Annotated in this window: 100 protein-coding genes, 1 tRNA gene and 2 pseudogenes (1 of these 103 running past the window's edge); 52 read left to right on the forward strand and 51 right to left on the reverse strand. The window is 66.1% G+C overall.

The window, feature by feature from the left end; genetic code table 11:
* Positions 1 to 347 precede the first annotated feature (347 nt).
* The 3 genes from AC5P9W_RS15600 to purB form a co-directional block, all read right to left on the reverse strand.
* Positions 348 to 704, reverse strand: a complete 357-nt coding sequence (locus tag AC5P9W_RS15600; protein ID WP_134735989.1) for a hypothetical protein — start codon at positions 702 to 704, stop codon at positions 348 to 350.
* Between the two features lie 369 nt (positions 705 to 1073).
* Positions 1074 to 1739 carry a T6SS immunity protein Tdi1 domain-containing protein gene (locus AC5P9W_RS15605; protein WP_206622001.1) on the reverse strand — a complete coding sequence of 222 codons (666 nt, stop codon included), beginning with the start codon at positions 1737 to 1739 and terminating at the stop codon, positions 1074 to 1076.
* Between the two features lie 451 nt (positions 1740 to 2190).
* Positions 2191 to 3558 (reverse strand): adenylosuccinate lyase, encoded by a 1368-nt coding sequence (gene purB / locus AC5P9W_RS15610; RefSeq protein WP_049439940.1) that lies wholly within the window; start codon positions 3556 to 3558, stop codon positions 2191 to 2193.
* A 292-nt stretch (positions 3559 to 3850) separates the two neighbouring features.
* Here purB and AC5P9W_RS15615 point away from each other — a divergent pair, with 292 nt between their 5' ends.
* Positions 3851 to 5278 carry a class II fumarate hydratase gene (locus AC5P9W_RS15615; protein WP_111101754.1) on the forward strand — a complete coding sequence of 476 codons (1428 nt, stop codon included), beginning with the start codon at positions 3851 to 3853 and terminating at the stop codon, positions 5276 to 5278.
* 105 nt (positions 5279 to 5383) lie between these two features.
* Here AC5P9W_RS15615 and AC5P9W_RS15620 read toward each other — a convergent pair whose 3' ends face one another.
* The 7 genes from AC5P9W_RS15620 to AC5P9W_RS15650 all read right to left on the reverse strand — a co-directional run bounded on the left by AC5P9W_RS15620 (position 5384) and on the right by AC5P9W_RS15650 (position 9972).
* Positions 5384 to 5809, reverse strand: coding sequence for a hypothetical protein (locus tag AC5P9W_RS15620; RefSeq protein ID WP_032953534.1), 426 nt, complete (start codon positions 5807 to 5809; stop codon positions 5384 to 5386).
* 106 nt (positions 5810 to 5915) lie between these two features.
* Positions 5916 to 6521 carry a YggN family protein gene (locus tag AC5P9W_RS15625; protein WP_021202712.1) on the reverse strand — a complete coding sequence of 202 codons (606 nt, stop codon included), beginning with the start codon at positions 6519 to 6521 and terminating at the stop codon, positions 5916 to 5918.
* Between the two features lie 30 nt (positions 6522 to 6551).
* A complete protein-coding gene (locus AC5P9W_RS15630) occupies positions 6552 to 7439 on the reverse strand; it encodes a DUF4097 family beta strand repeat-containing protein (protein ID WP_206622000.1) in 888 nt (295 codons plus the stop codon).
* Between the two features lie 25 nt (positions 7440 to 7464).
* Positions 7465 to 8493, reverse strand: coding sequence for an ABC-2 transporter permease (locus tag AC5P9W_RS15635; protein ID WP_019660402.1), 1029 nt, complete (start codon positions 8491 to 8493; stop codon positions 7465 to 7467).
* A complete protein-coding gene (locus AC5P9W_RS15640) occupies positions 8490 to 9365 on the reverse strand; it encodes an ABC transporter ATP-binding protein (RefSeq protein WP_206621999.1) in 876 nt (291 codons plus the stop codon). Before AC5P9W_RS15640 ends, AC5P9W_RS15635 begins: the two co-directional genes overlap by 4 nt.
* Complete coding sequence (locus tag AC5P9W_RS15645; RefSeq protein ID WP_006453095.1) at positions 9365 to 9724, reverse strand: GntR family transcriptional regulator; 360 nt, start codon at positions 9722 to 9724, stop codon at positions 9365 to 9367. Before AC5P9W_RS15645 ends, AC5P9W_RS15640 begins: the two co-directional genes overlap by 1 nt.
* Positions 9725 to 9726: 2 nt before the next feature.
* Positions 9727 to 9972, reverse strand: a complete 246-nt coding sequence (locus tag AC5P9W_RS15650; protein ID WP_032955307.1) for a hypothetical protein — start codon at positions 9970 to 9972, stop codon at positions 9727 to 9729.
* A gap of 365 nt (positions 9973 to 10337) precedes the next feature.
* On the opposite strand from AC5P9W_RS15650, the gene AC5P9W_RS15655 reads away from it, so the two are divergent.
* From AC5P9W_RS15655 to AC5P9W_RS15680, 6 genes are all read left to right on the forward strand, one after another.
* On the forward strand, positions 10338 to 10925 hold the full coding sequence (locus tag AC5P9W_RS15655) for a glutathione peroxidase (RefSeq protein WP_019660400.1): 588 nt from the start codon (positions 10338 to 10340) through the stop codon (positions 10923 to 10925).
* Positions 10926 to 11021: 96 nt separating this feature from the next.
* On the forward strand, positions 11022 to 11999 hold the full coding sequence (locus AC5P9W_RS15660) for an FKBP-type peptidyl-prolyl cis-trans isomerase (RefSeq protein WP_019660399.1): 978 nt from the start codon (positions 11022 to 11024) through the stop codon (positions 11997 to 11999).
* 23 nt (positions 12000 to 12022) lie between these two features.
* The gene (locus AC5P9W_RS15665) at positions 12023 to 13372 is read left to right on the forward strand and encodes a UDP-glucose dehydrogenase family protein (RefSeq protein WP_019660398.1); all 1350 of its coding nucleotides are present in this window, start codon (positions 12023 to 12025) and stop codon (positions 13370 to 13372) included.
* Positions 13365 to 13604, forward strand: a complete 240-nt coding sequence (locus tag AC5P9W_RS15670) for a SlyX family protein (RefSeq protein ID WP_019660397.1) — start codon at positions 13365 to 13367, stop codon at positions 13602 to 13604. The genes AC5P9W_RS15665 and AC5P9W_RS15670 overlap by 8 nt, the downstream gene beginning before the upstream one ends.
* 10 nt (positions 13605 to 13614) lie before the next feature.
* Positions 13615 to 14301, forward strand: coding sequence for a DUF2058 domain-containing protein (locus tag AC5P9W_RS15675; protein ID WP_021202714.1), 687 nt, complete (start codon positions 13615 to 13617; stop codon positions 14299 to 14301).
* Between the two features lie 48 nt (positions 14302 to 14349).
* The gene (locus tag AC5P9W_RS15680) at positions 14350 to 16422 is read left to right on the forward strand and encodes an acyltransferase family protein (protein WP_111102663.1); all 2073 of its coding nucleotides are present in this window, start codon (positions 14350 to 14352) and stop codon (positions 16420 to 16422) included.
* Between the two features lie 12 nt (positions 16423 to 16434).
* Here the strand turns inward: AC5P9W_RS15680 and AC5P9W_RS15685 are convergent, their stop codons facing one another.
* The 4 genes from AC5P9W_RS15685 to AC5P9W_RS15700 all read right to left on the reverse strand — a co-directional run bounded on the left by AC5P9W_RS15685 (position 16435) and on the right by AC5P9W_RS15700 (position 22414).
* Positions 16435 to 17619 carry an MFS transporter gene (locus AC5P9W_RS15685; RefSeq protein ID WP_111102661.1) on the reverse strand — a complete coding sequence of 395 codons (1185 nt, stop codon included), beginning with the start codon at positions 17617 to 17619 and terminating at the stop codon, positions 16435 to 16437.
* 79 nt (positions 17620 to 17698) lie between these two features.
* On the reverse strand, positions 17699 to 20380 hold the full coding sequence (metH, locus tag AC5P9W_RS15690; RefSeq protein ID WP_180832397.1) for a methionine synthase: 2682 nt from the start codon (positions 20378 to 20380) through the stop codon (positions 17699 to 17701).
* The gene (locus AC5P9W_RS15695; RefSeq protein ID WP_180832398.1) at positions 20377 to 21471 is read right to left on the reverse strand and encodes a homocysteine S-methyltransferase family protein; all 1095 of its coding nucleotides are present in this window, start codon (positions 21469 to 21471) and stop codon (positions 20377 to 20379) included. Before AC5P9W_RS15695 ends, metH begins: the two co-directional genes overlap by 4 nt.
* Positions 21472 to 21484: 13 nt before the next feature.
* Positions 21485 to 22414, reverse strand: a complete 930-nt coding sequence (locus AC5P9W_RS15700; RefSeq protein ID WP_019660391.1) for an ArsR/SmtB family transcription factor — start codon at positions 22412 to 22414, stop codon at positions 21485 to 21487.
* A 153-nt stretch (positions 22415 to 22567) separates the two neighbouring features.
* Here AC5P9W_RS15700 and AC5P9W_RS15705 point away from each other — a divergent pair, with 153 nt between their 5' ends.
* Positions 22568 to 23716, forward strand: coding sequence for an acyl-CoA dehydrogenase family protein (locus AC5P9W_RS15705; protein ID WP_180832399.1), 1149 nt, complete (start codon positions 22568 to 22570; stop codon positions 23714 to 23716).
* A gap of 45 nt (positions 23717 to 23761) precedes the next feature.
* Here the strand turns inward: AC5P9W_RS15705 and AC5P9W_RS15710 are convergent, their stop codons facing one another.
* Positions 23762 to 24679 carry a hypothetical protein gene (locus AC5P9W_RS15710; protein ID WP_180832401.1) on the reverse strand — a complete coding sequence of 306 codons (918 nt, stop codon included), beginning with the start codon at positions 24677 to 24679 and terminating at the stop codon, positions 23762 to 23764.
* Between the two features lie 151 nt (positions 24680 to 24830).
* Between AC5P9W_RS15710 and AC5P9W_RS15715 the strand changes: the two genes are divergently transcribed.
* Entirely contained in the window at positions 24831 to 25262 is a 432-nt protein-coding gene (locus AC5P9W_RS15715; protein WP_241744937.1) for a hypothetical protein, read from the forward strand.
* A gap of 152 nt (positions 25263 to 25414) precedes the next feature.
* Here the strand turns inward: AC5P9W_RS15715 and AC5P9W_RS15720 are convergent, their stop codons facing one another.
* From AC5P9W_RS15720 to AC5P9W_RS15730, 3 genes are read right to left on the reverse strand one after another with little or no spacing between them, the layout of a single operon-like run.
* Positions 25415 to 28588, reverse strand: coding sequence for a multidrug efflux RND transporter permease subunit (locus AC5P9W_RS15720; RefSeq protein WP_019660387.1), 3174 nt, complete (start codon positions 28586 to 28588; stop codon positions 25415 to 25417).
* Positions 28589 to 28603: 15 nt separating this feature from the next.
* Positions 28604 to 29872: an efflux RND transporter periplasmic adaptor subunit gene (locus AC5P9W_RS15725; protein WP_111098205.1), complete on the reverse strand. Its 1269-nt coding sequence runs from the start codon at positions 29870 to 29872 to the stop codon at positions 28604 to 28606.
* On the reverse strand, positions 29872 to 30528 hold the full coding sequence (locus AC5P9W_RS15730; protein WP_019660385.1) for a TetR/AcrR family transcriptional regulator: 657 nt from the start codon (positions 30526 to 30528) through the stop codon (positions 29872 to 29874). The genes AC5P9W_RS15725 and AC5P9W_RS15730 overlap by 1 nt, the downstream gene beginning before the upstream one ends.
* Positions 30529 to 30778: 250 nt before the next feature.
* On the opposite strand from AC5P9W_RS15730, the gene AC5P9W_RS15735 reads away from it, so the two are divergent.
* The 3 genes from AC5P9W_RS15735 (at position 30779) to AC5P9W_RS15745 (ending at position 37715) form a co-directional block, all read left to right on the forward strand.
* Complete coding sequence (locus AC5P9W_RS15735) at positions 30779 to 35755, forward strand: NAD-glutamate dehydrogenase (protein ID WP_021202723.1); 4977 nt, start codon at positions 30779 to 30781, stop codon at positions 35753 to 35755.
* Positions 35756 to 35949: 194 nt separating this feature from the next.
* On the forward strand, positions 35950 to 36723 hold the full coding sequence (locus AC5P9W_RS15740) for an NAD kinase (RefSeq protein WP_021202724.1): 774 nt from the start codon (positions 35950 to 35952) through the stop codon (positions 36721 to 36723).
* 47 nt (positions 36724 to 36770) lie between these two features.
* Positions 36771 to 37715, forward strand: a complete 945-nt coding sequence (locus AC5P9W_RS15745) for a 5'-nucleotidase (RefSeq protein ID WP_021202725.1) — start codon at positions 36771 to 36773, stop codon at positions 37713 to 37715.
* Between the two features lie 61 nt (positions 37716 to 37776).
* Here the strand turns inward: AC5P9W_RS15745 and AC5P9W_RS15750 are convergent, their stop codons facing one another.
* The 12 genes from AC5P9W_RS15750 to asnS all read right to left on the reverse strand — a co-directional run bounded on the left by AC5P9W_RS15750 (position 37777) and on the right by asnS (position 48282).
* Positions 37777 to 38328 carry a DUF2939 domain-containing protein gene (locus AC5P9W_RS15750; protein ID WP_021202726.1) on the reverse strand — a complete coding sequence of 184 codons (552 nt, stop codon included), beginning with the start codon at positions 38326 to 38328 and terminating at the stop codon, positions 37777 to 37779.
* A gap of 42 nt (positions 38329 to 38370) precedes the next feature.
* On the reverse strand, positions 38371 to 39351 hold the full coding sequence (locus AC5P9W_RS15755; RefSeq protein ID WP_021202727.1) for an aldo/keto reductase: 981 nt from the start codon (positions 39349 to 39351) through the stop codon (positions 38371 to 38373).
* The gene (locus AC5P9W_RS15760; RefSeq protein ID WP_021202728.1) at positions 39351 to 40037 is read right to left on the reverse strand and encodes a DUF2461 domain-containing protein; all 687 of its coding nucleotides are present in this window, start codon (positions 40035 to 40037) and stop codon (positions 39351 to 39353) included. The genes AC5P9W_RS15755 and AC5P9W_RS15760 overlap by 1 nt, the downstream gene beginning before the upstream one ends.
* Positions 40034 to 41473 (reverse strand): exodeoxyribonuclease I, encoded by a 1440-nt coding sequence (gene sbcB / locus AC5P9W_RS15765; protein ID WP_495219351.1) that lies wholly within the window; start codon positions 41471 to 41473, stop codon positions 40034 to 40036. Before sbcB ends, AC5P9W_RS15760 begins: the two co-directional genes overlap by 4 nt.
* On the reverse strand, positions 41473 to 42840 hold the full coding sequence (locus AC5P9W_RS15770; RefSeq protein ID WP_021202730.1) for an FAD-dependent oxidoreductase: 1368 nt from the start codon (positions 42838 to 42840) through the stop codon (positions 41473 to 41475). Before AC5P9W_RS15770 ends, sbcB begins: the two co-directional genes overlap by 1 nt.
* A 31-nt stretch (positions 42841 to 42871) precedes the next feature.
* Positions 42872 to 44146: a kynureninase gene (gene kynU / locus AC5P9W_RS15775; protein ID WP_019660376.1), complete on the reverse strand. Its 1275-nt coding sequence runs from the start codon at positions 44144 to 44146 to the stop codon at positions 42872 to 42874.
* A gap of 167 nt (positions 44147 to 44313) precedes the next feature.
* Positions 44314 to 44835, reverse strand: coding sequence for a 3-hydroxyanthranilate 3,4-dioxygenase (locus tag AC5P9W_RS15780; RefSeq protein ID WP_026347065.1), 522 nt, complete (start codon positions 44833 to 44835; stop codon positions 44314 to 44316).
* A gap of 19 nt (positions 44836 to 44854) precedes the next feature.
* Positions 44855 to 45517 (reverse strand): carbonate dehydratase, encoded by a 663-nt coding sequence (gene can, locus AC5P9W_RS15785; protein ID WP_005417406.1) that lies wholly within the window; start codon positions 45515 to 45517, stop codon positions 44855 to 44857.
* 72 nt (positions 45518 to 45589) lie between these two features.
* A complete protein-coding gene (locus AC5P9W_RS15790; protein ID WP_021202731.1) occupies positions 45590 to 46228 on the reverse strand; it encodes an FMN-binding negative transcriptional regulator in 639 nt (212 codons plus the stop codon).
* Between the two features lie 7 nt (positions 46229 to 46235).
* A complete protein-coding gene (locus AC5P9W_RS15795; RefSeq protein ID WP_019660373.1) occupies positions 46236 to 46550 on the reverse strand; it encodes a hypothetical protein in 315 nt (104 codons plus the stop codon).
* Positions 46551 to 46557: 7 nt separating this feature from the next.
* Complete coding sequence (locus AC5P9W_RS15800) at positions 46558 to 46857, reverse strand: hypothetical protein (protein ID WP_005417403.1); 300 nt, start codon at positions 46855 to 46857, stop codon at positions 46558 to 46560.
* 30 nt (positions 46858 to 46887) lie between these two features.
* Complete coding sequence (gene asnS / locus AC5P9W_RS15805) at positions 46888 to 48282, reverse strand: asparagine--tRNA ligase (RefSeq protein ID WP_021202732.1); 1395 nt, start codon at positions 48280 to 48282, stop codon at positions 46888 to 46890.
* A gap of 128 nt (positions 48283 to 48410) precedes the next feature.
* Here asnS and AC5P9W_RS15810 point away from each other — a divergent pair, with 128 nt between their 5' ends.
* From AC5P9W_RS15810 to zipA, 6 genes are all read left to right on the forward strand, one after another.
* Complete coding sequence (locus tag AC5P9W_RS15810) at positions 48411 to 48749, forward strand: HesB/IscA family protein (RefSeq protein WP_019660371.1); 339 nt, start codon at positions 48411 to 48413, stop codon at positions 48747 to 48749.
* 217 nt (positions 48750 to 48966) lie between these two features.
* On the forward strand, positions 48967 to 49404 hold the full coding sequence (rpsF, locus tag AC5P9W_RS15815) for a 30S ribosomal protein S6 (protein WP_005410228.1): 438 nt from the start codon (positions 48967 to 48969) through the stop codon (positions 49402 to 49404).
* 11 nt (positions 49405 to 49415) lie between these two features.
* On the forward strand, positions 49416 to 49646 hold the full coding sequence (gene rpsR, locus AC5P9W_RS15820) for a 30S ribosomal protein S18 (RefSeq protein ID WP_002804494.1): 231 nt from the start codon (positions 49416 to 49418) through the stop codon (positions 49644 to 49646).
* Positions 49647 to 49750: 104 nt separating this feature from the next.
* Positions 49751 to 50200 carry a 50S ribosomal protein L9 gene (gene rplI / locus AC5P9W_RS15825; RefSeq protein WP_021202733.1) on the forward strand — a complete coding sequence of 150 codons (450 nt, stop codon included), beginning with the start codon at positions 49751 to 49753 and terminating at the stop codon, positions 50198 to 50200.
* Between the two features lie 260 nt (positions 50201 to 50460).
* The gene (gene smc, locus AC5P9W_RS15830; RefSeq protein ID WP_019660369.1) at positions 50461 to 53964 is read left to right on the forward strand and encodes a chromosome segregation protein SMC; all 3504 of its coding nucleotides are present in this window, start codon (positions 50461 to 50463) and stop codon (positions 53962 to 53964) included.
* A 46-nt stretch (positions 53965 to 54010) separates the two neighbouring features.
* Positions 54011 to 54748 carry a cell division protein ZipA gene (gene zipA / locus AC5P9W_RS15835; RefSeq protein WP_019660368.1) on the forward strand — a complete coding sequence of 246 codons (738 nt, stop codon included), beginning with the start codon at positions 54011 to 54013 and terminating at the stop codon, positions 54746 to 54748.
* Positions 54749 to 54843: 95 nt separating this feature from the next.
* On the opposite strand, the gene AC5P9W_RS15840 is transcribed toward zipA, so the two are convergent.
* Positions 54844 to 55968, reverse strand: a complete 1125-nt coding sequence (locus tag AC5P9W_RS15840) for a pyridoxal phosphate-dependent aminotransferase (RefSeq protein WP_111102647.1) — start codon at positions 55966 to 55968, stop codon at positions 54844 to 54846.
* 280 nt (positions 55969 to 56248) lie between these two features.
* Between AC5P9W_RS15840 and ligA the strand changes: the two genes are divergently transcribed.
* From ligA to AC5P9W_RS15890, 10 genes are all read left to right on the forward strand, one after another.
* Entirely contained in the window at positions 56249 to 58720 is a 2472-nt protein-coding gene (gene ligA, locus AC5P9W_RS15845; RefSeq protein ID WP_495219358.1) for an NAD-dependent DNA ligase LigA, read from the forward strand.
* Between the two features lie 47 nt (positions 58721 to 58767).
* Positions 58768 to 59253, forward strand: coding sequence for a GNAT family N-acetyltransferase (locus tag AC5P9W_RS15850; RefSeq protein ID WP_019660365.1), 486 nt, complete (start codon positions 58768 to 58770; stop codon positions 59251 to 59253).
* Positions 59250 to 60206, forward strand: a complete 957-nt coding sequence (gene epmA / locus AC5P9W_RS15855) for an EF-P lysine aminoacylase EpmA (protein ID WP_021202737.1) — start codon at positions 59250 to 59252, stop codon at positions 60204 to 60206. Before AC5P9W_RS15850 ends, epmA begins: the two co-directional genes overlap by 4 nt.
* Before the next feature lie 141 nt (positions 60207 to 60347).
* A complete protein-coding gene (locus tag AC5P9W_RS15860; RefSeq protein ID WP_021202738.1) occupies positions 60348 to 61076 on the forward strand; it encodes a DUF3011 domain-containing protein in 729 nt (242 codons plus the stop codon).
* A 47-nt stretch (positions 61077 to 61123) separates the two neighbouring features.
* Positions 61124 to 62188, forward strand: coding sequence for an S-methyl-5-thioribose-1-phosphate isomerase (gene mtnA / locus AC5P9W_RS15865; protein WP_495219352.1), 1065 nt, complete (start codon positions 61124 to 61126; stop codon positions 62186 to 62188).
* Positions 62189 to 62449: 261 nt separating this feature from the next.
* Positions 62450 to 65164 (forward strand): DNA gyrase subunit A, encoded by a 2715-nt coding sequence (gyrA, locus tag AC5P9W_RS15870; RefSeq protein WP_111098195.1) that lies wholly within the window; start codon positions 62450 to 62452, stop codon positions 65162 to 65164.
* Between the two features lie 364 nt (positions 65165 to 65528).
* The gene (locus AC5P9W_RS15875) at positions 65529 to 68051 is read left to right on the forward strand and encodes a membrane-bound PQQ-dependent dehydrogenase, glucose/quinate/shikimate family (RefSeq protein ID WP_495219353.1); all 2523 of its coding nucleotides are present in this window, start codon (positions 65529 to 65531) and stop codon (positions 68049 to 68051) included.
* A 219-nt stretch (positions 68052 to 68270) separates the two neighbouring features.
* Positions 68271 to 68753, forward strand: a complete 483-nt coding sequence (locus AC5P9W_RS15880; RefSeq protein WP_021202742.1) for an REP-associated tyrosine transposase — start codon at positions 68271 to 68273, stop codon at positions 68751 to 68753.
* Between the two features lie 232 nt (positions 68754 to 68985).
* The gene (locus tag AC5P9W_RS15885; protein WP_031269791.1) at positions 68986 to 69471 is read left to right on the forward strand and encodes a DUF4952 domain-containing protein; all 486 of its coding nucleotides are present in this window, start codon (positions 68986 to 68988) and stop codon (positions 69469 to 69471) included.
* Positions 69472 to 69535: 64 nt separating this feature from the next.
* Entirely contained in the window at positions 69536 to 70969 is a 1434-nt protein-coding gene (locus AC5P9W_RS15890) for a serine hydrolase domain-containing protein (RefSeq protein ID WP_197575185.1), read from the forward strand.
* Positions 70970 to 71124: 155 nt separating this feature from the next.
* Here AC5P9W_RS15890 and AC5P9W_RS15895 read toward each other — a convergent pair whose 3' ends face one another.
* Positions 71125 to 71526 carry a DUF3037 domain-containing protein gene (locus AC5P9W_RS15895; RefSeq protein WP_111102638.1) on the reverse strand — a complete coding sequence of 134 codons (402 nt, stop codon included), beginning with the start codon at positions 71524 to 71526 and terminating at the stop codon, positions 71125 to 71127.
* A complete protein-coding gene (locus tag AC5P9W_RS15900; RefSeq protein ID WP_288041706.1) occupies positions 71504 to 72280 on the reverse strand; it encodes a HipA family kinase in 777 nt (258 codons plus the stop codon). Before AC5P9W_RS15900 ends, AC5P9W_RS15895 begins: the two co-directional genes overlap by 23 nt.
* A 239-nt stretch (positions 72281 to 72519) precedes the next feature.
* Between AC5P9W_RS15900 and AC5P9W_RS15905 the strand changes: the two genes are divergently transcribed.
* The 4 genes from AC5P9W_RS15905 to AC5P9W_RS15920 all read left to right on the forward strand — a co-directional run bounded on the left by AC5P9W_RS15905 (position 72520) and on the right by AC5P9W_RS15920 (position 78045).
* Positions 72520 to 72849, forward strand: coding sequence for a hypothetical protein (locus AC5P9W_RS15905; protein ID WP_021202747.1), 330 nt, complete (start codon positions 72520 to 72522; stop codon positions 72847 to 72849).
* Between the two features lie 166 nt (positions 72850 to 73015).
* A complete protein-coding gene (locus AC5P9W_RS15910) occupies positions 73016 to 75478 on the forward strand; it encodes a S9 family peptidase (RefSeq protein WP_495219354.1) in 2463 nt (820 codons plus the stop codon).
* Between the two features lie 165 nt (positions 75479 to 75643).
* Positions 75644 to 77476 (forward strand): M3 family metallopeptidase, encoded by a 1833-nt coding sequence (locus tag AC5P9W_RS15915; RefSeq protein WP_425605146.1) that lies wholly within the window; start codon positions 75644 to 75646, stop codon positions 77474 to 77476.
* 248 nt (positions 77477 to 77724) lie between these two features.
* On the forward strand, positions 77725 to 78045 hold the full coding sequence (locus tag AC5P9W_RS15920; protein ID WP_058981328.1) for a hypothetical protein: 321 nt from the start codon (positions 77725 to 77727) through the stop codon (positions 78043 to 78045).
* Positions 78046 to 78058: 13 nt separating this feature from the next.
* Here the strand turns inward: AC5P9W_RS15920 and AC5P9W_RS15925 are convergent, their stop codons facing one another.
* A complete protein-coding gene (locus tag AC5P9W_RS15925) occupies positions 78059 to 79042 on the reverse strand; it encodes a hypothetical protein (RefSeq protein ID WP_111098209.1) in 984 nt (327 codons plus the stop codon).
* 138 nt (positions 79043 to 79180) lie between these two features.
* Between AC5P9W_RS15925 and AC5P9W_RS15930 the strand changes: the two genes are divergently transcribed.
* The 3 genes from AC5P9W_RS15930 (at position 79181) to AC5P9W_RS15940 (ending at position 81564) form a co-directional block, all read left to right on the forward strand.
* A complete protein-coding gene (locus AC5P9W_RS15930) occupies positions 79181 to 80146 on the forward strand; it encodes a DUF2268 domain-containing putative Zn-dependent protease (RefSeq protein ID WP_111098190.1) in 966 nt (321 codons plus the stop codon).
* Between the two features lie 49 nt (positions 80147 to 80195).
* Positions 80196 to 80999 carry an SGNH/GDSL hydrolase family protein gene (locus AC5P9W_RS15935; protein WP_111098189.1) on the forward strand — a complete coding sequence of 268 codons (804 nt, stop codon included), beginning with the start codon at positions 80196 to 80198 and terminating at the stop codon, positions 80997 to 80999.
* A gap of 88 nt (positions 81000 to 81087) precedes the next feature.
* On the forward strand, positions 81088 to 81564 hold the full coding sequence (locus AC5P9W_RS15940) for a hypothetical protein (protein WP_146256794.1): 477 nt from the start codon (positions 81088 to 81090) through the stop codon (positions 81562 to 81564).
* A 36-nt stretch (positions 81565 to 81600) separates the two neighbouring features.
* Here the strand turns inward: AC5P9W_RS15940 and AC5P9W_RS15945 are convergent, their stop codons facing one another.
* The gene (locus tag AC5P9W_RS15945) at positions 81601 to 82308 is read right to left on the reverse strand and encodes a LysR substrate-binding domain-containing protein (protein WP_241744943.1); all 708 of its coding nucleotides are present in this window, start codon (positions 82306 to 82308) and stop codon (positions 81601 to 81603) included.
* A gap of 15 nt (positions 82309 to 82323) precedes the next feature.
* A pseudogene (locus AC5P9W_RS15950) lies at positions 82324 to 82460 on the reverse strand (LysR family transcriptional regulator); the annotation flags it as partial.
* A 104-nt stretch (positions 82461 to 82564) separates the two neighbouring features.
* Here AC5P9W_RS15950 and AC5P9W_RS15955 point away from each other — a divergent pair.
* Positions 82565 to 83698, forward strand: coding sequence for an agmatine deiminase family protein (locus AC5P9W_RS15955; protein ID WP_206621509.1), 1134 nt, complete (start codon positions 82565 to 82567; stop codon positions 83696 to 83698).
* A 6-nt stretch (positions 83699 to 83704) separates the two neighbouring features.
* Here the strand turns inward: AC5P9W_RS15955 and AC5P9W_RS15960 are convergent, their stop codons facing one another.
* Complete coding sequence (locus AC5P9W_RS15960; protein WP_005410204.1) at positions 83705 to 84250, reverse strand: thioesterase family protein; 546 nt, start codon at positions 84248 to 84250, stop codon at positions 83705 to 83707.
* A gap of 69 nt (positions 84251 to 84319) precedes the next feature.
* On the opposite strand from AC5P9W_RS15960, the gene AC5P9W_RS15965 reads away from it, so the two are divergent.
* The 3 genes from AC5P9W_RS15965 (at position 84320) to AC5P9W_RS15975 (ending at position 86069) form a co-directional block, all read left to right on the forward strand.
* Entirely contained in the window at positions 84320 to 84901 is a 582-nt protein-coding gene (locus AC5P9W_RS15965; RefSeq protein ID WP_206621508.1) for a TetR/AcrR family transcriptional regulator, read from the forward strand.
* Between the two features lie 44 nt (positions 84902 to 84945).
* Complete coding sequence (locus tag AC5P9W_RS15970) at positions 84946 to 85326, forward strand: VOC family protein (RefSeq protein ID WP_206621507.1); 381 nt, start codon at positions 84946 to 84948, stop codon at positions 85324 to 85326.
* A 224-nt stretch (positions 85327 to 85550) separates the two neighbouring features.
* Entirely contained in the window at positions 85551 to 86069 is a 519-nt protein-coding gene (locus tag AC5P9W_RS15975; RefSeq protein WP_206621506.1) for a hypothetical protein, read from the forward strand.
* A 46-nt stretch (positions 86070 to 86115) separates the two neighbouring features.
* Here the strand turns inward: AC5P9W_RS15975 and AC5P9W_RS15980 are convergent, their stop codons facing one another.
* Both AC5P9W_RS15980 and AC5P9W_RS15985 read right to left on the reverse strand, forming a co-directional pair.
* Complete coding sequence (locus AC5P9W_RS15980) at positions 86116 to 88227, reverse strand: TonB-dependent receptor domain-containing protein (RefSeq protein WP_206621505.1); 2112 nt, start codon at positions 88225 to 88227, stop codon at positions 86116 to 86118.
* 192 nt (positions 88228 to 88419) lie between these two features.
* The gene (locus tag AC5P9W_RS15985; RefSeq protein WP_111102621.1) at positions 88420 to 89856 is read right to left on the reverse strand and encodes a serine hydrolase domain-containing protein; all 1437 of its coding nucleotides are present in this window, start codon (positions 89854 to 89856) and stop codon (positions 88420 to 88422) included.
* 225 nt (positions 89857 to 90081) lie between these two features.
* Here AC5P9W_RS15985 and AC5P9W_RS15990 point away from each other — a divergent pair, with 225 nt between their 5' ends.
* Entirely contained in the window at positions 90082 to 90675 is a 594-nt protein-coding gene (locus AC5P9W_RS15990; RefSeq protein WP_171954503.1) for an Imm30 family immunity protein, read from the forward strand.
* Positions 90676 to 90804: 129 nt separating this feature from the next.
* Here the strand turns inward: AC5P9W_RS15990 and hutU are convergent, their stop codons facing one another.
* The 4 genes from hutU to hutI are packed head-to-tail and all read right to left on the reverse strand — an operon-like array spanning position 90805 to position 96081.
* Entirely contained in the window at positions 90805 to 92472 is a 1668-nt protein-coding gene (gene hutU / locus AC5P9W_RS15995; RefSeq protein ID WP_206621504.1) for a urocanate hydratase, read from the reverse strand.
* On the reverse strand, positions 92469 to 93323 hold the full coding sequence (gene hutG / locus AC5P9W_RS16000) for an N-formylglutamate deformylase (RefSeq protein WP_111098181.1): 855 nt from the start codon (positions 93321 to 93323) through the stop codon (positions 92469 to 92471). The genes hutU and hutG overlap by 4 nt, the downstream gene beginning before the upstream one ends.
* Complete coding sequence (gene hutH, locus AC5P9W_RS16005; RefSeq protein ID WP_111098180.1) at positions 93320 to 94861, reverse strand: histidine ammonia-lyase; 1542 nt, start codon at positions 94859 to 94861, stop codon at positions 93320 to 93322. Before hutH ends, hutG begins: the two co-directional genes overlap by 4 nt.
* Positions 94858 to 96081 carry an imidazolonepropionase gene (hutI, locus tag AC5P9W_RS16010; RefSeq protein WP_111098208.1) on the reverse strand — a complete coding sequence of 408 codons (1224 nt, stop codon included), beginning with the start codon at positions 96079 to 96081 and terminating at the stop codon, positions 94858 to 94860. The genes hutH and hutI overlap by 4 nt, the downstream gene beginning before the upstream one ends.
* A gap of 67 nt (positions 96082 to 96148) precedes the next feature.
* Here hutI and AC5P9W_RS16015 point away from each other — a divergent pair, with 67 nt between their 5' ends.
* From AC5P9W_RS16015 to AC5P9W_RS16030, 4 genes and pseudogenes are all read left to right on the forward strand, one after another.
* Complete coding sequence (locus AC5P9W_RS16015; protein WP_206621503.1) at positions 96149 to 97519, forward strand: formimidoylglutamate deiminase; 1371 nt, start codon at positions 96149 to 96151, stop codon at positions 97517 to 97519.
* A gap of 28 nt (positions 97520 to 97547) precedes the next feature.
* Positions 97548 to 98276, forward strand: a complete 729-nt coding sequence (gene hutC, locus AC5P9W_RS16020) for a histidine utilization transcriptional repressor HutC (protein ID WP_111102615.1) — start codon at positions 97548 to 97550, stop codon at positions 98274 to 98276.
* Positions 98277 to 98369: 93 nt separating this feature from the next.
* Positions 98370 to 98438, forward strand: a pseudogene (locus tag AC5P9W_RS16025) (type II toxin-antitoxin system HicA family toxin); the annotation flags it as partial.
* Positions 98439 to 98576: 138 nt separating this feature from the next.
* Positions 98577 to 98954: a type II toxin-antitoxin system HicB family antitoxin gene (locus tag AC5P9W_RS16030; protein WP_021202768.1), complete on the forward strand. Its 378-nt coding sequence runs from the start codon at positions 98577 to 98579 to the stop codon at positions 98952 to 98954.
* Between the two features lie 146 nt (positions 98955 to 99100).
* Here the strand turns inward: AC5P9W_RS16030 and AC5P9W_RS16035 are convergent, their stop codons facing one another.
* The 3 genes from AC5P9W_RS16035 to AC5P9W_RS16045 all read right to left on the reverse strand — a co-directional run bounded on the left by AC5P9W_RS16035 (position 99101) and on the right by AC5P9W_RS16045 (position 101197).
* A complete protein-coding gene (locus AC5P9W_RS16035) occupies positions 99101 to 100111 on the reverse strand; it encodes a restriction endonuclease (protein ID WP_021202769.1) in 1011 nt (336 codons plus the stop codon).
* Between the two features lie 238 nt (positions 100112 to 100349).
* Positions 100350 to 100841, reverse strand: a complete 492-nt coding sequence (locus AC5P9W_RS16040; protein WP_111098176.1) for a phasin family protein — start codon at positions 100839 to 100841, stop codon at positions 100350 to 100352.
* A gap of 80 nt (positions 100842 to 100921) precedes the next feature.
* Entirely contained in the window at positions 100922 to 101197 is a 276-nt protein-coding gene (locus AC5P9W_RS16045) for a polyhydroxyalkanoic acid system family protein (RefSeq protein ID WP_019660329.1), read from the reverse strand.
* 125 nt (positions 101198 to 101322) lie between these two features.
* Between AC5P9W_RS16045 and AC5P9W_RS16050 the strand changes: the two genes are divergently transcribed.
* The 4 genes from AC5P9W_RS16050 (at position 101323) to aroA (ending at position 106033) form a co-directional block, all read left to right on the forward strand.
* Entirely contained in the window at positions 101323 to 102129 is an 807-nt protein-coding gene (locus tag AC5P9W_RS16050; RefSeq protein ID WP_197575223.1) for an FHA domain-containing protein, read from the forward strand.
* Positions 102130 to 102310: 181 nt separating this feature from the next.
* Positions 102311 to 103396, forward strand: a complete 1086-nt coding sequence (serC, locus tag AC5P9W_RS16055; RefSeq protein WP_180832417.1) for a 3-phosphoserine/phosphohydroxythreonine transaminase — start codon at positions 102311 to 102313, stop codon at positions 103394 to 103396.
* Between the two features lie 51 nt (positions 103397 to 103447).
* Positions 103448 to 104647, forward strand: coding sequence for a prephenate dehydratase (gene pheA, locus AC5P9W_RS16060; RefSeq protein WP_019660326.1), 1200 nt, complete (start codon positions 103448 to 103450; stop codon positions 104645 to 104647).
* A gap of 78 nt (positions 104648 to 104725) precedes the next feature.
* The gene (gene aroA / locus AC5P9W_RS16065) at positions 104726 to 106033 is read left to right on the forward strand and encodes a 3-phosphoshikimate 1-carboxyvinyltransferase (RefSeq protein ID WP_021202773.1); all 1308 of its coding nucleotides are present in this window, start codon (positions 104726 to 104728) and stop codon (positions 106031 to 106033) included.
* 173 nt (positions 106034 to 106206) lie between these two features.
* On the opposite strand, the gene AC5P9W_RS16070 is transcribed toward aroA, so the two are convergent.
* Positions 106207 to 106779 (reverse strand): energy transducer TonB, encoded by a 573-nt coding sequence (locus AC5P9W_RS16070; protein ID WP_019660324.1) that lies wholly within the window; start codon positions 106777 to 106779, stop codon positions 106207 to 106209.
* A gap of 119 nt (positions 106780 to 106898) precedes the next feature.
* Positions 106899 to 107537 carry an energy transducer TonB gene (locus tag AC5P9W_RS16075; RefSeq protein ID WP_495219355.1) on the reverse strand — a complete coding sequence of 213 codons (639 nt, stop codon included), beginning with the start codon at positions 107535 to 107537 and terminating at the stop codon, positions 106899 to 106901.
* Positions 107538 to 107650: 113 nt separating this feature from the next.
* On the opposite strand from AC5P9W_RS16075, the gene serS reads away from it, so the two are divergent.
* Positions 107651 to 108931, forward strand: a complete 1281-nt coding sequence (gene serS / locus AC5P9W_RS16080; protein WP_021202775.1) for a serine--tRNA ligase — start codon at positions 107651 to 107653, stop codon at positions 108929 to 108931.
* 148 nt (positions 108932 to 109079) lie between these two features.
* Here serS and AC5P9W_RS16085 read toward each other — a convergent pair whose 3' ends face one another.
* Together AC5P9W_RS16085 and AC5P9W_RS16090 are read right to left on the reverse strand one after the other, a co-directional pair.
* Positions 109080 to 109436 (reverse strand): SH3 domain-containing protein, encoded by a 357-nt coding sequence (locus tag AC5P9W_RS16085; protein WP_021202776.1) that lies wholly within the window; start codon positions 109434 to 109436, stop codon positions 109080 to 109082.
* A 136-nt stretch (positions 109437 to 109572) separates the two neighbouring features.
* Positions 109573 to 110160 (reverse strand): FMN-dependent NADH-azoreductase, encoded by a 588-nt coding sequence (locus AC5P9W_RS16090; protein ID WP_171952781.1) that lies wholly within the window; start codon positions 110158 to 110160, stop codon positions 109573 to 109575.
* A gap of 124 nt (positions 110161 to 110284) precedes the next feature.
* Here AC5P9W_RS16090 and AC5P9W_RS16095 point away from each other — a divergent pair, with 124 nt between their 5' ends.
* Positions 110285 to 111277, forward strand: coding sequence for a LysR family transcriptional regulator (locus tag AC5P9W_RS16095; RefSeq protein ID WP_005410175.1), 993 nt, complete (start codon positions 110285 to 110287; stop codon positions 111275 to 111277).
* Positions 111278 to 111355: 78 nt separating this feature from the next.
* Here the strand turns inward: AC5P9W_RS16095 and AC5P9W_RS16100 are convergent, their stop codons facing one another.
* Positions 111356 to 112429 carry a DUF4241 domain-containing protein gene (locus tag AC5P9W_RS16100; protein WP_329842123.1) on the reverse strand — a complete coding sequence of 358 codons (1074 nt, stop codon included), beginning with the start codon at positions 112427 to 112429 and terminating at the stop codon, positions 111356 to 111358.
* A gap of 124 nt (positions 112430 to 112553) precedes the next feature.
* Here AC5P9W_RS16100 and AC5P9W_RS16105 point away from each other — a divergent pair.
* Positions 112554 to 112643: transfer RNA gene (locus tag AC5P9W_RS16105), tRNA-Ser, on the forward strand.
* Positions 112644 to 113595: 952 nt separating this feature from the next.
* Positions 113596 to 113987, forward strand: the start of a protein-coding gene (locus tag AC5P9W_RS16110; RefSeq protein ID WP_329842121.1) for an ATP-binding protein. It continues 1342 nt past the right edge of the window; only the first 392 of its 1734 coding nucleotides appear in the window; the start codon lies at positions 113596 to 113598; its stop codon lies off the right edge, out of view.

Here is a 113987-nt window from a genome sequence, read left to right on the forward strand (position 1 = left end):
ACATCCACGGCTTCTACAATCCAGCCCGGCTACACTCGGCGCTGGGCTACCACTCGCCTAACAACTACGCCCGGCAGCTCCGGGCTGCCGCCTGAAACGGCTTCATGGCGTCCGTTTTCAGGGGGCCAGATCAGACACCCCCGCGCAGCCCACCCGCCCGGCCCCTGACAGTTTCCTGCGCGGCCCGCCACGGAATGGAAGAAGAAAATCAAAGGCAAGAGCGGGTCGCGCGCTGCGCTTGCTCGTGCATCTGTAGAGCCGAGCCCACGCTCGGCTTGCTGTTGGAACAAGCAGCCGAGCATGGGCTCGGCTCTACATCAGCGCGCCTTTACCAGCTTGTCTGTGGTCTATCTGGAGCTCAGAAAGGAGATGCAGGCGTGCAGCGACTCAATGTCAGGTGAGACCTTGCTCAAGCTGATATGAATGCGACTTTCCTGCACGTTAGGCCCAAGGGTTTGGGTGGGGCCCAGCTGCACGGCGAGGATGCCGTCGGCAAAAGTCATCTCGATGCTATCCGGATAGAAACCGGCGCCTTGGTCGCAGAACTCGAGATAGGTTCCGCCTTCTCCACACTCGCGTGTGATGTCCAGATACTGTCCCGTCTGGCCCCAACGGACAAAAAGGAAAGTGAGCTCATCGTCATCGATGGCCATATCCAGTTCGCTGGCCGTCACTTCAATCAATTGTGATGCGGTGGATGACATCCGCTGAACATATCAGTCAAGACCAACTTGAAGTACGACTGTTGAAGAGCTCCGTGGCCTGTATTGCCCGACGTGTAGACGGGCGGGAAAGTTGGCGCCGAAAACGACAAGAGGGGCGCGGCGAAGCCGCGTCCCTCTCTCAAATTCCGTCCCGACAACCGAATGCTCTTCGATCCGTCACCGGAAAGGGGCGCGCGCTGCGCTTGCTCGTGTAGAGCCGGGCCCACGCTCGGCTGCTTTTGCCATTGCGAAAAGCAGCCCGGCGTAGGCTTAGGGCTACAGGATCAGACACAGGTCGCAGAAACTACCAGGAAGTATCAAGACCGGGAGGAGATCTGTAGTTGTCGATCTGAAGATCGCCGTGTGATTTCAACTGAATGATCTGACAAGCGCCCGGGTTCCATACGATGAATACTCGTATAAGGAGAAGTCCTGTGCCTGGCACAGGATCCCTAATTGCTCAATGGCCTCGACCTTCTTCAGATTCTCAATGGTGTTCTCCCCACCCAGTGAAAGCAGTGGCTGGAATCCATAGCATTCACCGATCTCTAAGGGCCCAAGCTTCTTCCGTGCTCTGGAGAATAGCCGTCTGTCATCTTTGTCGTAAGCATCGATATCCTCTGCGTCGAGCATAAATGGGATCTCGATGGCATGTTCAAGATGCATTCCGGCATCTGTATCTCGTGCAGATGTCTCACACATCACTGAGCCATGCATAAGTTCTATCTCTCCGATGCCGAAGACTTCGTGATAGAAGAAAATATTGCCGAACGCACTATGGCAAAACGCATGGCAATTCGTACTGTTGAATTGCTCGTCGCGGTCGAACACTGCATCCAGAATGCCTTTGAAACTCCTGGGGTGGCATGTCTGGAGCTGGCCTTGCAGTGTGAAGAAAAAGCCCAGCTTAGCGAAGAGTTCGCGGAGTTGATCAGGAAGGGATGTTGGAAGTGAATTCCACTCGTCGCGGGTGAGCGAGCGACACAGCTTTGGGTGTCCATGCTCGTTGACGATGTAGTCAATTAGTTTACTCATTTCTGATCTGCAGTTTGGCCTTCGAATCTGCGGCGCGAATACGTCATCTGCCGGACTTGTTGATGGTCGAACGTATCAGGCAATACCGACGTTGGCCCGTTTTCAGAAACGGTCCCTCCGGCCTGCCTTGCCCCGGTGTGCGGCATGAAATGAGGATGGGAGCCAGAAACGACAAAAGGGACGCGGCGAAGCCGCGTCCCTCTTTCAAATTCCGTCCCGACAACCCAACGCTCTTCGATCCGTCACCGGACAACTGTCAGAGGTGGGGAGGGATGGGGTCGCGGGGGTGTCAGCCGCATGGATGCGGCTGCCAAGCCTCCACGGACGGATTCACGGCGTCCCCCGCGAACCCAACCCGCCCCGCCAAGCGCGACATAACCCAGAGCCGCCTTTGACGTTGCTGTTGCCTGCCGCAGGCAGCGCCCGCGGCCGCCGCCGCAACGGAAACCTCTTAGATCTTCTTCGCCAGCGACTCGGCCAGGCCGGTGTAGCTGCCCGGGGTCATCTCCAGCAGGCGCTGCTTCGCATCCGCCGGCAGCTCCAGCCCCTGCACGAACGCACGCATCGACTCGGCCGTGATGCCCTGGCCGCGGGTCAGCGCCTTCAGCTGCTCGTACGGGTTCGGCAGGCCATGGCGGCGCATCACCGTCTGCACGGCCTCGGCCAGCACTTCCCAGGCCGCGTCCAGATCGGCATCCAGGCGCTGCGGGTTCACTTCCAGCTTGCCCAGGCCCTTGGCCAGCGAATCCAGCGCCACCTGGCTGTGGCCGAACGCGGTGCCCAGTGCACGCAGCACGGTGGAATCGGTCAGGTCACGCTGCCAGCGGCTGATCGGCAGCTTCGCGCTGAAGTGCTCGAACAGCGCGTTGGCGATGCCGAAGTTGCCTTCGGCATTCTCGAAATCGATCGGGTTGACCTTGTGCGGCATCGTCGACGAGCCGACTTCGCCTTCCTTCAGGCGCTGCTTGAAATAGCCCAGCGAGATGTAGCCCCAGATGTCGCGGGCCAGATCGATCAGGATGATGTTGGCGCGGCGTGCGGCATCGCCGATCTCGGCCACGTTGTCGTGCGGCTCGATCTGCGTGGTGTACGGGTTGAATACCAGGCCCAGGCCGGTCACGAAGCGCTCGGCGAAGGCCGGCCAGTCCACGTCCGGGTAGCTGGCCACGTGGGCGTTGTAGTTGCCGACGGCACCGTTGATCTTGCCGGTCAGTTCGACCGCGGCGATCTGCCGGCGCTGGCGTTCCAGGCGAGCGACCACGTTGGCCAGTTCCTTGCCCAAAGTGGTCGGCGAGGCGGTCTGGCCGTGGGTGCGCGACAGCATCGGCTGGCCGGCCTGGGCGTGGGCCAGGCTGCGCAGGGTGCTGGCGATGCCGTCCAGGGTCGGCAGCAGCACCTCGCGGCGGGCCTGTTCCAGCATCAGGCCGTAGCTGAGGTTGTTGATGTCTTCGCTGGTGCAGGCGAAATGCACGAATTCCAGCGCCGGGGCCAGTTCGGCGTCGTCCTTCAGCTGTTCCTTGATGAAGTACTCCACCGCCTTGACGTCATGGTTGGTGGTGCGCTCGATCTCCTTCACGCGCGCGGCCTGGGCCGGGCTGAAGCGGGCGGCCAGGTCGCGCAGGCGGGCGACGGCGGCGTCGGAGAACGGCGCCAGTTCGACGATGCCCGGTTCGGCGGCCAGCGCCAGCAGCCATTCCACCTCGACCGTGATGCGGGCCTTGATCAGGCCGTATTCGGAGAAGATCGGGCGCAGCGCGTCGACCTTGCCGGCATAGCGGCCATCGAGCGGGGACAGGGCGAGCAGGGCGGAATCGGACATGTCGGCAGGGCTGGGACGAGCGGCGGGGCCGATATTCTACGACGTGCCGGCGGGGCGTGCCCTGTAGAGCCGAGCCCACGCTCGGCTGCTTCGGAGAATCCGGCGCCCTGCGGGACGCCGAGCGTGGGCTCGGCTCTACAACACGGCCCTGCGGACGGAACGTTCTGGCCCGTCCTCGTCATCCCACGCTGCGGGCAAGGGAGTATCGTTGGCGCAGCCGCCAGCCCGGGAAGCGACACCCTGCCAGCCGCCGCTTCCCTTTCCCCAACTGAAGTAGTGCGGAGTTGATGCAATGAGCAAAGCTGCAAGCAAGGGTTTCAGAATCGAACACGACAGCATGGGCGAACTGCAGGTGCCTGCGGACGCCCTGTGGGGCGCCCAGACCCAGCGTGCCGTGCAGAATTTCCCGGTGTCGGGCCAGCGCATGCCGCGCGGTTTCATCCGTGCCCTGGGCCTGGTCAAGGGCGCTGCCGCCGGCGTCAACGCCGAGCTGGGCCACCTGCCGAAGAACGTGGCCAAGGCCATCCAGACCGCTGCTGCCGAAGTGGCCGCCGGCAACTGGGACGCGCACTTCCCGATCGACGTCTACCAGACCGGTTCGGGCACGTCGTCGAACATGAATGCCAATGAGGTCATCGCCACCCTGGCCAACCGTGCCGGCAAGGCGGGCAAGACCACCGTGCATCCCAATGACCACGTCAACCAGGGGCAGAGCTCCAACGACGTGATCCCGACCGCGCTGCGCGTGTCGGCGGTGCTGGCGACGCACGAACAGCTGCTGCCGGCGCTGGTGCACCTGCGCAAGACCCTCGACAAGAAAGGCCGCAGCCTGCGCAAGGTGGTCAAGACCGGCCGTACCCACCTGATGGACGCGATGCCACTGACCTTCGAGCAGGAGTTCGGCGCATGGTCGGCGCAGCTGGCCTCGGCGCAGGAGCGCATCGAAGACAGCCTCAAGCGCGTGCGCCGCCTGCCGCTGGGTGGCACCGCCATCGGCACCGGCATCAATGCCGACCCGCGCTTCGGCGCGCAGGTGGCCAAGGCACTGAAGCAACAGACCGGTTTCAAGTTCGACAGCGCCGAGAACAAGTTCGAGGGCCTGGCCGCGCAGGATGATGCCGTGGAACTGTCGGGCCAGCTCAATGCACTGGCCGTGGCGCTGATCAAGATCGCCAATGATCTTCGCTGGATGAACGCCGGTCCGCTGGCCGGGCTGGGCGAGATCGAACTGCCGGCACTGCAGCCGGGCAGCTCGATCATGCCGGGCAAGGTCAACCCGGTGATTCCGGAAGCAACCGTGATGGCGTGCGCGCAGGTGATTGGCCACCACACCGCGATCACCGTGGCCGGGCAGACCGGCAACTTCCAGCTCAACGTCACCCTGCCGCTGATCGCGGTGAACCTGCTGGATGGCATCGGCCTGCTGGCCAATGTGTCGCGGCTGCTGGCCGACAGCGCGATTGCCGGGCTGAAGGTGCGCCAAGACCGTGTTGCCGAGGCGCTGTCGCGCAATCCCATCCTGGTCACGGCGCTGAACCCGATCATCGGCTACGAGAAGGCAGCGGCCATTGCCAAGCGTGCCTACAAGGAACAGCGCCCGGTGCTGGACGTCGCGCTGGAAGACAGCGGCCTGCAGGAAGCGGAACTGCGCCGCCTGCTGGACCCCACCGCGCTGACTGCCGGTGGCATCCACGCGGGGGGCGGTGGCGGCGGCGGTTGATGCGCCGGTCGTAGGGCCGAGCCCATGCTCGGCTGCTTCCTGGACCTGAGCCGGGCATGGGCTCGGCTCTACAAGAGGAAACGCCGCCCAGGGGGCGGCGTTTTTTCAGCGACGGTCGGCGACGATGTTGCCGAAGGTGTCGGTGTAGTCCTTGAACTCGGGGATGCGCTGGACCAGGTCGGCCGGGATCACTTCCATGCCTTCCGGCGGCTGGATCTTCACCGGTTGCATGTTGGGATCGGCCGGGGCGGCGACCAGGGTGTTCTGGCGCAGTACCTGCAGCCGGCCGAACATCGTCTGCAGCATCTGCTTCTGCCCTTCGTCGAGCGGGATCTGGATCTCGTCCACCTTCATCGTGCCATCGCCGAGGATGATGATGTTCGGTGCCGGCGGGCGACGCACGGTCACCATCCCTTCGCTGACGGAAATCTTGGGCTTGCCGCGCTCGGCGCGGTGGTTGCGGTAATCCTTGTCACAGCCGACCAGGCCCAGGCAGAGCAGGGCGGCCAGCAGCAGGAACAACTTCTTCATGGCATTCGGTTCGGGGGCGTCCGGGGCCGACATTGTAAGCCGGTCGGCACGTTACGGCCGGCAGCGGGGCGCCGCTGCCGGCCGGGTGCGCTGATCTGTCACAGGCCTAGCGCTGGACCACGGTGTCCTTGCCGCAGTCGTCGACGTCACTCTGGTCCATCGTGGCGTACGGCCTGAACGCGGGCAGCGATGCGGCCAGCGCCTGCTGGCTGGCCAGCATCGCCGGCATGCGGTTGCAGATGCGCTTGGCCTGGGCTTCGATCTTCTCCGCCTCGGCATTGATCCGCTTCTCGATGCCCTCGCTGTCGCCGCTGAAGATGCCCTTCAGGGCCTCTCCGGCAGCACTGGCGCCGAGCTTGGCACCGGCCAGGCCGACATCCATGCCGTCCATTGCAATGGCAACGACGTGGCCGCGGTATTCCAGCAGCTGCCGGCGCTGGGCCTCATCGGCCGGCACTTCCTTGCCGCCGATCAGCAGCCGCCCGTCCGGCGTGATCTCCGCACGCGGCTGCTTGTCGGCCGAGATCTTGATGTTGCCCTGGGCGATGTCCTTGCGGGCATCGTCCATGGCCTCCTTGACCGTCTGGCCGACCCCGCTGGTCGCCTCGGCCACGCTTTTGCCGACGGTGGTATCAGGCGTGGAGGACGTGCCGCCGCAGGCGATCAGCGGCAGGCACAGCAGGGTGGCAGGCAGCAGGCGCAACAGGTTCATGGTGTTCCCCTGGTGGTGTCTGGAAAAGGGTTACTTGCTGCGCGGCAGGGTGACCCGGCCGCTGACGTTGCGATGATCGACGTCACCGCTGCCGCTGCGATCGACGGTCAGGGTGCCGCGCACCCCGTCGACGTGGATGTCGCCCGAACCGTGGCTGCGGACATGCACATTGCCGCCGATATCGGCCAGATCGACCCCGCCGGAGCCGACCACGCCCACTTCAACGCTGCCCTGCACACGCTTGAACTCGATGTCACCCGAGCCCACGGTATCCAGCCGCACGTTGCCACGCACATCGGTGATCTTCAGGTCACCGGAGCCGACGGTACCGGTGCTGGCGTCGCCGGTGATGTTGCGTACGGTGACGTCGCCCGAACCCAGCGAGAGCAGGTTCAGGGAGCCGCCGCCATCGATGTTGAGGTCGCCCGAACCCACTGCGGCGTGAATGCTGCCACGGGTTCCGCGGGCCACGGCGTCACCGGAACCGACGTCCACGCTGAGTGACTGCGCGTTTTCCACGCTGGCATCGCCGGAGCCGACCTTGAGCTGCAGCGGCAGGTTGTCCGGCACGCTGCCGCGGATGTCCAGCCAGGCATAGCTGTTGCCCAGGCTGATGCCGCTGTCGCGGCCTTCGCGGCGCAGGCTGACCACCAGCTTGTCGCCTTCCTTCCGCTGATCCAGCACCAGCTGGTCCAACCATTCCTGGCTGGAGGCGCAGGCGCGACCATCCAGCTGGCCACCGCCCTTGCTGGCGACCACCTTCAGGTCATGCTGGTTCACCTCGAACACCACCGCCTTGGCGCCGGATGTCTCCAGCTTCAACGTACGGGCAGCGGTGAACTTGCAGTTAGGGGCATCGGCGGCCAGCGCCGACAGCGGCAACAGCAACAACGCAGAACAGGCGAGCAGGGAACGCATGGGTGGTGCCTCCGGATGGGTGGAGTCAGATCTCGCCGGCGCGCTTGCGCAGGCGGATGGCGAGGAAGATGAACACTGCACCGACGGCCGCACCGATCCACAGTTCCGGCATCGCCAGCGACTTCAGCTGCGAGGCAGGGGACATCAGGCTGACCACCGAGTCCAGATCGCGGCGCGACCCTTCACCTGCGCCGAGGCGATACAGCAGGTCCATGCCGGGTACGCCGCCCAGCAGCAGGCGGCCGACGATGTTCTGCCAGAACCAGCCGGTGGTCAGACCGAACAGCGGCATGATCTTGGTGGTGCTGACGATGACGCCGGCAAACAGCGGCAGCATCACCGCCCACAGGAACGGCTTGCTCTTGGCCCAGGCCGAGCACAGCAGCAGCCAGCCGGCGGTGGGCAGGGCCCACAGCGCGTAGACCGGAATCCAGCTCAGGTGGCCGGCAGCCAGGGTCAACGGGCTGGCCGGGCCCCAGATCAGGGTCATCGGGCTGCCACCGTGCATCAGCGCGACGATGCTGATGACCAGCATGAAGCCGAGCATGGTGATGATGCCAGCGATCACCGCGATCAGCGGGGCCACGATCAGCGCACTGATCAGCTTGGACAGCACCGTCTGGGTGTCCGACAGCGGCAGCGACTTCCAGAACAGGATGCTGCGGTCGCGGCGGTCATCGTACAGGGCGCCCAGGCAGTAGAAGAACACCACGAAGGCCAGGACCAGGAATGGCCACGCCGAGCTGAGCACGAGGGTCAGGTCGAGGCCGTTACCGAGATCGGCCAGGTCCTTGGCACTGATGTCGCGGGTGAGCAGCGCCAGGTCCAGGCCATTGATGTTCACATCTTCGCCGTCGATGTGCAGGCCGCCGTCGCGCGCGGCACGATGCAGCGCGAACAGGCCGAACGCGATGCCGATGGTGCTCATCACCAGCGAGATCAGTCCGGCGATCAACGGTGCATAGAGGAATCCGCCGCGGTTCTCCCAATACTCGCGCTTGAGCAGCCAGCGCAGGGTGCCGATCGGGCTGACGGGGTGGTTGACGGCGTTCATGCGTAGGTCCCCTTCATGATGGCGACGAACAGGTCGGCCAGGCCCGGGATGCGGGTCTCGCCGAGGGAGGAAAGCTGGGCGCGCGGCACGCCATCGAACAGCATCACCGTCTTGCCGAACGCCAGGCTGCGCTCGTCGATCGGCTTCAATGCGCGGGCGGTGTCCAGCTGTTCGGCATTGACCAGCAGCTCGGTATAGCGCTGGCCGACGTCGTCCATTTCAGCGTCGAGCACGATGCGGCCATCACGGATGAACATGACGTCGCTGAGGATATGCTCGATTTCCTCCACCTGGTGGGTAGTGACGATGATCGTCTTCTGTTCGTCGAAGTAGTCTTCCAGCAGGCGCTGGTAGAACTCCTTGCGGTACAGGATGTCCAGGCCCAGTGTCGGCTCGTCCAGCACCAGGATGCGGGCATCGATGGCCATCACCAGCGCCAGGTGCAGCTGCACGATCATGCCCTTGGACAGCTCCCGCACGCGCTGCTTCGGCTGCAGCTTGGTGTTGGCCAGGAAGCGTTCGCAACGGGCGCGGTCGAAGCGCGGGTGAACGCCAGCGACGAAGTCGATCGCTTCGCGGACCTTCAACCAGCGCGGCAGCACGGCGACATCAGCGATGAAGCAGATGTCATTCATCAGTTCGTCGCGGTGCAGTCGCGGGTCACGCCCGAGCACGCTCAGGTCCCCCTCCACCGAGGTCAGGCCAAGAATGGCCTTCAGCGCGGTGGTCTTGCCGGCGCCATTGGGCCCGATCAGGCCGACGATGCGCCCGCTTGGGATGCTGAAGGTGGCGTTGTCGAGGGCAACCGTGGTCTTGTAGGCCTTGCGCAGGCCTCGGGCGGTGATGACCGCTTCACTTGCAGTGCTCTTCATCAGACTTTCCCCTGGGGCAGCAATTCGTCGAGGCTCAGGCCCAGGCGCTGGATGCGCTCCAGGACCGCCGGCCATTCTTCGTTGAGGAAACGGTCGCGCTCGCTGCTTCGCAGCTGCGTAGCCGCCTGCTCGGTCATGAACATGCCCAGGCCGCGGCGCTTCTCCACCAGGCCTTCGTCAGCCAGTTCCTGGTAGGCGCGCGAAACGGTGATGGGGTTGAGTTGATAGTCGGCGGCCACCTGGCGCACCGAAGGCAGGGCATCGCCCGGCTTGAGGATTCCGTCGAGCATCATGGCGATCACGCGCTCCTTCAACTGACGGTAGATGGGAGCGCCGTCGCTCCACTGGATGTCGCTCATGTTCAGCTCCGTGGGATCAGCGGCTGGGCGAACGAGAAATACGGCATGGACAGCGCGCTGTGCAGCCGACGCGGGGGAGGGGGGGAGGAGGGGGTGGCATTCCCTGCCGGGGAGAGCGTCGCGTCCTGCGCACTTTCGGCAGCGGCAGAAGCAGGGGCGGTGGGCGTGGCCCACCAGGCCAGCACGAGCAGGGTCGAAACAGCGACGGCCGCGTGTGCGGTGAGGTTGCGACGGATCCGGACGTTCATGGCTTCCCCCTGTCTCAGGTGACTGGTGTTGTATGCAACTATAACACCGGCACGCCGGGGTGCAAGCCCCCACATCACCCAACTGCTGGCAGGGGCGGTCAAGAACGCGCCATATCCATCCAGGCAATTGATAATAAAGGAAAAATTGTTTGGTAAAACCGGCTTCCCTGACCGCCTTCCATTCAATCACGTCAATCCTATGTCAATGACGACGCGCCGCGGCCGTTTCCCACAGGCTGTCGCCAAGCCCGGCAAAGCTGTGCCACGGCGGGGCCGACAGGTGCCACAGGGCCCGGTGCTATAGTTCGGCCGATTCCCGGCCGATGCTGGCCGGACCCTTGAAACGGCTATTGCGGAACGTTCCCATGCCCCTGTCGACCGCCTTCCCGCACCGCTTCCGCGGCCTGTCCCTGTTGACTCTGCTGGCCCTCGGCCTGGCAGCCTCGGCCAATGCGCTGGCCGCCGACCTGCTCGACGTCAGCTATCGGCCGCTGGCTGGCAAGCAGCAGGTCAACCTGCAGCAGCGCTACCACGGCCAGGTGCTGCTGGTGGTCAATACCGCCAGCAAGTGTGGCTATACCCCTCAGTACGAAGGCCTGGAGGCGCTGCACAGGCAGTACGCCGGCAAGGGCTTCGCGGTGCTCGGCTTCCCGTCCAACGATTTCAAGGGCCAGGAGCCCGGTGACGAGAAGCAGATCCAGGACTTCTGCACCCTGACCTACGGCGTCAGGTTCCCGATGTTCGAGAAAGTGCATGTGGTCGGTCCGCAGGCCACGCCGCTGTACCAGCGGCTGACCGCAGCGACCGGCGTTGCGCCGGCCTGGAACTTCCACAAGTACCTCGTGGGCCGCGATGGCAAGGTCATCGCCCAGTTCGCCAGCAAGGTGACGCCGGACGATCCGCAGCTGATCGCGGCCATCGACAAGGCGCTGGCGGCCGCCGCCACGCATTGATATCCGGCACGCATGCCTCGACATCGACGGCATGCGTGCGACAATGATCCTTTTCGCGCCGACGTCGGCGCCCAGACACTTCCAGGAATGCAGCGAATGAAGATGGGAATGCGCGGCGCCGCGGCGTCGGTTCTGATTCTGGCGATGGGCACTTCGGGTGTCGCTCTGTCGCAACAACCGGCTGCCCCCGCAGCCGCCAAGGAGACCGCAACCTTGAATTCCCCCAAGCAGAAGCTGGGCTACGCCATCGGCCTGGACGTGGCCAAGTCGTTCACTCCGATCGCCGATGAGATCGACGTGGCCGCGCTGCGCACCGCCGTGGAGCGTTCGTTCGAAGGCCTGCAGCCGCAGATCACCCAGGAACAGGCCAAGGCCACCGACGCGGCCCTGCGCCAGGTCGTGATGGCCCGCAGCGGCCAGCAGGTGCCGGGCGTGGCGCCGGGTTCGCAGCCGCCGAAGGTCGACCGCGTCAAGGTCTCGCAGATGATCGGTTCCTACTCGGTGGGCCCGTCGCTGGCGCAACTGAAGGATGACATCGACGTCGCCTCGCTGTTTGACGCGATCAGCACCGGCCTGAGCAAGGGACAGCCGAAGATGACGGAAGCTGACGCGACCGCCACCATTCAGGCCTTCATGGGCAGCAAGCAGGCCGAAATGCAGGCCAAGGCCGCCGCCGCTGCGCAGACCAACCGCGAGGAAGGCAATGCGTTCCTGGCCAAGAACAAGACCCAGCCGGGCGTGGTGACCACCGCGTCGGGCCTGCAGTACCAGGTGATCCGCCCGGGTAGCGGCGAGCGTCCGCTGCCGAGCAGCAAGGTGCGCGTGAACTACGAAGGCAAGCTGCTCAACGGCACCGTGTTCGACAGTTCCTACGGCCGCCAGCCGGCTGAGTTCGGCCTGGACCAGGTGATCAAGGGCTGGACCGAAGGCGTTGCGCTGATGCCGGTCGGTTCGAAGTACCGCTTCTGGATTCCGGGCGAACTCGCCTACGGTGAGAACGGCACTCCCGGCGGCCCGATCGGCCCGAACGCGACTTTGACGTTCGACGTCGAGCTGCTGGGCGTCCTGCCGTAAGTCATCGAGGAGCGAATACGGATATGCGCGTTGCGATTTTTGGTACGGGTTACGTTGGACTGGTGACCGGTACCTGCCTGGCCGATGTCGGTCATCAGGTGGTCTGCGTCGATATCGACCAGGCCAAGGTAGATGGCCTCAACCAGGGCGTCATTCCCATCTATGAGCCTGGCCTGGAGCCGATGGTGAAGGCCAACCACGCCGCGTCGCGGCTGGCATTCACTACCGATGCCGCGTCGGCGATCGCGCATGGCCAGGTAGTGTTCATCGCCGTGGGTACCCCGCCGGACGAGGATGGCAGCGCCGATCTGCAGTACGTGCTGGCCGTTGCCCGTACCATCGGCCGGCACATGAGCGTGCCCACCGTGGTGGTCAACAAGTCGACGGTGCCGGTGGGTACCGCCGACAAGGTGCGCGCCGCCATTGCCGAAGAGCTGGCCGCGCGTGGCGCGGACATCACCTTCGACGTGGTGTCCAATCCGGAATTCCTGAAGGAAGGCGACGCAGTCGCCGATTGCATGCGCCCGGACCGCATCATCATCGGTGCGACCAGCGATGAGTCGGTAGCGGTAATGCGCCGCCTGTACGCGCCGTTCAACCGCAACCACGACCGCGTGGTCGAGATGGACGTGCGTTCGGCCGAGCTGACCAAGTACGCCGCCAATGCGATGCTGGCAACCAAGATTTCATTCATGAACGAAATCGCCAACATTGCCGAACGCGTCGGTGCCGACGTCGAGCAGGTCCGCCAGGGTATCGGCTCGGACCCGCGCATCGGCTGGCACTTCATCTACCCGGGCGCCGGCTACGGCGGCTCGTGCTTCCCGAAGGACGTGCAGGCATTGGCCCGTACGGCCCAGCAGCATGGCCTGGAGCCGAAGCTGCTCAATGCAGTGGAAGCGGTCAACGATGCACAGAAGGGCCATCTGTTCGCCCTCATCCAGCGTCATTACGACAAGGGCGAGGACGAAGGGGTGCGCGGCAAGACCTTCGCCGTGTGGGGCCTGGCCTTCAAGCCGAACACTGATGACATGCGTGAAGCCTCCAGCCGTCGCCTGCTGGCGCAGCTGTGGGAAGGCGGTGCCACGGTGCGTGCCTACGATCCGGAAGCAATGCACGAATCGCAGCGCATCTTCGGCGAACGCGATGACCTGGTGTTCTGCAGCAATGCTGACGAAGCGCTGCAGGGCGCGGATGCCCTGGTCGTGGTGACCGAGTGGAAGCAGTTCCGCAGTCCCGATTTCCAGAAGCTGCGCGAGCAGCTGAAGGACGCGGTGGTGTTCGACGGCCGCAACCTCTATGAGCCGGCCGAAGTGGAAGCCGCCGGCCTGGCGTACTACGGCATCGGCCGGGGGCGTTCGCTGCATGTCTGATCTACCGACCGAACGCGAGCAGGCGCTGGAAGCGCGCCTGGTCGAGTTGGAGATGCGCGTGTCCTTCCAGGAACAGGCGCTGGCCGAGTTGAGCGATGCGCTGGCTGATGCCCGCATGCAGGGCATGCGCAATGCCGATGTGCTGCGCGTCCTGCTGGAGGACCTGGGCAAGGTCCGCAACGCACTGAATTCTTCCGATCCGGCGAGCGAACCGCCGCCGCCGCACTACTGATCCGAATCCTATGAGCGATACCCTCCGCGACCAGCTGATGGGCCTGGGCTTCAAGCCCGCGCCCAAGCCCGAGCGCAAGAATGATGGCCCCCGCCGTGACGGCCGCCCGCAGGGCAAGGGTGGCAACGGCAATGCAAAGCCGCAGGGCGCAGGCAAGGGCGAGCACAAGCCCGGCGAGCGTCGCGGGCATGGCCATGGTGGGGCGGGCAAGCCCGGTGGGCAGGCGCGTGGTGGCCAAGGGCAGCAGGGGCCGCGCAAGCCGCGCAGCGCCGAAGAGATGGACCTGGCCAAGGCCTATGCGATCCGTGCGCAGCGGGAGAAGGAAGAGCGCATCGAGGCCGAGCGCCTGAAGCAGGAAGAAGCACGCGTGCGCCGTGAGGCGAAGGCCAAGCTGGAAGCGCTGCTGCAGGGCAAAAGCCTCAATGCCGAGGAGGCGGACATTGCCCGCCACTTCCCGTACGGCGGCAAGATCAAGCGCATCTACGTGACCGCCGAACAGCTGACCGCGCTCAATGCGGGTGAACTGGGCGTGGTCCAGCTCAACGGCCGCTACCTGCTGGTGACCGCCGAGGTGCTGGCACAGTGCGAGGCAGTGTTCGCCCCGTCGGTGGCGCTGAAGGTCGATCCGAATGCGCCGGCCGAGGAAGATCCGTACGCGGACCCGCAGTACCAGGTGCCGGACGACCTGGTCTGGTAAACGCGTGATCGCCGTGGGCGCGTTGCCCCCGCGGCCGCGGAGGAAGGGATGACCGCTGATCCAAGCCGCGGCTACGTGCCGCACATTGACGGCCTGCGCGCGATCGCCGTGCTGGCTGTCATCGTGTTCCACCTGGACCCGGGCTGGTTGCCGGGCGGGTTTACCGGCGTGGACGTGTTTTTCGTCATCTCCGGTTTCGTGGTCAGCGCGTCGGTACATCGGCTGCCGCCGCTGTCGCTGGGGCAGTCGATGCTGCGCTTCTATGCGCGCCGCATCCGTCGTATCGCACCGGCGCTGCTGGCGTGCGTGTTGCTGACCGCTGTGGCGAGCGTGCTGTTCATTCCTGAGTCGTGGCTCAGCGAAGCCAGCGACAAGACGGGGCTGATGGCGTTGTTCGGATTCAGCAACTGGGTGCTGGCGGCGATCGGCAACGATTACTTCGCGCCCAAGGCCGAATTCAATCCCTACACCCATACCTGGTCGCTTGGTGTGGAAGAGCAGTTCTACCTGCTGTTCCCGTTGCTGTTCCTGGCCTGGGCACGTGGCGCGCGCGGGCGCTGTATCAGCCTGGGCCTGTTCGCACTGGTCAGCATGGCATCGCTGCTGCACGCTGCGGTGCTGGGTCTGCGCGAGGCGCCGCCATCGTGGGCGTTCTACGCCACCAGCACCCGTCTCTGGCAACTGGGCGTGGGCGTGCTGCTGTTCCAGCTGCTGCACGTGCGGCAATCGCTGGACCCCGCAACCAGTCAGGCACTGAAGCGCGCTGCGCCGGTGTTTTCCCTGCTGGCCATGATGGCGCTGGTCCTGCTGGGGTGGGCTCTATGGTCCTCGCGTGCCGGGCGCTCGCCGTGGCCTGACGGCCTGCTGCCGGCCTTCGCCACCGCAGGCCTGCTTTGGACGCTGCATCATCATCCGCAGGCATGGGTGGCGCGGCTGCTCGCCAGCGCTCCGATGCGCCGCATTGGCCTGCTGTCGTACTCGCTGTATCTGTGGCACTGGCCGGTGTTCGTGCTGATGCGCTGGACCGTGGGCCTGCGGACACCACCGCAGATGATCGCTGCGATGGTGCTGGTGCTGCTGCTGTCATGGGTATCGTGGCGCTGGGTCGAGCAACCCTTCCGCGGCCCGTTGTCGCAGCGCCTGCGTCCAGGCCGGTGGGTGCTGAGCGGCGCAGTCGTACTGCTGTGCGCCGCCGGCATCCAGGCATTGCTCTACCTGCAGGCGCCGCGGCTGTCGCTGAGTACCGTCAGCCGGCATCCAGCCGATTGGTATCCCAATGGCGAGAGTGTGGCGGGTGATTATCCCGATTGTGCTCTGGTGGCCGCGAAGCATCGATTCGAAGGCGGCAGTGCGCGCACCTTTACCCGTGGAAACTGCGACCGTCCGCTGCCGGCCGGTGCGCCGAAGCGGGTGTTTGTTGCCGGCGATTCGCATGCGATGGCCTACATCGAGCTGCTGCAGCGCCTGGCGCTGGAAACCGGCTCTGAGGTCTCCCTCTATGGCCGTGGCGGATGCCCGCAGGTGAGCCTGCAGAAGTGGCGCGGTGCCGGGGCCGGTTGCACCGATTTCGACGCAGCGGTGTTTGCCGACATCGCGCAGCGCGCGCAGCCGGGGGACGCCGTGGTTCTGGTATCGCTGCGGGTGCCGCGCCTGTCCGATCAGTTCGTGCTGTTCGATGCGCAGGCGCAGCTGGAGGGCGAACTGACAGCGGAGGCCACGGCAGGGCGTGAGGCCGAAGCGGCCGAGGCGATCAAGCAGTGGAAGCCTCTGGCCGAGCGCGGTGTGCGCATCGTGCTGGAGGCACCTAAACCGGTGCTGCCGGCGCCCCCCTATCGCTGCTCGGACCGCTTCAATGCGCGCAACGAGGTCTGCCGCAACGGGCTGGACAGCACGCGCGTCGCGATGGAAACGTTGCGGGCACCCATGCTGGGCAGCCTGCGGCAGGTGGTCGATGGACTGCCGGGGGGCGTGCTGTGGGACCCGCTGCCGGTGCTGTGCGACGACGCGCTATGTCCCGCGCAGCGCGATGGCCGCCCGCTGTTCTTCGATGGCGATCATCTCAGCGCGCATGGCAACCGCGTGCTGCTGCCTTCGCTGCAGCAGGTGTTGCTGCAGCGCTGAACCGGAGCGTTGTCAGTGTGCGCCGTGGGTCCGGCGCGCGCGTATCAGCGGCAGGCTCAGCGCGAAGAAGCAGAGCAGGGCGCCGATCAGGGCAAACCCGCTACCCGCCAGGAACGCGGTGCGGCCATCGTCGATCTTCCACAGCTGGCCGGCAATAAGCGCGCCCAGCACCCCGCCGACACCCGACGAGAATCCATAGAGCAGTCCCTGGCCGTGGCCATTGAGACGACCGGGGAAGTAGGTCGCCAGCATCTGCATCGCCGCCGCGAAGAACGCGGCAAAGCCCAGCGCGTGCGCGGTCTGCGCCAGCAGCATTACCGGCAGGTTCTCCGGGAACAATGCGGTCACGGCCCAGCGCAGGCAGGAACTGACCAGTGCGATCAGCAGCATCCAGCTGGCGTCGTAGTGGCGGAAGAAGCGGCCGATGGTGAAGAACACGCCCACTTCGAAGACCACGCCGATGGTCCACAGCAGGCCCAGGGCGGAGGTACGGTAACCGTGATGGTCCATGTAGACCGAGAAGAACGTGTAGTACGGGCCGAACGACAGCTGCTCCATGAACGCGGCCAGGAAGAACGCCAGCACCGGCGGTCGGCGCACGATCTGCCAGAAGCCGCTGGCATCCCCCGCCGTCCTGCCGATGTCGCGCGCGTAGTGGTTGCTGAAGGCCGAGGCAACCAGCAGCACGAACAGGGGCAGCATCATCCAGGGCAACAATCCGGCGTGGCTGCCGGCGCCATCGCCTTCGATCAGCCAGCCGAACAGGGTGACCACGGCGATGAAACCGAGCGAGCCCCAGACCCGGATAAGCCCGTAGCGATGGCTGTCGGTGCCCAGGTGGGTGAGGGTGATCGACTCGAACTGCGGCATCACCGCGTTGTAGAAGAAGCAGAACACGATCATCGCCGGGTACATCCACGGCTGCGGCAGGGGCTGCAGGAAGGCGGCGAAGCTGAGCAGGGTCAGCACGCAGCCGACGCGCAGTAGGCGGATCGGTCGCGGTGATGCGGCCGCCAGCGAGGTCCAGGCACTGGGTGCGATCACGCGGGTGGCGTACCACAGGCCCATCATCACGCTGATCGCGGTCACGCTCATCCCGCGCGCGGTCAGGAACAGGCTCCAGTACGGCGTGAACGCGCCGAGCGCCGCGTAGTAGAACAAGTAGAAACTTGAGAGGCGGGCAACGGGAACGGTCATCGCGGGAATAATGCACGGTAGCGCCGGGCCATGCCCGGCGGACGGGAGATGACGCCGGGCATGGCCCGGCGCTACCGCCTCATTCGGGGTCGTAGTCGAGATTGGAGGCCAGCCAGCGTTCGGCCTGGCCGCGGTCCACGCCCTTGCGCCGGGCATAGTCGGTGACCTGTTCGCGGCTGAGCCGTCCGACAACGAAGTACTGGCTCTGCGGATGGCTGAAGTAGTAGCCGGAGACAGCGGCCGTGGGCAACATCGCGAAGCTCTCGGTCAGTTCCATGCCAGCGTTCTTCTCAGCCTGCAGCAGGTCGAACAGGCGGCGCTTCTCGCTGTGCTCGGGGCAGGCCGGGTAGCCTGGCGCCGGACGGATGCCGCGGTACTGCTCGTCGATCAAGGCTTCGTTGTCCAGCGTCTCGGCGCGGTCGTAGCCCCAGAATTCTGTACGCACGCGCTGGTGCAGGCGCTCGGCCAGTGCCTCGGCGAAGCGGTCGGCGAGGGCCTTCAGCAGGATCGCGTTGTAGTCGTCATGCTCGGCCTCGAAGCGCGCGACGTGGGTGTCGATGCCGATACCGGCAGTGACCGCGAACGCGCCGATCCAGTCCTGCTTTCCGCTGTCGGCCGGTGCAATGAAATCGGCCAGGCAGAAATCCGGGCGTTCGGCTGGCTTGTCCACCTGCTGGCGCAGGAAGTGCAGGGTGGTTTCGCCCTGTGCGTGCTGCACGCGGACATCGTCGCCGATGCTGTTGGCCGGCCACAGGCCGAACACGGCCTTGGCCGTCAGCCACTTCTCGCCGACGATGCGCTCGAGCATCGCACGGGCATCCTTGTACAGCTCGCTGGCCTGGGTGCCGACGATCTCGTCGGTGAGGATCGCCGGGAACTTGCCGGCCAGCTCCCAGGCCTGGAAGAACGGCGTCCAGTCGATGTAGTCGACCAGTTCGGCCAGGGGATAGTCGTCGAACACGTGCAGGCCGGGCTGATTCGGTGCCGGTGGCGTGTAACTGTCCCAGCCGCCCTGGAATTTCTGCCCGCGCGCATGTTCCAGCGTGACCAGGCGCTTGGCGTCGCCCCGGTTGCGGTGGCGCGCGCGGATTTCGGCATAGTCGGCTTCGTTGGCGGCAACGAAGGCCTCGCGCAGATCACGCGAGATCAGCGACTGCGCAACGCCAACCGCGCGCGATGCATCCTTCACCCATACCGTCGGCGCCTTGTAGTGCGGGTCGATCTTCAGCGCGGTGTGCGCACGCGAAGTGGTCGCACCCCCGATCAGCAGCGGCAGGTCGAAGCCCTGGCGCTCCATCTCGCGGGCAACGTGGCTCATCTCCTCCAGCGACGGGGTGATCAGCCCGGACAGGCCGATCAGGTCGGCGTTGTGCTCGCGGGCGGCATCGAGGATCTTCTGCGCCGGCACCATCACGCCGAGGTCGACCACGTCGAAGTTGTTGCAGGCCAGTACGACGCCGACGATGTTCTTGCCGATGTCATGCACATCGCCCTTCACCGTAGCCATGATGATCTTGCCGTTGCTCTTGGCGGTGTCACCGCTGCGCGCCTTTTCCGCTTCGATGTAGGGCAGCAGGTAGGCCACGGCCTTCTTCATCACGCGCGCGGATTTCACCACCTGTGGCAGGAACATCTTGCCGGCGCCGAACAGGTCGCCGACGATGTTCATGCCGTCCATCAGCGGGCCTTCGATCACATCCAGCGGGCGGCTGGAGGCCTGCCGGGCCAGTTCGGTGTCTTCCTCGACGAAGGCATCCAGGCCGTGTACCAGGGCATGCGCCAAACGCTGTGCCACCGGCTTTTCGCGCCAGGCCAGGTCTTCGGTCTTCGCCGCGCCCTTCCTGCCCTTGTAGCGCTCGGCGATCTCCAGCAGACGCTCGGTGGCATCGCTTCGGCGGTTGAGGATCACGTCCTCGACGCGCTCGCGCAGGTCCGGCTCCAGGTCGTCGTAGATCGGCATCGCGCCGGCGTTGACGATGCCCATGTCCATGCCGGCGGCGATCGCGTGGTACAGGAACACCGAGTGGATGGCCTGGCGTACCGTTTCGTTGCCGCGGAAGGAGAACGAGACGTTGGAGACGCCGCCGGAGACGTGGCAGTGCGGCAGGGTCTGCTTGATGATGCGGGTGGCTTCGATGAAGTCCACTGCATAGTTGTCGTGCTCTTCGATGCCCGTAGCGACGGCGAAGATGTTCGGGTCGAAGATGATGTCCTGCGGCGGGAAACCGATCTCGTCGACCAGGATGCGGTAGGCACGGGTACAGATTTCGACCTTGCGCGCGCAGGTGTCGGCCTGCCCGTTTTCGTCGAACGCCATCACCACCGCAGCAGCACCGTAGCGCAGCACCTTGCGCGCGTGCTCGCGGAACAGCGCCTCGCCTTCCTTCAGCGAAATCGAGTTGACCACGCTCTTGCCCTGCAGGCATTTCAGGCCGGCCTCGATCACGCTCCACTTGGAGGAGTCGACCATCACCGGGATGCGCGCGATGTCCGGCTCGGACATGATCAGGTTCAGGTAGCGGGTCATCGCCGCTTCCGAGTCGATCAGGCCCTCGTCCATGTTCACATCGAGGATCTGCGCACCGCTGGCCACCTGCTGGCGGGCCACGTCCACCGCTTCTTCGTAGCGGCCTTCCTTGATGAGCTTGCGGAACTGCGCACTGCCGGTGACGTTGGTGCGTTCGCCGACGTTGATGAACAGCAGGTCCGGGGTGATGACCAGCGGTTCCAGGCCGGACAGGCGGGTGAGAGGCGTGCTCATGCGGCGTGCTGCTCCCGTGCGCCCGGCAGGGCACGCGGTGCCAGCCCGGCCACGGCCTGGGCGATCGCGCGGATATGGTCGGGGGTGGAACCACAGCAGCCACCGACCAGGTTCAACAGGCCATCCTCGGCGAAGCCCCGCAGGGTGGTGGCCATCTCTTCAGGGGTTTCGTCGTACTCGCCGAACGCGTTGGGCAGGCCGGCGTTGGGGTGGGCGCTGACGTAACAGTCGGCGACCTGCGAGAGGGTTTCCACATGCGGGCGCATCGCATTGGCGCCCAGCGCGCAGTTCAGGCCGATCGACAGCGGTCGCGCATGCGCCAGCGAGGCGTGGAAGGCTTCGGCAGTCTGTCCGGACAAGGTGCGCCCCGACGCGTCGGTGATGGTGCCGGAGATCATCACCGGCAACCGCGCGCCACGTGCATCAAAGGCCTCTTCCAGCGCATACAGCGCGGCCTTGGCATTGAGCGTATCGAAGATGGTCTCGACCATGAGCGTGTCGGCGCCGCCGTCGATCAGGCCTTCGATGGCTTCGCGATAGGTGTCGCGAAGCTCGTCGAAGCTGGTGTTGCGGAAGCCCGGATCGTTCACGTCGGGACTGATCGAGGCGGTGCGGCTGGTCGGGCCGATCACCCCGATCACGAAGCGCGGCTTGCCGGGCGTGGTCGCTTCCGCCGCGTCACAGCAGGCGCGCGCGACGGCCGCACCGGCCTTGTTCAGTTCGTACACCAGGTGCTCGAGGTGGTAGTCAGCCTGGCTGACCGAGGTGGCATTGAAGGTGTTGGTCTCGACCAGATCCGCGCCTGCCTCCAGGTAGGCGGTATGGATGTCGGCGACGATCTGCGGCCGGGTCAGCAGCAGCAGATCGTTGTTGCCCTTCAGATCATGGCCTTCGGGCACGCCGTGGTCACAGCCGGGGCCATGCGCATGGTCGTAGCCACCGGCGAATCGCTCGCCACGGTAATCGCCTTCCTGCAGGCCATGGCGCTGGATCATCGTGCCCATCGCGCCGTCGATGATCAGGATCCGCTCGCGCAGGGCGTCGAGCAGCGCGTTGGCACGATCGGGATGCAACCAAGGCAGGGCAGGCATGGCGGTCTCGGGCTCAGGGCTTGTTGGCGATCAGCGAAATCACTTCAAAGTGCGGCGGGCGTTTCTCGCGGGTGACCGTCTCCAGGCTGGACACCTGCAGGCCGGCCTTGTCGACGAACCTGCGCAGCTCCTTGTCGCTGAAGCCGAGGTTGACATGGCCATAGGCCTCCACGGCGGCCTTGTGCTCGTGGCGCGCCAGGCTGCACAGCAGCAGCCGGCCACCGGGCCGCAGCACGCGCGCGGCTTCGGTCACCGCCTGCGCCGGCTTGCTGGCGTAGGTCAGCGCGTGCATCAGCACGACCAGATCGAAGCTGGCATCCTTGAACGGCAGTGCATGCATGTCGCCCTCGCGCACTTCCACGTTCGGCAGGCGGCGCAGGCGTTCGCTGGCGGCGGCGACCACGCGCGCGCTGGTGTCGATGCAGATGTAGCGCTTGGCATGTGGGGCTACCAGTTCGGCCAGCACGCCGTCACCGGAAGCGATATCCAGCACGTCGCCGGTCTCCAGCAGCGGCAGCGCGGTACGCGCCAGTGCCTCCCAGGTGCGGCCAGGTGAGTAGTGGCGTTCCATGTCGCCGGCCACGCTGTCGGCCCAGTTCTGGTCCGAGGCGCGGTGCGCCAGCACGGCGGCGACGCGTTCGGCATCCTGGCGCAGCAGCGGGTCATCGCTTCCGTTGCTCAAGGCATGCCACAATGCACGCTGCGCCGGGTCCAGCTGGGCCTCGTCGAAGCGGTAGTACGCCGACACGCCAGCACGGCGGTCGCGGACCAGGCCGGCTTCCTTCAGGCGTGCCAGGTGGGTGGACACGCGCGGCTGCGCCAGCCGGGTGATCGCCGACAGTTCGGCCACGGTCAGTTCCTCCTGCTCCAGCAGCGCCAGCAGGCGGACGCGAGTGGCATCGGCGAACACCTTCAGGCGGGTCGACCAGTCTTCCAGATCCATAAACATCTACCTATCGCGATATAGAGATATATTCGCCGAGAGGGCCTGTCGCGGTCAAGTCGGCAGCGTACGGAAGCAGCCGGCCCCCGGTACAATCGAGGCACCTGGGCGCGCCGTATGCGGCCCATAACTTCATGTACCCGGGAGGGTGTTGTGGATTTCAGCTTTACCGAAGAGCAGTTGATGCTGCAGGACGTGGCGCGGCGTATCGCGCAGGAGAAGATCGCCCCGAGCGCGGAGCATCATGACCGTACCGGCGAGTTCCCGCTGGACAACATTCGCCTGTTGGGCGAGAACGGCCTGATGGGCATCGAAGTGCCGACCGAATACGGCGGCGCGGGCATGGACCCGATCGCGTACGTGCTGGCGATGGTGGAGGTCGCCGCCGCCGACGCAGCCCATTCGACGATCATGTCCGTCAACAACTCGCTGTTCTGCAACGGCATCCTCACTCACGGTTCCGAGCAGCAGAAGCAGAAGTACGTGCGTGCCATCGCCGAGGGCGAGGCCATCGGCGCGTTTGCGCTGACCGAGCCGCAGTCCGGCTCCGACGCCACGGCCATGCGCTGCCGCGCGGTGAAGCAGGCAGACGGCACCTTTGTCATCAATGGCAAGAAGAGCTGGATCACCTCCGGCCCGGTGGCAAAGTACATCGTGCTGTTCGCGATGAGCGAGCCGGACAAGGGCGCACGCGGCATCACCGCCTTCCTCATCGACACCGACAAGGCCGGCTTCGGCCGCGGCAAGACCGAGCCGAAGCTGGGCATCCGCGCCTCGGCTACCTGCGAGATCGAGTTCAACGATTACGTGGCGCGGGGCGAAGACGTGCTGGGCCAGGAAGGCGAGGGCTTCAAGATCGCCATGAGCGTGCTCGATGCCGGCCGCATCGGCATCGCTTCGCAGGCCATCGGCATCGCCCGTGCCGCCTATGAAGCGACTCTGGAATACGTGAAGGAGCGCAAGGCGTTCGGCGCGGCCATCGGCACTTTCCAGATGACCCAGGCCAAGATCGCCGACATGAAGTGCAAGCTGGACGCAGCGCTGCTGCTGACCCTGCGCGCGGCGTGGGTGAAGGGCCAGGGCAAGCGCTTCAGCAATGAGGCTGCCATTGCCAAGCTGACCGCCTCTGAGGCGGCAATGTGGATTACCCACCAGGCCGTGCAGATCCACGGCGGCATGGGGTATTCCAAGGAAATGCCGCTGGAGCGCTACTTCCGTGATGCCAAGATCACCGAGATCTACGAAGGCACCTCGGAAATCCAGCGCCTGGTGATCGCACGCAACGAGACCGGGCTGCGCTGATGGACACGACGGGGCGGCGATTGCCGCCCCGTTTCCTCTGCGCTGTCAACGTGGCAACCGGCAAACGATATCCTTTCCATTCCATTCACAGACGGTCTGAAGGGATTCCCGTGGCATTCCCGGATGCATGGTCACGCCGTAGAGCCGGGCGGAGTCAACCCATCGTTCGAGCTCGCCGGCATCGTCAAAGCGATAGTTGCCGATGAAGCTCCGGGCCATCTCTGGATCGGTTGCCGCACCATCCGGAATCTTGTTGCCCTTGGCGTCACGGCTTTCACCTTGCACATAGCGGGCTTGATCAACCGCAGAAGGCGTGATGACCAGCGTGGTTTTTGAACCATCGCGCCATGTGATCCGATAGATGGCGCTGTCAATGCCGACGGTCTTGCTGACGAAGCTCAGGCCGATCGAGGAAAGGAATGTTGCCATGCCGTTCCAGGCGGCCGACGATGTTGTCGCCCCCGTGAAGGCCTTGCCGATGTCACCTTCCAGCCTTGATCGCTCAGTGGCCATCTGAACGACATCGTAGGCGTTGAGGTTCTTGTGCTCTTCCGGGAAGCTTATGCCGTTGGCGTATTGCGGGTCATCAGGATGAACCTCGTACTGGACTCCTCTTCCGGCCCGCTGCCGCGGCGCGAACTGTACGGTTGGCACGTTGTTGTCGAGCATGCCCATGATCCGATTGAAGGATGCGTTGATTGGCCCGGGAATCTGCGCCCTTGTTGCGCGATAGCGCCGTAGCTCGCGATCGTATTCCACATCGAAACCATGGATCCGGCGCTGCTGGAAGTCGGCGACGATGGTCGGCCCCGTACCCGAGGAAAGCGCCAATGCGCGCGGGTCACGACAGTTGTCGCAGACGAGGACGCCTGCCGCGTGGCTGTCCTGGATGCTGCTGGCCGCGAGTAGCGCGCCAAACAGCAGGGCAGGGCAGCTGAAGAATCGTAGTGGTGCTCTTTCCATGATCAGTCTCCTGGAGGGCTTCGGATCGATTGCCGTCGAGACATCTGGATAGCAGCGATCCGGGCGTGCCGCATTTCTGTGTGCCCATGAATCCGGGGTGGGTGGCTTTCTGCGAACACGGTAGACGCCTTGAGCGCTTCGGTGTCGGGTGATGCCTTCCGGCGCAGCGGTCGAGGCTTCTCAATACAGTCCGTATGCGACCGGTCTCCGTGCAGTCGATGTGTCAGCGATCCATTGGCATTCCGGCTCGATGAGCGCAGAATGCTCCGCCGTTCATGGACACCACCACATGCTCATCTATCGAGGCGCGGGGCTGCTGATCCTGCTCACACCGATCGCTGCCGTGCTGCTCATCCTCATCCTGTTCCCGGATCCAGTGGTGGGTCGCGGCAATACTTCACTCGGCCAGGTCCTGGTGGCGTTCGGCCTTGGCTCAGCAATCAATACGGTGCTGGGTTTTGTGCTCAATCGAAAGCCGCGTGCACATGGCCTGCATGCTCCGCATCACTTCTTCTTCCTGCCGATGCAATGGCCTGCGATGGCGGTTGTGGCGGTGTGCGTGGTGGTGGCGCTGCTGCGCTGAGACGTTGCCCGAACAGCGCCAACCAAGGTTGGCGGCTACCGGGCATGCCGTTGCTCCGGTAGATGCCAACCTGGGTTGGCATGGATGCAGAAGCGGCAACAAAAAAGGCCCCGGATCGCTCCGGGGCCTTTTCGTTTCAGCGCACCGCCGGATCAACGATCCGGGCGGTGGGCGGACTCTGCGTCGCGCTGGCGCTCCATGAACTCCTTCGACGGTTCATCCAGCTTGTCGCCCAGCATGCGGCGCACGACCACGAAGAACACCGGGATCATCAGCAGGCCGAGCAGGGTGGCGAACAGCATGCCGCCGATCACGCCGGTGCCGATGGCGTGGCGGGAGTTGGCGCCGGCGCCGGTGGAGATCGCCATCGGGATCACGCCCATGATGAACGCGAACGAGGTCATCAGGATCGGGCGGAAACGCAGGCGGGCCGCTTCGATGGTGGCATCACGCAGGTTCTTGCCTGCTGCGCGCTGCTCCACCGCAAACTCCACGATCAGGATCGCGTTCTTCGCCGCCAGGCCGATCACGGTGATCAGGCCGATCTTGAAGAACAGATCGTTGGGCAGGCCGCGCAGCATCGACAGGCCGAGGGCACCCAGCACGCCCAGCGGCACGACCAGCAGCACCGCCACCGGGATCGACCAGCTTTCATACAGGGCGGCCAGGCACAGGAACACCACCACGATCGACAGCACCAGCAGCAGGGTCGCCGCGTTGCCGGCCAGGATTTCCTGGTAGGACATGCCCGACCAGTCGTAGCCGAAGCCGGCCGGCAGGTCGTCGTTGACGATGCCTTCCATGGTCTGCATCGCCTCACCCGAGCTGGTGCCCGGTGCCTGCGAACCGACGATGTTGATCGCCGAATAGCCGTTGTAGCGGCTCAGCGACGGCGGCGCCGACACCCATTCGGACTTGACCACCGTGTTCAACGGGATCATCGCGTTGGTGCCATCGGCGTTCTGGGTCAGGCTGGACGGGCTGTAGAAGCTCTTCAGCGATTCCTGGCCAGTGCGGTACGGACCATCGGCCTGCATGGTCACGCGCTTGATGCGGCCTTCGTAGAAGAAGTCGTTGACGTACACCGGGGCCAGCATCAGCTGGATGGTGCTGTACACGTCCGACACCGACATGCCCATCGACTGCGCCTGCACGCGGTCCACGTGCAGCTGCAGCTGAGGCGCGTTTTCCAGACCGTTGGGGCGCACGCCAACCAGGTGGTCCGGCTTCTGCGCGGCCTGGCCGAGCAGGATGTTGCGGGCCTGGGTCAACTGTTCGTAGCCGGCACCGCTACGGTCCTGCAGCCACATGTCAAAGCCACCGAACTGGCCCAGGCCCTGCACGGTGGGCAGGTTGACCACGAAGATCTGCGCTTCCTTGATGCCGTAGAACGCGCCGTTCATGTTCTGGATGAACTCGGGCGCGGTGAACTTGCGTTCCTCCCACGGCTTCAGGCGGATGAAGCCCATGCCCACGTTCTCGCCGGAACCGACGAAGCTGAAGCCGGCCACCTGCAGCATGCCTTCATAGCCATCCTGCTTTTCCAGGATGCCACGCATCTGCGCGAACACTTCGTTGGTCTGGCCCTTGGTCGAGCCCGGCGGCAGCTGCACGATCGCCAGCGCATAGCCCTGGTCTTCTTCCGGCAGGAAGCTGCCCGGCATGCGGGTGAACAGGAAGCCGCACAGCGCGGTCAGCACCACGAACAGGATCATCCAGCGCGGCGCATGGCGCACCGCAGAGGTGATGTGGCCCACATAGGTGTGGCTGATCTTGTCGTAGTACTTGTTGAAGGTGCGGTAGACGATGTTCGGGTTGTCGTTGTGCGTCGGCTTGAGGAAGGTCGCGCACAGCGCCGGCGTGAAGCCCAGGGCCAGGAACGCCGAGAATGCCATCGAGATGGCGATGGTCAGCGCGAACTGCTTGTAGATCTCACCGGCGGCACCGCCCTGCAGGGCGGAGGGGATGAACACCGCGGCCAGCACGACGGTGATCGCCACCACCGCACCGGTGATCTGGGTCATCGCCTTCTGCGTGGCAGGCTTGGGCGCCAGGCCCTCCTCGGTCATGATGCGTTCGACGTTCTCGATCACCACGATCGCGTCGTCGACCACGATGCCGATCGCCAGCACCATCGCAAACAGCGTCAGCTGGTTGATGGTGAAGCCGATCATCCACATGCCCAGGAAGGTACCGAGCAGGGCGACCGGGATCACCAGGGTCGGGATCAGGGTGGCGCGGAAGTTCTGCAGGAAGATCAGCATCACCAGGAACACCAGCAAGACTGCTTCAAACAGGGTCTTGACCACTTCCTGGATCGAGATCTTGACGAACGTGGTGCTGTCGTACGGCGAGAACCAGGTCACCCCGGACGGGAAGCTGGGCTGCAGCTCATCCATCTTGGCGCGCACCGCTTCGGCCACGTTCAGGGCATTGGCGCCCGGCAGCAGCTGGATGGCGAAGGCGCCGGTCGGCTTGCCGTTGTACTGGGTGTCGAAGCCGTAGTTGTTGGCACCGAATGCGACGCGGGCGATGTCCTTCAGCAGCACGCGCGAACCGTCAGCGTTGGCGCGCAGGATGATGTTCTCGAATTCCTGCGGCGAGCTGAAGCGGCCTTCGGCCGAGACCGTGGCGGTGAAGTGCTGGCCTTCCGGCGACGGGTCCGAACCCAGCGCACCGGCGGCGAACTGCACGTTCTGCGCACGTACCGCGGCCAGTACCTGGCTGGCCGACAGGCCATAGCCCTGCATCTTCTCCGGGTTCAGCCAGATGTTCATGGCGTACTCGGAACCGAACTGCTGGGTGCTGCCGACGCCGGGGATGCGCGAGACCTGGTCGAGCACGCGCGAACCGACGATGTCGTTCAGGGCGTCACGGTTGATGGTCGGGGTATCGGACTGCAGCGCCACCACCATCAGGAAGCCGGCGTTGGCCTTGGCCACCACCACGCCCTGCTGGGTCACTTCCGAGGGCAGGCGTGGCGTGGCCAGCGAGACCTTGTTCTGCACCTGCACCTGGGCGATGTCCGGATCGGTACCGGTCTCGAAGGTCAGGGTGATCTGCGCACGGCCGTTGGACGCGGACGAGGAACTGAAGTACAGCAGGTGATCGATACCGGTCAGCTGCTGCTCGATCACCTGGGTGACCGATTTTTCCGTGGTGTCGGCACTGGCACCCGGGTAGGTCGCCGAGACGGTGACCTGCGGCGGGGCGATGTTGGGATAGGACTCCACGCCCAGGTTGAGGATCGCGATCACGCCGCTGAGCGAGATCAGGATCGCAACCACCCAGGCGAAGACTGGATGTTCGATGAAAAATTTAGGCATGACGGAAGGTTCCCGTTACTGCTTGTTCGAATCGGTGGCGGCCGGCTTGGCCGCATCGGCCTGCTCGGGCTTTGCAGCGTCGGCCGGTGCCTTGCCTGCGGCCGGTGCCGCGCCCGCCGGAGCGGCGCCGCCTGCGGCAGGCTTGCCGTTGGCGTCTTGCCCCGGGGTCCACGGCTTGGCCACCGCCGGTGCACCTTCCTTGACCTTCTGCACGCCGGCCACGATCACCTTGTCACCGGCGGCCAGGCCGTCGCTGACCAGCCAGTTGCCGTTCTGCGCGCCATCGGTCTTCACGTTCTTGCGCACGACCTTGCCGTCGGCGCCGACCACCATCACGTAGCCGCCGGTGGTATCGCGCAGCAGGGCCTGCTGCGGTACCAGGTAGGCGTTGTTGCGCTCGCCCAGGTTGGCCTGGAAGCTGACGAAGGCACCTGGCAGCAGGATCTGCTGCGGGTTCGGCAGCACAGCGCGCAATGACACTGCACCGGTGGCCGGGTCGACCGTAGTGGAGGAGAAGTCCAGCGTGCCCGGCTCGCTGTAGATGCTGCCATCGGCCAGCTTCACTGCCACCGTCGCCTTGCCGTCGCCGGACAGCGCCAGCGCGCCCTTGGCCTGCTGCGCGCGCAGCTGGGTCAGTTCGTCCACGCTCAGCGAGAAGTTCACGTACAGCGGGTCGAGCTGATCGACAGTGGTCAGCAGGGTCACATCGCCCTGGCCGACCAGCGCGCCCTCGGTGACCTGCTGCTTGTTGGCCACGCCACTGATCGGCGCGGTCACTTCGGCGTAACCCAGGTTGATCCGCGAGGAGGTCACGGCGGCTTCGGCCTGCTTGACCGCGGCCAGCGCGGTGCGCTCGGCCGACTCGGCGTTGTCCAGGTCGGACTTGGAGACGAACTGCTGCGGCGCCAGCGAGCGTGCACGGTCGGCGGCCACCTTGGCGTTGGCGTAGGTCGCGCGGGCCGAGGCCAGCTGCGCTTCAGAGGCATTGAGCGAGGCACGCAGCGGCGCCGGGTCGATCAGGAACAGGGTCTGGCCCTGCTTGACCTGCGAGCCTTCCTGGTAGACGCGCTTGAGCAGCACGCCCGGCACCCGCGCGCGCACGTCGGCACTGCGGAACGGCGACAGGCGGCCGACCAGCTCACGCTGCAGCGGCAGGGTCTGCGGCTTGGCGTCGATCACGCCCACCTCCGGCGGCGGGGGCGTCTGCTGTTCCGGCTTCTTGCAGGCAGCCAGCGCGACAGCAACGGCGCACGTCAAGGCAAGGGTGCGGAGTGGGGCGGTCATCAGGAGGAACTCCGGGGTTGGTTTGTAGACGGGGCCGCCGACGGCTGTGGCGCGAAGGCGCGCAGGAAGCTGTCGACGGAGAACTCTGCCCAACGCCGACGCAGCAGTGCGTCATCACGGTGGGGGGTATGGAAACGCTGTTTGTCGAAATCCTGACCGGCAATCATGCTCAGCAGCAGTTCGGCCATGAAGTGCGGGTCGTCATGCCGGAGCTGGCCACGCATGCAAACGGTTTCAATCCATTCAGCAAGATGAAGCGTCAGCGCGCCGGCACCGTGCCGGTACAGCGTACGCGCCTCTTCGGGAAACTGGGCCGCATCGGCGGCAATCAGCCGGCAGGCCTGGCCCACGTGCGGTTGGTTGAAGTGCTCCAGGAAGTCAATGGCGAACTGGAGCAGGCTGGCACGCAGGTCGTCAGTGCGGAGTGCACGGACCATGGCGCCGGTGGCGTGGCCCACATGGCGCTGCATCACCCGGCGCAGCAGCTCCTGCTTGCTGCCGTAGCGCGAGTACAGGGTCTGCTTGGAGCAGCCCGCATGCTGGGCCACTGCGTCCATGCTCATCTGCATGCCCTGCTGGGCCAACAGCTGGCGCACGGCTTCGAACACGCGCTCATCGCGTGCGTCGAGGGCAACGGGGAGGTAGGCCGGATTCACGCGGTGGACTATACCGTCCAGTTCAGGATTGTGGAATCGAAACGGCGTTGCCGCGTGTGTCTTCCGGTAACACGCTTTGCCGATCCTGTCGCCAGAGCCGAACCGGGCGCCATCACCCTACCGGCGCGAACTGAATAGGCGTCTAAACCGCAGCAAACCCGAATCTGCTTATTCCGTCCTGCAGCAAGGCCTTTTCCCGCGGTAGGGCTACAATTTCATTTTCCCAACTGAGCAAGCGCATCGCTCTGCCATGAAACCGCAAAAAACCGCAGCCAAGACCGTGAAAAACAAGACCAAACCAGCAGAAGCGGAGGTCGCAGTGACCGCTGGTTTCTCCCTGGAGCCGGTGTACACGGCCTTGCGCAAGCGCTACCCCGCGGCCGCACAGGCCGAAGCAGTGGCCTTTGCCACTGACTTCTACAAGCGTATGGAGGCGGACGAGTTCCCGCACCACAGCGCTGAAGAGTGGGCCGCTCTCGCGGCTGAGACGCTGGAATTCGCCCGTGCCCGCAAGGCTGGCAAGGCCAACGTCCGCGTGTTCAATCCGACCGCGAAGGCCAACGGTTGGGAATCGCCGCATACCGTGCTGCAGATCGTCAACGACGACATGCCGTTCCTGGTCGACACCGTCACCATGTCGCTGGCCGAGCAGGGCGTGGGTGTCCACGTGCTGGGCCACCCGGTGCTGCGCTTCACCCGCGACAAGGCCGGCAAGCTGGTCAAGGTCGGCGAGGGTGATGCCGAGTCGGTGATGCTGCTGGAGATCGACCGCCAACCGGCCGACGCCATGGCCGCCATCGAACAGGCCATCAACAAGGCGCTGGATGAAGTGCGTGCGATCGTGCGCGACTGGCAGCCGATGAAGGACAAGGCGCTGGCGCTGGCCGACGACCTGGGCAGCCGCCAGCTGCCGGTCGACGACGCGTCGCGCAAGGAAGCACAGGAGTTCCTGCGCTGGGCCGCTGACAACCACTTCACCTTCTTCGGCTACCGCGAGTACCGCGTCGAGAAGCAGGGCAAGGAAGAGGTGCTGGCGCCGCTGAACGACACCGGCCTGGGCCTGATGCGCGGCAAGGACAAGTCCGCCGCCCGTCCGGTCAAGACCCTGGCCGCGCAGGGCCTGAACACCACGTCCGGTTTGAAGGACGCGCTGATCCTGACCAAGACCAATGCCCGTTCGCGCGTGCACCGCGCCGGTTACATGGACTACATCGGCGTGCTGGAGTTCGACGCCAAGGGCAAGATCATCGGCGAGCAGCGTTTCCTCGGCCTGTTCACCTCCAGCGCCTACAACCGTCGCCCGTGGGAAATCCCGCTGGTGCGCCAGCGCCACGAGCACGTGATGAAGCAGTCCGGCCTGGCCCCGGCCAGCCACAGTGGCAAGGCCCTGCGCCATATCCTGGAAACCCTGCCGCGCGAAGAACTGTTCCAGTCCAGCGAGGACGAACTGTTCCGCACCGCGATGGGCGTGCTGGGCCTGCAGGAACGCGTGCGCAGCCGCCTGTTCCTGCGCCGCGACAAGTACAGCCGTTTCATCTCCGCGCTGGTCTACCTGCCGCGCGAGCGCTTCAACACCGACGTGCGCCTGCGCATCGAAGCGATGCTGAAGGACGCGCTGCACGGCGAGTTCGTCGACAGCTCGGTGGTGCTGGGCGAATCGCCGCTGGCCCAGGTGCACCTGATCGTGCGCCCGAAGCCGGGTGAAATGCTCGACGTCGATACCGCCGAACTGGAGCAGAAGCTGGCCCAGGTCCTGCGCAACTGGCAGGACGACCTGCGCGAGGCGCTGGTGGCCCGCCATGGCGAGACCGAAGGCTTGCGCATCGCCGCCCGCATCGGCAAGGCGCTGCCGGCCGGTTACATCGAAGACAACAGCACGGCTGTTGCGGCCAACGATGTCAGCCAGCTCGACGCGCTGACCGGCCCGGACGACCTGCGCCTGAGCCTGCAGGCCGTGCCGCGCGAAAGCGGCGATGGTCTGCGCCTGAAGCTGTATCGCCAGCTGGACGACATCCCGCTGTCGGACGCGCTGCCGATGATGGAAAACATGGGCCTGCGCGTGATCGCCGAGCGTCCGTACCGCCTGTCGGTCGACAACGCACCGGTATACGTGCAGGACTTCGAGGTCGAGTCCACCGCTGGCGCGATCGATGCCGCCAGTGTCGATGAAGCCTTCGGCGAGACCTTCGCCCGCGTCTGGCACGGCGATGCCGAGAACGATGGCTTCAACCGCCTGGTGCTGGCGGCCGGCCTGCACTGGCGCCAGGTCGCCATGCTGCGTGGCTACTGCAAGTACCTGCTGCAGACCGGCGTGCCGTTCTCGCAGGCCTACGTGGAAGGCACGTTCGCGCGCTACCCGCTGCTGGCCCGTCTGCTGGTCGAGCTGTTCGAAGCCCGCTTCGATCCAGCCACCGGCCACGAGAGCAAGGACGACATCGCCGCCGGCCAGGCCCAGCTGAAGGCCCACTTCGATGTGCTGGCTGCTGGCGACGAGGCCACCCTGAAGGTGCTCAAGACCGTGGTCGACGCCCGCAAGGGCGACCGTGACGCGCAGATGCAGGCCGCGCGCGATGCGCTGCTGAAGCTGATGGACCGCGTGTCCAGCCTGGACGAGGACCGCATCCTGCGCTCGTTCATGGGCGTGATCGACGCGACCCTGCGCACCAGCTACTACCAGACCGATGCCAACGGCCAGCACGGCCATGTCATCAGCTTCAAGTTCGATTCGGCGCTGGTGCCGGACCTGCCGAAGCCGCGCCCGTACCGCGAGATCTTCGTGTACGGCCCGCGCGTGGAAGGTACCCACCTGCGCTTCGGTGCGGTTGCGCGTGGCGGCCTGCGCTGGTCGGATCGTCGCGAAGACTTCCGTACCGAAGTGCTGGGCCTGGTCAAGGCACAGATGGTCAAGAACACCGTCATCGTGCCGGTCGGCGCGAAGGGTGGCTTCTTCGCCAAGACCCCGCCGGTGAACGGCGACCGCGATGCGATCTTCGCCAACGGCGTGGCCTGCTACAAGCTGTTCATCCAGGGCCTGCTGGACATCACCGACAACATCGTCAACAACAAGATCGTGCCGCCGGTGGATGTCGTGCGCCACGACATGGACGATCCGTACCTGGTGGTGGCCGCCGACAAGGGCACCGCGACCTTCTCCGACATCGCCAACGGCCTGGCCGTCGCGCACGGCTTCTGGATGGGCGATGCGTTCGCCTCCGGTGGTTCGGTCGGCTACGACCACAAGGGCATGGGCATCACCGCGCGCGGTGCGTGGGAATCGGTCAAGCGCCACTTCCGTGCGCTGGGCCGTGACAGCCAGAGCCAGGACTTCACTGCGGTCGGCGTCGGCGACATGTCCGGCGACGTGTTCGGCAACGGCATGCTGCTGTCGCGCCACATCCGCCTGGTCGCTGCGTTCGACCACCGCCACATCTTCCTGGACCCGAATCCGGATGCGGCCACGTCGTTCATCGAGCGTGAGCGCCTGTTCACCCTGCCGCGTTCGAGCTGGGCGGACTACGACACCAAGCTGATCAGCAAGGGCGGCGGCGTGTACCCGCGCAGCCTGAAGTCGATCGAGATCACCCCGCAGGTGCGTGAGGCGCTGGGCCTGGACGAGAACGTCAAGGCGCTGTCGCCGAACGATCTGATGAGTGCGATCCTGAAGGCACCGGTCGACCTGCTGTGGAACGGTGGCATCGGTACCTACGTCAAGGCCGCCAGCGAACAGCACAGCGACGTCGGCGACCGTGCCAACAACGCGCTGCGCGTGAACGGTGGCGAGCTGCGCTGCAAGGTGGTGGGCGAGGGCGGCAACCTGGGCATGACCCAGCTGGGCCGCATCGAAGCTGCCCAGGCTGGCGTGCTGCTCAACACCGACTTCATCGACAACTCGGCCGGTGTCGACACCTCCGACCATGAAGTCAACATCAAGATCCTGCTCAACGATGTGGTGCGGGCCAAGAAGCTGACCGTCGAGCAGCGCAACAAGCTGCTGGCCTCGATGACCGATGAAGTCGCCGAGCTGGTGCTCAACGACAACTACCGCCAGAACCAGGCGCTGAGCCTGATGGAGCGGATGGCGGTCAAGCGCCTGGGTTCCAAGCAGCACTTCATCCGCACCCTGGAACAGCAGGGCCTGCTGGATCGCCAGATCGAGTTCCTGCCGTCCGACGCCGAGCTGTCCCAGCGCAAGGCGCGCGGCCAGGGCCTGACCCGCCCGGAACTGTCGGTGCTGCTGTCCTACTCCAAGCTGGTGGCGTTCAACCAGCTGCTGGATTCGGACATCCCGGAAGATCCGTACCTGTCCAAGGAACTGCAGCGCTATTTCCCGACCCCGCTGCAGAAGAAGTACGCCGACGCGATGGAGCGTCACCGCCTGAAGCGCGAAATCATCGCCACGGCCGTGACCAACCAGACCATCAACCGCATGGGCGCCACCTTCCTGATGCGCATGCAGGAAGACACCGGTCGTTCCATCGCCGAGGTTGCCAAGGCGTACACCATCAGCCGTGAAACGCTGGATGCACGCGCGCTGTGGGCGCAGATCGATGCCCTCGACGGCAAGGTGCCGGAGTCGGTGCAGATCGACGCACTGGAAGTGATCTGGAAGCTGCAGCGTTCGTTCGTGCGCTGGCTGCTGTCGCGCCCGGGCGCGATGCCGGGCATCACCGAAGCGGTCAACCGCTACCAGGGACCGTTCAACGACATCCGCGTTGCCTCGGGTGTGCTGCCGGATTCGCAGCGTCCGACCTACGAGGCCCTGGTGGCCGAGTGGAAGGAAAAGGGCCTGCCGTCTGCACTGGCACAGCAGCTGGCCGAACTGCACTTCCTGGAACCGGCGTTCGACATCATCGAACTGGCCCGCACCCGCAAGCTGAAGCCGGTGGACGTGTCCAAGGTCCACTTCCGCCTGGGTGATGCCCTGCAGCTGCCGTGGCTGTTCGAGCAGGTCGATGCGCTGGAGGTCAATGGCCGTTGGCACGCCGTGGCACGTGGCGTGCTGCGTGACGAACTGGCAGCCAACCACCGCAACCTGGCCGGGCAGGTGCTGGGCACCAAGGGCAACAGTGCCGAGGCCAAGGTCGCTGCCTGGATGGGCCGTGATGACAACAGCCTGCGCTTCACCCTGGCGATGCTGGCCGAACTGGCCGAGCAGAAGACCCTGGACTACCCGACCGTCTCGGTCGCGGTGCAGCGCCTGGGCCAGCTTGCTGCCCACGGCGCGTAAGTGACGTAGCGCCGGGCCATGCCCGGCCTGCGTGGAGAAAAGGAGCGGCCCCGCGAAAGCGGGGCCGTTCTGCATTGCCTTGGTAGTGCCGGCCGCTGGCCGGCAACTGCATGAACCGTTATCGGCTGAAGCTGCCGGCCAGCGGCCGGCACTACCGGGTATGCTCTTGCTGGCACACCCACCCGGATCCCCCGATGAGCGACACCCCCCGCATCGCTTTCCTGGCCAGCAACACCGAACCGGCGCAGATGGCGCGCGCGGCGATGATCTCGCGTTATGGCGATCACGCGCCTGAGCAGGCCGACGTGCTTTGCCCGCTGGGGGGCGACGGTTTCATGCTGCAGACCCTGCACCGGCACGGGCACCTGGGCAAGCCGGTGTTCGGCATGAAGCTGGGCACCGTGGGCTTCCTGATGAACCAGTACCGCGGCGACGATGACGTGCAGGCGCGCATCGCCCGTGCCGAACCGGCCAACCTGCGCCCGTTGGAGATGGTGGCGCTGACCGAATCGGGCACCAGTACCGGGTCGCTGGCCTACAACGATGTTTCACTGCTGCGCCAGACCCGGCAGGCTGCGCATATCGGCATCGACCTGAACGGCCAGGAGCGCGTGGCCGAACTGATCGGTGACGGCGTGCTGGTCGCCACCCCGGCCGGCAGCACTGCCTACAATTATTCCGCGCACGGCCCGGTGTTGCCGCTGGGGTCGCATACCATCGCGCTGACGCCGCTGGCCCCATATCGGCCGCGACGCTGGCGCGGGGCGATCCTCAAGGCCGATACCGAAGTGCGCTTCCGCGTGCTCGATCCCTACAAGCGTCCGGTCAGCGTCACCGCTGACTCGCACGAGACCCGCGACGTAGTGGAGGTGACCATCCGCGAGTCCAGGGACCGGCGCGTGACCCTGCTGTTCGACCCGGAACACAACCTGGAAGACCGGATCCTGAGCGAACAGTTCGTTTTTTGAGGACAATGGGCGGCCGGCCCTGCCGACCGCTTGAAGGACCCCCACCGATGGGCGACAACTCCCCCCGTTTGCTGACCGTCGCGGTCACCTCGCGCGCGCTGTTCGACCTCGAGGAAAGCCATGCGCTGTTCGAGAGCGATGGCGTGGCGGCCTATGCAGAATTCCAGCGCCAGCATGAGGACGACATCCTCGGGCCTGGCGTGGCCTTCCCGGTAGTGCGCAAGCTGTTGGCCCTGAACCAGGGCGCCAGTCCGGAGGACCCGCGGGTCGAGGTGATCCTGCTGTCGCGCAATTCGGCCGACACCGGCCTGCGCATCTTCAATTCGATCCAGCACTATGGCCTGGGCATCATCCGCGCGACGTTCACCGCCGGCGAGCCGACCTGGCCCTACGTGAAGCCGTTCGGCACCGACCTGTTCCTGTCGGCCAACCCCGAATCGGTGCGCAGCGCGCTGCGCCATGGCATCGCGGCGGCGACCATCCTGCCCAAGCCGCCTGGCGAGACCGCAGCCGCAGCGGCCGACCAGATCGACATCGGTCGCCCTGCCGGGCAGCTGCGCATCGCCTTTGACGGTGACGCGGTGATCTTTGGTGACGAGAGTGAACGCATTTCGCGCGAGCAGGGCGTGGAAGCCTTTGGCCGCCATGAGCGCGAACGGGCCCGCGAGCCGCTCAGCGGCGGTCCGTTCCGTGGCTTCCTGTCAGCGCTGCACACGCTGCAGGAAGTATTCCCTGCCGGCGAGAGCGCGCCGATCCGTACCGCACTGGTGACTGCGCGTTCGGCGCCGGCCCATGAGCGGGTGATCCGCACCCTGCGCGAGTGGGGCGTGCGCCTGGACGAAGCGCTGTTCCTCGGCGGCCGGCACAAGGGGCCGTTCCTGCAGGCGTTCGGCGCTGACATCTTCTTCGACGATTCGCAGCACAACATCGACAGCGCCCGCGAGCATGTGGCTGCCGGCCACGTACCGCACGGCGTCGCCAACGAGGGATAGGGCGGATTCGACCGGCAGGTGCCAACCGTTGGTTGGCACTGCCGTCAGGCCACGGGTCCGATCAAGGGCTGCCCGACATCCCCAGCTGCAGATCCACCACCTTCCAGCGCAGCCCCTGCGGCTCCAGTACCACCTTCATCGGCGGCTGGCCCGGACCGCGATCGACATCGATCACGAAGCGGTCCAGCGCTTCGAAATGGTGTTCGGCATTCTTCAACGGTCGCGCCGGTTCGGTCGGGCCGAAGGCATCGCCGCCCTGCAGTTCATTGCGGCCGCGCTTCCACAGCACGTGGCCCTGCAGCATCGCGCCGATCCCGGTGGGGGTCACCATGGTGTCCACCGCGGCACCGCCCAGCTGGTCGCCCAGCCCGTACAGCAGGGCACCGAAGGGACTGGCCGCCACGTCCGGGCCGGCCTGGCGCACCAGGTAGTCATTGAGCTGCGCGCGCAGGCTGCTGCGCACGCGCGGGAAATCGACGTAGCGTTCCAGGCGCGCGGTGTCGCGCTGCTCGATGGCCTTGGAAAGGCCATTGACGGTCAGGTAGGGGCCGCCGAACCACCAGGCCGCCAGGGCCAGGACCAGCAGCACAACCAGTGCGGAGAGTTTCTTCATGGCGGACAGACTGCCGCAACGGCGGCAGTGCCGGGTGAAGACTCACTGACTGGGCGAACCACGGCCATCACCGAAGGCATCGACCAGCCGTTGCCGTTCCGCCGGAGTCAGCGCCTCCAGCCGCGTCGCCAGCACTTCGTCCAGGCTGCGGGTTCGGGTGGTGCCGAGGATGCCGCTGGCAACGCCGGGATGGCCCAGGGCGTAGGCAAACGCGGTCTGGGCGGGGCGCTGGCTGTGGATGGCGGCGATGGTGTGGCGCATCCGGCGTGCGCTGTGCATCAGGGAGCGGCTGCTCGGCTTCAGCCAGGCTCTGGCCAGGTACCAGGCGTCGGCCGGGCGCGGCAGGCGGGCCCGTGATGGCAGCAGGTGGCCCTGCGCCAGCACGGTGCCGGCCAGCACGCCGATACCGGCCGCGTGCAGCCGGTCGATGAGAGGTTCACGATCCTGCTGCAGGGCGTTGTAGTCCAGAAGCACCACGTCGAACAGCGTGGGATGGTCGATCATCCAGTGCAGGGTCGACGCCGTGTGCGTGTTGATGCCGGTATGCCGGATCAACCCGCGTTCGCGCAGTCGCTGCAGCGCGGCCAGCAGGTCATCGTTGATGTCGTGCTGGCTGGCACCATGCAGCTGGTAGATATCGAGGTAATCCAGGCCGAGGTTGCGCAGCGAGGCTTCGCAGCTGGAGGTGATGGCCGCTGGCGAAAAATTGCGCTGCTCGGCGCCGCTGACGCCGGCCTGGCCGGTCAGCGTGCCGCCCTTGCTGGAGATCACCAGCGAATCGCGCGGGTATTGCTTGAGCAAGGAGCGCAGGATGCGGCCCAGCCGCGGCTCGGCGTGGAAACCGGAGTAGTTGTGACCGGTGTCCAACAGGTTCACGCCCCGTGCCAGTGCATGCTCGACGACGTGCGCGGCCGACTGCTCCGGGAAGCGCCGATGCCCCCAGAAGCCGGAGCACCCAAGGCCGACCGGCGAAACCGCCAGGCCGGTGCGGCCCAGCGTGCGCCGTTGGTGCGCCAACGGCATCAGAACTCCAGGTCCAGCGCTGCGCACAGATAGTCGACGAACGGGCCGAGTGCGGCCAGATCCTTGCCCAGCGTGGACAGCAGGCGTGGGCCGGTCATGGTGGCGTCATCCAGCGGGCGCCACATCACCCAGTTGCGGTGCTTGAGGTCGTCGATGAACTCGAAGTCGGCCGGGAAGCCGCGCGGCGGACGCACCAGCTTTTCGCTCTCCTCGAACTCGAAGCGCCTGCGCAGCGCAGGTGCATGGGCCGCGGCCTTCCAGCTGCCCGGATTGTCGAGGATGAAGTGGCGCACGCGGCGCTGGGTTTCCGGTTCCGGGTGCCACAGGCCGGCACCGACAAAGCTCTCGCCTGGCTGCAGGTGCACATAGAACGAGGGCGCGGCCACTTCGCGACGGCGCTCATGGAACAGGCGCGCACCCTGCCAGGTCTTGTAAGGCGATTTGTCGTTGGAGAAACGCGCGTCGCGGTGGATGCGGAACAGTGAGCCGCCGACGCCGCGGGTATCGGCGCGGAAGTGTTCGCTGACCTCGGCAAGGGCTGGCTGAAGATCACCCAACAGGCGCAGGAACGGCTGTCGCACATGCTCTTCGTACTGCTGGCGGTGGTCGTTGAACCACGCCTTTTCGTTGTGGCGCGCCAGGCTGCGCAGGAACTTGAAGCTGGCGTCCGAGAAATAGGTACTCACAAGGTCTCCTGCAGGTGCTGGCCCCAGTCGCGCAACGATTGCAGCAGGGCCTGGCGCCGCGCGTCGTCGGGCGACTCGGCGGCCAGCGCATCGAGCTGCTGCTGGTACTGGGGCAGGTTGAGTTCGCCCAGGCCGCCGTCTCCCAGCAGGCGCTGGCGCCGGTAATCCTGCCAGCGCTGGCGTTCAGCCGGCGCGAGGCTGTCCGGATGATTGCGCGCACGGTAGCGGAACAGCAGTTCCGGCAGGCGCGGGTCGCGGAAGCGGCCTTCCAGCGCAGCCAACTGCTCCGGTGCGGTCGTGCGGGCCAGCGCCAGCAGCGGTTTGTCGCCGTTGCCGAGGAAGCCGTCGTACAGGGAGGCATCGACGTCGGCCACGGTGGCCGCGCGCGGCTGGTTGTAGACCTGGCGCGCCTTCTCGGCAAGCTGAGGGGCGAACCCGCGCAGCCGTTCAACCTTGGCCTCGATCGCGGCCACGTCCAGGCCCAGGCGCGCGTGGTCGTCGCCACGAAGGTGGTTCCATGCGACCAGGGCGGGCACCTTGTTCAGGTGCACTTCCTTCAGTGGCACCCGTGCCACGCCCTCGGGCAGTTCACTGGCGCGCAGGTACAGGCGCTGTGCGATCACCACGGCCGGCAGGGCCAGCAGGTCGTCGATGTCGCCGTCCAGGTCGAACACGATCACCCGGTTGCTGATCGTCGGGTGCACGGCCAACGGCAGCACCGGCGCCGCGCACAGACGGCTGGCGGGGTAGCGCATGGAAATGTGCAGCACCGGCGTCATCGCGGTGACATCCAGCAGGCTGCCGACGAAACGCTTGTCGCGCAGCTTCAGGGCGTAGTCCCACAGGCGCGGCTGCGACTGCTTGAACAGCCGTGCCATGCCGATCGTGGCTCGCACGTCGGATAGCGCTTCGTGCGCATCACCCTCGCGCACGTTGTTGGCTTCGGCCAGGTGCTCGAGTTTGAACGAGGTGGCACCGTCCTCGCGCAGCGGCCACTGGATGCCATCCGGGCGCATCGCGCGCATCAGCCGCAGCATGTCCAGCAGGTCCCAGCGCGAATTGCCGTTGCGCCACTCGCGTTCGTATGGGTCATGGAAGTTGCGGAACAGGCCGTAGCGGACGAATTCATCGTCGAAGCGCAGCGTGTTGTAGCCCAGGGCGCAGGTGCCGGGTCGCGACATCAGTTCGTTGATGCGGTCGAAGGCTTGGGACTCGCTGATGCCTTCGGCCAAGGCCTGCTGCGGGGTGATGCCGGTGACCAGGGTGGCCATCGGCGAGGGCAGCAGGTCATCGGCCGGGCGCACGAAGAAGCTGACCGGTGTGTCGATCTCGTTGAGGCCGGCGTCGGTGCGGATGGCGGCGAACTGCGAGATGCGGGTGCGCCGTGGATCCTGGCCGAAGGTTTCCAGGTCGTAGAACAGGAAGCTGTCAGCCATCAGTGCGCACCCTCCAGGACCGGTAGCTGCGCGTGGATCTGCGCTTCCAGCGCCGCCCAGTCGATGTTGTCCAGCGACTCGTGGCCGACCGTGGCCGCCACCAGCAAATCGCGCTGCAGTTCGGTACGGCGCAGCGCTTCGGCGTACGGCGTGTGCAGGAAGGTGACCATCGTGTAGTGCGGTACGAAGCGGGTCGGCCAGCGCCGCTGCAGTTCCCGCTCCAGTTCGCGCTGCAGCAGGAACGAGGGATCGGCCACGCGGTCGCGCATTTCCAGGTAGTTCTCCAGCGCCATCTGCTGGATCGCGCGTGCATTGGGTTTGCGCTCGGCCTCGAACGCAGCGAACGCACTTTCCAGGTCATCCGCCTCCATCAGGTGACGGGCCAGCGCAACGCAATCCTCGAACGCGCAGTTCATGCCCTGGCCGTGGAACGGCACCATTGCATGCGCGGCGTCGCCGATCAGTACGGCGCGACCCTGCTGGTGCCAGCGCTCCAGGGTGAGCGTGCCGAGCAGGCCCGGCGGGTGCTGTTCCCAATCCACGCGCAGGTTCGGGATCAGCGGCAGCGCGTCCGCGAACTCGCGAGCGAACAGCGCCTCGGCCTGCGCACCGGTATTGATCGTGGCAAAGCTGGGATCGCCCTGGTTGGGCAGGAACAGGGTGACGGTGAAGGTGCCTTCATGATTGGGCAGGGCGATGCACATGTAGTGGCCGCGTGGCCAGATGTGCAGCGCGTTGCGCTCGATGCGGAAGCCCCCGTCTTCGGCCGGCGGAATCTCCAGCTCCTTGTAGGAGTGATCGAGGAAGGCGATGTCCTCGCCCAGCGGCGCGCGCCGGTTCATTGCCGCACGCAGCGCCGAACCGGCACCGTCTGCACCGATCAGGGTGTCGAAGCGGATGTCGTGCGGGCTGTCATCGCGGTCATCGATGAAGCGGGCGTAGCCGGCATCGAAATCAACGGTGTGCAGGCGGCGATGGAAATGCACGGTGGCCCCTGCCTGTTCGGCCAGTTCCAGCAGCGTGGTGTTCAGGTCGCTGCGGTGGATCGACCAGATCACTTCGCTGTCATCACGGCCATAGCGCTGCAGCTGCGGTTCGCCGTCGCGTGGATGCACCATGCGTCCGCGCATCATCACCGCGCGCGCCATCACCTCGTCTTCCACACCGGCCTGGCGCAGGGCGTTGCGCCCACGCTCGGCCAGCGCCAGGTTGATCGAGCGGCCGCTCTCGTAGTCGGCCACGCGCGGATCGCCGCGGCGTTCGTACAAGGTGATGCGCCAGCCCTGGCGTGACAGCAGGATGGCCAGCAGGGAGCCGGCGAGGCCGGCACCGATAATGCTCAACGAGCGGGAGGCGTGTGCGATCAACGAACTGTCCAGCAGTAGGGGAGGGTCCGGCTCAAAGGCCGGCCCAGGCTTCCACTTCCTCGACGAAGTGGTGCACGTCCAGGTAGCGGTTGTAGAGCGGGGTGGGCGAGATGCGGATCACGTCGGGCTCGCGCCAGTCGCCGAGCACGCCGATGCTGCGCAGGTGCTCGAACAGGGCGCGCCCGCGCTCGCGGCCGCCGATCACGCGCAGCGACAACTGGCAGCCGCGGCGCTGCGGGTCTGCCGGGGTGATGATCTCCAGCACCTGCGGCAGGCGTGCGCGCACCAGTGCTTCGAGCATGCCGGTCAGCGCCAGCGATTTGCTGCGCAGCGCGTCCATGCCGGCTCGCTCGAACAGGTCCAGCGAGGCGCGCAACGGTGCCAGCCCCAGAATGGGCGGATTGCTCAGCTGCCACCCTTCGGCACCGATGGCCGGGGTGAACTGCGGTGCCATCTGGAAACGGGTGGCTTCCTCATGGCCCCACCAGCCAGCGAATCGGGGCAGGGTGGTGTCGCGATGGTGGCGCTCGTGCACGAAGGCGCCGGCAACCGCGCCCGGGCCGCTGTTGAGGTATTTGTAATGGCACCACACCGCAAAGTCCGGCGCCACGTCATGCAGGCGCAGCGGCAGGTTGCCCACCGAATGCGCCAGGTCGAAACCGATGCGCGCCCCCTGCAGGCGTGCGGCGCGGGTGATTGCATCGAGGTCGAAGGCCTGACCGGTGCGGTACTGCACGCCGGGCCACAGCACCAGCGCCAGGCGCGGGCCGTGCTCGGCGATGGCGCGTTCGATCGCGGTCAGCGAGATCGTGCCGTTGGCTTCGTCCGGCTGCACTTCCACCAGGCACTGGGCCGGGTCGAAGCCATGGAAGCGGATCTGTGCTTCGACCGCGTGGCGGTCGGTCGGGAATGCGCCGGCTTCCATCAGGATCACCGGGCGCTGCGTGGTCGGCCGGTAGAAGCTGACCATCATCAGATGCAGGTTCACGCTCAGCGTGTTCATCGCCACCACTTCGCTGGGCAGCGCACCGACCACGCGGGCCAGCTGCGCGCTCACCAGGCGGTGGTAGGACAGCCACTGGGTGGGGCCGGTGAAGTGGCCTTCCACCGCCAGCTCGCCCCACTGCTTCATCACTTCCTGCACCGCGGCCTGAGCGCCACGCGGCTGCAGGCCCAGCGAGTTGCCGACGAAGTAGGTCTGCTCGCCGCCGCCATGGCGCGGAATCAGGAATTCGTTACGCATCGGACGCAGCGGATCGGCGGCGTCCAGGGCAATGGCGTGGGTGCGGCTGAGCAGGTCGGACATGGTCGGGCAACAGGCTGCAACGGGACCGCCAGTGTAGCGCTTGGCGGCGTGCCTGCCGCGCGGCGCGCTCGCCGGGCATGGCCCGGCGCTACCTGGGGATCACGCGCATCGGTAGCGCCGGGCCGTGCCCGGCGGAGGTAACAGCAATCGCCATGCCCACCGGCCTTTCAGCCCGCCGCCGGCACCGGCAGCGGATCCACGTGCCCGCACTGGCTGCAGGTGCGCAGTTCCAGGCTGGCGTGGTAGCGCGCGAACACCTTGGGCAGGTCGGTCTCGATGTTCTGCAGCGCGAAGAACTCTTCGTGCAGCTTGTGGTTGCAGCGTTCGCAGTGCCAGATCACCCCGTCCTTCTCGTGCGGCAGGCGCTTGCGCTCGACCACCAGGCCGATGCCCCCGGGCGGGCGGCGCGGCGAGTGCGGCACCTTCGCCGGCAGCAGGAAGACCTCGCCGGCGCGGATCGGGATGTCACGTACCGCACCGTCCTCCTGCACCTTCAGCACCATCTCGCCCTCGAGCTGGTAGAACCACTCCGGGCCTTCGTCGTAGTGATAGTCGGTGCGCGAATTCGGCCCGCCGACCACCATCACGATGAAATCGCCGTTGTCGATCATCTTGTTGCCCACCGGCGGCTTCAGCAGGTGGCGGTTCTCTTCGATCCAGGCGTGCAGGTTGATCGGCGAAGCGAGCATGGTGGTCATCCGTGGGGGATCAGTCGCGACGGCCCTTGCGCGGCACGAAGGATAGTGCCTTCTCATATGCCGGCTGCAGCTCTTCCAGCGAGCCTACGTCGATGCCCATTTCACGCACGCGACCGTCCTTCAGGCTGTACACCCAGCCATGCACCATCAGCTTCTGGCCGCGGGCCCAGGCGTCCAGCACGATGGTCGAGCGACAGAGGTTGGCGACCTGCTCGATCACGTTCAGCTCGCAAAGGCGGGCGTGCTTGAGTTCATCGTCTTCGATCGCATCGAGGATGCCCTGGTGCTTCTGAACGACGTCGCCGACGTGGCGCAGCCAGTTGTCGGCCAGGCCGACGCGGGTATTGTGCAGGCAGGCGTGCACGCCGCCGCAGCCGTAATGGCCGACGATCAGAATGTGCTTGACCTTCAGCTGGTCCACCGCGTACTGCACCACGCTCAGGCAGTTCAGGTCGGTGTGGGCGACCACGTTGGCAACGTTGCGGTGCACGAACACTTCGCCGGGTGCCATGCCGATGATCTGGTTGGCCGGAACTCGTGAATCGGAGCAGCCGATCCACAGGTACTCGGGATGCTGCTGCTTGGCCAGCTGGTGGAAGAAGTCCGGGTCTTCCTTCTCGATGCGGTCGGCCCAGTCGCGGTTGTTCTGCAGCAGCTTGTGGATGTCTTTCATGTTCGGATGCCTGGCGTCGGGTGGGGGCGCGCCGCAGCCGTCCGGCTGCGTCGTCGCGGGAATCGGGGGCGTTCAGCCGCTGGGGGTGGCCTGTTCGCGGTGCCAGCGCATCCACTGCGCCAACTCGGTGGAGGAAGGGGTGCCCAGCTGTTCCAGTTCGGCGATCACGGCACGCTGGTTCGCATCGGGGTGGTTCTGGCTCAGCTTCAGCTTCAGCTGCACGTGTTCAACCTGGAAGCGGAAGCCGACGATGGCGCGCAGCTCCGCGCCGTGTTCGGCGCGCGCGGCATCGAAGCGCCAGGCCTGGCCGACGCTGGCTTCGAAACGGTCGCTGATCGCGCCGACCAGTTCGGCCAGCGCATCGGTGTCGTCGAAGGTGTGCAGCTGGCCGCGCAGCTCGGCGGCCGCATAGTTCCAGGTCGGCACCCGCGCGGCGGGCTCCTTGTCCGGATACCAGCTGGCCGAGACGTAGCCGTGCGGGCCATCGACCAGTACCTTGGCCGCACCGCTGTGGCGCGACTGCGGGTTGGCGCGGGCCCAGTGCCCGCGCAGCTCAATGCGCTCGCCCTCGCGCCGGTACAACACCGGCATCCGCGTCAGCTCCGGCAGGCCATCGCTGCCCGGGGTGAGCACGCTGACGAACGGATCGCGCGCCAGCAGGCGGTCCAGCCAGAGCAGGTCGGTCTCGGCGAAGGCGCGCGGGGTGAACATGCCAGGGTCAGGCGCGCCCGCCCAGCGACTGGATCATGCGGCCACGCAGGCCCTCGTCGCTGTCGGCCTGCGGCGGCTGCACTTCGTGCAGGCTGAAGCCGCGCACCAGCGCGTCCTCCTCGTCCAGGCCGTCATACTCGACGAATTCAGCGTCGAACAGCTGCGAACGGGCGGTGTCTTCACTGTCATAGCTCAGCGTGTTGCCGTCGCTGTCGAGCACTTCGGCGGTGCCGGCAGGGCGCACCCGCAGGCGTGCCCAGATCAGGGTGTTGCCGAGGCTGGCCAGCCACCAGCTGTCGCGCGAAGTGGTGATGTCATTCATGGATGTGTTACCAGAGCGAGGCCAGCCAGAGCAGGGCAGCCATGCCCAGTCCGGCCAGCAGGGTCAGCAGCGATACCCAGGCCGGCGTCGCCAGCCCGGACAATGATCGGTCCGGCTGCTGGCGATAGTCGCGGCGCAGCAGCCAGGCCAGGGCATCGGGCTTGAGGAAGGCGCCGCTGCCGAAGCGCTCGGCGAGCGCCGGATGGCGGTCGCGCACGTGCACCAGGGTCAGCGGCCAGAAGATCACGAAGGCACTGAACCCGGCCACTGCAACGCCAACGAAACAGAGGGCGAAGAACAGGGTCATGGGGGCAGCACCTCCGTGGTCGTTTGGGGCTTAGAAGTCCGCGCTGCCCGGGGCGCGCGGGTAGGGGATCGCATCGCGGATGTTGGACAGCCCGCAGACGTAGACCACCAGGCGCTCGAAGCCCAGGCCGAAGCCGGCGTGCGGCACCGAACCATAGCGGCGGAAATCGCGGTACCAGCTGTAGTGCTCGCGATCCAGGCCGAACTGGGCCATGCGCGCATCCAGCACGTCCAGGCGCTCTTCGCGCTGGCTGCCGCCGATGATCTCGCCGATGCCCGGGGCCAGCACGTCCATCGCGGCAACGGTCTTGCCGTCGTCGTTCAGGCGCATGTAGAAGGCCTTGATGTGCTCCGGGTAGTTGGTCACCACCACCGGGCGGCCGACGTGTTCCTCGGTCAGCCAGCGCTCGTGCTCGGTCTGCAGGTCCAGGCCCCATTCCACCGGGAAGTCGAACTTCCTGCCGGACTTCTGCAGCAGGCTGACCGCATCGGTGTAGTCGATGCGCTCGAACGGTGCGTTGATGAAATCTTCCAGCTTGGTGATCGCGTTCTTGTCCACGCGCTCGGCGATGAAGGCCAGGTCGTCGCTGCGCTCGTTCAGCACCGCGCGGAACAGGTACTTCAGGAACTCTTCGGCCAGGCGTGCGTCTTCGGCCAGGTCGGCGAAGGCGATTTCCGGCTCGATCATCCAGAACTCCGCCAGGTGGCGGGTGGTGTGGCTGTTTTCGGCGCGGAAGGTCGGGCCGAAGGTGTAGACCTTGCTCAGCGCCAGGCAATAGGCCTCGACGTTCAGCTGGCCAGACACGGTCAGGAAGGTTTCCTTGCCGAAGAAGTCGCGGCTGAAATCGATCGCGCCCTTCTCGTCGCGCGGCAGGTTCACCATGTCCAGGGTGGACACGCGGAACATCTGGCCGGCGCCTTCGGCGTCGGAGGTGGTGATGATCGGGGTGCTGATCCAGTTGAAGCCGTTCTCGTGGAAGAAGCGGTGCACGGCCTGGGCCAGGCAGTTGCGGATGCGGGTGACCGCCCCGAACAGGTTGGTGCGCGGGCGCAGGTGCGCCACTTCGCGCAGGAACTCCGGCGACATCGGCTTGGGCTGGATCGGATAGGTGAGCGGGTCTTCGACCCAGCCGACCACTTCAAGCGTGCTGGCCTGGATCTCGAACGACTGGCCCTTGCCCTGCGACTTCACCAGGGTACCGGTGGCGATGACCGAGCAGCCGCTGGTCAGGCGTTTGATCTCGTCGAAGTTGCCCAGGGTGTCGTTGGCCACGACCTGGATCGGGGCGAAGCAGGAGCCGTCGCTCACATTCACGAAGGCCAGATTCGCTGAACCGCGCACCGTGCGCACCCATCCGCGTACCGTGACTTCGCCGCCTTCCGGGATCTTCCCGGCAAGCGCATGTTCAACGCTGACCACCGTCATGACTTGAATCCTCTGCTGATCGACTCGATCTGTGAACACGGGAGTTTACCGGTTGCAGCGTTCTGCTTGCGAGGCATTTTTCGCGGCCACAGCTCCTTATAATGTCCCCGTACCTCTGGAGTAGCCCCATGGCCGTCAGCCTGACCCCCGTTGCCTTCGAGCGCGTGCAGCGCTTTGTCGCCCAGACCCCCGGCGCGCTGGGCCTGCGTTTCGGCGTGACCAGGACCGGCTGCTCCGGCTGGGGCCACATCACCGACCTGGCCCGCGATGAGCGCGAGGGCGATACCGTGTTCGAGCAGGACGGCGTGAAGATCTATGTCGACGCCAAGAGCCTGGCGCTGGTGGACGGCACCGTGATCGACTTCGGCAAGCACGGCCTGAGCGAGACCTTCACGTTCAGCAACCCGAACGCCACCGCCGAGTGTGGCTGCGGCGAGAGCTTCACCACTGACGCCGACAAGGCCTGACGGCCGGCCGGGGCCTGATCGTTCTGGTAGCGCCCAACCCGGGTTGGGCGCTCGCCCCCGGTTCAGGGTGTCAGGTGGCCCACCGGTTGCCCGGCCACCCCATCTGCGCCATAATGCGCGGCTTCCTGCCTCCCTGGCGGGAACCCTTGCCCCACCGCGGTCTCAACGGCGGGGGGCTGTCCGGCCGCAAGGCCACATCCGAAAGGTAGAAAAAAACATGAGTCGTCATTACGAAATCGTGTTCATGGTCCACCCGGACCAGAGCGAGCAGGTCCCGGCCATGATCGAGCGCTACAAGTCGCTGGTCGAGAACGGCAACGGCACCATCCACCGTCTGGAAGACTGGGGCCGCCGCCAGCTGGCGTACCCGATCCAGAACCTGGTGAAGGCCCACTACGTGCTGATGAACATCGAAGCCGACCAGGCCGTTCTGAACGAACTGACCGAGAGCTTCCGCTTCAACGACGCCGTGCTGCGCAACCTGGTCATCAAGCGTGACGAGGCTGACACCGAGCAGTCGCTGATCATGAAGAGCAAGGACGAGAAGGGTGACAAGCCGGAGCGCGGTGAGCGCCGTCGTCGTGACGACGAAGAAGGCGAGTCCAACAACACCGCTGACAACGAAGCCGGCGACGACGCCGCTTCCGCCGCCTAAGGAGCCTTCCCATGTCCAAGTTCTTCCGTCGCCGCAAGTTCTGCAAGTTCACCGCTGAAGGTGTGAAGGAGATCGACTACAAGGATCTCAACACCCTGCGCCAGTACCTGACCGAGAACGGCAAGATCGTGCCGAGCCGCGTCACCGGTACCAAGTCGAAGTACCAGCGCCAGCTGGCGACCGCCGTCAAGCGCGCTCGCTTCCTGGCCCTGATCCCGTACACCGACAACCACGACGTCTGATGCAGGCGGGGCGGCCCGACGCCGCCCCCGCTGTGCCAGCTATTCGGACAGCCTTTGTTGCGGGGCGTTGCCTCGCTAACGAATAACTTATCTGGAGCAATACCATGCAGTTGATCCTCCTGCAGAAAGTCACCAACCTCGGCAACCTGGGCGACCTGGTTGATGTGAAGCCGGGCTACGGCCGCAACTTCCTCGTGCCGCAGGGCAAGGCCGTGCCGGCCACCGAGAGCAACAAGGCCGAGTTCGAAGCCAAGCGCGCCGAATACGAAGCCAAGGCCCAGGCCATCCACGCCGACGCTGAAGGCCGCAAGGCCAAGCTGGAAGGCGCGAGCGTGACCATCGCCGCCAACGCTTCGACCGAAGGCAAGCTGTACGGCTCGGTTGGCCCGCGCGACATCGCCGAGGCCTTCACCGCCGCCGGCCTGCCGCTGGAAAAGAGCGAAGTCATCCTGGGCGAAGGCGCCTTCCGCAACATCGGCGAATACGACGTGCTGATCCACCTGCACGCCGACGTCGAGACCACCGTCAAGGTCGTCGTCGTCGCCGAAGCCTGATCCCACGCCGCAAGGCCTGGCATCACCGCAGAACGGGCGCCCGCAAGGGTGCCCGTTTTGTTTTATGGCTCCCGCTCCAGGGTGTCGAGGCCGGCCGGGCCGACGGGGCAGGGCTGGACAATGTTCCACGTCCATTCGTAGAACACGGCCACATCGGTATACTCAGGGCGTCACACCCGTTCCACGGTCATCGATCCCAACAGGATCAATGACTTGGAGGGTAAACGCAGGCCGCTTGCCGGCCCCAGTCCGGAACCCCTATGCGTCTTTCCACGATCAAGCTGTCCGGCTTCAAATCGTTCGTCGATCCGACCACCCTGCACCTGCCGACCAACATGACCGGCGTGGTGGGGCCCAATGGTTGCGGCAAGTCGAACATCATCGACGCTGTGCGCTGGGTCATGGGCGAGAGCTCGGCCAGCCGCCTGCGTGGCGACTCGCTGACCGACGTGATCTTCTCCGGGTCCAATGCCCGCAAGCCGGTGTCACAGGCCACCGTCGAGCTGATCTTCGACAACTCCGACCACACGATCTCGGGCGAGTACGCCTCGTTCAACGAAATCTCGGTCAAGCGCACGGTCAGCCGCGACGGCACCAGCAACTACTACCTCAACGGCACCAAGTGCCGTCGCCGCGACATCACCGATCTGTTCCTCGGCACCGGCCTGGGGCCGCGCAGCTACTCGATCATCGAGCAGGGCATGATCAGCCAGATCATCGAGGCACGCCCGGAAGACCTGCGCGTGTACCTGGAAGAGGCGGCCGGCATCTCCAAGTACAAGGAGCGCCGCAAGGAGACCGAGACCCGCATCCGCCACACCCGCGAGAACCTGGACCGGCTGGGCGACCTGCGCGACGAGATCAGCAAGCAGCTGGAGCACCTCAAGCGCCAGGCCAAGCAGGCCGAGCAGTACCAGGCCCTGCAGGAAGAGCGCCGGGTCAAGGACGCCGAGTGGAAGGCGCTGGAATTCCGCGGCCTCGACGGACGCCTGTCCAAGCTGCGCGAAGGATTGTCGCAGGAAGAAACGCGGCTGCAGCAGCTGATCGCCGACCAGCGTGATGCCGAAGCCCGCATCGAAACCTCGCGCGCGCGGCGCGAAGAGGCTGCCGACGCGCTCAACACCGCACAGGCGGCGGTCTACCAGGTTGGCAGTACGCTGGCGCGCCTGGAACAGCAGATCCAGCACCAGCGCGAGTTGTCGCAGCGCCTGCACAAGGCACGCGATGAAACCCAGCAGGCCCTGGCCGAACTGGGGCAGCACATCAGCGGTGATGAGGCCAGGCTGAGGGTGCTGCGTGAGGCGGTGGAGGCCGCCACTCCGCAGCTGGAAGCACTGCAGGAAGAAAACGAGATCAAGCAGGAAAGCCTGCGCGAGGCCGAAGAGCGGCTGGCCAGCTGGCAGCAGCGCTGGGAACAGCACACCTCGCAGAGTTCGGAAGCCTCGCGCGCCGGCGATGTCGAGCGCACGCGCGTGGACTATCTGGACAAGCAGATCCTCGATGCCGACCGGCGTCGTGAGGCCCTGGCCGCCGAGCGCGCCGGGCTGGATGTGGATGCGCTGGAAGAGGCCTTCGAGCAGCTGCACCTGCAACACGACACGCAGAAGGCTGCGCTGGATGAGCTGAGCGAAGACGTCGAGCTGCGCAAGCAGGGCGTGGCGGCGGTGCAGGAACAGCAGCGCAATGGCCAGAACGAACTGGCCGAACTGCGCAAGCAGGCCAACGGCCTGCGTGGCCGCCTGGCCTCGCTGGAGGCCCTGCAGCAGGCCGCGCTGGGCCAGGAGCAGGGCGCGGCAGTCGCGTGGCTGAAGGCGCGGGGGCTGGATTCTGCGGCGCGTGTCGGCGAGCGCCTCGACGTGGATGCCGGCTGGGAAAACGCGGTGGAAAGCGCGCTCGGCCACTTGATCGAAGGTGTGCTGGTCGATGACCCGGCCAGCCTGGTCGATGCCCTGGGTGAGCTCGGCGATGGTCACCTTGCGCTGGTCGCCAACGGCGATGACGAGCTGAAGGTCGCCCCGACCTCGCTGGCCGCGCGCGTGCGTGGCCCGGTGGCGATCCGTCGCCTGCTGGCACACCTGCATGCTGCCAAGGACCTTTCCGAAGCGAAGGCGTTGCAGGGCAGCCTGCCGGAAGGTGATTCGGTCATCACCCAGGGTGGCGAGCGCCTGGGCCAGGGCTGGCTGCGCGTATCGCGCTCCGGCGCGGCCCAGCAGGGTGCGCTGCTGCGCGAACGCGAGATCCAGGAGCTTCGCGAGCAGATCGAACAGCTGCAGGACCGCGAGGCCGAGCTGGAAGAACAGCTGGCCGGTTTCCGTGAGCAGCTGCACGCTGCCGAACAGCAGCGTGAAGACGCGCAGCGCGCGCTGTACCAGGCCCATCGTGCGGTCTCCGAACTGGCCGGCCAGTTGCAGGGCCAGCAGGGCAAGGTGGAGGCGGCGCGCACGCGCATCGACCGCATCGAAGGCGAGCTGAAGCAGCTGCAGGAAACCATTGAAGCCAACAACGAGCAGGCGCGTGAAGCACGCTCGCGGTTGGAGAGTGCGGTCAGCAGCATGGGCGACCTGGAGTCGACCCGGCAGCGGCTGGAGGGCGAACGCCGCCAGCTGACCGAAGCCCGCGACCTGGCCCGCGATGCCGCCCGCGCGGTACGCGAGCGCGCGCATTCGTTGGCCCTGACTTTGGAATCGCAGCGGGCGCAGCTGGCCTCGTTGAGCCAGGCGCTGGAACGCATGGGCACCCAACGTGGACAGTTGGATTCGCGGCTGGGCGAACTGCATTCGCAGCTGGACGAAGGTGATTCGCCGATCGAAGCACTGCAGGCTGAGCACCAGAATGCGCTGGAAGAGCGTGTGCGCGCCGATCGCGTGCTGACCGAGGCGCGAACGCTGCTGGACGGCATCGACGCTGAGCTGCGCAATTACGAGCAGACCCGCCACCAGCGCGACGAGCAGGCGTTGGTCCAGCGCGAGCGCATTTCGCAGCGCAAGCTCGACCAGCAGGCGCTGGTGCTCAGTGCCGACACCCTGCAAGCGGCGGTGGAAAAGGCCGGCTTCGTGCTGCAGGACGTGCTCAACGCACTGCCCGAGGATGCCCGCCTGGGCGACTGGGAGCAGGCGGTCCACCAGATCGATGCTCGAATGCGCCGGCTGGAGCCGGTCAATCTGGCGGCCATCCACGAGTATGGCGAGGCGTCGCAGCGCTCGGACTACCTGGATTCGCAGCACGCCGACCTGACCACAGCGCTGGAAACCCTGGAAGACGCGATCCGCAAGATCGATCGCGAGACCCGCGGCCGCTTCAAGGACACCTTCGACCGCGTCAACGCCGGCGTGCAGGCGCTGTACCCGCGCCTGTTCGGCGGCGGCCATGCTTACCTGGAGCTGACCGGTGAAGACCTGCTCGATACCGGCGTGACCATCATGGCGCGCCCGCCGGGCAAGCGCGTGTCCAGCATCTCGCTGCTGTCCGGCGGTGAGAAAGCGATGACCGCGGTGGCGCTGGTGTTCGCCATCTTCCAGCTGAATCCGGCGCCGTTCTGCCTGTTGGATGAGGTGGACGCACCGCTGGACGAAGCCAACGTCGGCCGCCTGGCCAACATGGTCAAGGAAATGAGCGAGAAGGTGCAGTTCCTGTTCGTCAGCCACAACAAGGCGACGATGGAGGCCGCGCACCAGCTGTCCGGCGTGACCATGCGTGAGCCAGGCGTCAGCCGCCTGGTCAGCGTGGACCTGGAAGAGGCCGCGCGATTGGCGGGCGCGGCCTGACGTGCCATCCTAGTTACCTGAATGAACTAGCCGGAGAACCTATCGAATGTCCGACACGGCACTGTTGCGCATCGGCATCCTGGCCGCCGGCCTGCTGTTGATCGCCGCGATCTTCCTGTTTGGCCGTCCGAAGAAAAAGCCCCAGGGGCGCCGCGTGGAAAGCGCGGAGCCCACCAGTGGCGAGCGCCGTGAGCCGGTGCTGGGCGACGACGGCGTCGCCGTGGCCGAGGGTCGCGTCGAACCGGGCATGGGCACGGAGGGCGAGCAGGCCGAACTCGGCCTGACCGATACCGACCCGGGCGCCAGCGACCTCGGCAAGCGCGCCACCCAGGATTTCGACAAGATCGTCTCGCTGTTCGTGGCCGCCCGGGCCGGCGAGCAGCTGCGTGGCGAGGACATCGTGGTGGCCGCAGAGAAGACCGGCCTGGTGTTCGGCCACATGAACGTGTTCCACCGCCTGGTGGAAGGCCACCCCGAACGCGGGCCGATCTTCTCGATGGCCAGCATCATGAAGCCGGGCAGCTTCGACATGGCCAACATCCGCGCCATGGAAACCCCGGCCATCGCATTCTTCCTGACGCTGCCGGCGCCGCTGACCGCGCTGGACGCCTGGGAGAAGATGCTGCCGACCGTGCAGCGCATGGCCGAGCTGCTCGATGGCGTGGTGCTGGATGACAGCCGCAACGCCCTGGGGCGCCAACGCATCGCGCACATCCGTGACGAGCTGCGCGCCTACGACCGCCAGCACCAGGCACCGCCGCTGACCAAGACCCCTCGCTGGTAAGCGCCATGGTGTGCCGACCAACGGTCGGCACCCACAACAGTAGATCCACGCCATGCGTGGATGGGGCGAACCAAGGTTCGCCCCTACCAACAGGGTCAGGCCGGTACGCCGGCCACCTTGGCGAACGCACGGCGGAATGCGGCCATCTCCTCTTCGGTGCCGACCGTTACGCGCACGCGCTGCGGCCAGATCGGCCAGCTGCGCCCGATCACCACGCCGTTCTCCGCCATTGCCTTGGCGAACGCGCTGCCATCGCGCTGCACGTCGACTATGAAGCAGTTCGCCTCCGAGGGTACGCAGCTGAACCCGCGCTTGCCGAGCCAGGCGATGGTGGCCTGCCGCACCGTGGCGTTCTGCAGGCGCCGCTGGGGGATCAGCTGCGGGTCGCGCAGGCTGGCCAGTGCCGCCGCCAGCGCCGGAACCGGCAGCGGGTTGTCGCCCAGGCTGGCCAGTTCGCGCAGACGGTCGGGATGTGCGGCCGCCACGCCCAGGCGCAGGCCGGCCATGCCGTACAGCTTGGAAAACGTGCGCAGCACGATCAGGTCATCGCGCTGCGTCACCTGGGTGATCAGGCTGGGCTGATCGCTGTACTGCAGGTAGGCCTCGTCGACCAGCACGCGGGTCGATGCGGGCTTGTGGGCCAGCAGCCAGGCAAGCTCATCTGGCGGGCTGATCGACCCAGTCGGATTGTTCGGGTTGCACACATACAGCAGCCCGGTCGGGCGCGCGTGCGCGGCAGCGACCATCGCACGCAGGTCATGCGCACCGTCCTCGCGCAGCGGCACCTTCTGCACATGCGCACCGTGGGCGGCGGCGACCTCGCCGAGCGTCTCGAAGGTCGGGTCGGCGACTACAAGTCCCGCCTGCGGCCCGGTCCACAGCACGGCGGCACGGTTCAGCGGTTCGCTGGAACCCGGATAGAGGCGCACGTGATCAGCCGGGATGCGCGCCTGCTCGATGAAGGCATCGCGCACTTGGCCTGCCAGCGCGAAGCGGTAGCGACCGCATCCGGCGATGCTGTCGCGTGCTGCCTGCTGGGCTGCAGGCGAGGGGCCGTAGGGACATTCGTTGAAATTCAGCAGCACCGCACCTTCGGCGGGGGCGGGAGCGGCGGCTGTCGCCGGTTGGGTATGGCCAAGCTGCGGCAGCCCGCTGCCAGCGACGGCGAGGCCAGCACCGGCCAGTTGCAGGAAGCGTCGACGGGAAGCAGGCAGGGTCACGGGCACGATTCCGAAGGGCAGACCGTCGCACGCTAGCGCTGGTCGCGGTGGGCGGCAAGCCCGCTTTTTGTAGTGCCGAGCCATGCTCGGCTGCAGGTGTGCCAACCAAGGTTGGCACCTGCCGGGGCGGGGAGAAGGTCGGCACCTGCCGGGAGGGGAGAAGGTTGGCCACCAGGGCAGGGGAGCGGCCGTCGAGCATGGCGCGACGCTGCGAAGGCAGGGCGTTACAGGGCCTGACGGCCGGGCGCGGTAGAATCCCCGGCCATCCCAGAACCACCGGATCCCGATGAGTCCCAGCCCCGCCGAACGCGCCGACGACCTCCGCCGGCAGATCGCCCAGGCCAACCGCGCCTACCATGAGCTGGACGCGCCGGAGATCCCCGACGTCGATTACGACCGGTTGGTGCGCGAACTGGAAGCACTGGAGCGCGAACATCCTGAACTGGCCCGCGCCGACAGCCCGACCCAGCAGGTCGGTGCGCGTCCTTCCGGCCGCTTCGCCGAGGTGCGCCATGCTGTGCCGATGCTGTCGCTGTCCAATGCGTTCAGCGACGGGGAGGTGGCTGATTTCGTGCGCCGCATTGACGAGCGGCTGGGGCGTCGCAGCCTGCGGTTTTCGGCCGAGCCGAAGATGGACGGGCTGGCGATCAGCCTGCGCTACGAGGACGGTCATTTCGTGCTCGGCGCGACCCGTGGCGATGGCACGACCGGCGAGGACGTGACGGCCAATCTGCGCGAGATTGGCGACATTCCCAAGCGCCTGCACGGCAAGGACTGGCCGGATGTGCTGGAGGTGCGCGGCGAGGTGTACATGGCCCGCGCCGACTTCGAGGCCTACAACGAGCGTGCGCGCCTGCACGGCGGCAAGGTGCTGGCCAATCCGCGCAACGCGGCGGCCGGTTCGCTGCGCCAGCTCGACCCGAAGATCAGTGCGCAGCGCAGGTTGAGCTTCTTTGCCTACGGTACCGGTGAAGTGCAGGGCGGCGAGCTGCCCGATACCCATTCGGGCACCCTGGCCCAGCTCGGCGCCTGGGGCTTCCCGGTCAGCGAGCTGTGCAAGGTGGTGGAGGGCACTGATGGCCTGCTCGGCTACTACCGCGATATCGGTGAGCGCCGCGATCGCCTGCCGTTCGACATCGACGGCGTGGTCTACAAGCTGGATGACCGCGCCGGCCAGCAGGCCATGGGCTTCGTTTCGCGCGCGCCGCGCTGGGCCATCGCGCACAAGTTCCCGGCGCAGGAACAGAGCACGACGGTAGAGGCCATCGAGATCCAGATCGGCCGCACCGGTGCCGCAACACCGGTCGCGAGACTGGCACCGGTGGCCGTGGCCGGCGTGATCGTGTCCAACGCCACCCTGCACAACGCCGACCAGATCGCACGCCTGGATGTGCGCGTGGGCGACAGCGTGATCGTGCGCCGTGCCGGCGACGTGATCCCGGAAGTGGTCAGCGTCATCCTCGATCGCCGCCCACAGGGCACTATGCCGTGGCAGATGCCGACGCGCTGCCCGGTGTGCGGCTCGGAGATCGTGCGCGAGGAAGGGGCAGCGGCATGGCGCTGCTCGGGCGAACTGTCCTGCCCGGCGCAGCGCAAGGAAGCCATTGCCCATTTCGCCTCGCGTCGCGCGATGGACATCGATGGCCTGGGCGACAAGTACATCGAAACCCTGGTCGACGCCGGCATCGTCAGGAGCGTGGCCGACCTGTACCGGCTCAGTCGTGACCAGCTGCTCCACCTGAAGCTGGTGCTGGATGCGGAAGACCCGTCCGCACTGGCCGCTGCGCTGAAACCGCATCTGCCCGCCGAGGGCAGTGGCGCGGTACTCAACGCCGTGCTGAAGCTGGACGGCAGCGATCCGGGCTGGCGCGCGCAGGCGCTGGCACAGCCCGCCAGCTTCGAATGGAACACGAAGAAGATCGCCACCAAGTGGGCCGACAACCTGATCGCAGCAATCGACGCCAGTCGTGCCGCCACGCTGGAACGCCTGCTGTTCGCGCTCGGCATCGAACACGTTGGCGAGAGCACCGCCAAGGCCCTGGCGCAGTGGTTCGGTGACCTGGAACTGATCCGCCATCTGCCGTGGCCGCTGTTCAAGCGCGTGCCGGACATCGGTGGCGAAGTGGCGCGCTCGCTCGGTCACTTCTTCGAACAGCAGGGCAACCAGCAGGCCATCGATGACCTGCTGCAGGTCGGCCAGGTGCACATCAGCGATGTACATGCCCCCAGTGCCAAGCTGCGCGAGGGACTGGACCTGGCGCAGCTGCTGGTCGAATCGGAGATCCCCGGCATCACCCGTCTGCGCGCCGAAAAACTGGTGGCAGCGCTCCCGGGGGCACAGGCGGTGCTCGATGCCGAGCATGGCCAGTTCGTCAATGCCGGCTTGCCCGATGACACCGCGCGCGGACTGGCGGAGTGGCTCGATGCCGATGGCCATGGCGAGATGTTGCTGGCGGCCGAGAAGGCGATGCAGCAGATCCTGGCCAAGGCGCCGGCGCTGGCCGAGATCGTCGCGGGCCCGCTGGACGGGCAGACCGTTGTGCTCACTGGCACCCTGGCCCAGCTCACCCGCGATGTCGCCAAGGAGCGCCTGGAGGCGCTGGGCGCCAAGGTTTCCGGCAGCGTGTCGAAGAAAACCAGCTTCGTGGTCGCCGGCACCGAGGCCGGCTCCAAGCTGGACAAGGCGCAGTCGCTGGGCGTGCCGGTGTGGGACGAGGAACGCCTGCTGGCCTACCTTGCCGAACACGAATGACGATCCCGCCGGGTGCCGCGCCTGGCATGCAGCACAAAGGAACACAGATGCAGACCGCCCCACTGGATTTCCGCCTGGCCACCCGTGCCGACGAGGAATTGTTGATCACCTTGATGCGCGAGTTCTACGCCGAAGACAGGATCGACTTCGATGACGCGCGCGTGCGTCGCGGCGTGGACGCGCTGCTGGCCGATCCGCGCAATGGCGAAGTGCTGTTGTGGCTGGACGAGGCGGGCGAGGTGGTCGGCTACGCGGTGATCGCGATGGGCTTCAGCCTGGAGCAGGGCGGCCACTTCATGCTGCTGGACGAGCTGTACCTGAGCCATCGCGCGCGCGGTCGTGGCCGCGGCAAGCAGGCGCTGGCCATCTGCGAACAGCGCGCTCGCGGTCGTGGCGTCAGCCGCCTGCGCCTGGAAGTGAACCACCACAACGAACTGGCACGCCGCCTGTACCTGGCCAGCGGCTACATCGACGATACGCGCGATCTGCTGACCCTGCCGCTCGACCATCCGCGCCCGGAGGGCATCCTGTGAGCGAGGCCCTGCTGCGCGCGCTGCAGCAGCGCGCCGCGCTCAATGCGCTGGTGCGCCGCTTCTTTGCAGAGCGCGATGTGCTTGAGGTGGAGACGCCGATCCTGTCGGTCGCGGGCAACACCGAGCCGAACATCGACAGCTTCCATACCGACTTCACCGGCCATGTCGATGCCGGCGGACGCCGCCGATGGCTGCGCACCTCGCCGGAGTATCCGCTCAAGCGCCTGCTCGCTGCCGGCGTGGGCGACTGTTATGAACTGGGCCGGGTGTTCCGCAATGGCGAGGCCGGCGGCCGCCACAACCCGGAGTTCACCATGCTTGAGTGGTACCGGGTCGGCTGGGACCACCACCGGCTGGTGCAGGAAACCGCCGAGCTGGTAGGCCAGGCGTTGGCCCTGGTCGGGCGCCATGCGACGCTGCATGTGCTCAGTTACCGGGAGCTGTTCCAGCAGTACGTGGGCGTGGATCCGTTCGAGGCCGATGAGGCCGCGCTGCGTGCCGCGCTGGGCGAGGTGCACATTGACCCGGTCGGGCTGACCCGCGATGACTGGCTGGATCTGCTGATGACCCACCGTATCCAGCCGCGCTTCGATGGCGATGTCATGACCGTGGTCCACGACTGGCCGGCCAGCCAGGCAGCATTGGCCCGCGTCCGCCCGGGCACGCCCCCGCTGGCCGAACGTTTCGAGCTGTACCTGGGCGCGGTGGAACTGGCCAACGGCTACCACGAACTGAACGACGCCGACGAGCAGCGCGCGCGCTTCCAGCGCGATCTGCAGCGCCGCCACGAGCGCGGCCAGGTGCTACCGGCCGTGGACGAGGCGCTGCTGTTGGCGCTGCCGTCGATGCCCGCCTGCGCCGGGGTGGCGGTGGGTGTCGACCGCCTGTTGATGGCGATGAACCGCACGCCGCGGATTGCTGATGTGCTGGCCTACGACTTTGCCCACGCGTGAGTGCGGCGCACGTTCCTGAACGTTGAAGACTGAACGGATTGCCGCGTTTCCGCGCTTGCTTCGGTAAGCGGGATGATGCTCTTATCACGGCAGATGCGGGACACTGGCATCGGAATTCGTCCACTCCTGTTGGGGAAGGCATTGGTCAAGTGGTTTGCGGTCGTGGCGGCACCGGTGTACTCCATCGCGCTTTGGGGTACCTGGCTGCCGTCATCGGCGTCGGCCCAGCAGGCAGGCTATGACGGCGAAGTGGTGACCTGCGAATCGCGCGACATGGGCTGGGTGCACTGCGATATCGATGTGGACAACGGCGTCGATCTGGTGCGCCAGCTGTCGAGCAACAGCTGCATCCGCGGCAGCGAGTGGGGCACCGACCGCAGCGGCGTGTGGGTCACCCTTGGCTGCCGCGCCGAATTCCGGGCGCGCCGTGCGCAGGGTGCGGCGCCTGCGGCAACGGAAGGCAAGCGCCTGGTGCGCCGCGTGGTGCGCTGCGAATCCAATGGCCGTCCGCAGAGTTGCCCGGTACGCCTGGATGGCGCGCCGGTGCGCCTGCTTCGCCAGTTGTCGGTGCTGCCGTGCCGCGAAGGCCAGGGATGGGGCTACAAGCGCAATGAAGTCTGGACCAGCCGTGGCTGCCAGGGCGATTTCGAGGTGGCCGACGAGGAGGGCCGCTTCGTCGATGTGCCGCGCCGCCTGACCTGCGAATCGAAGTCGAAGAAGCGCCGCTTCTGCGGCGCCAGCATTTCGGTGGGTGCTGTGGTCTCCGAGCAGCTGTCCAGCACGCCCTGCGAGGAAGGCAGCACCTGGGGCTGGAACCGCAACGGGATCTGGGTGGACGGCGGCTGCCGCGCCGAATTCTCGGTGAATTGAGCCGGGGCAGGCTCCAACCACGCGGGGCGTGGCCCTACAATGGGCCCATGAACACTGCCTCCGACATCGACTACGCCCGTTACGACCACATCCGCCCGATCCTGTGGACCGGCGATGCCTTGCAACTGCTGGACCAGCGCAAGCTGCCGTTCGTGGTCGAGCACGTGGTCTGCCATGACAGTGACGAGGTTGCCAGCGCCATCCACGCGCTGACCGTGCGTGGCGCGCCGGCGATCGGTATTGCCGCCGCGTGGGGCGTGGTGCTGGCGGCACGCGAGGTGCAGGCCGCCGATGGCGCGCATGCGCTGCAGCAGCTGGAGCCGGCCCTGCAGCGTCTCAATGCGTCGCGCCCGACGGCGGTCAACCTGGCCTGGGCGCTGGCGCGCATGCGCCGTTGCCTGAACGCCGCCGGCGCAGACTGGAAGGCGTTGCTGGAGGCGGGAGCGCAGGCGATTGCCAATGAAGACCTGGCCGCCAACCGCCACATGGGGGCGCTGGGTGCTGGCCTGATCGAGGCCGGCAGCGGCGTGCTGACCCATTGCAATACCGGCTCGCTGGCCACCGCAGGCTTCGGCACGGCGCTGGGCGTGATCCGCGCTGGCATGGCCCAGCACCGCATCGCCCGCGTGTTTGCCGGCGAGACCCGGCCCTGGCTGCAGGGCGCCCGCCTGACCGTGTGGGAACTGCAGCAGGATGGCATCGACGCTACCCTGATCGCCGATTCGGCTGCCTCGCACCTGATGAAGACCGGCGCCGTGCAGTGGGTGATCGTCGGCGCAGACCGCATCTGCGCCAATGGCGATACCGCCAACAAGATCGGCACCTACCAGCTGGCCATCGCGGCCCGCCATCACGGCGTGAAGTTCATGGTCGTAGCGCCGTCCTCGACGGTGGACATGGACACCGTGGACGGCAGCCAGATCGAGATCGAGCAGCGCGATCCGGGCGAACTGTACGGCGTGGGCGGGACCCGCACCGTGGCCGAGGGCATCGCCGCCTGGAACCCGGTGTTCGACGTCACCCCGGGCGAGTTGATCGACGCCATCGTGACCGAGCGCGGGGTGATCCTGAACCCGACCGCCCACAACATGCGCACCGCCTTCGACGGCTGAGGCGGGACAGGATCGAGGATGTCTGTAGAGCCGAGCCCATGCTCGGCTCAGCCAGCGAATCCGCCGCAGCCGAGCATGGGCTCGGCTTTACAGGGCGGTATGGGGCCCTAAGTTCCTGATTTGTGCCGGTAAAATCCCCATGAAGGGAGGCGGAAAACGGCCTGTTGTGGTAGTATCCACAGGTTGAATCGAGGTTCCGGCGCGACCCCCTCCCGCAGAGGGCTGCGCCGGACTGGACCGCTACCAGACAACGGAACCCGAATGGCAGAAACCGCCAAGGAAATCATCCAGGTCAACCTGGAAGACGAGATGCGCAAGAGCTACCTCGATTACGCCATGAGCGTGATCGTGGGCCGCGCGCTCCCGGATGCGCGCGACGGCCTCAAGCCGGTGCATCGTCGCGTGCTGTTCGCGATGAACGAGTTGAACGCGCACAGCAACAAGCCTTACTTCAAGTCGGCGCGTATCGTCGGTGATGTCATCGGTAAGTACCACCCGCATGGCGATCAGTCGGTATACGACACGCTGGTGCGCCTGGCTCAGCCGTTCTCGCTGCGCTACATGCTGGTCGACGGCCAGGGTAACTTCGGTTCGATCGACGGCGACTCCGCTGCGGCGATGCGATACACCGAGGCGCGCATGTCGCGCCTGGCGCATGAGCTGATGGCGGACATCGACAAGGAAACCGTCGATTTCCAGCCCAACTACGATGAAAAGGAACTGGAGCCGACGGTCATGCCGACCCGGTTCCCGAACCTGCTGGTCAATGGTTCGGCTGGCATCGCGGTGGGCATGGCGACCAACATCCCGCCGCACAACCTGAGCGAATCGATCAACGCCTGCATCGCGCTGATCGACAACCCGGACATCGATGTCGACGGCCTGATGGAATACATCCCGGGCCCGGATTTCCCGACTGCCGGCATCATCAACGGCACCGCCGGCATCGTCGCCGGCTACCGCACCGGCCGTGGCCGCGTGCGCATCCGTGCCAAGGCCGATATCGAAGTGGCCGACAACGGCCGCGAATCGATCATCGTCACCGAAATTCCTTACCAGGTGAACAAGGCGCGTCTGATCGAGAAGATCGCCGAGCTGGTCAAGGAAAAGAAGATCGAAGGCATCAGCGAGCTGCGCGATGAGTCCGACAAGGACGGCATGCGCATCTACATCGAGATCAAGCGCGGCGAATCTGCCGAGGTTGTGCTGAACAACCTGTACCAGCAGACGCAGATGGAATCGGTGTTCGGCATCAACATGGTGGCGCTGGTCGATGGCCGCCCGCAGTTGATGAACCTCAAGCAGATGCTGGAGGCGTTCGTCCGCCACCGTCGCGAAGTGGTCACCCGCCGCACCGTGTTCGAGCTGCGCAAGGCGCGCGCCCGTGCCCATGTGCTGGAAGGCCTGACCGTCGCACTGGCCAACATCGACGAGATGATCGAACTGATCAAGACCTCGCCGAACCCGAATGAAGCCCGCGAGCGCATGCTGGCACGCGTGTGGGAGCCGGGCCTGGTCGGTGCGATGCTGGGTGCCGCCGGTGCCGAAGCATCGCGTCCTGAAGACCTGCCCAAGGGCGTGGGCCTGATCGAGGGCGGCTACCAGCTGACCGAGATCCAGGCCACCCAGATCCTGGAAATGCGCCTGCACCGCCTGACCGGGCTGGAGCAGGACCGCCTGACCGACGAGTACAAGCAGCTGCTGGAAGTGATCGCCGGGCTGATCCACATCCTGGAAGATCCCGATCGCCTGCTGCAGGTCATCCGCGAGGAGCTGGTCAACGTCAAGGCCGAGTTCGGCGACGAACGTCGCACCGAAATCCGCCACAGCGAAGAAGACCTGGACATCCTGGACCTGATCGCGCCGGAAGACGTGGTGGTCACCGTGTCCCACGCCGGCTACGTGAAGCGCCAGCCGGTCAGCGTGTACCGCGCGCAGCGCCGCGGCGGCCGTGGTCGCAGTGCGGCGGCGACCAAGGAAGAGGATTTCATCGAACAGCTGTGGCTGGTCAACACGCACGATACGCTGCTGACCTTCACCAGTTCGGGCAAGGTGTTCTGGCTGCCGGTCTACCAACTGCCGGAAGCGGGTTCCAACGCCCGTGGCCGTCCGATCATCAACTGGATTCCGCTGGAACCGGGCGAACGCGTGCAGGCCGTGCTGCCGGTGCGCGAGTACGCCGATGGCCAGTTCGTGTTCTTTGCCACGAAGAACGGTACGGTCAAGAAGACCCCGCTGGGCGAGTTCGCCTTCCGCCTGGCCCGCGGCAAGATCGCGATCAATCTCGATGAGGGCGATGCCCTGGTCGGCGTCGGCCTGACCGACGGCCAGCGCGACATCCTGCTGTTCGCCTCCAATGGCAAGACCGTGCGCTTCGGCGAGGACAAAGTCCGCTCGATGGGCCGTACCGCAACCGGCGTGCGTGGCATCAAGATGCCGGCCGGCGAGGAAGTGGTCAGCCTGATCGTGGCCGAAAGTGCCGGTGGCATCGAGGACGAGAACGACGACGACAACGGTGTCGAGGAAGCCACCGCCAATGGCGATGCGGTGATCGATAGTGCCGATGACGCCAGCGTGCAGTACATCCTGACCGCCACCGAGAACGGCTATGGCAAGCGCACCCCGCTGCCGGACTACCCGCGCAAGGGCCGTGGCACCCAGGGCGTGATCGGCATCCAGACCACCGAGCGCAACGGCAAGCTGGTCGCTGCGGTGCTGATGGGCTCGAATGACGAAGTCCTGCTGATCTCCGATGGCGGCACCCTGGTGCGTACGCGTGGCTCGGAAATCAGCCGCGTCGGCCGCAACACCCAGGGCGTCACCCTGATCCGTCTGTCCAAGGATGAGAAGCTGCAGGCGGTGGAGCGCTTGGATGCCTCGATCGATGAGGACGAGGACGAGGTGGCGGTCGCCACCCCCGCCACGACCGACGGCGCACCGGCTGCGGCCAGCAGCGAGGACGCCGCGCAGGAATGACCCTGCCGCTGTGAGAGGTACCCGACGACGCCGGCCCTGTGCCGGCGTCGTCATTTCTGCGGATCTTCCGGTCGTGGTGGATACTCCGATCGCTGCGGACTATCTGATCGCTGCGGACCATCCGATTGCTGCGGACCATCCGATCGCTGCGGTAGAGTCGACTGTTAGTCGACTGCTCTGCGCACGGCGATGAAAAGCCCGCGCTGCGCGCGATAGTCGACTAACAGTCGACTCTACCCAGCCGACAATCACCCAGCCGACAATCACCCAGCCGACGATCACCCCGTCAGGTCCACCCAGAAAATACGCGCGCGCTTCACATCGGCGGTGGGATAAGGGCGCATGCTGCCCCCGGAGATCGACGATGTCCGCCACGCCGCAGTCCGCTCCCGCCCGCGCCTCCCGGCATCCCCTTGTCACCGTGCTGTCGCTGCTGCTGGTCGTGCTCGGCCTGGTCATCGGCGGCTTGGGGGCGTGGCTGCTCAGTCTCGGGGGCTCGGCCTACTACGCCATCGCCGGGGCCGGCCTGCTGGCCAGCGGCATCCTGCTGTTCGGCAACCGCCGCAGCGGGGCGCTGCTGTACGCACTGGTGTTCATTGGTACGCTGCTGTGGACCTGGTGGGAGTCAGGCAGCGACTACTGGCGCTGGGTGCCGCGGCTGGGCCTGGTGACCGCGCTCGGCATCGTGCTGGCGCTGCTCGCGCCGACCCTTCGCGAACCGGTTTCAAAACGCCTGTCGCGCAGCGTGGCGGGCGTGCTGATGCTGGTGTTCGTGGCGGCCTTCGGTCTGGCTTTCGCCCCGCATGGCGAAGTGGATGGGCACTTGCCATTCCCGGAAGGCGCAGCCAGTGCCGGACTGGAACCTACGCGCGATACCACTGGCCTGCAGCCGGCTGACCAGCCCGCCGAAGGCGACTGGCCGGCCTGGGGGCGCAGCAATGCCGGCACCCGCTACTCGCCGCTGCAGCAGATCACCCCGGCCAACGTGGCCACGTTGCAGCTGGCCTGGCAGTTCCGTACTGGCGACATGCCGAACAACCGCTGGGGTGCGGAAACCACGCCGCTGAAGGTCGGCGACCGCGTGTACCTGTGCACCGCGCGCAACCGCCTGATCGCACTCGACGCCGCCAGTGGCAAGGAACTGTGGCGGTTCGATCCAAAGGTGAGGGATGCTTCGATTCCGTATACCGCCGCCTGTCGTGGCGTGAGCTATTACGAGCAGCCCAGCACGCCGACCATTGCCGATGCGGCGTTGGCCGATGCGGCTGCGGATCTGGCCCTTCCCGAGCCACCGCCAACGGTCACCCGCAGCGCCGCACCCGGCAGCCGTCGGGCGTGCTGGGCGCGCATCATCGAAGGCACGCTGGACGGGCGCATCATTGCAGTGGACGCGGACAGCGGCCGTCCGTGCGTGAATTTCGGCAACAACGGCCAGGTCGACATCACCCTGGGCATGGGCGAGGTCCCACCGGGCTATGTTTCGATCACCTCGCCACCGGCCATCGTGCGTGGGGTGATCGTCACGGGTCACCAGGTGCTGGATGGGCAGCGCCGCGATGCGCCGTCGGGCGTGATCCAGGCCTACGACGCGGTCACCGGCAAGCTGCGCTGGGCGTGGGACATGGACCAGCCCGAGCGCAGCGGACTGCCGCCACGCGAGCAGACCTATACGCGTGGCACCCCGAACATGTGGACCACGGCCACCGGTGATGAGGCGCTCGGGCTGGTCTACCTGCCGCTGGGCAATTCAGCCGGTGACTACTGGAGTGGCTCACGCACTGAAAACCAGAACCGCTACTCGACCTCGCTGGTGGCGATCGAGGTTAGCACTGGCAAGCCGGCCTGGCATTTCCAGGCCGTGCGCAAGGATGTGTGGGACTACGACCTCGGTTCGCAGGCCAGCCTGATCGACTACCCGACGGCTGCAGGCAAGGTGCCGGCGATCCTGCTGCCGACCAAGCAGGGTGACATCTACATTCTCGACCGCCGCAACGGCCAGCTGCTGACTGCTGCCGAAGAGCGCAAGGTACCGGTGGGTGGCGTCGAGCCCGAGCAGCGTTCACCCACCCAGCTGTTCTCGCTGTACCACACGCTGCGTCGCGAGCATGACCTGACCGAGCGTGACATGTGGGGCATCACCCCGATCGACCAGCTGGTCTGCCGCATCCAGTTCCGCAAGGCGTACTACGAAGGCTTCTACACGCCGCCGAGCAGCGAGCGCCATTCCATCGAATACCCCGGCTACAACGGCGGCTCGGACTGGGGCAGCGTGTCCATCGACACGCGACGCGGCGTGATCGTAGCCAACTACAACGACATGCCCAACTACAACCGGCTGGTGCCACGCGCGGAGGCCGACCGGCTGGGCTGGTTGCCGCGCGAGAAGATCCGCGCCGACAAGGGCGGTGGCGAGGGCGCCGGCGATCCGCAGGTCGGCACGCCGTATGCCATCGACGTCAACGCCGGTTGGCGCCTGCCATTCACCGGCCTGCTGTGCAAGCAGCCGCCCTATGGCGGCATCCGTGCCATCGACCTGCGCACCGGCAAGCTGCTGTGGGACCGCCCGTTCGGCAGTGCACGCGGCAATGGACCGTTCGGCATCCGCTCCGGCCTGCCGATCGAGATCGGCACGCCGAACAACGGTGGTTCGGTAGTGACCGCCAGCGGCCTGATCTTCATCGCCGCCGCCACAGATGACCTGCTGCGCGCCATCGACCTGAAGACCGGCAAGGAGCTGTGGCATGCCAAGCTGCCAGCGGGCGGGCAGGCCAACCCGATGGTGTACGAGCAGGCCGGCCGCCAGTACGTGGTGATCATGGCCGGCGGCCACCACTTCATGGAGACCCCGAAGGGCGATTACGTGATGGCATTTGCGCTGCCCAGGTAGTGCCGACAGGGTATAACCGATTGGCTAGAGTCGACCGGGTAGAGTCGACTGTTAGTCGACTGCTCTTTTCTCCCGCGCTGGAAAGCCCCAGCTTCGCGCGACAGTCGACGCTACCCGGGCGACTCCACATCCCCGGACGCTGTATCGAGATGATCCCTGATCCTGGCGTTGGCAATGAACCGATGTCGGGAATCCATCCTGGCGGGCATTCTCGAACTCATGCCCAGCCCTCAACTGCTTGCCGGCCGCCGATCCATCGTCGGCAACGTCTACACCATCACCATGGTGTGCAGGAACCGCCATCGCGTCTTCGATTGCCCTGCCAATGCCGACCTTGCCATGCAGCTCCTTGGATCGATGGATCGGGAAGGCCTGACTGCGTCGCTTGCCTGGGTGATCATGCCGGATCACATCCACTGGCTGGCTCAACTACGTGGCCATTCGCTGGGCTACTGCGTGCAGCGCTTCAAGGCGCGCAGCAGTTTTCTGATCAACCGGCGGCGAGGGAAGCAGGGTGCAATCTGGCAGGCGGGTTATCACGACCATGCGATCCGCAGTGACGCATCGCTGCAGCGGCACGCCGGCTACATTCTGGCAAATCCCGTTCGAGCGGGTCTTGCCGAGCAGGTGGGTGACCATCCGTACGGATGGTGCCGCTGGCCGCTGAGCGAGCTGGAGTCGCCCTCCGAGGGTGAATGCTGATACAGCCAACCCGGTAGATCCGACCGGATAGGGTCGACTGGTTCTCTCGATCACGCTGGGAGGCCCGCGCTACGCGCGATAGTCGACTAACAGTCGACTCTACCTTGCCGGTCTACCGAGGGGCTACACCGTCACCACCACGTTGTGACGCTTCAGCGAAGAGAGCATGGCGCGGCGATAGCGCAGACATCGGTTAGCATTCCGGCGACTCTCTGCGAAGGATCGCCCCGTGATGTCTAATCCGATGTTCCATCCTGCCCTCTACGTTCTGCTGCTGGCGTCGTTGTCCGGCGACCGCGCTCCTGCGCAGGCGCTGGCCGACTGGGAGCTGCAGGGTCGTGCCGACGGCCTGGCGCGACCAGACACCCCCTGCCAGGATTTCCTGCAGGCAATGGGGCGGAAGCCGGCAGGGCTGGAATATGTGGGCTGCACCCAGGACGACGTGTCCTACATCAAGCCGATGCAAGCCCACTACCGCGTTGCCGGCGCCCGCGCCGAGCAGGTCGAAGCGTATCTGCATGCAACGTTCGGCATGCCCGTGCTGCGCTACACCTGCTGCGGCTGGAGCAATGGCGGGCCCTACACCTGGCGTGAAGGTGCAGACACGCTGAGGTACCAGATCGGGATGGGCGTGGAGTCGCTGCCGCATGATCGGGCCGAGTGGCGGCGCATCGAAGCATTCAACGTTACGGTGGAGGTGTTTCGGCAGAGCCCGTAGCGTGGATGCGGCAGGCGGATGCTTGCTCTAGGATGCGTGCAGGGATCCCTGCAAAGGAACTGCGATGAAGGCTGTTGGACGTCTGCTGCTGTGCGCTGCGCTGGCCTGTCCGCTTCTGACGGCCGCGCCGGTTTTTCCTGCGGCTGGCGCAACCACCTCCGAACCTGCACATCCGCATGCGCAGGACGCCATCGATGACTGGCTTGTGGCTTTCAACGCAGGCAGTCTCGATGCGTTGCAGGCTTTCGCCGACAAGTATGCGAAGAAGGAAGGCAGCGCTCCCAAGGACTATCTCGAGTTCCGCGAGAGCACCGGCCTGCTGCGCGTGCTGGAAAAGGGCGAACACGCGCCCGGCCACGCGAAGCTGCTGGTGATGGGCGAGCTGAACGAGCGTGCGATGTGGGTGACGGCGGAAATGGACCCGGACCATCCAGCACACCTGAAGCTGTTCCAGATCGAAGGCACCAAAGTACCGGACAAGTACACGCCGGAGCGTGTTGCGTTGCCGGTCCTGATGGCTGACGCCAGGACGAAGCTGGACGCGTTGCGCGCACAGGACGCGCTGTCGGGAGCGTTGCTCGTGGCGCGTAACGGCCAAGTGCTGCTGGATTGGCGGGGCGGCCAAGCAGATCGCGAAAGCGGTACTCCGGTGCGGGCGGACACACGCTTCCGGTTGGCCTCGTCCAACAAGATGTTCACCTCGGTGGCCATCCTGCAGCTGGTGCAGGCCGGCAGGCTGGGGCTGGACGATACGATCGGCAAGCACCTGCCCGACTACCCGAACAAGGCTGTCGCCAATGTGGTGACGGTTCGCCAGTTGTTGACCCACACCAGTGGCCTTGGCGATTTTTTCGGCGATGATTTCGATCAGTATTCGGCCTCGCTGAAGACGCTGGATGACTACGTGCAGCGCTTCGCCAAGGATGCACCGCAGTTCGCGCCCGGTAGCCAGGACAGCTACTCCAACTACGGTTTCATCGTGCTTGGGCGCATCATCGAGGCCGTTTCAGGGCAGTCGTACTACGCCTACGTGGACGACCACATCCTGCGACCGGCTGGCATGACCGGCACCGGCTTCGAACCGGAAACGGTGAAGGTGCCACAGCGTGCCGTTGCCTACACGAAGACGAACGGGCAATGGACGCGTGAAACGAAGTCGCTGCCCTGGCGCGGCATGTCTGCCGGAGGCGGCTACAGCACGGCCACCGACATGCTGAGGTTTGCCGAGGCGTTGCGCGGCGGAAAGCTGGTCTCGCCGGCAGTGCTGCAGCAGGCCACCACGGCACAGAATCACAAGCGATGGTATGGCTTTGGCTTCGTGGTGCAAGGCGAGGGCAGGGAACACCAGTACGGCCACGAGGGCGGTGCGCCGGGGTCGAACAGTGCCATCGTGGTGATGCCTGCGCAGGGGTATGTGATCGTTGGCTTGGCCAATGTTGATCCGGACGGAATTGGCAACGTGGTCAATTACATCGCGCGGCGGTTGCCGTTGCAGTGAGCGCGGGGCGATACGTGTAGAGTCGACCGTTGGTCGACTATCGCGCGAAGCGCGGGCGTTTCGATCGTTCCGCTAATGGCAGTCGACTAACAGTCGACTCTACCCAGTCGACGTCATCCAGTGGACGTTACCCAGTCGACGTTAGCCGGCCGGCGTTACCCAGTCGGGGCCGGCACCCGCACCATCTTCGTCATCAGGTGTTCCACTACCCCCGCAGGATCGGCAGTACGACCCACATGCGTGCTCGACATCTGCACAACCGAACTGCGCTTGGCGGTAAGGAAATGGAAGCGCGCACGCGCGGGCAGCTGTGCGATCGGCCCGGCGCTGGCGTCGCCGCGACAGATCGCCACGATCGCATCCAGCCACGGCTGCAGCGCCTCCTGGTCCAGCGCCGGCGCGAAGGCGCGCAGGCGCGCAGGATCGATCTCGATGGCCGCCTCCAGATGACGCGCACCAGGACAGGAGACGATCACCCCGACGTTGATGAACTCCTCGCGTTCCACCCGCGGTACCACGCGGATGACCGCATAGTCATACGTGTGCAACGTGGGCACGGATGGCCTCCTGCACGAACACCGCACGCACTTTCAGGCGATGCTTGAGATAGTCGATGTAGCCTTGGCGATAGGCCTGCGGGCTTTCGAATGCCGGCTCGTTGACCAGCCAGCTGTCCGGCACCAGGCCGACGATGCGCTCGATCTCGGCATCGGTCAGGCGCGCGGCCAGTTCGGCATCCACCTCGGCGACGCGGCTGGCGAACGACAGCAGCACGTGGTCGCGGATCAGCACGAACGGCTTTTCGCAGGCATCGCCGGCGTTGGCCCAGTCGTGATGGAAGTACATGGCCGCACCGTGATCGATCAGGTACAGCTTTCGATGCCACACCATCAGGTTGGGATTGCGCGTGGTGCGATCGACGTTGCTGGTGAACGCATCGAACCAGACGATGCGCGAGGCCAGGTCGGCGTCCACCGGCATCGCCGCCGGGTCGTAGTTGATCGCACCGGGCAGGTAGTCCAGGCCCAGGTTCAGGCCCTCGCTGGCGCGGATCAGCTCCTGGATTTCCGGGTCGGGCTCGGTGCGGGCGAACTCGCGGTCCAGTTCGACGAACAGGATTTCCGGAATCGGCAGGCCGAGCGTACGCGCCATTTCGCCGGCGATCAGCTCGGCGATCAACGCTTTCGGGCCCTGGCCGGCGCCACGAAACTTCAGCACGGCCATGCCGTCGTCGTCGGTCTCGACCACGGCCGGCAGGGAGCCACCTTCCCGCAAGGGCGTGATGTAGCGGAGGGCATGTACGGTGCGCATGCGTGCATTCTAGCGTGGGTGCAGGTGCAACCCTCTGATCGGCGGGGACCGATTTCGGCCTTCACCTGTCCCTTCTGCCTGCGATGGCAGCATCGTGCTCCAGGAACCCTTGGGTTCATGGGCGTACTGGCACTCTCGATGCAGAGGCTCCAGGCTGGGTACCTGCTCGGCTGCCAGCGACGCGCACTGCGAAGCGGAAACCTCATCCACGATGTCCTGCAGGCTACGGAGGTGCACCGATGAGCGACGAATTCACTCCCATTCTGCCGGCCTTGGACGATGCCAAGGCGGAAGAAATGATCGGCAAGGTCGTACTGGTCGGGGTCACCCGCTATGGTGGCGACGGCCAGGTGAAGGGGCTGGAGCAGTACGCCGGCACGGTGTTGCGCATCAGCGCCGACGAGGGCGTGGTGCTGGCCGACGAGAATGATGGCCACGAGCGCTACCTGCCGCCGATGCTGGACCAGTACCAGCCAGCCGAGCCTGGGGAATACCGCATGCGCACCAGCGGCATGATCGTGGTCGATCCCGATTACCTGGCCACCTGGGACCTGCACGCGCAGCAGTAGTGCCAGGCCACGCCCGGCAGGTGCCGGCAGTTCCGCGGCACCTGCCGGGGCTGCACTTTGCCCCATCCGGCCACTAGCCCTTCCGGCCCATTCACGACAACCCCTGCGGTGCTAGATTCGGGTTCATGCCCGATTCCGGGTACCCATTCACACCCAGGGGATAAGGATGCTCATCCGTCGAACCTCTCTGGCGGCGGCCGTTGCCGTTGCCACCGTCGGCCTGCTGGCCGCTGGCCCGGCGCTTGCCGATTACGCGAAGCCGCCGGAACACCTGCTCAAGGTGTTGAAGGCACCGCCGCCGCCGGCGCCGAACGTGGCCCCGGGCGGCCAGCGCCTGCTGCTGACCACCGCGCAGACCTACCCTTCGATCAGCCGTGTCGCCCAGCCGTATCTGAAGCTGGCCGGCGTGCGCCTGGAGCCGAAGAACCGCAGTCGCCATGACACCCCCGGTGGCTACGGCATTCCGGCCTGCGTGGCCGACTTCACCCTGGTCGACATCGGCAGCGGCAAGGAGGCCAAGGTCAACCTGCCGCAGGGCTGCGCCACCGGCGCGTTGTGGTCGGCCGATGGCAGCCACTTCGCCTTCCAGAATGCGGTCGATACCAGCGTGCAGCTGTGGGTGGGCGATGCGGCCACCGGCCAGGTGAAGCAGGTGCCGAACGTGCAGCTGAACCCGATTTTCGGCTATACCGTGCAGTGGCTGGGCGGCAGCCAGAACCTGCTGGTGAAGCTGGTGCCGGCCAACCAGGGCCCGGCGCCGTCCAATGGCGGCGTGCCGACCGGTCCGGACGCGCAGGAGTCGCTGGGCAGCAGCGGCGAAAGCAGCACCTACGAAGCCCGCGACACGCTGACCAGCGTCCATGACGAGAAGCTGTTCGCTTATTACGGCGCCTCGCAGCTGGCCGTGGTCGATACCGTCGCCAACAGCGTGCGTCCGGTCGGGCAGCCGGCGCTGTTCAACGAAATCAGCGCCGCACCCGATGGCGTGCACGTGCTGACCGAATCGATCAAGGCGCCATACTCGCATGCGGTGACCTACCAGCGTTTCGCCAACGACGTGGCCGTGCTGGACATCGCCAGCGGCAAATCCACGCCGATTGCCAGCCTGCCGCTGGCCGACCGCGTGCCGGTGCACGGCGTACCGGAAGGCCCGCGCGGTTTCGACTGGCGTGCCACCGATCCGGCCACCCTGGTCTATGCCGAGGCACTGGACAAGGGCGACTGGAAGGTCAACGTGCCGCACCGCGACCGCGTGCTGATGCTGAAGGCCCCGTTCAACGGCAAGCCGACCGAAATCACCCGTACCGCGCAGCGATTTGAGGGCTTCGCATGGACTGCCGATCCGGCCGTGGCGTTCCAGTTCGAGAACGACGAGAACCGCCACTGGATGCAGACCCGCATCGTCGATGTGGACCAGCCGAAGAAGGAAGGCCGCCTGCTGTGGGACATGTCCAGCGATGAGCTGTACGGCAACCCCGGCAACCTGGTCTTTACCCGCCTGCCGAACGGCGCACAGGTCGTGCGCCAGGAGGGTAATCACGTGTTCCTGAGCGGCCGTGGCGCCTCGCCGCAGGGCGACCGTCCGTTCCTGGACCGCCTCGACCTGGGCACGCTGAAAAGCGAGCGCCTGTTCCGCAGCAGCGCCGATGCCTACGAGCAGTTCCTCGGTTTCAGCAACACGCCGGGGCGCTACCTGACCTGGCACCAGTCGGTGATCGATCCTCCGAACGCCTTCATCCGCCAGCAGGGTGAGGCAGTGGCTGATGCGAAGACCGGCGAGGCGCAGTTCGCGTCCACCGCGACCGCGCTGACCAAGCTGGTCGACCCGACCCCGGAGGTGCGCCAGATCAAGAAGCAGCTGGTGACCTACAAGCGTGCCGACGGCGTGGACCTGTCGTTCACCCTGTACACGCCGCCGGGCTACAAGGAAGGCCAGCGCGTGCCGGCGATCCTGTATGCGTACCCGGCCGACTTCGCCAATGCCGCGCAGGCCGGCCAGGTGTCCGGTTCGCAGCAGACCTTCACCCGCCTGCAGCCGTACCGCCTGATGCTGCTGGCCGGCTACGCGATCATCGACAACGCCTCGTTCCCGATCGTGGGTGACCCGAAGAACGCCTACGACACCTACCTGGAGCAGCTGGAAGCCGACGCCAAGGCGGCGGTGGACAAGGCCGTGGACATGGGCGTGGTCGACCGCAACCGCATCGGCGTGACCGGTCACAGCCATGGTGGCCTGATGACCGCCAACCTGATTGCGCACACCAACCTGTTCAAGGCCGGCGTGGCGACCAGCGGTTCGTACAACAAGACCTTTACCCCGTTCGGCTTCCAGAACGAACGCCGCTCGGTCTGGCAGGCGCAGGACGTGTACCTGAAGGCCTCGCCGTTCTTCTATGCCGACAAGATCAAGCTGCCGCTGCTGCTGGTCCACGGCGAGGACGACGCCAACCCGGGCACCGAGCCGTTCCAGTCGCGCAAGCTGTACCAGGCGATCCGCGGCAACGGCGGCACCACCCGCCTGGTGATGCTGCCGAACGAACCGCACTGGTACACCGCATTGGAATCGAACGAGCAGCTGGTGGCGGAAATGCTGAACTGGTTCGACACCTACGTGAAGAACGCCAAGTAAGGGAACAGAAAGGCCACCTCCGGGTGGCCTTTCTGTCTCGGGATGTGAGTGGGCAGACGGCCTGGATCCGGATGCGCAATCGGGAATCGGGAAGCCACCTGCCATGCGGCATGCGGGGCCACCCGGGCTGCTAAGCTGGGAATGGAAACGGACCAGGAGACATCGATGCATCGCAATGGAATGCGCGCCATCACTTTTGTCATCGCGACGCTGTTGGCCGGGATGACACACGGAGTGGAAGCGCAGGCTCTGCGGGCAGATGACCGCAGCTACTTTGGCAGCGCCTCCCTTGAACGTGAGGCATGGCAGAACCTCGAGCGCAGCACCGATGCCCTCAAGGCCCTTCAGGCGCCGCCAGACGTGCGGTTCCAGCAGGCCGAGCAGCTGTATGGCGAGTGCCTCCGGCACCATGGCTACCTGCATCTTCAGGCAGCGCGCAATGCTGATGATGCCCGGCTGGCCAACACCCAGGGCGAAGTGGCCGGCACATGTGGACGCATCGCGGCGATTGCCAAGCAGGCATTACGTGATGCGCCCGCGCAGGCTGCCTGGATCGAGCCGCATGCCGACCTGCGTGAACGGGCGTTGCGGGAGGGTGTGCAGCCGGCCAATGCCGCGCTGGTGGATGCGGTCGACACGTTGGCCGACCCGGCGCTGGACAGCTTCGGGCGACTGCACCGGCAGCTGCTGCAATCGGCGCCCTTTGCGCGCTTCGAACATGAAGGCGGCACGTTTGACAGCCGCACCGATGCGCGAGCCCTTTCCCGCCTGCCGGACCGTTCACTGCGCGAAGCGGCATGGCGTGCTTACTGGCAGGGAATGGCGTCGCGGCGCCGCGAAATGGCAACGGTGCTGCTGGGCCTGGTCCGCCTCAACGAGCAAGCGTCGGAACTGCAGGGCGATGGAACTGCGCCTGACCGCAGCTACCGGCACATGGGCCTGGATCAGGCCGCCGTCGACGCGACACTGGCGGCAGTAGCGCGCCACGCGCCGCTGCGACGCAACTATCAACAGATGCAGTTGACCCATCTTGAGCGCATGGGCCAGGCCTCCCCAAGGATCTGGGACATGGGCCTGCCTGATGCGGGCTATATCCCTCCGCCGCTTGACCTGGCGCAATTGCGTGATGCGGCAGCGGCATCGATGCAGGTGCTGGGGCCGGACTACGTGACAGGGCTGCGCGGGCTGCTCGATCCTGCGGGCGGACACATGGATCTGGGTGGATCGGCAGGGCGGCGCGCGATGGATGCGTTTTCGATCAGCGCCCCTGGCGCGCCTTCGCTGCTGTTCGTTGGTCATCGACAGGGCGATCTGGAGGGGGATGTCCAGATCGCTCACGAAGCCGGCCATGCCATGCATGGGCAGTGGATGCAGCGCGGTGGCGCATCCTCGTTCCAGCGCAACGGCAACAAGTGGTTGACCGAGGCCTTCGCCATCTACAACGAACTGAAGTTCCGCGATCAGCTCTATCGGCAGGCCAGCGATCCACGTGCCAAGGCGTATTACCTGAAGTCGTTGCTCGATGACATCATCCTGCAGCTGTTCGTATCGTCTGAAGAGGCCGATCTGGAACAGTCCATCTATCAGCAAGTGGCCGCCGATGAGGTTGGCAACGCAGACGCGCTTGATGCGATGACGGTGAAGGTACTGGGCCGGTATGGCGGCGCATCGGAGCAGTATCCCGAGCTGCGCAGCACCTGGGTATCCAAGCGGCTGATGTATGAGGATCCGCTTTACCTGGCCAATTACCTGTATGCCGGATTGATTGCGGTGCAGCTCTTCGCACAGGACCAGCAGGATCCGGAGGGATTCAGGGAGCGCTACCTGGCCGTCCTGGGCGAAGGGTTTGATCGCCCGCCGCAGCAGCAGGTCGAGCAGTTGCTGAATGCGAAGCCCGACTGGCCACGCCTGGTCGAGGAGGATCTGGGCATCTTCCAGCAGTACCTGGCGCAGCTGCAGGTACTGCACGCGGAAATCGAGCGCCAGCGCGGTCGCTGAGGCGACAGCCTGCTGCTGACCGGCACCCGGGTGATGTACGCGGTGCGCAGCGAGCCGGACGCGCTTTCCGCGGTCCTCGACTCGGCCAGCAATGCGCTGGCTGCGCGCGAAGCGAACCGGATGCGGCCCCGGGGTGACCTCGTGTCATCGGCCGTTGCGATTGCGTAACCGTATGTGATGCGGGTGCAATGGCGTGCGGAAGCTGCGATACGCTGCAGGCCTGTTGCTGTCTGCCAGGGGTTTCACCAATGAAGTCCAAACGTATCGCCGCAGTGTTGGCGCTGGTGATGACGCCGATCCTGCATGCGCAATCACTCCCCTCCGAACTGGCGCAGCTGGGCATTGTTGCCGGCATGCCTTATGCCAAGGCCAAGCGCCTGATGGATGCGGCAGGGTGGCAGGCGAGTCCGGTCCAGGGCGCGCCTGAGTCACTCGAGGGCTTTCCGGAAGTTGGATGCCAGAAGGGCGCCAAGCAATGCGCAACAACCTTCGAAAAGGGCGGGCAGCAGGTCGCGATGCGGCTGGGCACTACCCTGGCAGGGCAGCCGTTCGTACAGGGCGCTGATTGAGCGCCTGCTGCGCTCACGCCAGCGGCAGACGGTCCTGCGCGTGCGACAGGCGGTCGTGCAGCGCACGCACGTGCTCGGCCTTGGCATGGATGCGCGCGGTATCACCGAAACTGCGCAGGTAGGTGCACGCGGCAAAGCCAGCGCTCTTCTTTTCGTATTCGGCAATCCAGGCCAGACGGTCCGGGTTGTTGGCCTGTTCGGCGGACCACGCGGCCACCGGCGGGCGGATGCGATAACGCAGGCCGACGCGCCACGGCTTCGGTGTCAGCCGCGCACGGAAGCAGTGCTGCAGTCGGCACATGCGCGCGTACAAGGTGTCGGTGCCCAGTGCCTTGAAGAACGCCTGCAGCTGCTCGTCCTCGGGCGAGAAGGTGGCATGCATCGCCAGCACGCGCAGTCCCGCAGGCGTGCGGTAAGCGCGCAGATGCCAGTCCGGATGCTGTTCGCTGAAGGCCGCGACCCGCTGCAGCGCCACACCTTCGGCGCCACCGGCGGCGGCCAGCCGCCGCCTGCGCTGCATCAGCATCGCGGCATTCACCAGCACTACGGCCGCCACGCCCAATACCAGTCCCACCAGCCAGTGCCACAGCAGGGTGCCGACGATAGCGCCAGCAAACAGCAGCGCTGCGGCGATGACAGCGGGCATCACGCAACCCGCCGGTGGCTGCGCATGGTCGATGTCGGCGAACAGCACGTCCGGGCTGTTGAGGCACAGTGCGCCATAGCTGTTGCGGGTGATGATGACGTCGCCGTCGCGCTGCACGATCTGCTCGCGGATCGGCACGCCCTCCACGCCGTAGTTGCTGCGCACTTCGCGGCGCGGCAGCGCCTGCCCGGCGAGGATGGCATTGAGGGCTTCGTTGGCGCGGCGGTCGGCGTGCACCTGCGCCTCTGCAGGGCCTTCGTCGGACCAGCCGAAGCGGCGCACCACCACCGGCCGGCCACGGAAACGGGCCTGCAGGCGGGCTTCGGCCCAGTACGCGGGAACGATCATCATCGTGCGGTGCTCCATCTTCCATGGCAGGTGCCGAAGCGAGTCTGGCACAGCGCCGGTGCGCCCGCATCCGCCTGCTGCAGTGGGCCGGGCGGAGTGATAGATTGCGCGCTTCGCATGCACTCCACCAAGGACGGAGCGATGTTCATGATCCTGCGCGGCCTGTTGGCCCTGGCCTGTGCCGGGGCGGTAGGCGTGGCCACCGCAGCGGTACCGGCAGGGCCGCAGATCCTCACCGAGGATGTCAGCCGTTTCTATGCACTTTATGACAGCGCTGGCGGCAAGCCCAGCGTTGCGCAGCTGCGTGGATACCTGGCCGAGGGTTCGGCGGGCCTGGCCGAACTGGCGAAGGTGCGCCGGGTCACCCCCGAGCGCATTGCCGAGTCCATCGCCAAGCAGCCGGAACTGTATGCGCAGGGACGAAGCTGCCTGGCCGAACTGCCAGCGGTGAAGCAACGCCTGACGCAGGTGTTTTCCAACCTGCAGGCGATCTACCCACAGGCCGCGTTTCCGCCGGTGACCATCGCGGTGGGCCGTGGCCGTCCGGTCGGGCTGACCTCGAAAAGCGGGGTGATCATCGGCCTGGAAGCGCTGTGCGCAGCCGATTTCATGAATCCCAATGTGCAGGACCGCTTCGTGCATGTGATCGCACACGAATACGTGCACATCCAGCAGACCGGCCTGATCGACTTCGAGCCGGGTGACCCGCGCGCGACAGTGCTGCGTGTTTCGCTGGGCGAGGGCATCGCCGAGTTCATCGCCGAACTGATTTCCGGCAACGTCGGCAATGGGCGTCACGCGGCCTGGACCCGTGGCCGGGAAGTGCATATCGAAAGCGCCTTCGCGCTGGATCTGGACAGCACCGATCTGTCGCCATGGCTGTACAACTACAAGCCGGGCTCGCAGGAGCCCTATGACCTGGGCTACTGGGTGGGCTACCGCATCGCCAAAGCCTACTACCTGCAGGCCAAGGACAAGCGTGATGCGGTGCGTGCGCTGATCCAGCAGGACAACCCGAAGCCGATCCTGGCTGCCAGTGGCTGGACGCCCGGCATGTGGATGCCGGCGAAAGTCACGGGTGTAGCGGCGCGTACGGCTGCACGCTGAGCACAGGGCAGGGCGTTAGACTGCGCAAGATGATTTCAGGAGTACCCGCATGCGTGGACCTGTTGAGCTTGCCGCTGCAACCGTCGTGACGTTGGGCCTCGCGTTGGCTTCTCCGCTGGGTGCCGCCGAAGTCGTCGCAGTCAATCCGCTGCTGCAGACGCCCATCGACCAGTTGCGCCCAGACGAGGTTCGTTTCATGCAGCAGCGCCTGGCCGATTTTCCGCAGCTGCAGCACTATCGTGATGCCAACGCGCGACTGCCCGCGGCGGCGCCGGGCCAGCCACGCGTGGTCTTCTTCGGCGACTCCATCACCGAAGGCTGGGGCAGGGAAGGCAGCGCGGCTTTCTTCCCCGGCAAGGGCTGGCTCAACCGCGGTATCAGCGGCCAGACCACGGCACAGATGCTGGTGCGCTTCCCGCAAGACGTGCTGGCGCTGAAGCCACAGGTGGTGGTGATCCTGGCCGGTACCAACGATATTGCAGGCAACACCGGTCCATCCACGCAGGCGATGATCGAAGACAACCTGCACGCGATGGTGGACCTGGCGCGTGCACATGGCATCGCCGTGGTGCTGGCATCGGTGCTGCCAGTCAGCGATTACCCATGGATGCCCGGGATCGCGCCTGCGCCCAAGGTGCGTGCGCTGAACACGGCGTTGAAGCGCCATGCCGATGCACAGCAGCTGGTCTATCTGGACTACCACACGCCGATGGCCAATGCCGCCGGAGGGCTCGATCCGCAGCTGGCCGAGGATGGCGTGCATCCCACGGCGAAGGGCTATGCGGTGATGGCGCCGTTGGCCGAGGCGGCGATTGGCCGAGCTCTCAAGGACATGAATGCTGGAGCACGATAGTCAGGCTGGAACGTCAGACACTGACGCATACGCCGCAATGGCTGGCGCTTGTTTGCTGCAGAATGGCTGATTTGGATCGGGAGGGACGATGGGTGCTGTTTCGCTCACGGTAGTAGAGATTGTGGCGCGCGCAATTTTCAAGCGCGCACCGTCGTTGGTTACCGAAATCTACTCCACACCGGGCGAGACCCTCCAGCGATTCGGTAGCGCAGAGGATCTATGCAGCTACGCGGAATTGCTCCGGCAGGTAAAAGGAGGAGCGGTTTTTGTCGGAGTGAGATATCCCGATATGGACGGTGACGTCACCATCCGAGAATTTGAGCTGACCAAGGGGCCAGATCGCGGGAAGATGCGCTCGAGCGTTGCAGGATGGGGGCTAATACACGTTTTTCTGCCGGTGAATCAAGACGCCAGTAGCTTGGCAAGTATCTATCGCATGTCCGAACGCGGCGCCTTCGCCAGAGAGCGCGGTGGAATCGATCTTCCTCCCGTGAGGGATTGGAATTGGAAAGCGGTTGAATCGCACTCGCGCAGATTGAAGCGTGTTCTGAAGGATGCAATCTAAAGTCGCGTGAAGTCTGTGCTTACAGGTGGCGGGGTACTACTTGAGCGACATTGTTGCCAGCAGCCACTTACAGAAACTGATCACCAGCGGATCGGCTGCGCTGTCCTCATGCACCAGCCAGCTCCAGCGCGGGCCGCGCACGCGTGCCTCATCCAGCGGCTGCAGCAGCCCCTGATCGCAGGCGCGTGCCGCCAGCAGCTCGCTGACCAGGGCGATACCCAGCCCTTGGCAGGCAGCATCCAGCAGCTGCCCGGGTTCGGAGAAGTTCATGCCTTCGCGGCGCTGGCCGACATCGGCGCCCCCCTGCACCTGCCACTGGCTCCAGTCCATTTCGCGCTCGCCATGCAGGGTGAGGCGTTCGTGCACAGGCGTGGCGAGCAGGGCCGGATGGCAGGCCGGAAAGAGGCGATCCTGCAGCAGCACGCGATGCTGGCACTGCGCCTGTGAGTCGAGGTCATCGCGTACCGCCACGTCCAGCGTCTGCGTGGTCATATCCGGTGCCTCCTCGCTGGTCAGCAGCCACAGGTCGGCGTCGGGATGCAGGCGGTGGAAGCTGGCCAGGCGCGGCACCAGCCAATGCCGGGCAAAGGCTGGACTGGTGTTGACGATCAGTTGATTCGGCTTGCAGTACTGATCGAGCCGGCGGATGCCGCTGGCCAGCTGCCGCAGCAGGGACTGGGTGGTTTCCAGCAGGTCGATGCCGGCGTCGGTGAGGGTGACGCTGCGGCCCTGCCGGAAGAACAACGGCTGCTGCAGCGAGGCTTCCAGGCCCCGGATCTGCTGGCTGATGGCCGACTGGTCAGATGCAGTTCCTCGGCCGCCCTGTGGAAACTACCCAGGCGGGCGGCGGCCTCGAAACCACGCAGCGCGTTCAGCGGTGGCCAATGCTTCAGCATTTCAGATAAGTAAAACTGTTCAATTGATGGCTGAATCTATCGTTTGTTCTTATCGATACGCAAGCGCAGCATAGGTCCATCCCACACCGGCCCTGGAGCCCGTCATGAGCAGCCGTCGTCGCTTCCTCACCCAGCTGGCGGGCGCCGCTGGCCTTGGCGGCCTGGCCGCCCTCGGGCTGGCGGGGCTGCCGACGCGCGTATCCGCAGCGGGGCCGGGTGCGGGTATCTGGCGCATGCCGGACGAGCACGGGCCGCAGGAACGCGTTTTCCTGGCCTTCGCCGCGCAACCGCGGGTGTGGGGCGCGCAGGCCGATGCGGTGAACACCGCCGTGGCACGCCTGGCCCGCACCATCGCCCGCCACCAGCCCGTTAGTGTGCTGTGCCGGCCGGCGCAGCGGAAGCAGGCGCAGGACCGCTGCGGCCGCGACAACATCGAGTTCCTCGAGGTGCCGCTGGATGACATCTGGGTGCGCGATTACGGCGGTTGCTTCGTCACCGATGGCCAGGGCGGACTGGGGCTGGTCGACTTCAACTTCAATGGCTGGGGCGGCAAGCAGAGCGCGCGCAACGATGGTGCGGTGGCACCGTGGCTGGCGCAGGTGACCGGTGCCACGCTGCTGGAAAGCGATCTGGTGGGCGAGGGTGGCGGCATCGAAGTCGATGGCCATGGCACGGCCATCCTCACCGAAAGCTGCTGGGTGAACCGCAATCGCAATCCCGGCTGGTCGCGCGCGGATATCGAGGCCGAGCTGATGCACCACCTCGGCCTGCGCAAGGTGATCTGGCTGCCCGGCATCGCCGGCGAGGACATCACTGACGCACACGTGGATTTCTATGCGCGCTTCGTGCGTCCGGGCGTAGTGATCGCCAATCTGGACGACGATCCGCAGTCCTACGACTACGATCTGACCCGCGAGCACCTGGAGATTCTGCGCGTCGCCACCGATGCCGATGGCCGTCGTCTGCAGGTGCACACGCTGCCGCCGCCGCTGGACGGGCGCGACAACGTGCATACCCGCGACAACGATGATCTGGCGATGGGCTACATCAACTACCTGCCGATCAACGGCGCGGTGGTCGCGCCGCAGTTCGGTGACGACGCAGCCGATGGCTACTGCCGTGAACTACTGGAAGACATGTATCCCGGTCGTGTGATCGAACAGGTGGACATCGATGCGATCGCCGGTGGCGGTGGCGGCATCCATTGCGTGACCAAGAACATGCCGAAGGTAGGCTGAGGTGCCTCAGGCGTCGTCCTGCTTCAACGCCGCATCGGCCGCCAGCAGCGCCTCGGCGGCTGCACTGAGCGGCGGCGACGGCGGGGCAACCACACCGATCGCTTCCATCATCTTCGGCATGCCCAGGAACTGGCGCGCGCGACGGTCGTAGATGCCGGTGACCAGCAGCGCACGGGTGGCGATCTTCTGCTCGGGCCCGATCAGCACGCGCTGCTCCATGATGCCGCGCGAGCCGATCCAGCCGACCAGGCGTGTTTCCAGGGTGAAGCGCTGGAACGGCTTCAGTTCACGGCGGAACTGGATGGTGCCAGCGCCGACGATCGGTGCCCACTTCTCGCGCAGCGCCACCCGGCCCAGGCCCATGCGCAGGATCAGGTCCAGCCGGCCCAGATCGAAGATGTTCCAGTAGCGGCCGTTGGTCATGTGCAGGTTGCTGTCCAGGTCGTTGGGCAGTACCCGGAACTGCAGCCGTGAGACCCCGAACGGGGCCTCCAGCTTGGGCCGGAACAGGCTGCAAAGCAGTAGATGGAGCAGGCGGAACCAGAGATTCATGGCTATGACGACTGTTATAGAACGGCCGGTACGCTAATCTATGACGACTGTCTTAGCAAGGCGATCGCCGTGAGTCCACGACCCTCTGATGCCCCGCAACGGGTGATTGATGCCGCAGCACTGATGCTGGCGCGGGTAGGCCTCAATGCCACCAGCATCCGTGAGGTGACCAAGCTGGCCGAGGCGCCGTTGGGCTCCACCTACCACCATTTTCCTGGCGGCAAGCAGGAGCTTCTGGCGCGCGCCACCTACATGGCTGGCGACAAGGTGGAGGCGCTTCTCGTCGAGCTGTTGAAGGGAGGGGCGGTGCAGGGCCTGCAGCAGTTCCTGGCAATGTGGCGCGAGCGCCTGCTGCGCTCCGGGTTCCGGGCGGGCTGTCCGGTACTGGCCGCTGCCGTGGAGGAGCCGGTGGAGGCAGTGCCGAGCCAGCCCCGTGCAGCAGCTGCTGAAGTGTTCGCACGTTGGCAGGGGCATCTGGCCGCAGCCTTCATTGCCGACGGCCACCAACCTGCTGTGGCGGATGGGTTGGCCAGCCTGGTCATCGCCAGCGTGGAAGGCGCCGTGGCGATGTGCCGCGCACTGCAGGACATCGCCCCGTTCGACCAGGTCGCAGCGCAGTTGCTGAAGGCCGCCGCGCCACCTGAGCGCTAGAATGCACCCGAACGCACGACTGCGTGCCCGGCAAGGATGTCTGCATGTTGCACCACCTTTCCCTCGGCGTCCGTGACCTCGACGCCGCAGGCCGCTTTTACGATGCCGCACTCGCCGCACTCGGGTACCGCCGGGTGTTCGAGGACGAGACCGCGATCGGCTATGGGGTGGCCGATGATGAAGACGCGTTCTGCCTGAAGCTGCGTGATGACGCCGCAGCGCCGGGCCCCGGTTTCCACGTGGCGTTCGCTGCGGTGTCCGCAGCGGCCGTGGATGCGTTCCACGCAGCAGCCATGGCCAACGGAGGCGCTGACAATGGAGCGCCCGGACTGCGCCCCGATTACGGTGACTCCTACTATGCGGCGTTCGTGGTCGACCCCGAGGGCCATCGCATCGAGGCGGTGACCAAGGCGCGGCCGGCGTGAAGCAGCCGGGCATTCCGGCGCCAGCCCGCTGAAGTTGCCAATCGCATGCCGTAGCGCGTCATGGCCCATACCAGGCCGGCGATCGGCCAGCGCCCGTCCGCCCCTGGTACTCCCCAAGCCGTAGAGGCACGCGCAGTTTTCGATCCTGCCCGACTCTGCGCTATTATCCGCCGGGGGCCTCGGAACGTGGCCCGGCTTCAACCAACCCTGACAAGGACAAGCGCATGGATGTCGCTGCACGCAGGAACAGGACGTTGTTTCGTTGGATCATGGTGACGCTGCTGGCGGTACTGATGCCGTTTGCAGCGCTGGCGCAGCCCGCAGCCGGGCAGGCCGATGGCGCCGAAGCCGCCACTGCCACGGAAGAGGCGCAATGCCGCGCCTGCAGCTATGAACGCATCGGGCCCAAAGTCGATATCGGGCTGGTTGCATTAGTGTCGCTGCTGGTGGTGGGTCTGCTGATCGCAGCGTCGCGGGAATGGGGCAGCACGTCGCAGCGCTGGACCTGCCGCACGCTGGCTCTGTTGCTGGTGGGCATCGGCCTGGCGTTGTTGTGGTGGGCTGGCAGCGTCGTCTACCTGGGCTACAACCCGTGGCAGGAAATGGCCGCCCCCGTCGGTGGCTCGCTCACCTCGACACTGCTCACTACCTCACCGAAGTGGCTGGCGGCGCTGGTGTTGATTGGTTTCGCGCCTTCCATCTGGAAGCGCAGCGAACGCCTGCCGGCCTGGCGTATCGGCTGACCCTGGAACGACGGCGCCGGGTCAGACCCGGCGCCGCCTGCGGCCATCAGTCAAAGCGCCAGCGCACGCCCGCATAGACGCCACGGCCTTCGCCTGGCGTCGAGCGCGCGACATCCTTGCCGGCGTCGTCGTAGCCCGGCGTGACCGTGGCCGCGTAGTGGCGGTTGCCGATGTTGCGCATCTCCGCCCAGGCCTGCCAGCGACCACCGGGTGCCTCGTAGCCGATGCGGCTGCCGAAGATCACGTGGCTATCGGCCCAGTAGCTGTTGGCGTAGTCCACCGCGATGCGCGAGGCGTATTCGCTGTTCAGCGCGGCGTACAGGCCGGAGGCATGATCGAAGCGCAGCTCGGCCTGGTAGCTGTGGCGCGGCAGGCCCGGCAGGCGGTTGCTGCCGAAGCGCGCATCGTGGCGGTAACCGAAATCACTGAAGGTGTACGCCTGGCGCAACGACAGGCGCCCCGGCGCGGCCCGCCACAGTGTGCTGTCCAATCCGGCTTCGATGCCACGGTGCACGGTGGGGCTGGCGTTGTTCTCTGCGATGAACAGGTTCGGTACCGGCTGCAGCTCCACGCTCAACAATTCATGGTTCACGTGGGCGTAGTAGCCGGTCAGTTCCCAGCGACCCAGCGCCGCGTCACCGCGCGCGCCCAGTTCCAGCGTGGTGGCGGTCTGGTTCTGCATCGGCACCGGCGCGCGCTGGCGGCCGGTAGACGGGCCATTGCCCGGCCCGAAGTACTGGTTCGAGCCCCAGATCATCGACCACGGGTGCGGCGCCTCCACCGAGCGGCTGAGGTTGCCGAACCACTGCGTCTGCGCGCTGTGCTGCCAGGTGAAGCCCAGTCGCGGCGCGTAGTCCCAGTCGTGGTCGCGCAGGCGGCCGCCGCTGCTCGGCCAGGTCACCTGCACGTCGCGGCGGGTGCTGATCAGTGCCAGCCCGGTCTGCATGCGCAGGCGGTCGTTGAAGGTGAGGGTATTGCCGACGTGCAGCGTGCTGTCGGTGCCGTGGTGGCGGAAGTCACGCGTGCGCGTACCGGCGGCATAGCCGTTGCTGGCAAAGCGCAGCGACTCGCGCACATCGGCGTCCAGATCGTGGGTGACGCGCAGACCGATCGTGGTTTGGCTGTCCAGGCCGAACAGCCGGTGGCGGTGGTGGTAGTCCAGCGTGGCGTTGAGGTTGGCGTAGTCCAGCTGCTGGCGGTACAGGCTCTCGTTCAAGTCCATCGGGTACGTGTGGTAGACCAGCCCGGCCTGCAGCGAAGAATCCTCGTCGATCTGCAGCGTGGTGACATTGCCCACCCAGGTACTGCCCGGCTGCGGGCGGCGCGCATCGATGGCCAGGTTGGCCGCGTTTGCCGCATGCGGATCGTTGCGGATCTGATCGCGGGTCAAGCGACCGGGCGTTTCGTGATTGGTTTCGCGGTAGCGCACGAAGAAACGTGTCTGCAGGTCGGGCGTGATCTGCCAGCCGATGTTGGCCATCGCGCCCTTGCCGTCGCCGCGCGCATGGCGCTGATAACCATCGAACTCGGTATCGGTGTAAGCCAGGAAGTAGTCGACATCACCACTGGCGCCGCCCCAACTGATGCCGCGCTTCTGGTAGCCACGGCTGCCGGCTTCGTAGTGCAGCTGCACGCCCGCCGAATCACGTCCGCTGCGGCTGACGTAGTCGATGGCGCCGCCCAACGCGAGCGCGCCGCGTTCGAAGCCGTTGGCGCCGCGGAGCACTTCCACGCGCGACAACCACAGCGGTTCCAGCAGCTCGTAGGGCGTGCCGCCCGGGCCGGTCAGTGGCAGGCCGTCGATCGACACCGCAATGCCTGAGGCATGCGCGCCGGGGCCCCGGTTGATGCCCGAACCGCGGATCGAGATCCTGGTGCCCTCGTTGCCCGGCGACTGCGCGCTGATGCCGGGCTGGTAGGCCAGCACATCGGCGCTGCTGGAAAGGCGGCTGTCGGCCTTGGCCACGTCGATGACGTTGCTGGCGCCGGGTACACGCTTCAATGCCTCGCGCGCCTGGGCACTGGCATCAGTGGCAGCGGTGACGTGCACGGCATCCAGCGTGGTGGCCTGTGGGGCCGCAGCGGCGGTGGAAGCTAGGCCGAGGGAAACGGCCAGGACCAGCGGTGATCGGGTGGGGCGGTACAACGAGAGCGACATGCTGGAATGCTGTAAACCACGAAAGTTGCGCGCAAGTTAACAGGTCGACGGCGCCACGTCACCCATCGGCGGCGTATGGCCGCCCGCCGCGTTCCTGTAGAGCCGAGCCCGCGCTCGGCTAATCGCGCAGCGCCGGTTGTCTGCCATCGCGACGAAGAGCAGCCGAGCATGGGCTCGGCTCTACAGCAGGGTTTATGGCGAGGGTTTCGTCAGCGTCTTCGACTTTGCGTAGAACTGATCAGCTGCTTCCTTCTCGCCCAATGCCGCATGACACTCGGCCAGGCTGTCCCACACATTGGCCGAATCCGGATACAGCTCGGTGTTGAGGGCGAATACCTTCAACGCCCTGCGTGCACCAAGGCTCTCGCGGATGGCATAGCCACTGGCGTTGATCGCACGTTCCAGCTCGCTGCCCGTCACCCGGTTGTCATCGCGCAACCAGCTGCGTATCGCCTGGGCAGCGCCTGCGTCATCGTCCAGCGCATACGCGATCAGCCGCTCGGACAGTACCGCATGCGGAAACTCCTGCGGCGCGGCCACCGCCATCGTGCTTTCCACCAGCGTGCTCGACCAGACATTGCGGGCGCTGCCGTTGGTCAGGTAAACGAATACCCAGTAGCCGCTGGCCAGCGTGCCCTTGTAGGCCAATCGCGTACGTACACGGGTGCCGCCATCATGGCCGACCTGGGTGTAGCCGTCACTGCGGGTGGTGTCCCAGCCGGTGGAGAAGAAATTGCTGCCGCCACCACTCAGTTTCTGCGGCTGCCAGAGTTCTTCCAAGGTCGCCGTGCGCACCAGCTTGCCGGTGGCCAGTGCTTGCAGGAAGCGGTTCATGTCGCCCACGGTGGTCTGCAGGTCGGCATGGCCCCAGCCGTAGTCCGGCCAAGGGTCTTCATTGGCCGGCTGCAGTTGGCCGTCCTTGCCGATGTACGGCACCGCCGCGCGCGTGGCTGGCACGCTGGTGACACCCCACGAGGTGCTGGCCATCTTCAAAGGCTGCAGGATGCGTTCGCGTGCGATGGCCGGGTAGGGCTTGCGATAGTGCGCTTCCAGCAACGCCGTCAGCACCAGGTAGTTCGCCTGGGTGTACTGCACGCGGCTGCCGGTGGCGAACTGCATCGGTGCAGCGCCGGCCACCTTCAGCGCAGTGCCAAGGTCAGGCGCTACACCGGGGTAGCCCTTGCTCACCCAGCGGTTATCCACCCGGTTGTAGTACTCGCCGATACCCGAGCTGTGGTTGAGGAAATCACGCACGTGGATCGCCTGCCATGCAATCGGCAGGTCCGGAACATAACGGCTGGCCGGCGCGTCAAGATCCACCTTGCCCCGGTCCACCAGTTGCATCACCAGCGTGCTTGTCAGCAATTTAGCCATGGACTGCGCGGCGAAGATGGAATCGACGGCGGCAGGTGTGTGCGTAGCGCGATCACGTTCGCCGCTGGCGCCCTGGTACAGCACCTGGTCGTTGTGTGCGACCAGCACCGCCTGGCCGGCAATGCCGTAGCACTCGCGGTTGACCTGCAGTTGGGTGTCGAGCTGATTGGAAAGATCGCCGGGGGACTCATGCGCCGAAGCGATCGGAGCGGCCAAGAGGGCGCAGCGCAATGCAGCAGCAAGGGTGCGGTACATCGCGATGATCCATCAGCGGTGATGGCGCATGTTGATCAGCGGCGGTCGACGGGTCAAGCGGAGGCGGGCGCCTATGTGAATGCGTGAATTTCCAATGGCCTGTCGTAAACAGCTCTTCGCGACTGATGAGGCACCAGATATAAGAGTGCCTCAGCCCACACCGACGCGATAGTCTTAAGCGGGTTTAGACGACTCCACCCATGCGGCGATGCTTCAGGCGCTGGCTTGAGCATCGATTCGATCGATGCCCGGCGGCGTTTCACTCCAGCACCAGAGTTGTCTTGGTGCGCGCGTACAATCGAATGCCACTCCATTGATGGACAGGTGCAAGCAGTGCCAACTGCCACCAACGACGCTTTGATCAAGAGCCAACTTCTGGACGAGCTGTTGCGGGCTTCGCAAATGCTCACTTCAGAAGAGGTTGCGGTATTTGACCGGACGGTTCAGGCGCTATCAGGTCTGGGGTTCTCCAGTCGGGAGCTGGAAGTTCTCTTCTCGATGTTCGCCGATGACACTCCGCATCATGAAGTCATGTGGGGCCTTCTTCATCTTGTCGAGGCAAGTGACGGCGACAGCATGGTTTCCGCGCTTGTCCAATCAGCTCCGCACATGCGTCGCGTGGCACCAGAATGGTTGGAGACTTTCATCTGCAGATTGCTTAATAGTGATCTACACAGAAATGTGTTGATTGCTTATCTGAAGAGCATGGCCTCGACGAAGGGTGCAGCAGAAGTCGTCTCCTTGATCAAAGCGCTGAAGGATGATGCGTCGGACAGTATTCGAGCAAGGGCATCGGTGGTCGCCTCGGCATTGATGTAGCGGAGTGAGCGCCGACCTAGGTCGGCATCTACCAGAGCGTCCCAGCACCAGAAAGGGGCAGACGGCGGCCGGCGGCACGGACAATGCATGGGCGGTGCCGGCCAGCGGCCGGCACTACCCAGAACTTGATCAGCCGAGGATTCCCGGCAGATCCAGTCCCTTTTCCTTCGCGCAGTCGATCGCGATCTCATAGCCCGCATCGACATGGCGCATCACGCCGGTGGCCGGATCGTTCCACAGCACGCGGCCAATCCGCTTCGCCGCTGCCTCGGTGCCATCGCACACGATCACCATGCCGGCGTGCTGCGAGAAGCCCATGCCGACGCCGCCACCGTGATGCAGCGACACCCAGGTCGCGCCGCTGGCGGTGTTGAGCAGGGCGTTCAGCAGCGGCCAGTCGGACACCGCATCGGAACCGTCGGCCATCGCTTCGGTTTCGCGGTTCGGCGAGGCGACGCTGCCACTGTCCAGGTGGTCGCGCCCGATCACCACCGGCGCCTTCAGTTCGCCGTTGGCGACCATCTCGTTGAACGCCAGGCCGAGTCGATCGCGATCACCCAGGCCGACCCAGCAGATGCGTGCCGGCAGGCCCTGGAACTTGATCTTCTCGGCGGCCATGTCCAGCCAGCGGTGCAGGTGCGGGTTGTCCGGAATCAGTTCCTTCACCTTTGCATCGGTCCTGGCGATGTCTTCCGGATCACCGCTCAGTGCCGCCCAGCGGAACGGGCCGATGCCGCGGCAGAACAGTGGGCGGATATAGGCCGGCACGAACCCCGGGAAATCGAAGGCATTGGCCACGCCTTCTTCCAGTGCCATCTGCCGCAGGTTGTTGCCGTAGTCCACGGTCGGCACGCCCAGCGCGTGGAAGCCGAGCATGGCGCGGATGTGGTTGGCCATCGATGCACGCGCAGCCTTCTCCACTTCCTTCGGTGCACTCACACGCTTCTCGTCCCACTGCTCGACCGTCCAGCCCTGTGGCAGGTAGCCGTTCACCGGGTCGTGCGCGGAGGTCTGGTCGGTCAGCAGGTCCGGCTTCACGCCACGCTTGAGCAGTTCGGCCAGCACATCGGCAACGTTGCCGAGCAGGCCCACCGACTTCGGCGTGCCGGCCTTGCACGACTCGTCGATCAGGCGCAGCGCTTCGTCCAGGTTGTCGGTCCAGGTGTCGAGGTAGCCGGTGCGCAGGCGCATGTCGATGCTGCTCTTGCGGCATTCGACGGCCAGGCAGGAGGCGCCGGCCATCACGGCAGCCAGCGGCTGTGCGCCGCCCATGCCGCCCAGGCCACCGGTGAACAGCCACTTGCCGGTCAGGTCGCCACCGAAATGCTGGCGCCCCATTTCCACGAAGGTCTCGTAGGTGCCCTGCACGATGCCCTGTGCACCGATGTAGATCCAGCTGCCGGCGGTCATCTGGCCGTACATGGCCAGGCCCTTCTTGTCCAGCTCGTTGAAGTGGTCCCAGTTGGCCCAGCGCGGCACAAGGTTGGAATTGGCGATCAGCACGCGCGGCGCGTCGGCGTGGGTGCGGAACACGCCTACCGGCTTGCCCGACTGCACCAGCAGGGTCTGGTCGTCGTCCAGGCGCTTGAGCGTCTCGACGATGGCATCGAAGCTCTCCCAGTCGCGCGCGGCGCGGCCGATGCCGCCGTACACCACCAGTTCTTGCGGGCGCTCGGCCACGTCCGGGTGCAGGTTGTTCATCAGCATGCGCAGCGGCGCTTCGGTCAGCCAGCTTTTGGCGTTGAGCGTGGTGCCGGTCGGCGCGGCAATGGTGCGGGACGGGTCGTTGCGGGTCATGCGGCGCTCCGGTTCGTAGCGAATTCAAGGCAGGCGTTGAGCACCTGCGCCAGGGTGTGGCGCAGCGGTGCGGCGTGGGCGGGGTCGAGCGGGGTGGGCCAGCTGTGTTCGTCTACCTGGTCGGGCAGCGGCTCGTGCATGTAGCCGCGGCAGGCAAGTTCCATCTGCAGGCTGTGCACGCCGCCGGCGATGTTGCTGTAGTGGCGGGTGATCCAGCCGCCCTTGAAGCGGCCGTTGCGCACCTGGCTCATGCCGCTGATCTTCAGCAGGTTTTCCACAACATCGCTCAAGGCGTTGTCGCAGGACGTGTCGGGTGCGCCGGACGGCCCGGCGGTACCGAGGTTGAACTGCGGCAGCTCGCCATCGAACAGGTGCGGAATATGCGAGCGGATCGAATGCGCGTCGTACACCACCACCGTACCGTGCTGCGCGCGCAGGCGGGTGATCTGTGCGGCCAGCGCATCGTGGTAGGGCAGGAAATATGTGTCGCGGCGCCGCGCGATCTCGGCGTCATCCGGCTCGCGGCCCGCGTGGTACAGCGGCTGGTTGTCGAAGGTGGTCAGCGGGCACAGGCCGGTGGTGTTCTGGCCCGGGTACAGCGACACACCGCTGGGATCGCGGTTGAGGTCGATCACCGAACGTGAGATCGCCGAGCGCACCGTGGTCGCGCCCATGCCGCGCACGAAGTCGTACAGCTCGTGCACCCACCAGTCGGCATCGCGGCGCGCCAGCCACGGCGAGTGGTAGTCGCCGATCAGGTCGTGCGGCAGCTCGCTGCCGGTATGCGGGAAGCTGACGATGAGGGGGGCGTCGCCTTCGTGCACCGTCAGCCATTCGGGACGGGTATTCATGCGTGGGGTTCCACGGTTGGCAGCAGGTCGGTCAGGCCCTGCGCCAGCGCGCCACTGCGCACCAGATTCGTGGCTGTCACCATGTCCGGATGGAAGTAGCGGTCTTCTTCCAGCGTCGGCACCTGCGCGCGCAGGGCGGCGCGCACGGTTTCCAGCGCGGCACTGGAGCGCAGCGGCGCATGGAAGTCGCAGCCCTGCGCCGCGGCCAGCAGTTCGATGCCGATCACGTTGGCCGCGTTCTCGGCCATCTGCATCAGGCGCCGCGCACCGTGCGCGGCCATCGACACGTGGTCTTCCTGGTTGGCCGAGGTCGGGATCGAATCAACACTGGCCGGGTAGGCGCGCTGCTTGTTCTCTGAGACCAGCGCGGCGGCGGTCACCTGCGGAATCATGAAGCCGGAATTCAGGCCCGGGCGCGGGGTCAGGAACGCCGGCAGGCCGGACAGCGCCGGGTCCACCAGCATCGCCAGGCGGCGCTCGCTGATCGAACCGATCTCGCACACCGCCATCGCCAGCATGTCGGCGGCGAAGGCTACCGGCTCGGCGTGGAAGTTGCCACCGGACAACGCTTCGCCGGTATCGGTGAACACCAGTGGATTGTCGGACACGCCGTTGGCTTCGATTTCCAGCGTGGTCGCGGCCTGGCGCAGGATATCCAGCGCCGCCCCCATCACCTGCGGCTGGCAGCGCAGGCAGTACGGGTCCTGCACGCGCACGTCGTTGTCGCGGTGCGATTCGCGGATGCCTGAGCCGTGCATCAGCGTGCGCAGGGTGGCGGCGGTGGCGATCTGCCCGCGCTGGCCACGGATGGCATGGATGCGCGGATCGAACGGCGTGTCCGAACCCTTGGCCGCTTCCACCGACAACGCGCCGGTGACCAATGCCGCCTGGAACACGGTTTCGATTTCGAACAGGCCGGCCAGCGCATAGGCGGTGGAGAACTGGGTGCCGTTGAGCAGCGCCAGGCCTTCCTTCGCGCCCAGTTCGATCGGCTGCAGGCCAGCACGCGCCAGCGCGTCGGTTGCGGGCAGGCGTTCGTCACCGATGTAGGCTTCGCCCACGCCCAGCATCACGCTGGCCAGGTGCGAAAGCGGTGCCAGATCGCCGGAAGCACCCACCGAGCCTTGTGCCGGCACCACGGGCAACACGCCCTTGACCAGCATCGCTTCGAGCAGCAGCAGGGTTTCCTCGCGAATGCCCGATGCGCCTTGCGCCAGGCTGACCAGCTTCAGCGCCATCATCAACCGCACCACGTTGGCCGGCATCGGTTCGCCCACGCCAGCAGCGTGCGAGAGCACGATATTGCGCTGCAGGGTGGCCAGGTCTTCGCGCTCGATGCGCACGCTGGCCAGCTTGCCGAAGCCGGTGTTGATGCCATACACCGGCGCACCCTTGGCGACGATGGCGGCGACTGCAGCAGCACTGGCGCGCACTACCGGCAGCGCGGCCGGATCCAGTGCAAGCGGTGCACCGCGATAGACCTGCCGCCACTGGGCGAGAGTGACATGGCCGGGGCGAAGAACCAGGGTGTTGCTCATGTGTTGCTCCAGGAGGCAGGCAGGTCGGGCTGCCCGCGCACCACGCGCGCGTGCAGCGGGTTGAATCCAATGCGATAGACCAGGTCGGCGGGGGCGTCGATGTCCCAGATCGCCAGGTCGCAGTCCATGCCGACGGCCAGGCGGCCGATACGCTCGCCATGGCCCAGTGCGCGCGCCGCTTCACGGGTGAAGCCGGCGATGCACTCATCCACGGTCAGGCGGAACAGGGTCGCGCCCATGTTCATCGCCAGGAGCGGGCTGGTCAGCGGCGAGGTGCCGGGGTTGCTGTCGGTGGCCAGCGCCAGCGGCACGCCGGCCGCACGCAGCGCAGCGATCGGCGGCAGGGTGGTATCGCGGGTGAAATAGAAGGCACCGGGCAACAGCACGGCGACGGTGCCGGCGGCGGCCATCGCGGCGATGCCGGCATCGTCCAGATGTTCGATATGGTCGGCCGAGAGAGCACCGAAGCTGGCCGCCAGTTCAGCACCATGCTGGTTGCTCAGCTGCTCGGCATGGATCTTCACCGCCAGCCCGTTCGCGCGCGCCGCTTCGAAGACCTGCCGCGCCTGCGCCGGCGAGAAGGCGATGTTTTCGCAGAACACATCCACCGCTTCGGCCAGGCCTTCCGCGGCGATGGCCGGAATCATCACGTCGCACACCTCGTCGATGTACTCCTGTGCCTCGCGGCCCGGCGGAATCGCGTGCGCGCCGAGGAAGGTGGTCACCACGTTGACCCGGCATTCCTCACCCAATGCACGCGCCACCTGCAGCTGCTTGCGTTCGTCGGGCAAGGTCAGGCCGTAGCCGGACTTGATCTCGATCGTGGTCACGCCTTCGGCACGCATCGCCAGCAGGCGCGGCCGGCTTTCGCAGGCCAGCTGTTCCGGCGTCGCGGCGCGGGTGGCGCGCACGGTGGAGACGATGCCGCCGCCGGCACGGGCGATGTCGGCATAGCTGACGCCCTGCAGACGCTGCTCGAATTCGTTGGCGCGGTTGCCGGCGTAGACCAGGTGGGTGTGGCAGTCGATCAGGCCGGGCGAAATCCAGCGGCCTTCGCCATCGATGCGGGTGGTGGGCTTCAGGTGGGCGTCGCTGCCGGCCGGGCCAACGTGGACGATGCGGCCGTCGGCGCAGGCCAGTACGCCATCGCGGATGACACCCAGGCCGTCGCCGTCGAGGGTGATCAGGTGGACGTTGGACCAGAGGGTATCGACGTGCATGGCATCCACAACGCGGCTGTGCTTATATGTCTATACAATATAGGCGTCCATTTCGGGTTGTCCAGCCATGTCCGATTCGCGTTCCCCGCACAGTTTCCATGCTGCCCACGCCTTGCTGGCCGAGGGCTGGGCCCGCGATGTCCGCCTGCAGGTGCAGGACGGCCGCGTCACGGCGATCCACACGGGGCAGGGCGCCCAGCACGACGACACCCGCGTCGGCATCCTGGTGCCCGGCCTGCCCAACCTGCACAGCCATGCCTTCCAGCGTGGCATGGCCGGCCTGACCGAGATCGGCGGCGGTGACGGTGACAGCTTCTGGAGCTGGCGCGAGCTGATGTACCGCTTCCTGGCCCACCTGCGACCGGACGCGGTGCAGGCCATCGCCGCCCAGGCCTACATGGAAATGCTGGAAAGCGGCTTTACCCGCGTCGGTGAATTCCACTACCTGCACCACGACGCCGATGGTCGCGCCTATGCCAACCGCGCCGAGATGAGTGCACGGATCGCGGCGGCAGCCGAGCAGACCGGCATCGGCCTGACCCTGCTGCCGGTGTTCTATGCGCATGCCGATTTCGGCGGGGCGGCGCCGAATCCAGCGCAGCGGCGCCTGATCCACGACGTGGAGGGTTTCGCGCAGCTGCTGGAGGCCGCCAAGCCGGCATTGGCCGCGCTGCCCGACGCGGTGCTCGGCATCGCACCGCACAGCCTGCGTGCGGTCACCGGCGAGGAACTGAGTGCGTTGCTGCCGCTAACCGACGGCCCGGTGCACATCCATATCGCCGAGCAGGTGCGCGAAGTGGAGGCCTGCCTGGCCTGGAGCGGCCAGCGCCCGGTGCAGTGGCTGTACAACCATGCGCCGGTGGATGCGCGCTGGTGCCTGGTGCATGCCACCCACATCACCGATGACGAGCGCGCGGCCATTGTGGCCAGCCAGGCCGTGGCCGGCCTGTGCCCGATCACCGAGGCCAACCTGGGCGACGGGCTGTTCCCGATGCAGGCATTCGCGCGCGAGGGCGGACGCTTCGGCGTCGGCTCCGATTCCAATGTGCTGATCGATGCGGCCGAAGAACTGCGCCTGCTTGAATACGGCCAGCGGCTGACCCTGCGCGGTCGCAACGTGCTGGCGCCGGATGCCACCCGCAGCACCGGTCGCTTCCTGTTCGAAGGCGCACTGCACGGTGGTGCACAGGTGCTGGGCGTGCCCGCTGGCCTGCAGGTGGGCGCCAGTGCCGACCTGGTCGAACTGGATGCCGGGCACCCCGCGCTGCAGGCGCGACAGGATGACGCATGGCTTGACAGCTGGGTGTTCGCCGCACGTAATGGCGCGCTGCGATCGGTCTGGCGCCATGGCCGCCAATGCGTGGCCGAGGGCCGCCACCTGCAGCGCGAGGCGATCACCACCGCCTTCGCCGCCGCCCTGCGCGGCGTGCTGGGCTGATCGCCTCCCGCTACCGAGACCCCATTACGTGAAGGCCAGCAAGTCCGCCACGCTCAACCAGCGTATCCGCAGCGATCTGGAAAGCCGCATCCTCAGTGGAGAGTGGGCGCCGGGCTTCCGCATTCCATACGAACACGAGCTGATGGAGCAGTACGGCTGCTCGCGGATGACGGTGAACAAAGTGCTGACCGCGCTGGCCGAGAGCGGCATGATCGAACGTCGCCGTCGTGCGGGTTCGTTCGTGGCGCGGCAACCCCCGCACCTTGAGCAGGTGGCGCTGGAGATTCCCGATATCGCGATGGAGGTGGGCTCGCGCGGCCATCAGTACGCCTATCGTCTGCTGCAGCGCGACCTGCGTCTGGCTGAAGTGGGCAATGCCGGCGAAGTGGAACTGGCCGGCAGCGCGATGCTGCTGGCGATGCGTTGCCTGCACCTGGCCGATGGCCGTCCGCTGGCACTTGAGCATCGCCTGATCAGCCCCGTCGGCGTGCCCGAGGTGCTGGACGTCGATTTCAGTACCACCGCGCCGGGCAGCTGGCTGCTGCAGAACGTGTCGTGGACCCGCGCCCAGCACCGCATCAGTGCCTGGGGGGCAGATACCGCCACCGCCAGGCTGCTGGACGTGAAGCCCGGTACCGCCTGCCTGGTGATCGAACGCCTGACCTGGCGTGGCGAACAGCCGATCACCCGCGTGCGCCAGGTGTTCCTGGGGGATGCCTGGGACCTGGTCGCGCGCTTCGCGCCGGGCGCGCGATAGGGATTCCATCCACGCGTGGCGTGGATCTACTGGGCCGGAACGACTGTCGCCTTGAACTCTGTCGGGGCGTGTGTACGATGTGTATCGCCCTGCATGAAGAGCAGGGACCTCATCCGGGATCTGGAAGCGGCAGGTTGGATCTGTCGCCGGATCCGCGGATCCCATCATGTATTCGTGCACCCGCAGCACCCTCACATCATCACCGTTCCTCACCCAAAGGAAGGATCCGGGGAAAGGACTGGTGCAGGCGTTGCGGAAGCTCGCAGGACTGACGCAGGAGGGCCCATGCGATATCCAGTCTTGATCGAGGCAGGCGATGAGCGCACCGCGTGGGGTGTGGTCGTTCCAGATCTGCCGGGGTGCTTCTCGGCGGCCAACACGCTTGATGATGCGCTCAGCGCTGCCGAGGAAGCTGCACTCGCCTGGATTGATGCGGCCCTGGATGAGGGGCGCCCGATTCCGACACCTTCCGCGCCGCAGAAGATCGCCGCCGAGGCATCCAAGGACATCCGTTGGATTCTTGCGTACATCTGCATTGATCCGGCTCTGCTGGACGATACCATCGAGCGGGTCAATATCAGCCTGCCACGCCGGATCCTGGCGAGGCTGGATGCGCAGGCCAGAGCGGCGGGTGAATCGCGCTCCAGTTACATCGCCCATCTCGCAGCATTGGGCTGAGCTGGCGCCATGTGGCGCCGAGCCGATGCTCGGCTGCTGTTCGCGTGTGGCTCAACTCTGCAAAGGCATCCACGCGTGGCGTGGATCTACCAAGGGGTCGCGCATCGGGGTTCAGTAAAACCACGCCACGCGTGGATGCGGCCCCATCAGTACGTGGCGCATTGGCGCCAGCGCACCGGCTCATCCACGCCGGGGCGGGCGTTGAGCTGGATGCGCACGTTGCGCAGGGCGGGGTAGTGCAGCACTTCCTCGCAGACCTGCGGCCACACCGCGTCCAGCTCGCCCGTGCGGTTGATCGCCAGCGTCTGCCGGGTCAGCCAGACCCCGCTGGCGATACCGGGCTTGCCGGCCAAGGCGCGGGACAGATCGGCCTGGAAACGCTCCAGCGTGGCGGCATCCGGGTTGGGGTTGCTGCGCGCGTCGGCTGAGGGCGTGGCCGGTGCAGGCGCAGCGGCCGGCGGCGTGGTGGCGGGGGCCGGCGCCGGTTCGGGCGCCGCTTCAACCGCAGGCGCAACCGGCGCGGGGGTGTCCGCCACCTCGGCAACAGGCGGGGTGTCCTGCACATGCAAGCCTTGCAGGCTCAATCCCACCAGCAGGCCCAGCGTGACCGCGCCGAGCGCGGCAATGGCGATCCGGCGCAGGGCTTCATGGCGGGCGCTGGCGCGCACACGGGTTTCGATTTCTGCCGGCAGGTAGGGCTGCAGCAACGGCCACAGGCGCGGACCGTCCAGTACTTCTACCGCCTGCTTCTCGGCAGCGCTGCGCCCGTCGCGTTCCATCCGGCCTTCGGTCAGCAGCACGCCGCCCTTGGCGCCGGCCAGGCGCGCAGCAGCCCCCAGCTCGTTCACTGCGGCGGTGCCGATACGGTAGGCAAGGCCATGCTTGCAGGACACCAGCCACTGGTTGGGGCCGTCGCTGAGCAGGAAGTCGCTGCTCGGCTCGCGGGATTCCTCCGCCGGGTCATTCAGTTCACGCAGGCCGCGCTGTTCGCGCAGCATGCGCTTGACCAGTACCGAGAACTCGCGCCAGTGCATGCCGGCCAGGGCTTGCAGGCCGAGTTGCATCTCCTTCTGCCGCCGCTTGATCCACCACAGATAGACAACAGCCAGGGAACAGGTAAGCAGGGCCGACAGCAGGGCCAGGATCCAGGGGAGCATGCAGGAGTAGGGCGGAAGGAGCGAAAGCGGAGAACGACAGTGTAAAGGTCGCGGTACCTGGCCGGGTCAGGAGGTTCCTGACAGGAAGCGTGATGGAACGCCCAGTTCGGAATACAACAGGCACGAAAAACCCGCCAATCCTGAAGCCGTGAGGGGAGGGAACAAACGGCAGCCGAAGCGATTGGCGGGTTGCTCGCGATTGTCAATCAAAGTTTATTGCATTGCAACAATGAGCCGGTCAGGGCAGGCCGCCTGGCGACTGATGGCTGCCCGGAGCAGGGGCGTCGGTACCCGACGCTGCCCGGTTTTCCAGCCTGGCCAGGCGCGCGTGCAGGGCATCGATGCGGGCTTCGAGCGCCGTCACTTCGTCGGCGGTGGGTACATGCAACCGCTTGAGCACGCCCTGCACCTGGTCATCAAAGGCCTTCTCGACCTTGTTCCAGGTGCCCGAGGCCTTCTCGCGGGCTCCGTCCAGCGAGCTCTCGACGTTATCACGCCAGCCCGGGCCCTGTTCGCTGCTGCGCTCACGGCGGCGGGCTTCCCAGGCTTCGCCTTCCTTCACCAGGCCGTCAAAGAAGCGGCTGCCTTCGGCCTGTGCACGGCCGAGAGCGCCAAGACCGGCCAGCCACACCTGCTGCGCCGAGTCACTCAGCTTGCGCGAAAAGCGCTCGGCCTGGTCACCGAAAGAGGCGTCGTCGTTGCGGCGGTCGTCGTTCTCGTAGTGGTTCATCGCAGTTCCCGTGGGAGTTGGGCCTGCCCCGAGAGTAGCGCGCCGTGGCGTTGCACGGCCGTGATGGCCGCGGCCGGGGTTCAGCCCAGCTTTTCCTTCAGAACGCGCTGTATCTCGCCTTCGACCATGCCCTTCATCGCCGACAGCAGGAAGCCCAGCTTGGCCGTCACGCGCACGGCGCCTGGCTGCAGTTCGATCGCGCCGTCCACGCCGCTGCCGGAGAAGTTCAGTACATCGGCGGTCCACGACGACTTCAGGCCGAAGCGCTCGGACAGCTTGGCGGCGACCTGCTCGATCGCGGCGCGCGCCTGCGCGTCGGGCAGGCCGTGGGCGTGGCGGACATCGATGGTGGACATGCAGGCTCCTGGCGCAGGGCGGGGATGATCAATGAGGGCGAGCATTGTGCGCATCGAGGGCCTCCGCGCCAAGCACTCATCCTGGGTTCTTCTTCGTTGGCGACCAACCTGCTAGGCTGCGCCGCGTGCAGAACCTGCTTGTTCACTTCAGCCAACAACAACAGCCCGACCAGCCGCTGCGGCTCGGGGTGCAACGCATCGTGCGCCAGGCCAACGGCAGTGTGCGGCTCGGCGATGCCGGCCATGGTGCCCTGTTGCTGGCGCAGTTCTGCCTGGATGATCGCGGCCTGTGGCTGCAGGTCGGCAACGGGATCCGCGGCATTCATGTGAACGGTCGACCGGTGCGGCGCATGGCGCTGCTGCGTGCGGGCGATGCGGTGTATGTGGACGGCGTGGAGATGGTCCTGCAAGGTGAAGTCGAGAGCCTGCTGCAGGCGCCTGCGCCGAAGAACGAGGAAGGCAGCGACGAGCAGCAGCGGCTGTTGCGCGGAGTTGGCGGCCTGCACCACGGCCGCAGCTTCACCCTGTCGCGGGCCCGCCTGATCGGCCGCGGCGGCGACGCTGACATCGCTATTGACGATCCGGCCTTCGCCGAACGACACGCCCGCGTGGAAGTGCATGGTGATCGCGTGCTGCTGCGCGATCTGGGCAGTGCCGACGGCACCTGCGTCAATGGCGTGGCCGTGCGCCATTGCTGGCTGCAGGCCGGCGACCAGGTGGTGTTTGATGGCCAGCACCGGTTTGTGCTGGAAGTGCCGCATGACCCGCGCCGGCGCCCGCTGCCGGATGAAGACGAGTCCAGCCAGGACGCCGAGCAGGCGCCGGTGCTGCCGGCCGTGCCGCGCAAGGTCCGGCGCTGGCCGTGGCTGCTGGTCAGTGCGCTGCTGCTGGCCGCGCTGCTCAGCCTGCTGCTCTGGTTCGGCGCGCGCTGACGCTAGTGCCGGCCGCTGGCCGGCAACCGCCGCCCCTGAATCCGTGAGGTGGCTGGCCAGCGGCCGGCACTACCCGGTCGCGTTGCCGATGGATTCCAATGAAACCAAATTTCCCTTGCGCCACAAGGCCGCAAGGCTGGTGCGCTGCGGCATACTAGGGGTCTTGCCCCACAGGTGTGACATGACGCGCGCGTTCAACTTCAGTGCCGGCCCTGCGACCTTGCCGGAATCGGTCCTGCGCCAGGCGCAGGCGGAAATGCTGGACTGGCACGGGTCCGGCGCTTCGATCGTGGAAATGAGCCATCGCGGCGCGGAATTCATGTCCGTGGCCGCCGAGGCCGAGGCCGACCTGCGGCGCCTGCTCGACATCCCCGACGACTATGCGGTGCTGTTCCTGTCCGGTGGTGCCACCACCCAGCAGGCGTTGATCCCGCTCAATTTCGCCGCCCCGGGCCAGCGTGCCGACTACGTGGTCAGTGGCCACTGGGGCAAGACCGCGGTCAAGCAGGCCAGTGTCTACGTCGACGTCAACATCGCCGCCAGCAGCGAGGCCGATGGCTATCGCACGCTGCCGCCGCGCGCCGGCTGGCGGCTCTCGCCGGATGCCGCCTATGTGCACGTCACCGCCAACGAGACCATCCACGGCGTCGAGTTCCGTGATGTGCCCGATACCGGCAACGTTCCGCTGATCGCCGACTTCAGCTCGTCCATCGCCAGCGAGCCGCTGGACGTGCGCCGCTACGGCGTGATCTATGCCGGTGCCCAGAAGAACCTGGGCCCGGTCGGCATCGCGGTGATGATCATCCGCCGCGACCTGCTCGAGCGCAGTGGCCAGCCGCGCGCGGACATCTTCGATTACCGTTCGCATGTCGCCCGCGATTCGATGCTCAACACCCCGCCGACCTGGAACTGGTACCTGGCCAGCCTGGTGTTCAAGTGGATGCTGGCCGAGGGCGGCGTGGCCGAGTTCGCCAGGCGCAATGCCGCCAAGGCCGCGCTGGTGTACAGAGCCATCGACGGCTCCGGCGGCTTCTACCGCAATGAAGTTGCACATGCGGCCCGTTCGCGGATGAACATCCCGTTCTTCCTGCCCAACGCCGGTCTCGATGCCCGCTTCGTGGCCGAGGCCAAGGCGGCCGGCCTGCTGGCGCTGAAGGGCCACAAGGTCGTCGGTGGCATCCGTGCCTCGCTGTACAACGCCATGCCGCTGGCCGGGGCCGAGGCGCTGGTCGCCTTCATGGCCGATTTCCAGCAGCGTCACGGCTGAGCAATGAACGGCGCGCACCGTCGGGTGCGGGCCCCGCAACAAGGAATTCCGATGGCAAGCAGCAAATCCAGCAAGAAGGCGCCGAAGAAGGCCGAACCGGCCAAGGACAGCGCGCCCGCCAAGGCGAAGGGCAAGGCCAAGGCCGCCTCGAACCCGGCACCCACCCTGGCGCCGCTGGCGCTGGCCGATGTGCGCTCGAAGATCGACCAGATCGACCGCGACATCCAGAGCCTGATCGCCGAGCGCGCGCGCTTCGCCCATCAGGTCGGCAAGGCCAAGGGCAAGCTCGCCGCCGCCGTCGACTACTACCGCCCCGAGCGCGAAGCGCAGGTGCTGCGCATGGTGGTGGATCGCAACGAAGGCCCGCTCAGCGATGAGCTGCTGGTGCACGTCTACCGCGAGATCATGTCGGCCTGCCTGGCCCAGCAGGAGCCGCTGAAGATCGGTTACCTCGGCCCGGAAGGTACTTTCAGCCAGCAGGCCGTGCTCAAGCACTTTGGCCGCTCCGCGCTGGGCCTGCCGATGGCCAGCATCGAGGAAGTGTTCCAGGAAGTGGAAGCGGGCAACGCCGATTTCGGCGTGGTGCCGGTGGAGAACTCGGGGCAGGGCACCATCCAGATCACCCTGGACATGTTCCTGACCTCCAACCTGAAGATCTGCGGCGAAGTGGAACTGCGCGTGCAGCAGTACCTGATGTCGCGCAGCGGCCGCATCGAGGACATCGAGCGCATCTACGCACATCCGCAGTCGTTCATGCAGACCTCGGCGTGGCTGCGCGCCAACCTGCCGAAGGCCGAGAAGATTCCGGTGTCGAGCAACGCCGAGGGTGCGCGCCGTGCGCGCAACGCCGACGACGCGGCGGCCATCGGCGGCGAGAGTGCCGGCCACGTGTACGGCCTGAAGAAGGTGGTCACCAAGCCGATCCAGAACGATGCCGACAACACCACCCGCTTCCTGGTGGTGGGCCGCAACATCTTCCCGACCTCCGGCCACGACCGCACCTCGGTGCTGGTGTTCATCCATGACAAGCCCGGTGCGCTGTTCGACGTGCTCAGCCCGTTCGCCCGCCACGGCATCAGCATGAACCGCATCGAGTCGCGGCCGTCGCACCATGGCAAGTGGGAGTACGGCTTCTTCATCGACCTGGCCGGCCACATCGACGACGCGCCGATGCAGGCGGCGCTGGCCGAACTTGAAGCGCACTCGGCGCAGATCAAGGTGCTGGGCTCCTATCCTGTGGCCGTGCCCTGAGTGCTGCTTGGGCGGCCCCGGCCGCCACCCCCTGATGCATCGCCGGCGGGCTGCCGGCGTTTACGGAATTATCGAACGATGAGCAACGCGCAACACTGGATCGCCCGCAAGGGCCAGCCCCTGCAGGGCAGCCTGACCATTCCCGGCGACAAGTCGGTCTCGCATCGCTCGGTGATGTTCGCCGCGCTGGCCGATGGCACCTCGCATATCGAAGGCTTCCTGGAAGGCGAAGACACCCGCGCCACGGCGCGCATCTTCAGCCAGCTGGGGGTGCGCATCGAAACGCCCAGCCCGTCGCAGCGCATCGTGCACGGCGTCGGCATCGACGGCCTGAAAGCGCCGGATGCACCGCTGGACTGCGGCAATGCCGGCACCGGCATGCGCCTGCTGGCCGGGTTGCTGGCGGGCCAAGCGTTCGACTGCACGCTGATCGGCGATGAGTCGCTGTCGGGCCGACCGATGCGCCGCGTCACCGGCCCGCTGTCGCAGATGGGCGCGAAGATCGACACCCAGGATGACGGCACGCCGCCGCTGCACGTGCATGGCGGCCAGACGCTGCATGGCATCGACTTCGCCTCGCCGGTGGCCAGCGCGCAGATCAAGTCGGCGGTGTTGCTGGCAGGCCTGTACGCACAGGGCGAAACCAGCGTTGTCGAGCCGCACCCGACCCGCGACTACACCGAACGCATGCTGTCGGCGTTCGGCGTGGACATCGAATTCTCGCCCGGCAAGGCCCGCCTGCGTGGCGGCCAGCGCCTGCGCGCCACCGACATCGTGGTACCGGCAGACTTTTCCTCGGCCGCGTTCTACCTGGTGGCGGCCAGCATCATTCCCGGCTCCGAGCTGCGCCTGAAGCAGGTCGGCCTGAACCCGCGCCGCACCGGCCTGCTGCACGCGCTGCGCCTGATGGGGGCGGACATCACCGAAGAGAATCCTGCCGAGCAGGGCGGTGAACCGGTGGCAGACCTGGTGGTGCGCTATGCCCCGCTGAAGGGGGCACGCATTCCGGAGGAATTGGTGCCGGACATGATTGACGAGTTCCCGGCGCTGTTCGTGGCGGCTGCAGCCGCCGAAGGCCGGACCGTGGTCAGTGGCGCCGCCGAGCTGCGGGTGAAGGAATCCGATCGCCTTGCGGCGATGGCCACCGGCCTGCGCGCGCTGGGCATGCAGGTGGACGAGACCGAGGATGGGGCCACCCTGCACGGCGGTGTGCGCCTGGGCAGCGGCACCATCGAAAGCCACGGTGACCACCGCATCGCCATGGCATTCGCCATTGCCGGCCAGATCAGCGATGGCGAAGTGCGGATCAACGATATCGCCAACGTCGCCACGTCCTTCCCGGACTTCGATGGTCTGGCCCGCAGCGCCGGGTTCAACCTGGCCTGATCGGCATCGCGAGCACCGGGCCATGCCCGGCGGATCGCATTGCCCGGCAGGTGCCAATCTTGGTTGGCACGCTCACATCTCCCGGTAGGTGCCAACCTTGGTTGGCACGCTTTCCGCATAAAAGGACGGAGGCCGAAGCCTCCGTCTAAACATCACGAACCCCTCGTTCGCGATCAACGCTGCTCGGTACGGAAATCCACCGGGACCCGCACCACGCTGGCTACTGCGCGGCCATCCTGCACCGCGGGTTGGAACTTCCAGTTCTGCACGGTGCTGAGCACCGCACGATCCAGATCACGACTGCGCTCGCCGCTGCGCGAGACGATCGCAGCGTTGGCGACATTGCCGCGGGTATCCACATTCAGGCTGGCGATCACGCTGCCCTGCACGCCGCTACGCAGCGCGGCGGCGGGGTAGGTGGGCATGCGGTTGCTGGCCAGCGGGCGGGCTTCACGATTGCGCACTACCGGCGCGGCCTTCCGCGAAGCAGTAGCCGGGGTTGCCTGGCGCGCGGCAGGCGTCGCTGCGTCCGTCACCGCCGCCTGCTCGGGGGCCGGCAGCATGCGCTCGCCGACCGGCGCAGGTGCCACCTCTTCCTGGCTGGAATGACGCAGCCAGAGCAGGGCGGCAGCAAACATCGCCACGATCAGTGCGATCCACATCCAGGGCGACGCGTTCTTGTGCTGTACGCTTGAGTCCCGCTGCAACCGCGGCGAATGAAGGTCTTCGTGGGTGGTAACAGCCATCGCAAACTCCTTCCGTCAATGGACGACATGGGCAGTGTTGCCCGAGCCACAGACGGAAAGTGTCAGCGTTGCGTCAACATCACCGGCAGGGTTCAGCTTGCCTGCTGGGGAGCGTTCAGTTACTGCGTCTTGAAGTCGAACGGCACTTCAATGCTGCCAGGCACGGCCTGGCCGTTGCTCTGGGCCGGGGTGAATCGCCAACGGCGCACGGCGTCGGTCGCGGCACGGTCGAGGTCGCGTGAACCGCTGCGCTGGATCACCGTGGCGTTGTTCGGATAGCCGGTGGCGTCTACATCCACGCGTACCACCACGGTGCCGGTTTCACCGGCGCGCAGGGCGGCGGCGGGATAGGACGGTGGCGGCGACTGACCGGCAATCGGCATCGGCTGGCTGTTGCCGGTGGCCGCCGGCGCAGGGCCCGGTGCGGCCGGGGCTGCTTCAGCGATCGGGGCGGGCGGTGGCGGGGCGGTTTCGACCAGCTTCGGCGCTTCTTCCTCGACCGGGGCCGGCTTGGCATCGGGCATGTCGCTGGAACCGGCCGCAGCGGCCAACGGTTCCGGGAGGGGCTCGACCTGGGCGGTTTCCTGCGGGGTCTGCGCGGCCGGGTCGGCGCGGAAGAACTCCTTGTTGCGGCCGGTCAGCCAGACCAGCACGAACAGCAGTACGCCCACGCCGAAGGCGATGCCGGCGATCTTCAGGGCGTTGCGCGGGATATGCACAGTGAAGGACTTGGCGGACGACGAGCGGGGTGCAGACATGGACCGGACCAGTACGGAATGGCTCGATTCTGCCACGGCGGGAATGAACCGGGCGGCAGAAATCCGTATAACAAGCGATAATCCCGTTCCTGATACCCACCACGACACCTGCCATGCTTGATCCAGCCCTGCTCCGCCACCAGCCCGCCGACCTCGCTGAACGCCTGCGCACCAGCCGCGGCTTCGAGCTCGACGTGTCTGCCCTGGAGGCCCTGGAGGCTGATCGCAAGCGCATCCAGGTACGTACCCAGGAACTGCAGAGCCTGCGCAACAGCCGTTCCAAGGCCATCGGCCAGGCCAAGGCCAAGGGCGAGGACGTTTCGGCCATCATGGCCGAGGTTGCTGCCTTCGCCGACGAGCTGAAGGCCTCGGAAGTGGCGCTGGACGAGCTGCGCGAGAAGATCGAAGCGATCTCGATGGGCATTCCGAACCTGCCGGCCGATGACGTGCCGGCCGGTGCCGATGAGAACGACAACGTCGAGCAGGCACGTTGGGGTACCCCGCGCCAGTTCGATTTCAAGGTGCTCGACCACGTCGAACTGGGCGCCCGCAACGGCTGGCTGGACGGCGAGACCGCGGCCAAGTTGTCTGGCTCGCGCTTCACCGTGCTGCGCGGCCCGATCGCGCGCCTGCACCGTGCGCTGGCCCAGTTCATGGTCGACCTGCACACCGGTGAGCACGGCTACGAGGAAACCAACGTGCCGCTGCTGGTCAACGCCGATTCACTGCGTGGCACCAGCCAGCTGCCGAAGTTCGAGGACGATCTGTTCAAGACCGCCGTGGGCGACTCCACGCGTTACCTGATCCCGACCTCGGAAGTGCCGCTGACCAACATCGTGCGCGACGAGATCGTCGAGGCCGAGCGCCTGCCGCTGCGCATGACCGCCCACTCGATGTGCTTCCGTGCCGAGGCTGGCAGTGGTGGCCGCGACGTTCGCGGCATGATCCGTCAGCACCAGTTCGAGAAGGTCGAGCTGGTCTCGATCTGCCGCCCGGAAGACAGCGACGCCGAACACCAGCGCATGACCCGCTGCGCCGAAGTGGTGCTGGAGAAGCTGGGCCTGCCGTACCGCAAGGTGCTGCTGTGCACCGGCGACATGGGCTTCTCGGCCATCAAGACCTACGACCTGGAAGTCTGGCTGCCGTCGCAGGAAACCTATCGCGAGATCTCCTCGTGCTCGAACTGTGGTGACTTCCAGGCCCGCCGCATGCAGGCGCGCTGGCGCAACCCGGCCACCGGCAAGCCGGAGCTGGCGCACACGCTGAATGGCTCGGGCGTGGCCGTCGGCCGCGCGATGATCGCGGTGATGGAGAACTACCAGAACGCCGATGGCAGCATCACCGTGCCGGAGGCCCTGCGCCCGTACATGGGTGGCCTGGAAACCATCGCCTGACAGCCGGCGATTCGCGCCGCCGCCCGAAGCTTAGGCTCGGACGCTACAGATCCATGTAGAGCCGAGCCTATGCTCGGCTGCTCCTGCCCCTGGCGGGCCGCATTGATTATCGGCGCTTCGCGCCGCCGCCCGAGCATAGGCTCGGGCGCTACCGGGTTTCTGCTGCCCTCAGCTTCTCCAGCGGCACCCATCCCGGTTCGCCGGTCTCCGGCACGCACCATGCCCATCCATTGAGCGTGCGCATTCCTCGCAGCAGCTGCCCCGGATCCACATCCAACTCCCGCGCGCAGTAATCCTCCGTGGCATAGGCGTCACCCTGCGCATTGCGACCGATCACCGGCGCCGGCACGAAACCGGGCTGCTGCCCCTTGGCCTCGCACAGGAACCAGTCTTCCCAGCCCTCCGGGCCTTCATAACGTTCGCCCACCACCAGCGCCTGGCCACGGCGCAGGGTGATCGGGTGCGGAAATTCGCTGCGGTGCGCAGCCGTCACGGTGTAGTCCATGGCCCCAGCCTAACGCGCCCACAAAAAAACGGCCCCGCAAAGCGGGGCCGCCAGGGGGGGCCGGGATGGGGGAGGGGATCCCGGCCCGCGTTCAGCGCCCAGACGAGGAGAGAGGGGCGCCGAACGCTGGGACGCGTTATGCGGCGACGGGTTCGGCCGCTTCGTGCGACGGCAGCGCCGCCAGCGCACCGGCAATGGCGTCTTCACGGTGCTGCGGCGAATAGGCGATGCCTTCGGCGCGCACGAATTCGATCTCGTTGATGCCCATGAAGGCGAACACCTGGCGCAGGAACGGCTCCTGGAAGTCGGCCGGCGAGTCGGTGTAGATGCCGCCGCGGCTGCTGGCGATGATCACCCGCTTGCCGCCGGCCAGGCCCACCGGGCCGTTCTCGGTGTACTTGAAGGTGCGGCCGGCCACGGCCACGCGATCGATCCAGGCCTTCAGGGTGGACGGGATGCTGAAGTTGTACATCGGCGCGCCGATCACAACGATGTCGGCCTCCAGGAACTGCTGCATCACCTGTTCAGCATCGGTCGCTTCAGCGGCGTCGGTCCTGGCCAGCGAGCTGCTGCGCAGATGCGGTACCGGATTGGCGTCAAGATCGCGATAATCGACCTGCAGGCCGTCGATCTGGCTGGCGAGGCGGGCGACCACGGCGGCCGACAGCTGGCGCGAGACGGAGTTGTCGCCAAGCACGCTGGCGTCGAGATGCAGAAGCTTCATGGCAGTCACCTGTGTTCTGGAAGGAGGGGCGGGTTTGCCGCCGACGGAGAGAACGATAGGTTGTTGCAAAGGCGGAATAAAGGTGGTTGAATGCCACGTATTGTTCTAGATATGGAACTCGGGCATGCATGACCTGAATGATCTGTACTACTTCGCGATGGTGGTCGACCACGGCGGGTTCGCCGCCGCCGAGCGCGCACTGGGTATTCCCAAGTCGCGCCTGAGCCGCCGCATCAGCCAGCTGGAAACCGACCTGGGCGTACGCCTGCTGCAGCGCTCCACGCGCCGTTTCGCGGTCACCGATGTCGGCACCAGCGTGCATCGCCATGCGCAGACGATGCTGGCCGAGGCCCAGGCCGCCCGCGAAGTGGTGGACCGCCTCAGCGCGGAGCCGCGCGGCGTGGTGCGCGCCAGCGTGCCGGTGTCACTGGCGCAGATGCAGCTGCCCAAGCTGCTGCCCAAGTTCCTTGAGCAGTACCCGAAGGTGCGGCTGCAGCTGAACATCAGCAACCGCCGCGTGGACATCATCAACGAAGGCTACGACGTGGCTCTGCGCGTGCGTTCGCGCCTGGATGACGACGGCAGCCTGGTGATGCGCAGCTTCGGCCAGGTGCAGGAACTGCTGGTGGCCAGCCCCAAGTACCTGGACCGCGCCGGTCGCCCCAAGGACCCGGAAGAGCTGACCCAGCACGTCACCCTCAGCATCAGCGAAGACGAAGCCCGCCAGCGCTGGGAACTGCATGGCCCGGAAGGCGAAGTGCGCCGGGTCGACCTGCAGCCGCGCGTGGCCGGTTTCGACTTCCCGTTGCTGCAGAGCATGGTGAAAGACGGTTTCGGCATCACCATGCTGCCGGAAACCGTGTGCGCCGACGCCGTGCGCAACGGCGAGCTGGAAGTGGTGCTACCGGACTGGTCGCTGCCGCAGGGCGTGTGCCACGCCGTGTTCGCCTCGCGCCGGGGCCTGCTGCCAGCGGTGCGCGTGTTCATCGACTTCCTGGCCGAGCATCTGCCGCCGCAGCTGGAGGCCTCGCGCCTGGATTGCGGTGGCGCCTGTGAAAAGGCCAAGGAGCGGATCAAGGCCAGTGCGCTGGGTGCGCTGGCGGTGGATGCGGGCTGAGGCACCTACCCGCAACTGCACCGCTAATCTGTGAAACGGTAGCGCCGGGCCATGCCCGGCGTTGCTGTTTTCCGACGATCAGTTCCGGCCGAACAGCCGGTCCCAGAAGCTGCGGCGTCGCGCTGCGGCCGGTGGCGGTTCGGCCGCAACGACGGGCGCTTCCAGCACCGCCATCAGTTCCGCGCTGCGCGGCTTCTTCAGGAAGCGCGCATAGTCCAGATAGCCGGTCACCTTGCTCATGTGAAGGCGTTCGGGCATTGCCGGCAATGCGCCGCCCTGCAACAGCACCCGCAATGCCTGCGGGCGGTCCAGGCGGATCGCCTCGTACAGGGCGGTGCCGCCGCAGCCCGGTTCGATCTGGTTGGCGCGCTGCGGCGCATCCTTCAGCAGGTCCTGCAATGCCTCCGCGTCGTCTCCTTCTACCGCAGCCACCAGCCGCGCCAGCGCCTCGGCTTCCGCAGGGGGCAGGTTGTCGCGATAGGCCTGGTCGGCAATCTCGCGCTCGTCGCGCCCATCGCCGCCCTGGATGCACAGGAAATCGGTGATCAGGGCGACCGGAATGCCAGACGTATCCAGCCCCCAGTAGCTGGGATAGACACCGTCGCCCCAGCCGCTGGTGAAGACCACCAGGCCGTGCGGCGAGTTCTCCCCCCAGGGGCGGTATTCGACGCCTTCGTCCAGGCCATCGTGGTCGATCAGTGCATCCGACCATTCACTCTCTTCCTCGCCATCGGCCTGTTCGATCAGGGCCAGCAGCGCCTGCTGGGTGTCGGTGTCCATGAAACAACCGATGCCAGCGTCGACCGGATAGCCGATGAAGCTGTCCTCATCCAGGCCGGTCAGGTCCTGGGTGGTCCAGCGCGCCATCTGCCAGTGCAGGGCGGTCGCGGTAAGAGCTTCGCGGGGCTTGAACCAGACCACGGCCAGGGCCGGGCGGCCGCTGTGCACGATGATTTCGACCGGGTGCCGGCCCAGCGGGGCGGTGTAGTCGGCCAGCGCAGGCGCCTCGGCCTGGACCAGCGGATCGCAGACCACCAGCTGCCCGCTGCTGACCGGCAGGTGCCCCGCAAAGGTGCGGTGCAGGGCCACAGCGGCCAGCTGTGTATCGTCCAGCAGGCAGGTGCGCAGGTTGGCCAGATCGAGATGGGCCATGGCGGCTCCGAGTGCGGTGAAGGCTCCCACCGTGCCGGATGCGAAGGGCAGGGGCAAGGTGGTCTTGGGCAAATGCCCTTCACGTGCGAGAATACGTCGCTGCCCGGGCGACCGGGACCCGATTGGAGAGATGGCCGAGCGGTTTAAGGCACCGGTCTTGAAAACCGGCGAAGGGTTAAACCTTCCGTGGGTTCGAATCCCACTCTCTCCGCCACCTTTTCGAACAAGTCATTGATTTTGAAAGATAAAATCATTCGACTCTAAATTCGGTATGCCAGCTGGTATGCCGCGCCCGCTTGGGCATACATGGACAGATCTGGACGCCACCTCTGGCTCACAGAGGCTGGGTTCGTTCGACGCTTCGGGGGCATTCCAAGAGTTGCATTGCTCAGTCTGGGGCGACTTCGCGAAGTCTGCGGTGGCCTCTCGTGATCGGCAATCAGGGAGTCCTGATCTCTGCCCATGGCACGGGGAGGCTCAGCAGTGAGGGAAGTTGTGGGCGCAGCTGCCGACTCCCTGGCTATGCTTACTCAAGATCGTCGGAGGCGTTGGTGAGGCGGACGCAGCTTCATCATTGAGTGTCGTGAAGTCTGCAAAGCGGTCAGCTAACGGCGCTTCTTAGGCAAAGTGGCCCCTTAGTACTTCCGGCTGTCTCCCGGCGAAACTTGGGCGGGTGATCGCACGAGCCTGAAGCAGATAAAGCGTTGCATTCGGATCATCTGCTGTCGCAAATAGCTTGCTTAGCCCAGAGGTCTCCTGAGCGGGACTTTGATTGCTTGGGCCGTAGGTCGCACCGTTCTTCGCCGCGTTCGATCATGCCGATGTAGATCCTGTGGGCCCAAGCCGCTTCCGCGAAATCTTCGTATAAGAGTCCAAGGGCCCTTCCGAAATCCCTTACTCTGAACAAGTAGCTGTCACCGCGAGCGAAAGCCTCGCGCCGGGATTGTAGTGGCACCATCGGGATGGCCAAAGAGCGGATCACGGCCAGCGCGCTTTGCGCATTGGCCGTGGAAGCGGGCTTCCGTGGGCGACGTGTGCCGATATCTTCTAGAGGATGGTCTCAAGCTCACCTGCTTTGAGCCGATAGCGCTCTGTGGTACTACATTTCTGGATTGCCTTTATCTGCCACGCAGCGTCGTATGTCATTTGGAATGGAGCTCTTGGGAATGGATAAGCTCAACTTTGGTGTCAACTCTCGTATTGCCACCTTGCTTAGCAATGAGTACTCATCAACGGAGCGGGCGTTGATTGAGCTGATCGATAACGCCTGGGACGCTGATGCAACGAGGGTACTTGTGGATATCCCAGAGCCTCTCTCCGGTAATCCCATCGTCGTCTCGGACAATGGGAACGGAATGACCGTTGACCAGATCCGTACCCATTATCTGCAGATCGCGGCTGACAGAAGGCGACGCTCCGGCGACAGCTCCATTCGGTTCAAGCGGAAGGTCAAGGGCAGCAAGGGCATCGGCAAGTTCTCTGGTCTGATGGCCGCCGCCGAGATGCGCGTTGATACCGCCGTAGGAGGGCGGCGAGTGAAGCTGAGCTTCACCCTCGA

Source organism: Stenotrophomonas sp. YJH_SMC_33 (assembly GCF_059372295.1).

Excerpts from the sequence above, each read along its gene's own strand:
- smc (WP_019660369.1), top strand. The coding sequence starts at position 50,461 with ATGCGTCTTTCCACGATCAAGCTGTCCGGCTTCAAATCGTTCGTCGAT.
- AC5P9W_RS15720 (WP_019660387.1), bottom strand. The coding sequence starts at position 28,588 with ATGCCTAAATTTTTCATCGAACATCCAGTCTTCGCCTGGGTGGTTGCG.
- pheA (WP_019660326.1), top strand. The coding sequence starts at position 103,448 with ATGGCAAGCAGCAAATCCAGCAAGAAGGCGCCGAAGAAGGCCGAACCG.
- AC5P9W_RS15935 (WP_111098189.1), top strand. The coding sequence starts at position 80,196 with ATGCGTGGACCTGTTGAGCTTGCCGCTGCAACCGTCGTGACGTTGGGC.
- mtnA (WP_495219352.1), top strand. The coding sequence starts at position 61,124 with ATGAACACTGCCTCCGACATCGACTACGCCCGTTACGACCACATCCGC.
- AC5P9W_RS16100 (WP_329842123.1), bottom strand. The coding sequence starts at position 112,429 with ATGGCCCATCTCGATCTGGCCAACCTGCGCACCTGCCTGCTGGACGAT.
- AC5P9W_RS15655 (WP_019660400.1), top strand. The coding sequence starts at position 10,338 with ATGCCCCTGTCGACCGCCTTCCCGCACCGCTTCCGCGGCCTGTCCCTG.
- AC5P9W_RS16090 (WP_171952781.1), bottom strand. The coding sequence starts at position 110,160 with ATGAAGCTTCTGCATCTCGACGCCAGCGTGCTTGGCGACAACTCCGTC.
- AC5P9W_RS16070 (WP_019660324.1), bottom strand. The coding sequence starts at position 106,779 with ATGGCTGTTACCACCCACGAAGACCTTCATTCGCCGCGGTTGCAGCGG.
- AC5P9W_RS15810 (WP_019660371.1), top strand. The coding sequence starts at position 48,411 with ATGGCCGTCAGCCTGACCCCCGTTGCCTTCGAGCGCGTGCAGCGCTTT.
- AC5P9W_RS15645 (WP_006453095.1), bottom strand. The coding sequence starts at position 9,724 with ATGAGCGACATCCAGTGGAGCGACGGCGCTCCCATCTACCGTCAGTTG.
- AC5P9W_RS15930 (WP_111098190.1), top strand. The coding sequence starts at position 79,181 with ATGTTCATGATCCTGCGCGGCCTGTTGGCCCTGGCCTGTGCCGGGGCG.
- serS (WP_021202775.1), top strand. The coding sequence starts at position 107,651 with ATGCTTGATCCAGCCCTGCTCCGCCACCAGCCCGCCGACCTCGCTGAA.
- AC5P9W_RS15980 (WP_206621505.1), bottom strand. The coding sequence starts at position 88,227 with ATGTCGCTCTCGTTGTACCGCCCCACCCGATCACCGCTGGTCCTGGCC.
- AC5P9W_RS15955 (WP_206621509.1), top strand. The coding sequence starts at position 82,565 with ATGAGCAGCCGTCGTCGCTTCCTCACCCAGCTGGCGGGCGCCGCTGGC.
- AC5P9W_RS15875 (WP_495219353.1), top strand. The coding sequence starts at position 65,529 with ATGTCCGCCACGCCGCAGTCCGCTCCCGCCCGCGCCTCCCGGCATCCC.
- rpsF (WP_005410228.1), top strand. The coding sequence starts at position 48,967 with ATGAGTCGTCATTACGAAATCGTGTTCATGGTCCACCCGGACCAGAGC.
- AC5P9W_RS15735 (WP_021202723.1), top strand. The coding sequence starts at position 30,779 with ATGAAACCGCAAAAAACCGCAGCCAAGACCGTGAAAAACAAGACCAAA.
- AC5P9W_RS15665 (WP_019660398.1), top strand. The coding sequence starts at position 12,023 with ATGCGCGTTGCGATTTTTGGTACGGGTTACGTTGGACTGGTGACCGGT.
- AC5P9W_RS15620 (WP_032953534.1), bottom strand. The coding sequence starts at position 5,809 with ATGAAGAAGTTGTTCCTGCTGCTGGCCGCCCTGCTCTGCCTGGGCCTG.
- AC5P9W_RS16075 (WP_495219355.1), bottom strand. The coding sequence starts at position 107,537 with ATGTCTGCACCCCGCTCGTCGTCCGCCAAGTCCTTCACTGTGCATATC.
- hutU (WP_206621504.1), bottom strand. The coding sequence starts at position 92,472 with ATGACCCGCAACGACCCGTCCCGCACCATTGCCGCGCCGACCGGCACC.
- AC5P9W_RS15650 (WP_032955307.1), bottom strand. The coding sequence starts at position 9,972 with ATGAACGTCCGGATCCGTCGCAACCTCACCGCACACGCGGCCGTCGCT.
- AC5P9W_RS15960 (WP_005410204.1), bottom strand. The coding sequence starts at position 84,250 with ATGAATCTCTGGTTCCGCCTGCTCCATCTACTGCTTTGCAGCCTGTTC.
- AC5P9W_RS15740 (WP_021202724.1), top strand. The coding sequence starts at position 35,950 with ATGAGCGACACCCCCCGCATCGCTTTCCTGGCCAGCAACACCGAACCG.
- AC5P9W_RS16045 (WP_019660329.1), bottom strand. The coding sequence starts at position 101,197 with ATGTCCACCATCGATGTCCGCCACGCCCACGGCCTGCCCGACGCGCAG.
- purB (WP_049439940.1), bottom strand. The coding sequence starts at position 3,558 with ATGTCCGATTCCGCCCTGCTCGCCCTGTCCCCGCTCGATGGCCGCTAT.
- AC5P9W_RS15890 (WP_197575185.1), top strand. The coding sequence starts at position 69,536 with ATGAAGGCTGTTGGACGTCTGCTGCTGTGCGCTGCGCTGGCCTGTCCG.
- AC5P9W_RS15725 (WP_111098205.1), bottom strand. The coding sequence starts at position 29,872 with ATGACCGCCCCACTCCGCACCCTTGCCTTGACGTGCGCCGTTGCTGTC.
- hutH (WP_111098180.1), bottom strand. The coding sequence starts at position 94,861 with ATGAGCAACACCCTGGTTCTTCGCCCCGGCCATGTCACTCTCGCCCAG.
- AC5P9W_RS15975 (WP_206621506.1), top strand. The coding sequence starts at position 85,551 with ATGGATGTCGCTGCACGCAGGAACAGGACGTTGTTTCGTTGGATCATG.
- AC5P9W_RS16015 (WP_206621503.1), top strand. The coding sequence starts at position 96,149 with ATGTCCGATTCGCGTTCCCCGCACAGTTTCCATGCTGCCCACGCCTTG.
- hutI (WP_111098208.1), bottom strand. The coding sequence starts at position 96,081 with ATGCACGTCGATACCCTCTGGTCCAACGTCCACCTGATCACCCTCGAC.
- AC5P9W_RS15640 (WP_206621999.1), bottom strand. The coding sequence starts at position 9,365 with ATGAAGAGCACTGCAAGTGAAGCGGTCATCACCGCCCGAGGCCTGCGC.
- AC5P9W_RS15780 (WP_026347065.1), bottom strand. The coding sequence starts at position 44,835 with ATGCTCGCTTCGCCGATCAACCTGCACGCCTGGATCGAAGAGAACCGC.
- AC5P9W_RS15635 (WP_019660402.1), bottom strand. The coding sequence starts at position 8,493 with ATGAACGCCGTCAACCACCCCGTCAGCCCGATCGGCACCCTGCGCTGG.
- AC5P9W_RS15795 (WP_019660373.1), bottom strand. The coding sequence starts at position 46,550 with ATGAATGACATCACCACTTCGCGCGACAGCTGGTGGCTGGCCAGCCTC.
- AC5P9W_RS15970 (WP_206621507.1), top strand. The coding sequence starts at position 84,946 with ATGTTGCACCACCTTTCCCTCGGCGTCCGTGACCTCGACGCCGCAGGC.
- AC5P9W_RS16095 (WP_005410175.1), top strand. The coding sequence starts at position 110,285 with ATGCATGACCTGAATGATCTGTACTACTTCGCGATGGTGGTCGACCAC.
- AC5P9W_RS15680 (WP_111102663.1), top strand. The coding sequence starts at position 14,350 with ATGACCGCTGATCCAAGCCGCGGCTACGTGCCGCACATTGACGGCCTG.
- kynU (WP_019660376.1), bottom strand. The coding sequence starts at position 44,146 with ATGTCCGACCTGCTCAGCCGCACCCACGCCATTGCCCTGGACGCCGCC.
- zipA (WP_019660368.1), top strand. The coding sequence starts at position 54,011 with ATGTCCGACACGGCACTGTTGCGCATCGGCATCCTGGCCGCCGGCCTG.
- AC5P9W_RS15670 (WP_019660397.1), top strand. The coding sequence starts at position 13,365 with ATGTCTGATCTACCGACCGAACGCGAGCAGGCGCTGGAAGCGCGCCTG.
- AC5P9W_RS15910 (WP_495219354.1), top strand. The coding sequence starts at position 73,016 with ATGCTCATCCGTCGAACCTCTCTGGCGGCGGCCGTTGCCGTTGCCACC.
- AC5P9W_RS15745 (WP_021202725.1), top strand. The coding sequence starts at position 36,771 with ATGGGCGACAACTCCCCCCGTTTGCTGACCGTCGCGGTCACCTCGCGC.
- AC5P9W_RS15675 (WP_021202714.1), top strand. The coding sequence starts at position 13,615 with ATGAGCGATACCCTCCGCGACCAGCTGATGGGCCTGGGCTTCAAGCCC.
- AC5P9W_RS15985 (WP_111102621.1), bottom strand. The coding sequence starts at position 89,856 with ATGTACCGCACCCTTGCTGCTGCATTGCGCTGCGCCCTCTTGGCCGCT.
- AC5P9W_RS15700 (WP_019660391.1), bottom strand. The coding sequence starts at position 22,414 with ATGGATCTGGAAGACTGGTCGACCCGCCTGAAGGTGTTCGCCGATGCC.
- AC5P9W_RS15925 (WP_111098209.1), bottom strand. The coding sequence starts at position 79,042 with ATGATGATCGTTCCCGCGTACTGGGCCGAAGCCCGCCTGCAGGCCCGT.
- AC5P9W_RS15695 (WP_180832398.1), bottom strand. The coding sequence starts at position 21,471 with ATGCCTGCCCTGCCTTGGTTGCATCCCGATCGTGCCAACGCGCTGCTC.
- AC5P9W_RS16040 (WP_111098176.1), bottom strand. The coding sequence starts at position 100,841 with ATGAACCACTACGAGAACGACGACCGCCGCAACGACGACGCCTCTTTC.
- rplI (WP_021202733.1), top strand. The coding sequence starts at position 49,751 with ATGCAGTTGATCCTCCTGCAGAAAGTCACCAACCTCGGCAACCTGGGC.
- gyrA (WP_111098195.1), top strand. The coding sequence starts at position 62,450 with ATGGCAGAAACCGCCAAGGAAATCATCCAGGTCAACCTGGAAGACGAG.
- AC5P9W_RS15755 (WP_021202727.1), bottom strand. The coding sequence starts at position 39,351 with ATGCCGTTGGCGCACCAACGGCGCACGCTGGGCCGCACCGGCCTGGCG.
- AC5P9W_RS15630 (WP_206622000.1), bottom strand. The coding sequence starts at position 7,439 with ATGCGTTCCCTGCTCGCCTGTTCTGCGTTGTTGCTGTTGCCGCTGTCG.
- AC5P9W_RS16085 (WP_021202776.1), bottom strand. The coding sequence starts at position 109,436 with ATGGACTACACCGTGACGGCTGCGCACCGCAGCGAATTTCCGCACCCG.
- AC5P9W_RS15715 (WP_241744937.1), top strand. The coding sequence starts at position 24,831 with ATGCCTTCCGGCGCAGCGGTCGAGGCTTCTCAATACAGTCCGTATGCG.
- AC5P9W_RS15885 (WP_031269791.1), top strand. The coding sequence starts at position 68,986 with ATGTCTAATCCGATGTTCCATCCTGCCCTCTACGTTCTGCTGCTGGCG.
- serC (WP_180832417.1), top strand. The coding sequence starts at position 102,311 with ATGACGCGCGCGTTCAACTTCAGTGCCGGCCCTGCGACCTTGCCGGAA.
- AC5P9W_RS15850 (WP_019660365.1), top strand. The coding sequence starts at position 58,768 with ATGCAGACCGCCCCACTGGATTTCCGCCTGGCCACCCGTGCCGACGAG.
- can (WP_005417406.1), bottom strand. The coding sequence starts at position 45,517 with ATGAAAGACATCCACAAGCTGCTGCAGAACAACCGCGACTGGGCCGAC.
- AC5P9W_RS15600 (WP_134735989.1), bottom strand. The coding sequence starts at position 704 with ATGTCATCCACCGCATCACAATTGATTGAAGTGACGGCCAGCGAACTG.
- AC5P9W_RS15685 (WP_111102661.1), bottom strand. The coding sequence starts at position 17,619 with ATGACCGTTCCCGTTGCCCGCCTCTCAAGTTTCTACTTGTTCTACTAC.
- AC5P9W_RS15605 (WP_206622001.1), bottom strand. The coding sequence starts at position 1,739 with ATGAGTAAACTAATTGACTACATCGTCAACGAGCATGGACACCCAAAG.
- AC5P9W_RS15660 (WP_019660399.1), top strand. The coding sequence starts at position 11,022 with ATGAAGATGGGAATGCGCGGCGCCGCGGCGTCGGTTCTGATTCTGGCG.
- asnS (WP_021202732.1), bottom strand. The coding sequence starts at position 48,282 with ATGACGGTGGTCAGCGTTGAACATGCGCTTGCCGGGAAGATCCCGGAA.
- AC5P9W_RS15905 (WP_021202747.1), top strand. The coding sequence starts at position 72,520 with ATGAGCGACGAATTCACTCCCATTCTGCCGGCCTTGGACGATGCCAAG.
- AC5P9W_RS15940 (WP_146256794.1), top strand. The coding sequence starts at position 81,088 with ATGGGTGCTGTTTCGCTCACGGTAGTAGAGATTGTGGCGCGCGCAATT.
- AC5P9W_RS15900 (WP_288041706.1), bottom strand. The coding sequence starts at position 72,280 with ATGCGCACCGTACATGCCCTCCGCTACATCACGCCCTTGCGGGAAGGT.
- metH (WP_180832397.1), bottom strand. The coding sequence starts at position 20,380 with ATGAGCACGCCTCTCACCCGCCTGTCCGGCCTGGAACCGCTGGTCATC.
- AC5P9W_RS15750 (WP_021202726.1), bottom strand. The coding sequence starts at position 38,328 with ATGAAGAAACTCTCCGCACTGGTTGTGCTGCTGGTCCTGGCCCTGGCG.
- rpsR (WP_002804494.1), top strand. The coding sequence starts at position 49,416 with ATGTCCAAGTTCTTCCGTCGCCGCAAGTTCTGCAAGTTCACCGCTGAA.
- aroA (WP_021202773.1), top strand. The coding sequence starts at position 104,726 with ATGAGCAACGCGCAACACTGGATCGCCCGCAAGGGCCAGCCCCTGCAG.
- AC5P9W_RS15915 (WP_425605146.1), top strand. The coding sequence starts at position 75,644 with ATGCATCGCAATGGAATGCGCGCCATCACTTTTGTCATCGCGACGCTG.
- AC5P9W_RS15615 (WP_111101754.1), top strand. The coding sequence starts at position 3,851 with ATGAGCAAAGCTGCAAGCAAGGGTTTCAGAATCGAACACGACAGCATG.
- AC5P9W_RS16035 (WP_021202769.1), bottom strand. The coding sequence starts at position 100,111 with ATGCTCCCCTGGATCCTGGCCCTGCTGTCGGCCCTGCTTACCTGTTCC.
- AC5P9W_RS15920 (WP_058981328.1), top strand. The coding sequence starts at position 77,725 with ATGAAGTCCAAACGTATCGCCGCAGTGTTGGCGCTGGTGATGACGCCG.
- hutG (WP_111098181.1), bottom strand. The coding sequence starts at position 93,323 with ATGAATACCCGTCCCGAATGGCTGACGGTGCACGAAGGCGACGCCCCC.
- AC5P9W_RS15710 (WP_180832401.1), bottom strand. The coding sequence starts at position 24,679 with ATGGAAAGAGCACCACTACGATTCTTCAGCTGCCCTGCCCTGCTGTTT.
- sbcB (WP_495219351.1), bottom strand. The coding sequence starts at position 41,473 with ATGGCTGACAGCTTCCTGTTCTACGACCTGGAAACCTTCGGCCAGGAT.
- AC5P9W_RS15790 (WP_021202731.1), bottom strand. The coding sequence starts at position 46,228 with ATGTTCACCCCGCGCGCCTTCGCCGAGACCGACCTGCTCTGGCTGGAC.
- AC5P9W_RS15880 (WP_021202742.1), top strand. The coding sequence starts at position 68,271 with ATGCCCAGCCCTCAACTGCTTGCCGGCCGCCGATCCATCGTCGGCAAC.
- AC5P9W_RS15800 (WP_005417403.1), bottom strand. The coding sequence starts at position 46,857 with ATGACCCTGTTCTTCGCCCTCTGTTTCGTTGGCGTTGCAGTGGCCGGG.
- AC5P9W_RS15625 (WP_021202712.1), bottom strand. The coding sequence starts at position 6,521 with ATGAACCTGTTGCGCCTGCTGCCTGCCACCCTGCTGTGCCTGCCGCTG.